Origin of the sequence: uncultured Arthrobacter sp. (genome assembly GCF_947493765.1) — a bacterium.
Classification (GTDB): Bacteria; Actinomycetota; Actinomycetes; order Actinomycetales; family Micrococcaceae; genus Arthrobacter_D.
The window spans coordinates 1-97,653 of the sequence record NZ_CANLSZ010000009.1 but is presented as its reverse complement, the minus strand read 5'-3'; the positions used below and the strand labels follow the sequence as shown (position 1 = coordinate 97,653).

The 97,653-nt window shown below is 69.4% G+C and carries 84 protein-coding genes, 5 tRNA genes and 1 pseudogene; 27 read left to right on the top strand and 63 right to left on the bottom strand.

Annotated elements, in window-relative coordinates; translation table 11 throughout:
• Positions 1 to 402 precede the first annotated feature (402 nt).
• The 3 genes from glgB to Q0747_RS12440 are packed head-to-tail and all read right to left on the bottom strand — an operon-like array spanning position 403 to position 8,032.
• The gene (glgB, locus tag Q0747_RS12450; protein WP_298255101.1) at positions 403 to 4,227 is read right to left on the bottom strand and encodes a 1,4-alpha-glucan branching protein GlgB; all 3,825 of its coding nucleotides are present in this window, start codon (positions 4,225 to 4,227) and stop codon (positions 403 to 405) included.
• Complete coding sequence (gene treS, locus Q0747_RS12445) at positions 4,224 to 5,993, bottom strand: maltose alpha-D-glucosyltransferase (RefSeq protein ID WP_298255099.1); 1,770 nt, start codon at positions 5,991 to 5,993, stop codon at positions 4,224 to 4,226. Before treS ends, glgB begins: the two co-directional genes overlap by 4 nt.
• A complete protein-coding gene (locus Q0747_RS12440; protein WP_298255097.1) occupies positions 5,993 to 8,032 on the bottom strand; it encodes an alpha-1,4-glucan--maltose-1-phosphate maltosyltransferase in 2,040 nt (679 codons plus the stop codon). Before Q0747_RS12440 ends, treS begins: the two co-directional genes overlap by 1 nt.
• A gap of 129 nt (positions 8,033 to 8,161) precedes the next feature.
• Here Q0747_RS12440 and glgP point away from each other — a divergent pair, with 129 nt between their 5' ends.
• Complete coding sequence (glgP, locus tag Q0747_RS12435) at positions 8,162 to 10,774, top strand: alpha-glucan family phosphorylase (RefSeq protein WP_298255095.1); 2,613 nt, start codon at positions 8,162 to 8,164, stop codon at positions 10,772 to 10,774.
• A 62-nt stretch (positions 10,775 to 10,836) separates the two neighbouring features.
• Here glgP and glgX read toward each other — a convergent pair whose 3' ends face one another.
• The 5 genes from glgX to Q0747_RS12410 form a co-directional block, all read right to left on the bottom strand.
• A complete protein-coding gene (glgX, locus tag Q0747_RS12430) occupies positions 10,837 to 12,936 on the bottom strand; it encodes a glycogen debranching protein GlgX (protein ID WP_298255093.1) in 2,100 nt (699 codons plus the stop codon).
• A 10-nt stretch (positions 12,937 to 12,946) separates the two neighbouring features.
• The gene (rlmB, locus tag Q0747_RS12425; protein ID WP_298255091.1) at positions 12,947 to 13,927 is read right to left on the bottom strand and encodes a 23S rRNA (guanosine(2251)-2'-O)-methyltransferase RlmB; all 981 of its coding nucleotides are present in this window, start codon (positions 13,925 to 13,927) and stop codon (positions 12,947 to 12,949) included.
• Positions 13,928 to 13,995: 68 nt separating this feature from the next.
• Complete coding sequence (gene cysS / locus Q0747_RS12420) at positions 13,996 to 15,456, bottom strand: cysteine--tRNA ligase (protein WP_298255089.1); 1,461 nt, start codon at positions 15,454 to 15,456, stop codon at positions 13,996 to 13,998.
• A gap of 23 nt (positions 15,457 to 15,479) precedes the next feature.
• Positions 15,480 to 16,793, bottom strand: coding sequence for a 2-C-methyl-D-erythritol 4-phosphate cytidylyltransferase (ispD, locus tag Q0747_RS12415; protein ID WP_298255087.1), 1,314 nt, complete (start codon positions 16,791 to 16,793; stop codon positions 15,480 to 15,482).
• A 79-nt stretch (positions 16,794 to 16,872) separates the two neighbouring features.
• A complete protein-coding gene (locus Q0747_RS12410) occupies positions 16,873 to 17,355 on the bottom strand; it encodes a CarD family transcriptional regulator (protein ID WP_148601235.1) in 483 nt (160 codons plus the stop codon).
• 254 nt (positions 17,356 to 17,609) lie between these two features.
• Here Q0747_RS12410 and Q0747_RS12405 point away from each other — a divergent pair, with 254 nt between their 5' ends.
• Positions 17,610 to 18,137, top strand: a complete 528-nt coding sequence (locus tag Q0747_RS12405) for a hypothetical protein (protein ID WP_298255084.1) — start codon at positions 17,610 to 17,612, stop codon at positions 18,135 to 18,137.
• 9 nt (positions 18,138 to 18,146) lie between these two features.
• Here the strand turns inward: Q0747_RS12405 and Q0747_RS12400 are convergent, their stop codons facing one another.
• Complete coding sequence (locus Q0747_RS12400; RefSeq protein WP_298255082.1) at positions 18,147 to 18,827, bottom strand: response regulator transcription factor; 681 nt, start codon at positions 18,825 to 18,827, stop codon at positions 18,147 to 18,149.
• Complete coding sequence (locus Q0747_RS12395; RefSeq protein ID WP_298255081.1) at positions 18,824 to 20,008, bottom strand: cell wall metabolism sensor histidine kinase WalK; 1,185 nt, start codon at positions 20,006 to 20,008, stop codon at positions 18,824 to 18,826. The genes Q0747_RS12400 and Q0747_RS12395 overlap by 4 nt, the downstream gene beginning before the upstream one ends.
• Before the next feature lie 170 nt (positions 20,009 to 20,178).
• On the opposite strand from Q0747_RS12395, the gene phoU reads away from it, so the two are divergent.
• Entirely contained in the window at positions 20,179 to 20,838 is a 660-nt protein-coding gene (gene phoU, locus Q0747_RS12390; RefSeq protein ID WP_298255080.1) for a phosphate signaling complex protein PhoU, read from the top strand.
• 27 nt (positions 20,839 to 20,865) lie between these two features.
• Here the strand turns inward: phoU and Q0747_RS12385 are convergent, their stop codons facing one another.
• Complete coding sequence (locus tag Q0747_RS12385; RefSeq protein WP_298255078.1) at positions 20,866 to 21,612, bottom strand: phosphoglyceromutase; 747 nt, start codon at positions 21,610 to 21,612, stop codon at positions 20,866 to 20,868.
• Between the two features lie 81 nt (positions 21,613 to 21,693).
• Here Q0747_RS12385 and Q0747_RS12380 point away from each other — a divergent pair, with 81 nt between their 5' ends.
• Positions 21,694 to 22,494 (top strand): class I SAM-dependent methyltransferase, encoded by an 801-nt coding sequence (locus Q0747_RS12380; protein ID WP_298255076.1) that lies wholly within the window; start codon positions 21,694 to 21,696, stop codon positions 22,492 to 22,494.
• 5 nt (positions 22,495 to 22,499) lie between these two features.
• Here the strand turns inward: Q0747_RS12380 and Q0747_RS12375 are convergent, their stop codons facing one another.
• Together Q0747_RS12375 and Q0747_RS12370 are read right to left on the bottom strand one after the other, a co-directional pair.
• On the bottom strand, positions 22,500 to 22,829 hold the full coding sequence (locus Q0747_RS12375) for a DUF2516 family protein (protein ID WP_298255074.1): 330 nt from the start codon (positions 22,827 to 22,829) through the stop codon (positions 22,500 to 22,502).
• Positions 22,830 to 22,838: 9 nt separating this feature from the next.
• The gene (locus Q0747_RS12370; protein ID WP_298255072.1) at positions 22,839 to 24,017 is read right to left on the bottom strand and encodes a PLP-dependent aspartate aminotransferase family protein; all 1,179 of its coding nucleotides are present in this window, start codon (positions 24,015 to 24,017) and stop codon (positions 22,839 to 22,841) included.
• A 55-nt stretch (positions 24,018 to 24,072) separates the two neighbouring features.
• Between Q0747_RS12370 and Q0747_RS12365 the strand changes: the two genes are divergently transcribed.
• Positions 24,073 to 24,438 (top strand): hypothetical protein, encoded by a 366-nt coding sequence (locus Q0747_RS12365; protein ID WP_298255071.1) that lies wholly within the window; start codon positions 24,073 to 24,075, stop codon positions 24,436 to 24,438.
• Positions 24,439 to 24,490: 52 nt separating this feature from the next.
• On the opposite strand, the gene Q0747_RS12360 is transcribed toward Q0747_RS12365, so the two are convergent.
• Positions 24,491 to 26,293 (bottom strand): DUF222 domain-containing protein, encoded by a 1,803-nt coding sequence (locus tag Q0747_RS12360; protein WP_367277716.1) that lies wholly within the window; start codon positions 26,291 to 26,293, stop codon positions 24,491 to 24,493.
• A 496-nt stretch (positions 26,294 to 26,789) separates the two neighbouring features.
• Here Q0747_RS12360 and tmk point away from each other — a divergent pair, with 496 nt between their 5' ends.
• The 4 genes from tmk to Q0747_RS12340 all read left to right on the top strand — a co-directional run bounded on the left by tmk (position 26,790) and on the right by Q0747_RS12340 (position 30,417).
• Positions 26,790 to 27,434, top strand: a complete 645-nt coding sequence (gene tmk, locus Q0747_RS12355; protein WP_298255069.1) for a dTMP kinase — start codon at positions 26,790 to 26,792, stop codon at positions 27,432 to 27,434.
• Positions 27,431 to 28,624, top strand: a complete 1,194-nt coding sequence (locus Q0747_RS12350) for a DNA polymerase III subunit delta' (protein WP_298255068.1) — start codon at positions 27,431 to 27,433, stop codon at positions 28,622 to 28,624. Before tmk ends, Q0747_RS12350 begins: the two co-directional genes overlap by 4 nt.
• On the top strand, positions 28,621 to 30,222 hold the full coding sequence (locus tag Q0747_RS12345) for an alpha/beta hydrolase (RefSeq protein WP_298255065.1): 1,602 nt from the start codon (positions 28,621 to 28,623) through the stop codon (positions 30,220 to 30,222). The genes Q0747_RS12350 and Q0747_RS12345 overlap by 4 nt, the downstream gene beginning before the upstream one ends.
• A gap of 122 nt (positions 30,223 to 30,344) precedes the next feature.
• Positions 30,345 to 30,417 (top strand) — tRNA-Thr (locus Q0747_RS12340).
• Positions 30,418 to 30,491: 74 nt separating this feature from the next.
• Here the strand turns inward: Q0747_RS12340 and csrA are convergent.
• The 29 genes from csrA to Q0747_RS12195 form a co-directional block, all read right to left on the bottom strand.
• The gene (gene csrA, locus Q0747_RS12335) at positions 30,492 to 30,770 is read right to left on the bottom strand and encodes a carbon storage regulator CsrA (protein WP_298255063.1); all 279 of its coding nucleotides are present in this window, start codon (positions 30,768 to 30,770) and stop codon (positions 30,492 to 30,494) included.
• Between the two features lie 4 nt (positions 30,771 to 30,774).
• Positions 30,775 to 32,406 (bottom strand): hypothetical protein, encoded by a 1,632-nt coding sequence (locus Q0747_RS12330; RefSeq protein WP_298255061.1) that lies wholly within the window; start codon positions 32,404 to 32,406, stop codon positions 30,775 to 30,777.
• On the bottom strand, positions 32,381 to 34,429 hold the full coding sequence (locus tag Q0747_RS12325; protein ID WP_298255059.1) for a flagellar biosynthesis protein FlhA: 2,049 nt from the start codon (positions 34,427 to 34,429) through the stop codon (positions 32,381 to 32,383). Before Q0747_RS12325 ends, Q0747_RS12330 begins: the two co-directional genes overlap by 26 nt.
• A 3-nt stretch (positions 34,430 to 34,432) precedes the next feature.
• Positions 34,433 to 35,533 (bottom strand): flagellar biosynthesis protein FlhB, encoded by a 1,101-nt coding sequence (locus Q0747_RS12320; protein WP_298255057.1) that lies wholly within the window; start codon positions 35,531 to 35,533, stop codon positions 34,433 to 34,435.
• 1 nt (position 35,534) lies between these two features.
• Entirely contained in the window at positions 35,535 to 36,293 is a 759-nt protein-coding gene (locus Q0747_RS12315) for a flagellar biosynthetic protein FliR (protein WP_298255055.1), read from the bottom strand.
• A 1-nt stretch (position 36,294) separates the two neighbouring features.
• The gene (fliQ, locus tag Q0747_RS12310) at positions 36,295 to 36,570 is read right to left on the bottom strand and encodes a flagellar biosynthesis protein FliQ (RefSeq protein ID WP_298255053.1); all 276 of its coding nucleotides are present in this window, start codon (positions 36,568 to 36,570) and stop codon (positions 36,295 to 36,297) included.
• 1 nt (position 36,571) lies between these two features.
• Entirely contained in the window at positions 36,572 to 37,453 is an 882-nt protein-coding gene (gene fliP / locus Q0747_RS12305) for a flagellar type III secretion system pore protein FliP (protein WP_298255051.1), read from the bottom strand.
• Positions 37,450 to 38,022: a flagellar biosynthetic protein FliO gene (locus tag Q0747_RS12300; protein WP_298255049.1), complete on the bottom strand. Its 573-nt coding sequence runs from the start codon at positions 38,020 to 38,022 to the stop codon at positions 37,450 to 37,452. Before Q0747_RS12300 ends, fliP begins: the two co-directional genes overlap by 4 nt.
• Positions 38,022 to 38,726: a flagellar motor switch protein FliN gene (fliN, locus tag Q0747_RS12295; protein ID WP_298255047.1), complete on the bottom strand. Its 705-nt coding sequence runs from the start codon at positions 38,724 to 38,726 to the stop codon at positions 38,022 to 38,024. The genes Q0747_RS12300 and fliN overlap by 1 nt, the downstream gene beginning before the upstream one ends.
• Positions 38,723 to 39,634 carry a flagellar motor switch protein FliM gene (locus Q0747_RS12290; protein ID WP_298255044.1) on the bottom strand — a complete coding sequence of 304 codons (912 nt, stop codon included), beginning with the start codon at positions 39,632 to 39,634 and terminating at the stop codon, positions 38,723 to 38,725. Before Q0747_RS12290 ends, fliN begins: the two co-directional genes overlap by 4 nt.
• Before the next feature lie 40 nt (positions 39,635 to 39,674).
• On the bottom strand, positions 39,675 to 40,598 hold the full coding sequence (locus tag Q0747_RS12285; protein WP_298255042.1) for a flagellar motor protein MotB: 924 nt from the start codon (positions 40,596 to 40,598) through the stop codon (positions 39,675 to 39,677).
• Positions 40,595 to 41,434, bottom strand: coding sequence for a motility protein A (locus Q0747_RS12280; protein ID WP_298255039.1), 840 nt, complete (start codon positions 41,432 to 41,434; stop codon positions 40,595 to 40,597). The genes Q0747_RS12285 and Q0747_RS12280 overlap by 4 nt, the downstream gene beginning before the upstream one ends.
• On the bottom strand, positions 41,434 to 41,781 hold the full coding sequence (locus Q0747_RS12275) for a flagellar FlbD family protein (RefSeq protein ID WP_298255036.1): 348 nt from the start codon (positions 41,779 to 41,781) through the stop codon (positions 41,434 to 41,436). Before Q0747_RS12275 ends, Q0747_RS12280 begins: the two co-directional genes overlap by 1 nt.
• Positions 41,782 to 41,973: 192 nt before the next feature.
• Entirely contained in the window at positions 41,974 to 43,140 is a 1,167-nt protein-coding gene (locus Q0747_RS12270) for a flagellar hook protein FlgE (protein WP_298255034.1), read from the bottom strand.
• A 100-nt stretch (positions 43,141 to 43,240) separates the two neighbouring features.
• A complete protein-coding gene (locus Q0747_RS12265; protein WP_298255032.1) occupies positions 43,241 to 43,717 on the bottom strand; it encodes a flagellar hook assembly protein FlgD in 477 nt (158 codons plus the stop codon).
• A 15-nt stretch (positions 43,718 to 43,732) separates the two neighbouring features.
• Positions 43,733 to 45,718, bottom strand: a complete 1,986-nt coding sequence (locus Q0747_RS12260; RefSeq protein WP_298255030.1) for a flagellar hook-length control protein FliK — start codon at positions 45,716 to 45,718, stop codon at positions 43,733 to 43,735.
• The gene (locus Q0747_RS12255; protein ID WP_298255028.1) at positions 45,715 to 46,524 is read right to left on the bottom strand and encodes a C40 family peptidase; all 810 of its coding nucleotides are present in this window, start codon (positions 46,522 to 46,524) and stop codon (positions 45,715 to 45,717) included. The genes Q0747_RS12260 and Q0747_RS12255 overlap by 4 nt, the downstream gene beginning before the upstream one ends.
• Complete coding sequence (locus Q0747_RS12250) at positions 46,521 to 46,955, bottom strand: flagellar export protein FliJ (RefSeq protein ID WP_298255026.1); 435 nt, start codon at positions 46,953 to 46,955, stop codon at positions 46,521 to 46,523. Before Q0747_RS12250 ends, Q0747_RS12255 begins: the two co-directional genes overlap by 4 nt.
• On the bottom strand, positions 46,955 to 48,283 hold the full coding sequence (locus Q0747_RS12245; RefSeq protein ID WP_298255024.1) for a FliI/YscN family ATPase: 1,329 nt from the start codon (positions 48,281 to 48,283) through the stop codon (positions 46,955 to 46,957). The genes Q0747_RS12250 and Q0747_RS12245 overlap by 1 nt, the downstream gene beginning before the upstream one ends.
• The gene (locus Q0747_RS12240) at positions 48,280 to 48,885 is read right to left on the bottom strand and encodes a FliH/SctL family protein (protein WP_298255022.1); all 606 of its coding nucleotides are present in this window, start codon (positions 48,883 to 48,885) and stop codon (positions 48,280 to 48,282) included. Before Q0747_RS12240 ends, Q0747_RS12245 begins: the two co-directional genes overlap by 4 nt.
• Positions 48,875 to 49,897, bottom strand: a complete 1,023-nt coding sequence (gene fliG, locus Q0747_RS12235) for a flagellar motor switch protein FliG (RefSeq protein WP_298255020.1) — start codon at positions 49,895 to 49,897, stop codon at positions 48,875 to 48,877. Before fliG ends, Q0747_RS12240 begins: the two co-directional genes overlap by 11 nt.
• A complete protein-coding gene (fliF, locus tag Q0747_RS12230) occupies positions 49,894 to 51,534 on the bottom strand; it encodes a flagellar basal-body MS-ring/collar protein FliF (RefSeq protein WP_298255018.1) in 1,641 nt (546 codons plus the stop codon). The genes fliG and fliF overlap by 4 nt, the downstream gene beginning before the upstream one ends.
• Positions 51,534 to 51,836, bottom strand: coding sequence for a flagellar hook-basal body complex protein FliE (fliE, locus tag Q0747_RS12225; RefSeq protein WP_298255016.1), 303 nt, complete (start codon positions 51,834 to 51,836; stop codon positions 51,534 to 51,536). Before fliE ends, fliF begins: the two co-directional genes overlap by 1 nt.
• A complete protein-coding gene (locus Q0747_RS12220; protein WP_148601267.1) occupies positions 51,836 to 52,228 on the bottom strand; it encodes a flagellar basal body rod protein FlgC in 393 nt (130 codons plus the stop codon). The genes fliE and Q0747_RS12220 overlap by 1 nt, the downstream gene beginning before the upstream one ends.
• Entirely contained in the window at positions 52,228 to 52,569 is a 342-nt protein-coding gene (locus Q0747_RS12215) for a flagellar basal body protein (RefSeq protein ID WP_298255012.1), read from the bottom strand. Before Q0747_RS12215 ends, Q0747_RS12220 begins: the two co-directional genes overlap by 1 nt.
• Positions 52,570 to 52,693: 124 nt before the next feature.
• The gene (locus Q0747_RS12210) at positions 52,694 to 53,026 is read right to left on the bottom strand and encodes a hypothetical protein (RefSeq protein ID WP_298255010.1); all 333 of its coding nucleotides are present in this window, start codon (positions 53,024 to 53,026) and stop codon (positions 52,694 to 52,696) included.
• Positions 53,016 to 53,459 (bottom strand): flagellar export chaperone FliS, encoded by a 444-nt coding sequence (gene fliS / locus Q0747_RS12205; RefSeq protein WP_298255008.1) that lies wholly within the window; start codon positions 53,457 to 53,459, stop codon positions 53,016 to 53,018. Before fliS ends, Q0747_RS12210 begins: the two co-directional genes overlap by 11 nt.
• On the bottom strand, positions 53,459 to 54,832 hold the full coding sequence (gene fliD, locus Q0747_RS12200) for a flagellar filament capping protein FliD (RefSeq protein ID WP_298255006.1): 1,374 nt from the start codon (positions 54,830 to 54,832) through the stop codon (positions 53,459 to 53,461). The genes fliS and fliD overlap by 1 nt, the downstream gene beginning before the upstream one ends.
• A 128-nt stretch (positions 54,833 to 54,960) precedes the next feature.
• Positions 54,961 to 55,788 carry a flagellin gene (locus Q0747_RS12195; RefSeq protein WP_298255004.1) on the bottom strand — a complete coding sequence of 276 codons (828 nt, stop codon included), beginning with the start codon at positions 55,786 to 55,788 and terminating at the stop codon, positions 54,961 to 54,963.
• 216 nt (positions 55,789 to 56,004) lie between these two features.
• Between Q0747_RS12195 and Q0747_RS12190 the strand changes: the two genes are divergently transcribed.
• Positions 56,005 to 58,332, top strand: a complete 2,328-nt coding sequence (locus Q0747_RS12190) for a bifunctional diguanylate cyclase/phosphodiesterase (protein WP_298255002.1) — start codon at positions 56,005 to 56,007, stop codon at positions 58,330 to 58,332.
• A gap of 80 nt (positions 58,333 to 58,412) precedes the next feature.
• On the opposite strand, the gene Q0747_RS12185 is transcribed toward Q0747_RS12190, so the two are convergent.
• Positions 58,413 to 59,189 (bottom strand): SDR family oxidoreductase, encoded by a 777-nt coding sequence (locus tag Q0747_RS12185; RefSeq protein WP_298255000.1) that lies wholly within the window; start codon positions 59,187 to 59,189, stop codon positions 58,413 to 58,415.
• Positions 59,190 to 59,199: 10 nt separating this feature from the next.
• A complete protein-coding gene (locus Q0747_RS12180) occupies positions 59,200 to 59,715 on the bottom strand; it encodes a MarR family transcriptional regulator (protein WP_298254998.1) in 516 nt (171 codons plus the stop codon).
• A 198-nt stretch (positions 59,716 to 59,913) separates the two neighbouring features.
• On the opposite strand from Q0747_RS12180, the gene Q0747_RS12175 reads away from it, so the two are divergent.
• From Q0747_RS12175 to Q0747_RS12160, 4 genes are read left to right on the top strand one after another with little or no spacing between them, the layout of a single operon-like run.
• A complete protein-coding gene (locus tag Q0747_RS12175; protein WP_298254996.1) occupies positions 59,914 to 60,399 on the top strand; it encodes a flagellar protein FlgN in 486 nt (161 codons plus the stop codon).
• Positions 60,400 to 60,406: 7 nt separating this feature from the next.
• On the top strand, positions 60,407 to 61,792 hold the full coding sequence (gene flgK, locus Q0747_RS12170; protein ID WP_298254994.1) for a flagellar hook-associated protein FlgK: 1,386 nt from the start codon (positions 60,407 to 60,409) through the stop codon (positions 61,790 to 61,792).
• A 12-nt stretch (positions 61,793 to 61,804) separates the two neighbouring features.
• Complete coding sequence (gene flgL, locus Q0747_RS12165; RefSeq protein ID WP_298254992.1) at positions 61,805 to 62,680, top strand: flagellar hook-associated protein FlgL; 876 nt, start codon at positions 61,805 to 61,807, stop codon at positions 62,678 to 62,680.
• The gene (locus Q0747_RS12160; RefSeq protein ID WP_298254990.1) at positions 62,677 to 63,048 is read left to right on the top strand and encodes a flagellar assembly protein FliW; all 372 of its coding nucleotides are present in this window, start codon (positions 62,677 to 62,679) and stop codon (positions 63,046 to 63,048) included. Before flgL ends, Q0747_RS12160 begins: the two co-directional genes overlap by 4 nt.
• Positions 63,049 to 63,129: 81 nt before the next feature.
• Here Q0747_RS12160 and Q0747_RS12155 read toward each other — a convergent pair whose 3' ends face one another.
• From Q0747_RS12155 to Q0747_RS12115, 9 genes are all read right to left on the bottom strand, one after another.
• Positions 63,130 to 63,969, bottom strand: coding sequence for an aldo/keto reductase (locus Q0747_RS12155; RefSeq protein WP_298254989.1), 840 nt, complete (start codon positions 63,967 to 63,969; stop codon positions 63,130 to 63,132).
• A 94-nt stretch (positions 63,970 to 64,063) separates the two neighbouring features.
• Positions 64,064 to 64,813 carry a PepSY domain-containing protein gene (locus Q0747_RS12150; RefSeq protein ID WP_298254987.1) on the bottom strand — a complete coding sequence of 250 codons (750 nt, stop codon included), beginning with the start codon at positions 64,811 to 64,813 and terminating at the stop codon, positions 64,064 to 64,066.
• Positions 64,814 to 64,906: 93 nt separating this feature from the next.
• Positions 64,907 to 65,365 (bottom strand): hypothetical protein, encoded by a 459-nt coding sequence (locus Q0747_RS12145; protein ID WP_298254985.1) that lies wholly within the window; start codon positions 65,363 to 65,365, stop codon positions 64,907 to 64,909.
• 109 nt (positions 65,366 to 65,474) lie between these two features.
• The gene (locus tag Q0747_RS12140) at positions 65,475 to 65,843 is read right to left on the bottom strand and encodes an MGMT family protein (protein WP_298254983.1); all 369 of its coding nucleotides are present in this window, start codon (positions 65,841 to 65,843) and stop codon (positions 65,475 to 65,477) included.
• Positions 65,840 to 66,055 (bottom strand): DUF2945 domain-containing protein, encoded by a 216-nt coding sequence (locus Q0747_RS12135; protein WP_298254981.1) that lies wholly within the window; start codon positions 66,053 to 66,055, stop codon positions 65,840 to 65,842. The genes Q0747_RS12140 and Q0747_RS12135 overlap by 4 nt, the downstream gene beginning before the upstream one ends.
• Positions 66,056 to 66,067: 12 nt before the next feature.
• Positions 66,068 to 66,280: a YbdD/YjiX family protein gene (locus Q0747_RS12130; RefSeq protein ID WP_298254979.1), complete on the bottom strand. Its 213-nt coding sequence runs from the start codon at positions 66,278 to 66,280 to the stop codon at positions 66,068 to 66,070.
• Positions 66,280 to 68,556 (bottom strand): carbon starvation CstA family protein, encoded by a 2,277-nt coding sequence (locus tag Q0747_RS12125; protein WP_298254978.1) that lies wholly within the window; start codon positions 68,554 to 68,556, stop codon positions 66,280 to 66,282. Before Q0747_RS12125 ends, Q0747_RS12130 begins: the two co-directional genes overlap by 1 nt.
• A 183-nt stretch (positions 68,557 to 68,739) precedes the next feature.
• Entirely contained in the window at positions 68,740 to 68,970 is a 231-nt protein-coding gene (locus Q0747_RS12120; RefSeq protein ID WP_298254976.1) for a hypothetical protein, read from the bottom strand.
• A gap of 76 nt (positions 68,971 to 69,046) precedes the next feature.
• Positions 69,047 to 70,018, bottom strand: a complete 972-nt coding sequence (locus Q0747_RS12115; RefSeq protein ID WP_298254973.1) for an NAD(P)H-quinone oxidoreductase — start codon at positions 70,016 to 70,018, stop codon at positions 69,047 to 69,049.
• 61 nt (positions 70,019 to 70,079) lie between these two features.
• On the opposite strand from Q0747_RS12115, the gene Q0747_RS12110 reads away from it, so the two are divergent.
• Both Q0747_RS12110 and Q0747_RS12105 read left to right on the top strand, forming a co-directional pair.
• Positions 70,080 to 70,167 (top strand) — tRNA-Ser (locus Q0747_RS12110).
• A 250-nt stretch (positions 70,168 to 70,417) separates the two neighbouring features.
• On the top strand, positions 70,418 to 74,917 hold the full coding sequence (locus tag Q0747_RS12105) for an ExeM/NucH family extracellular endonuclease (RefSeq protein ID WP_298254971.1): 4,500 nt from the start codon (positions 70,418 to 70,420) through the stop codon (positions 74,915 to 74,917).
• Positions 74,918 to 75,034: 117 nt separating this feature from the next.
• Here the strand turns inward: Q0747_RS12105 and Q0747_RS12100 are convergent, their stop codons facing one another.
• On the bottom strand, positions 75,035 to 76,996 hold the full coding sequence (locus tag Q0747_RS12100) for an FAD/NAD(P)-binding domain-containing protein (protein WP_298254969.1): 1,962 nt from the start codon (positions 76,994 to 76,996) through the stop codon (positions 75,035 to 75,037).
• Between the two features lie 92 nt (positions 76,997 to 77,088).
• Here Q0747_RS12100 and Q0747_RS12095 point away from each other — a divergent pair, with 92 nt between their 5' ends.
• A complete protein-coding gene (locus Q0747_RS12095) occupies positions 77,089 to 79,179 on the top strand; it encodes a prolyl oligopeptidase family protein (protein ID WP_298254967.1) in 2,091 nt (696 codons plus the stop codon).
• A gap of 70 nt (positions 79,180 to 79,249) precedes the next feature.
• Positions 79,250 to 79,340 (top strand) — tRNA-Ser (locus tag Q0747_RS12090).
• A gap of 47 nt (positions 79,341 to 79,387) precedes the next feature.
• On the opposite strand, the gene Q0747_RS12085 is transcribed toward Q0747_RS12090, so the two are convergent.
• Positions 79,388 to 81,502: an ATP-dependent DNA helicase RecQ gene (locus Q0747_RS12085; protein WP_298254965.1), complete on the bottom strand. Its 2,115-nt coding sequence runs from the start codon at positions 81,500 to 81,502 to the stop codon at positions 79,388 to 79,390.
• A gap of 91 nt (positions 81,503 to 81,593) precedes the next feature.
• On the opposite strand from Q0747_RS12085, the gene Q0747_RS12080 reads away from it, so the two are divergent.
• Positions 81,594 to 83,000 carry a phosphomannomutase/phosphoglucomutase gene (locus tag Q0747_RS12080; protein ID WP_298254963.1) on the top strand — a complete coding sequence of 469 codons (1,407 nt, stop codon included), beginning with the start codon at positions 81,594 to 81,596 and terminating at the stop codon, positions 82,998 to 83,000.
• Positions 83,001 to 83,084: 84 nt separating this feature from the next.
• Here Q0747_RS12080 and Q0747_RS12075 read toward each other — a convergent pair whose 3' ends face one another.
• On the bottom strand, positions 83,085 to 84,956 hold the full coding sequence (locus tag Q0747_RS12075) for a phosphoenolpyruvate carboxykinase (GTP) (RefSeq protein ID WP_298254961.1): 1,872 nt from the start codon (positions 84,954 to 84,956) through the stop codon (positions 83,085 to 83,087).
• Between the two features lie 291 nt (positions 84,957 to 85,247).
• Here Q0747_RS12075 and Q0747_RS12070 point away from each other — a divergent pair.
• Positions 85,248 to 85,323 (top strand) — tRNA-Arg (locus tag Q0747_RS12070).
• Positions 85,324 to 85,413: 90 nt separating this feature from the next.
• Positions 85,414 to 86,832, top strand: coding sequence for an NAD(P)/FAD-dependent oxidoreductase (locus tag Q0747_RS12065; protein ID WP_298254959.1), 1,419 nt, complete (start codon positions 85,414 to 85,416; stop codon positions 86,830 to 86,832).
• Between the two features lie 42 nt (positions 86,833 to 86,874).
• Here the strand turns inward: Q0747_RS12065 and Q0747_RS12060 are convergent, their stop codons facing one another.
• From Q0747_RS12060 to upp, 4 genes are all read right to left on the bottom strand, one after another.
• The gene (locus Q0747_RS12060) at positions 86,875 to 87,411 is read right to left on the bottom strand and encodes a histidine phosphatase family protein (protein ID WP_298254957.1); all 537 of its coding nucleotides are present in this window, start codon (positions 87,409 to 87,411) and stop codon (positions 86,875 to 86,877) included.
• Between the two features lie 31 nt (positions 87,412 to 87,442).
• Entirely contained in the window at positions 87,443 to 88,237 is a 795-nt protein-coding gene (locus Q0747_RS12055; RefSeq protein ID WP_298254955.1) for a winged helix-turn-helix domain-containing protein, read from the bottom strand.
• Between the two features lie 409 nt (positions 88,238 to 88,646).
• The gene (locus Q0747_RS12050) at positions 88,647 to 89,075 is read right to left on the bottom strand and encodes an Hsp20/alpha crystallin family protein (protein ID WP_298254953.1); all 429 of its coding nucleotides are present in this window, start codon (positions 89,073 to 89,075) and stop codon (positions 88,647 to 88,649) included.
• A gap of 121 nt (positions 89,076 to 89,196) precedes the next feature.
• Positions 89,197 to 89,832 (bottom strand): uracil phosphoribosyltransferase, encoded by a 636-nt coding sequence (upp, locus tag Q0747_RS12045; RefSeq protein WP_148601303.1) that lies wholly within the window; start codon positions 89,830 to 89,832, stop codon positions 89,197 to 89,199.
• Positions 89,833 to 89,855: 23 nt separating this feature from the next.
• Between upp and tadA the strand changes: the two genes are divergently transcribed.
• The 4 genes from tadA (at position 89,856) to Q0747_RS12025 (ending at position 92,109) form a co-directional block, all read left to right on the top strand.
• Complete coding sequence (gene tadA, locus Q0747_RS12040) at positions 89,856 to 90,368, top strand: tRNA adenosine(34) deaminase TadA (RefSeq protein WP_298254950.1); 513 nt, start codon at positions 89,856 to 89,858, stop codon at positions 90,366 to 90,368.
• A gap of 39 nt (positions 90,369 to 90,407) precedes the next feature.
• Positions 90,408 to 90,896 carry a pyridoxamine 5'-phosphate oxidase family protein gene (locus Q0747_RS12035; protein ID WP_148601305.1) on the top strand — a complete coding sequence of 163 codons (489 nt, stop codon included), beginning with the start codon at positions 90,408 to 90,410 and terminating at the stop codon, positions 90,894 to 90,896.
• A gap of 70 nt (positions 90,897 to 90,966) precedes the next feature.
• A tRNA-Ser gene (locus Q0747_RS12030) sits at positions 90,967 to 91,054 on the top strand.
• 695 nt (positions 91,055 to 91,749) lie between these two features.
• Positions 91,750 to 92,109, top strand: coding sequence for a DUF4365 domain-containing protein (locus Q0747_RS12025; RefSeq protein ID WP_298254947.1), 360 nt, complete (start codon positions 91,750 to 91,752; stop codon positions 92,107 to 92,109).
• Here Q0747_RS12025 and Q0747_RS12020 read toward each other — a convergent pair.
• Positions 92,087 to 93,362, bottom strand: a pseudogene (locus Q0747_RS12020) (IS3 family transposase). The gene Q0747_RS12025 and the pseudogene Q0747_RS12020 overlap by 23 nt on opposite strands.
• Before the next feature lie 177 nt (positions 93,363 to 93,539).
• Complete coding sequence (locus Q0747_RS12015; RefSeq protein ID WP_298255103.1) at positions 93,540 to 95,015, bottom strand: PucR family transcriptional regulator; 1,476 nt, start codon at positions 95,013 to 95,015, stop codon at positions 93,540 to 93,542.
• 218 nt (positions 95,016 to 95,233) lie between these two features.
• On the opposite strand from Q0747_RS12015, the gene Q0747_RS12010 reads away from it, so the two are divergent.
• Both Q0747_RS12010 and speB read left to right on the top strand, forming a co-directional pair.
• On the top strand, positions 95,234 to 96,595 hold the full coding sequence (locus tag Q0747_RS12010; RefSeq protein ID WP_298254945.1) for an MFS transporter: 1,362 nt from the start codon (positions 95,234 to 95,236) through the stop codon (positions 96,593 to 96,595).
• On the top strand, positions 96,592 to 97,572 hold the full coding sequence (speB, locus tag Q0747_RS12005) for an agmatinase (RefSeq protein ID WP_298254943.1): 981 nt from the start codon (positions 96,592 to 96,594) through the stop codon (positions 97,570 to 97,572). Before Q0747_RS12010 ends, speB begins: the two co-directional genes overlap by 4 nt.
• Positions 97,573 to 97,653: the final 81 nt, after the last annotated feature.

The following is a 97,653-nucleotide window of genomic DNA, read 5'->3' as shown; positions in this document are numbered from 1 at the left end:
AAATTCAACCAATCAACAAACAATCGGTATCAAAAAACTTGGCACACTATTGAGTTCTCAAACAACAGGAGCAAACGGCACCAAACACGATCAAACAACCATGTCATCGCTCCGAAGCAACTTCCTAAACCTACACCCACCAACCCCACCACACAAATCCACCAAACCCTGCTCGAGCATCTCCACTCCGGAAGGAGTTCGAATCGTTCGATCGTGCGGAGTTTGGCCGAGTGCTTTGGGGCGTCGGCGCGGATCTAAACGATAGCACCGGACGTGCTGCGATGCAAAGCAGATGCAGGACACCAGCGCCGGGACGGCACACACGGGACAGCGCACACAAGACAGCGGCGGCACTCCCCGTGGGAGCACCGCCGCTGCGTGGTGCCGAGTATCGCCGGTCGGTCAGGAGGCCGCCGGCTTGAAGTAGAGCGCCCCGAGCGGTGGGACGCGGATGTCCCCGTAGGCGGGCTGCCCGTTGTGGGCGCCCTCCACCGCGGTGATCCAACCGCCGTTGCCGACACCCGAGCCGCCGAACTCCTCGGAGTCGGTGTTGAGGACTTCCGTCCATTCACCGGCCCACGGCAGTCCTACCCGGAATCCCTCGTGCGGTCCGCCGGCGAAGTTCACCACACACACCAGGGGGTTCCCCTGATGATCCCATCGGATGAAAGAGAGCGTATTGTGCTCGCCGTCGTTCTCGTCGATCCACTGGAACCCGGCCGGCTCGTTGTCCCGCGCATACATCGCGGGGGTCTGCCGGTACACGTCGTTGAGGGACCGGACCAGCTCCTGGACACCCTTGTGCGAGGGGGTCTCGGTAAGCCACCAGTCGAGGCTGCGCTGCTCCGCCCACTCGGCCTCCTGGGCGAACTCCGTGCCCATGAAGATCAGTTGCTTGCCGGGATGGGCCCACTGGAAGGCCAGGTAGGCACGGACGTTCGCCAGCTGCTGCCAGCGGTCGCCGGGCATCTTCCGCAGCAGGGAGCCCTTGCCGTGGACCACCTCGTCGTGCGAGATGGGGAGCAGGAAGTTCTCGGTGAACGCGTACACCAGCGAGAACGTCGCCTTGCCGTGGTGGTGCTTGCGGTTGATCGGATCCTCTGCGACGTACTCGAGGGTGTCGTGCATCCAGCCCATGTTCCACTTGATGCCGAAGCCCAGGCCCCCGCTGCTGGTCGGCCTGGTCACACCGTCGAACGCCGTCGACTCCTCGGCGATCATGACGATCCCCGGAGCCCTCCGATAAGCGGTGGCGTTGACCTCCTGCAGGAAGGAGATGGCCTCCAGGTTCTCCCGGCCGCCGAACCTGTTCGGCCTCCACCGGCCTTCCTCGCGCGAGTAGTCCAGGTACAGCATCGAGGCGACGGCGTCGACCCGGAGGCCGTCGATGTGGAACTCCTCGAGCCAGTAGAGCGCATTGGCCACGAGGAAGTTGCGTACCTCGCGACGCCCGAAGTCGAAGATCAGCGTGCCCCAGTCCTGGTGCTCGCCGAGGAACGGGTCGCCGTGCTCGTAGAGCGTCCCGCCGTCGAACTTGGCCAGCGCCCATTCGTCCTTGGGGAAGTGGGCGGGGACCCAGTCCATGATGACCCCGATGCCCGCCTGGTGCAGCCTGTCGATCAGGTACTTGAAATCGTCGGGGGACCCGAAGCGCGACGTCGGCGCGAAGTAGGAGGTGACCTGGTATCCCCAGGAGCCCCCGAACGGGTGCTCGGCGACGGGCATCAGCTCCACGTGGGTGAAGCCCTGCCAGGTGACGTACTCGACCAGCTGCTCCGCGAGCTCCCGGTAGTCCAGCCCCTGACGCCACGACGCGAGGTGCACCTCGTAGACGCTCATGGGCCCGTTGTGCGGATCCGTCTCGGCCCGCGCCTGCATCCACGCATCGTCGCCGAAGACGTGCGTCGACTCGACCACCCTCGACCCCGTGAGGGGAGGGATCTCCGTGCCCCGCGCCATGGGGTCCGCCTTCTCCCGCCACTGGCCGTCGGCCCCCTGGATCTCGAACTTGTAGCGGGTCCCCGCTCCGGCGCCGGGGATGAAGATCTCCCAGACGCCCGTGGAGCCGAGCACGCGCATCGCATTGACGCTTCCGTCCCACCCGTTGAAATCACCCATGACCCGGACGGCGCGCGCGTTCGGCGCCCACACGGCGAAGGACACACCCTCGATGTCGCCGAGCACCGAGGAGTAGTGGCGCACGTGGGCGCCGAGGGCGGTCCACAGCGTCTCGTGGCGACCCTCGCCGATCAGGTGCAGGTCGATCTCACCGAGCGTCGGCAGGAACCGGTAGGGATCGTCGACGACCATCGGCTCGGCGTCGTAGGTCACCTCGAGGCGGTAGTCCGGGACGTGCCCGGCGGTCTCGGCCCGGAGTGCCCCGACCCAGATGCCGTTGTGCTCGTGCCGCAGTTCCGTGCGACCCGAGCCGGTGACGACGACGACCGAGCGGGCCAGCCGCCGCAGCGTCCTGATCGTGACGACGTCGTCGTCCGCGAGATGCGCGCCCAGCACCCCGTGCGGTTGGCTGTAGGCACCCTCGGAGACCTGCTGCAGGAGGGACTGCTCCACCTCCACGGGGGTGAGCTCGGGGGTCGGGGAGGACGCCGGACTGCCGGTCGACTCGGCCACCGTCTCCTTCACGGTCTCGGTGACGCTGTCGGCCGCGGCCGACGCCGCCTTCCTGGCCTTGGCCGCGGCGGCCTTCGTCTTCCCGGCCACTGCCTTCGCGGTCTTCGCCGTCTTCTTCGCGACGCTCTCGTCGTCCGGGCCCTTGCCCGGTCCTGTGTTGCTGGAGGAGGTCATGTCAGCTGCTTTCGTAGCGTCCGCCCCGGGCTTGACCCCCAGGGCGCGTCGGACGTCCCGGACGGGCATTTCGACCCAGTCCGGCCTGTTGCGGATCTCGTAGACGACTTCGTACAGGGCCTTGTCGAGCCACAGGGCCCTGAAGAGCGGGCCGGTCGTGTCGATGCGGGCACCGGCGTCCTGCGCGTAGCCCTCGAGGAAGGCCTCCCGCGCCGCCGTGGACCACTGCTCGGTCGCGGCCGCCTCGGAGGAGCCGACGGCGGACGCCCCGCGCGACGCCGCGGCGTACTCGAGCGAGCGGACCATGCCGACGACGTCGCGTACGGGCACGTCGGGGACGCTGCGCTCCGCGGTGGGCCTGAGCGGTTCGCCCTCGAAATCGATGACGAGCCAGTCGCCGTCGGGGGTCTGGAGGATCTGACCGAGGTGCAGGTCGGCATGGATCCGCTGCAGGGGAGGGATGTCCTGCAGGTCCTCCACGTCCTGGATGATCCTGTCCACCTCGGCGCCGAGGGGCCCGACGGCGTCGCCGGCCTCGTCCCACGCCCAGCGGATGCGCTGCGCGAGCGCCTCCCGGAACTCCGTCCTCTCCGTGTCGGTCGCCTGCCTGCTGCCGAACGCCCCTTCGAGCTGGCGGTGGATCCGCGCCACGGCCCCACCGAGCCCGCGCGCCTGGGCCGTGAAGTCGGTTGCCGTCGATGCGGCCAGCGATGCGGTGCGCCACGCGTCGGTGCTGCCCTCCACGAAGTCCCGCAGCACGCTCACGTGCCCGGTGACGAGTGCCCCGGTGCGGTCGTGCGCCTCCTGCCACGATCCGGTGACCCAGCCGAAGGTGTCGGGGGTGTCGGTGGACCCTTCGGCGGTGAGTCCTGCGCTGATCTGCACGTCGGGGCTCTCCCCCGAGGCGAGGACGCGGAAGAACTTGACGATCATGGACCCTGGGCCTGCGCCGTAGACCACGGAGGTGTTCGACTGCTCGCCCTGCAGGATCTTCACGGGCTGCTCGTCACCGGGTCCCTGGTGTTCCGGCTCCTTGATGACGACGCCAGCCAGGCTTCCGTCCGCGGAGTGCGCGCCGGTGAGGATGAACGACACCCAGAGCCGCACGAAGTCGGGGTCGTGGGTGGCGTCGTAGGCCCAGCGGGTCCCGAGGACAGGGTGCTCCACCTGCCCGATGAGGGCCGACCCGGCGCCCGGGATGGGCTCGGGCCGGTAGCTGATGGGCACGCTGACGACGTCGGTGCGCCGACCCGACTCGACGGCGAGGAAGTTGACCTCGAAACCGGCGACACCCGCCGGATCCTCGAGGACGGTGCCACCGGCGACGGTCAGGGCGACGGAGCGCCCCTTCGCGGGGAACCACCGCTGGGACGGCAGCCACTCGTTGAGGAGGTCGGGGACGAACGGGGTGTGGGTGCTCACTGGTCGACGGCCTCCGGGAGGGCGATGACCGGCATCGCCTGGGTGTGCGGGGATGACGTGTTGGAGTGCGCCGAGCGGACCCGCAGCCAGAAGAAGTCGTGGCTGCCGAGCGTCAGGGTCATCTCGCCGTCGGCGGCGAACGCGGGGAAGACGGCTCCCCCGAAGAGATCCCGCAGGCCCCGTCCGGCGTACTCCGGCAGGTGCATCCTCGCGGCGACGGGGTGCTGCGACAGATTGAAGATGCACAGCACCGACTCCGAGTACTCGTCCTCGGCATTGGTCTCGGGTATCTCGCGGACGAAGGCCAGCACGTTCTCCGAGTCGACCGGCACGTTCCGGTAGGCGCCGAGGCCGAAGGCGGGGTGCGCCTTGCGTACCGCGAGCATCTGACGCAGCCAGTGCAGGAGCGAACTCGACGTCGCCATCTGCGCCTCCACGTTGACGTGGTTGTAGTGGTACACGAGGGACTGGACCACCGGGAGGTACAGCTTGCCCGGATCCACCGGCGAGAAACCCGCGTTGCGGTCCGGGTTCCACTGCATGGGCGTGCGTGAGGCGTCCCTGTCCTCGAGCCAGATGTTGTCCCCCATCCCGATCTCGTCCCCGTAGTACAGGAACGGGCTGCCCGGCAGGGAGAGCAGCAGCGCGTGGATGAGTTCCACCTCGGCCCGCGAGTTGTCGAGCAGCGGGGAGAGGCGACGGCGGATACCCACGTTGGCGCGCATCCGCGGATCCGGCGCGTACCAGCCGAGCATCGCCTCGCGCTCCTCGTTGGTCACCATCTCCAGCGTGAGCTCGTCGTGGTTGCGGAGGAAGGTGCCCCACTGGGCGCCGGCGGGGATGTCCGGGGTGTCCCTCATCGTCTCGATGATGGGAGCCGCCTTCTGGTCGCGCAGCGCGTAGAAGAGCCGGGGCATGATGGGGAAGTGGAAGGACATGTGGCATTCGGGGCCGTCCTCGTCACCGAAGTACTCCACCACCTCGTCCGGCATCTGGTTCGCCTCGGCGATGATCACCCGGCCCGGGTAGTTCTCGTCCACCATGGCCCGCAGGCGCTTGAGGAACTCGTGGGTCTTGGGCAGGTTCTCGCAGTTGGTGCCCTCCTCCTCGAACAGGTAGGGGATGGCATCGGCGCGGAAACCGTCGATCCCCTGGTCGAGCCAGAACCGGACGACGTCGAAGATGGCCTCCTGCACGGCGGGGTTCTCGAAGTTCAGGTCCGGCTGGTGGCTGAAGAACCTGTGCCAGAAGAACTGCCGGCGCACCGGGTCGAAGGTCCAGTTGGACTCCTCGGTGTCCACGAAGATGATGCGGGCGTCCTCGTACTTCTCGTCCGTGTCGCTCCAGACGTAGAAGTCACCGAAGGGTCCCTCGGGGTTGCTGCGGGACTCCTGGAACCACTGGTGCTGGTCGGAGGTGTGGTTGACCGGCAGATCGATGATCACCCGGACCCCGCGCGCGTGGGCCTCGGCGACGAGCCGCTTGAAGTCGCTCATGGACCCGAACTCGTCGAGGACGTCGTAGTAGTCCGAGATGTCGTAGCCGCCGTCGCGCAGCGGGGACTCGAAGAACGGGGGGAGCCAGAGGCAGTCGATGCCGAGCCACTGCAGGTAGTCGAGCTTCTCGATCAATCCCGAGAGATCCCCCGAGCCGTCACCGTTCGCGTCGGCGAAACCGCGCACCAGGACCTCGTAGAAGACCGCCTTGCGGTACCAGTGGGGGTCGTGGGCCAGTCCGGGTGCGTTCAGCTGGAAGGGGTTGACCACTAGCGCTGTCTCCTGATCGAAAGAATGTGGGCGGGTTCCACGTGGGGGTCGAGCCGTACGTAGTTGTGCTCGCCCCAGGTGAACGTCTGGCCGGTGATGAGGTCGTCGACGAGGAACAGGCCGTTCTCGTCGAGGTCGGCCGCGTCCAGCGCGAATCGGGCCAGATCGAGCGAGACGGTGCTCTCCCGCGTGCCGTGCGGGTCCACGTTCACGACGACGATGACGGTGTCCTTGCCCTGGTCCGTCTGCTTGTGCTTGGCGAAGACCAGGGTGGCGGGGTCGGTGCTCGAGTGGATGCTCAGGTTCTCGAGATCGCCCAGGGCCGGATGCGAACGTCGGATGGCGTTGAGCCTCGTGATGAAGGGGGCGAGGGACCGTCCCTCGGCCTCCGCCGCGGCGTAGTCCCGGGGCCGGTACTGGAACTTCTCGTTGTCCAGGTACTCCTCGGCGCCGGGGCGGGCCACGTGCTCGAAGAGTTCGTAGCCCGAGTACACGCCCCACAGCGGACTGGCCATGGAGGCCAGGACGGCGCGGATACGGAAGGCCGCGGGCCCGCCGTACTGGAGGTACTCCGTGAGGATGTCCGGGGTGTTGACGAAGAAGTTCGGCCGGAAGTACGCCGGCGAGACCGTGCTGATCTCGGTGAGGTACTCCTCGAGCTCGGTCTTCGTGTTCCGCCAGGTGAAGTACGAGTAGGACTGCTGGAATCCGGCACGGCCCAGGGCGTGCATCATGGGCGGGCGGGTGAAGGCCTCGGCCAGGAAGACGACCTCCGGATGGTCGCTGTTGACCTTCGCGATCAGCCACTCCCAGAACTGCACCGGTTTGGTGTGCGGATTGTCCACGCGGAAGATCTTCACGCCGTGATCGATCCACATGAGGACGATCCGCAGGACCTCCTCGGAGATGCCCTGGGGGTCGTTGTCGAAGTTGATCGGGTAGATGTCCTGGTACTTCTTCGGGGGGTTCTCCGCGTAGGCGATGGAACCGTCCACCCGTGTGGTGAACCACTCGGGGTGGGTGGTGACCCAGGGGTGGTCGGGAGCTGCCTGCAGCGCCAGGTCGAGGGCCACCTCGAGATCCAGTTCACGGGCACGGGCCACGAAGGCGTCGAAGTCGTCGAAGGTCCCGAGATCGGGGTGGATGGCGTCGTGTCCACCCTCCTCGGAGCCGATGGCCCAGGGGGACCCGGGGTCGCCGGGGCCGGCGGTGAGGGTGTTGTTCGGTCCCTTGCGGTGCACCCGACCGATCGGGTGGATGGGCGGCAGGTAGACGACGTCGAAGTTCATGGCGGCGACGGCGTCGAGGCGCTTGGTGGCCTCGCGGAAGGTCCCGGAGGTCCACTCGGCGGTCTCGGGATCGTAGCGGGCACCCTCGGAGCGGGGGAAGAACTCGTACCAGGCGGCCCGGCCCGCCAGCTCGCGTTCCACGGTGATGGGGTAGGCGGAGGACTCGGTGACCATGGAGCGGACGGGTCGGCGCCCGATCGCCTCGTGGATCTCGGGCGAGAGACCTGCGGCCAGGCGGGCCTCGACACTCCGGTCGGTGTCGGCCAGGATGCGGGCGGTGGCGCGGAAGAGATCCGCGTCGGCCGCGGAGCGCTCGCCCGCCGCACGCTCGAAGAGGGCGGCTCCCTCGGCGAGCATGAGCTCGGTGTCCACGCCTGCGGCGATCTTGATCGTCGCGTCGTGCTCCCAGGTCCCGAAGAGGTCGGACCATCCCTCGATGCGGAAGGAGTGGAGCCCCTGGGCGCGCGGCGTCAGGGTCCCGGCCCAGCGGTCGAGACCGGATCCGACGGGCGTCATGCGCACGCGCTGTACCTCGTTACCCCGCGGGTCGTAGAGGACCGCGGACACCCCGAGCTGGTCGTGGCCCTCCCTGAAGACGGTGGCGCCGACGGCGATGTCCGAGCCGGGGATCGCCTTCGCGGGGAAACGGCCGTCCTCCACCACGGGACTCACGGCGGTGATGGGGATGCGGCCGAAGCGCAGTCCCTCCGGATACCGGGTGTTCGGGTTCTCTTCGCTGGTGGTTCTCACCCACACGACGTTAGCGATTAAAGGCCTGAATTCCTAAGGGGGCTTGGAATGACCTCCGGGTGAACGTCTTATTGCACCGTCCCGCGTCGCAGCCGTCGTCCGGCGAGGTAAGTGCGCTAGCGTGAAAGGGTGAAGGCAATCCGTAGATTTACCGTCCGTACCGTCCTCCCCGAGAGCATCGCCCCGCTCGGCAGACTCGCAGGCAATCTGCGCTGGTCCTGGCATCTGCCGACCTCGCGCCTGTTCGAGGACATCGATCCGGCGGCCTGGGCGGACAGTGGTCACGACCCGGTGGCCTTCCTCGGTTCGGTCACGCGGGAGAAGCTCCAGCAGCTCGCCGCCGACGAGGCGCTCGTGCGGCGCATCGGCGAACTCGACGCGGATCTCGACGAGTACCTGACGGGCCCACGCTGGTACCAGGGCGTCGGTGACGAGGCGCCGCGCAGCATCGCCTACTTCTCGCCGGAGTACGGCATCAGTGCGGTCCTCCCCCAGTACTCCGGTGGCCTCGGCATCCTCGCCGGCGACCACCTCAAGTCCGCCTCCGATCTCGGTGTCCCGCTGATCGGCGTCGGCCTGCTGTACCAGGCCGGCTACTTCAAGCAGTCGCTCTCCCGTGACGCCTGGCAGCAGGAGACCTACCCCGTCCTCGACCCCGACAATCTACCGCTGACGCTCCTGCGGGAGGCGGACGGCTCGGCCGCGAAGGTGGTGTTGCCGCTGCCCAACGGCCGCCAGCTCGCCGCGCACATCTGGCGCGCCGACGTCGGGCGCGTACCCCTGCTGCTCCTGGACTCCAATGTCGCCGAGAACGACGAGGCCGCACGCGACGTCACCGACCGGCTCTACGGCGGCGGCGGGGACCAGCGGCTCCAGCAGGAACTGCTGCTCGGCATGGGCGGTGTGAAGGCGCTGCGGATCTTCGAGAGGCTCACGGGGACCCCGGCGCCCGAGGTCTTCCACACCAACGAGGGTCACGCCGGTTTCCTGGGGATCGAGCGCATCCGCGAGCTCATGGATCCGGCCAACGAGTCCCCCATGAGCTGGGAGGAGGCGCTGACCGCCGGCCGGGCGTCCACTGTCTTCACCACCCACACGCCCGTCCCCGCGGGGATCGACCGTTTCGAGCGGACGCAGATCGAGCACTTCTTCCACGCGGGTCTGGCACCGTGCGTGCCCACCGACCGGGTGCTGGCCCTCGGCGCCGAGAACTACGCGGACGGCGATCCGACGAAGTTCAACATGGCCGTCATGGGCCTGCGCCTCGCCCAGCGCGCCAACGGGGTGGCCAAGCTGCACGGCGAAGTGTCCCGCGGCATGTTCTCGGGTCTCTGGCCGGGCTTCGACACGCAGGAGGTGCCCATCACCTCGGTCACCAACGGCGTGCACGTGCCGAGCTGGGTCGATCCGGAGATCGCCGACTTCGCGCGCTCGTCCTTCGGCGCGGAGTCCATCCTCGACCCGCAGTGGAACAAGGTGTACGACGTCCCCGACACCGACATCTGGGCCCTGCGTCGCAGTCTGCGCTCCAACCTGGTGGACGACGTCCGCGGTCGCCTGCGGTCCTCCTGGAAGAAGCGGGGGGCGTCCGGGAAGGAACTGGCCTGGACCGACTCCGTCCTCGACCCGGACGTGCTCACCATCGGCTTCGCCCGCCGCGTCCCCACGTACAAGCGGCTCACCCTGATGCTGCGTGAGCCGGCGCGCCTGAAGGCCCTGCTCCTGCACCCCGAGCACCCCATCCAGCTCGTGATCGCCGGGAAGTCGCACCCGGCCGACGAGCAGGGCAAGCGCATGATCCAGGATCTGGTGCGCTTCACGGACGACCCCGAGGTCCGCCACCGGATCGTCTTCCTGCCGAACTACGACATCGCCATGGCGCGCACCCTGTTCCCCGGCTGCGACGTCTGGCTGAACAACCCGCTCCGCCCGCTCGAGGCGTGCGGGACGTCCGGCATGAAGTCCGCCCTCAACGGTGGCCTGAATCTCTCCGTCCTGGACGGCTGGTGGGACGAGATGTACGACGGCGACAACGGGTGGGCCATCCCGACGGCGCACGACAGCGCCACGGCCGAGGAGCGCGACGACATCGAGGCGGCAGCGCTCTACGACCTCCTCGAGACCCAGGTGGGCCCGCGCTTCTACTCGCAGGTCCCCGCCCAGGGCGCCGGCGCCGCAGGACCCTCGGAGCCCTCGCACGACGGCGTCCCGCACCAGTGGATCGCCATGATCAAGCACACCATGGCGACGCTGGGCCCGGCGGTCTCGGCGGAGCGCATGCTGCAGGACTACGTGGAGAAGCTGTACCGGCCGGCGTGCCGCGCGGGCCGTGAGATCACGGCGAACCAGTTCGCCCTCGCACGCCGGACAGCGGCCTGGCGCTCCCGCGTCCACGGCAACTGGCCTGCGGTGCAGGTGGAGCACGTGGAATCCACGGGGGTCTCCGAGGACCCGCAGATCGGCGATGCACTCACCGTCAGCGCGTACGTCGCGCTCGGCGGACTCGACCCCGAGGACGTCACGGTCGAGGTGGCCTACGGCCGGGCGCTCGACAACGACGAGCTCAGCGACGTGTCGGTGGACGAACTCCGGGTCTCCGAGAACCTGGGGAGCGGACGCCACCATTTCACCGGGGCCATCACGATCGACCACACCGGGTCCTTCGGGTACACGGTGCGGGTACTGCCGCAGCACTCCACGCTCGTCTCGAAAGCCGAGATGGGCCTGGTCGTGAACGCCTGACCGGCGTCCACTCGAGCTCACGACGGAGCCCGGGACCACTGGTCCCGGGCTCCGTCGTCCCCTCAGCAGCGGTAGATGCGCAGCGAGTCCGGGGCCAGCACGTCGGCGTCGCCCGGGCGGAGCCTTGCAGCGGGCGGATCGTCCGGCGACCCGGGTGCGGCCGAGTCGAACACGGCGCCGAACCAGCCCCGCCGATCCACGTCCCGGCCGAGCACGGAGGGTGCGGGCGGGAGCCGGATGTGCGCCTCGTGGGGTGAGCCGTTGACGACGACGAGGCCGGCGATGCTGCCGCCCGCCGAGCCGAGGAGGAACTGCACGGTCCGCGTCTGCGGGTCCTCCCACTCCCGCGCCGTCATGGGTACTCCCGCACCGCTGAACCACAGCAGCGTCGACCGGTCCGCGCGGGACGGGAAGCTCGCGGGCTGCCGCGACAGGAAGTCCCGCCGGAGCCTGAGCAGGGTCCTGGTGGACGCCAGCATGCGCCGGGACGCGGCGTCGTCGGGCCAGTGGACCCAGGCGAGCTCGTTGTCCTGGCAGTAGGCGTTGTTGTTGCCGCCCTGCGAGCGGCCGAACTCGTCCCCCGCCGTCAGCATCGGCACGCCGAGCGAGACGAACAGGGAGGCCAGCAGATTCCGGGCGCTCCGCTCGCGGGCGGCGAGGACGGCGTCGTCCTCCGTGGGGCCCTCGACCCCGTGGTTGTAGCTGTGGTTGTGGCTGTGCCCGTCGCGGTTGTCCTCGCCGTTGGCCTCGTTGTGCTTGCGCTCGTACGCGGTGAGATCGGCGAGGGTGAAACCGTCGTGGGCCGTGACGAGATTGACCGAGGCCAGGGGACTCCGCCCGGAGGCCGCGAAGGCGTCGGAGGAACCGGAGAGGCAGCCCGCGAGCCGGCCCGTCGAGGACCCCGACCCGCCGCCGGCGATCGCGGCGACGTCGCTGAGCCAGAAGTCGCGCACCGTGTCCCGGAAGCCGTCGTTCCAGTCGGCCCAGCCCACGGGGAACCGCCCGGTCTGCCAGCCGTCGTGGCCGATGTCCCACGGCTCCGTGATGAGTTTCGTCCCGCGCAGGGCCTTCGACGCCTTCGCCGCGACGAGGAACGGGTGCCTGGCCGAGAACGCCCCCCGCTCGTCCCGCGCCAGCGTGACGGCCAGATCGAACCGGAACCCGTCGATCCGGCACTCCTCCACCCAGTAGCGGAGGGAGTCCAGGGCGAACTCCATGACGTGCGGCTGGGAGAAGTCCAGGCTGTTGCCGCACCCGGTCGTGTCCACGTAGCGGCCGGCGTCGTCGTGGCGGTAGTAGTCGAGGTCCCCCAGTCCACGCCAGCACAGGGCGGGCCGGTGCTGTTCGCCCTCGGCGGTGTGGTTGTAGACGACGTCGAGGATCACCTCGAGTCCGGCATCGTGGAGCACGCGGACCATGGTCTTGAACTCGTCGAGCACCGCCGCGGGTCCGGCCGCGCGTGCAGCCTCCGTGGCGTACGCGGAGTGGGCGGCGAAGAAGCCGAGCGTGTTGTAGCCCCAGTAGTTGCTCAGGCCCAGGGGTTCGAGATGCGGCTCGTCGATGTGGAACTGGACGGGCAGGAGCTCCACGGCGGTGACGCCCAGCTCGCGCAGGTACCCGGTCATGGCCGGATGACCCAGCCCCGCGTAGGTGCCGCGGAGCTCCTGGGGCACCCCCGGGTGCAGCTTCGTCAGGCCCTTGACATGGGCCTCGTAGATGACGGTGTCCCGCCACGCGGTCCCGGGACGCTCGCTCGTCCCCCAGTCGAAGGTGTGCTCCAAGAAGACCGAGTAGTAGACCGGCGCGGCCTGCTCGTCCGTCCCGCGGTCGACCAGGACCGTCTCCACCGCCCGCGCGTACGGATCGAGGAGCAGCTGTGCCTCCCCGTGCGCTCCGGGCAGCTCCTGGCCCGTGGGCCAGAACGCGTAGAGGGCGCCGGCCTCCACCGGGCCCACCACACCGTGATGGACGCCGCCGTCGAGCCCCACCAGGGTGTCCGAGGCCCAGGTGCCGTCCGAGCGGCGCCAGTGCACGTCCATCGAGGCGATACCGGGGGCGCGGACGGCCGCGTTCGCGTGCGCGTCCCCGCCCGAACCGATGCCGTGGAGTCCGAGCGGGAAGTCGCGGGAGGCTCGCGGGAGGAGCTGTGCCTGCTGGGTCATGACGGCCCGATCAGGAGGCGCGCTGGCGGGAGACCTCGTACAGGGTGATTCCCACCGCCATCGACGCGTTGAGGGACTCCATGGCCGAGTCGATGGGGATGGACACGATCTGGTCGCAGTTCTCGCGGACGAGCCGGGACAGGCCCTTCCCCTCGGAGCCGACGACGATGCAGATGGGATCGCGTCCCAGCGAGAGCGCGGGCAGTGAGACGTCGCCGTCGCCGTCCAGCCCGAGCACGAAGATGCCCTTGCTCTTGAAGGACTTCAGCGCCGAGTTCAGATTGCCCACGCGGGCCACGGGCACCCGGACGGCGGCACCGGCGCTGGTCTTCCACGCCGAGGCCGTGACGCCTACCGCACGGCGCTCGGGCACGATCACGCCGTGGCTGCTGAAGGCAGACGCGGAGCGGATGATGGCGCCCAGGTTGCGGGGGTCCGTGATGCCGTCGAGGGCCACGAAGAGCGGGGCGTTGCCCACATGTCCGCGACGGTACCGCTCGATGGTCTGGTCCACGAGGTCGAGCGCGTCGGCGTATTCGTAGGGCGGGATCTGCAGCATGAGGCCCTGGTGCACGGCGCCGTCCGTCATGCGATCGAGTTCCGGCTTGCCGGTCTCCATCACGGGGATGCCGCGCTCGTTCGCGAGCTTCAGCGAGTCGCGCACGCGGTCGTCCATCTCGACGCGGATGGCCACGTGGAGCGCCTTGGCCGGGATCCCCGCGCGGAGCGCCTCGAGGACGGAGTTGCGGCCCGTGACGACCTCCTCGGCCGCCTTGCCCTTGGTCCTGCCGGTTCCTGCGCTCTTGCCACCACGTTTCGCGGCGGAGCGTTCGGCCAGCTCCTTGCTCTTGTACGCCTTGTGGTACGGACGGTCCTCCGCCTTCGGGGTGGGGCCCTTGCCCTCGAGCGACTTCCGTCCGTGGCCGCCGGTACCGATCGTGGGGCCCTTCTTTGTTTTGCGAACCGCGCCTGGACGCCCGTGACTGGCCATGGAAGAACACCTTTAGTCGGAAGAAGAATCACGGCCAGTTTACGCGGCCCTGCCGGGGGCCGTGTGTCCTACCCGGCGGTCAGGGACCAGCTGGCGCCGTCCGCCGAGTCCTCGAGGGTGATCCCGGCTGCGGCCAGCCCGTCCCGTATGGCGTCGGCCCTGGCCCAGTCGCGCGCGGCGCGGGCCTCGCCGCGCTCCGCGATGCGGTCGGCGACGAGAGCCGCCAGGGCGCGGCTCCCGGCCGCGTCCACTGCCGTGCCGGAGGGAGCACCGGCGTCGTCGAGGCCGAGGACCCCGGTCATGGCGACGACGGCGGCGAGCCCGGAAGCGACGGCGTCGTCGTCCCCCGCCGCCAGCGCGGTGTTCGCGCTGCGCACGGTGGTGTGGAGCACGGCGAGCGCCTGGGGCACGTTGAGGTCGTCGTCCATGGCCGCGGTGAAGTCCGGGGGAAGGGCAGCGGCCCTCGCGGCGCCGCGGACCGGGGGTCCGACCCGCGCGGTCGCCTTCGCGACGAAGCCGTCGATGCGTGCCACGGCCGCGGCGGCCTCCTGCAGGGAGGTGCCCCGGTAGTCCAGCACCGAGCGGTAGTGCGCCTGGCCGAGGTAGTAGCGCACCACGCGGGCCCCGGCGGCATCGATCATCTCCTGGGGGCCGACGGTGTTGCCGAGGGACTTCGACATCTTCTCGCCGCCGTAGGTGACCATGCCGTTGTGCATCCAGAAGCGGGCGAAGGCGTGGCCGGCGGCCTGCGACTGGGCCATCTCGTTCTCGTGGTGGGGGAAGCGCAGATCCAGGCCCCCGCCGTGGATGTCGAACTCGGCACCGAGGTACCGGGTGACCATGCTCGAGCACTCGAGGTGCCAGCCGGGCCGTCCCGCACCCCACGGGCTGTCCCAGGACGCCGTTGCGGGGTCCGTGTCCTTCGAGCCCTTCCACAGCGCGAAGTCCCGTGGGTCGCGCTTGCCGCGCGGATCGGCGTCGGGAGCTGCCTGCATGTCGTCCAGACCCTGGTGGGTGAGGCTGCCGTAGGCGGGCCACGACCGGACGTCGAAGTAGACGTCGCCCGAGCCGTCGGGTGCGGGATACGCGTGCCCGCGGTCCACGAGGCGCTGGATGAGCGCGTGCATCTCCGGGATGTGGCCCGTGGCGCGCGGCTCGTACGTGGGGGGCCGGACGCCGAGCGCGGAGTAGGCGCGGGAGAACTCCTGCTCGAACCGGTAGGCCAGGGCCCACCATTCCTCCTCGGGAACCACGGCGGGATCGGCGGAGGCGCCGTCGCCGAAGGACGCGCGGGACTTGTCGAGGATCTTGTCGTCGATGTCCGTCACGTTCCTGACGACGGTGACCCGCAGCCCGCTCGCCTCGAGCCAGCGCGTGAGCTGGTCGAAGACGATGGCGGAGCGCACGTGGCCCACGTGCGGCATGCCCTGCACCGTGGCGCCGCAGTAGTAGAGACTCGCCCTGCCCGCCTCGAGCGGTTCGAAGGGACGCACCTCGGCGCGGGCGGTGTCATAGAATCGCAGGCTCACCGGTCCAGATTACCCGGCGGCCCTCAGCGATCCGCCCGGTCCGGCTCCCCCGGGTCCGACCCCGATGCGACGACGACGGCGGTCGCGATGGCCGCGACACCCTCTCCCCGACCCGTCAGGCCGAGGCCGTCGGTGGTGGTCGCGGAGATGCTGACCGGGGCCTGCGCCGCGTCGGAGAGGGCAGTCTCGGCCTCCGTGCGGCGGGGGCCGAAGACGGGTCGGTTGCCGATGAGCTGCACGGAGATGCTGCCGATCTCGAAGCCCGCTTCCCGCACGATCCCGGCAGCAGCCGCGAGCAGGGTGCGGCCGGAGGCTCCGGCGTACTCCGGCCGGCCTGTACCGAAGTGCACCCCGAGATCACCGGTCCCGGCCGCGGAGAAGAGCGCGTCGCAGGCCGCGTGGGCCACGACGTCGCCGTCCGAGTGCCCGGACAGCCCGCGCTCCCCCTCCCAGCGGAGACCGGCGAGCCACAGCGGCGCAGGGGCGTCGTCCGGGGCGTAGGCGTGGACGTCGGTGCCGATGCCGGTCCGGGGAAGGCCGAGGCGGTCGCCGGGGTACATGGTGCTCCTGGTGCGGGTGCTGGTGCTGGTGGGATCGGTCGGAGCCCGTGGGGCCGTGGTGGTCCGCGCGAGGACGGCCTCGGCGACGGTCAGGTCCAGAGCGGTGGTCACCTTGAAGGCCAGGGGGTCGCCGTCCACCACGTGGACGGCGGTACCGCGCGCCTCCATGAGCATGGCGTCGTCCGTGGCGGCGGCATGCTCGGCGGATGCGCTCGCATGCGCCTCGAGCAGGGCCCCGGCGTCGAAGCCCTGGGGTGTCTGCACCGCGCGCAGCGCGGCCCGGTCGGGGGTACGGGTGACGACGTCGCCCTCCACCATCTTGACCGTGTCCACCACGGGAAGGACGGGGATCACGGCTGCCGCGCCGGCGGCGACCCCGGCCGCCACCCGGTGGAAGACCCCGGGCGGGGTGAGCGCCCGTGCGGCGTCGTGCACCAGGATCGTCCGGAGGGTCGAGGGGAGGGCCTCGAGGCCGGAGCGGACCGATTCCGTGCGTGACGCCCCACCGGTGACGGCGAGGATGCGCGGCCCGCCCTGCGCAGCAGCGCGGGCGACGACGTCGGCCAGCACGGCGTCGTCGGGCGGCAGCACCACCACGACGACCTCGGCGATCCCCGCGGCGAGGACGGCCCGGAGTGCGTGCTCGAGGAGGGTGAGCCCGCCGCACAGGACGCGGGCCTTCGGGATCCCGTGGCCGAGGCGTCGCCCCGATCCGGCGGCGACCACGACCACGCCCACGCCGGCGCGGACGGACTGCGGGGCTGGGTTCACGGGCATCACGCCACCCTATGACAGCAGACAGCGGAAGAGGGGCCCGAAGGCCCCTCTTCCGCTGGATTCTGCGCCAGGACGGCTCCTAGGAGGCGAGGACCTCGTCGAGGACCGTTGCCGCCTTCTCCTCGTCGGTCTTCTCCGCCAGTGCCAGCTCGGAGATGAGGATCTGCCGCGCTTTCGCGAGCATCCTCTTCTCACCGGCCGACAGTCCGCGGTCGTGGTCGCGGCGCCACAGGTCGCGCACCACCTCGGCGACCTTGATGACGTCGCCGGATGCGAGCTTCTCCAGGTTTGCCTTGTACCGGCGCGACCAGTTGGTGGGTTCCTCGGTGAACTCGGCGCGCAGGACGTCGAACACGTGCTCGAGGCCTTCCTTGCCGACCACGTCGCGTACTCCTACAAGATCGACGTTCTCCGCCGGTACTTCTATCGTCAGGTCACCCTGGGCCACCTTGAGCTTGAGATACATCTTCTCTTCGCCCCTGACGGTACGCATCTTGATCTCCTCGATCTTCGCTGCGCCGTGGTGAGGATAAACAACTGTTTCGCCGACCTCAAAAACCATGTGGACATTCCCCTTTCCCGAAGACGAGTTTATCACGGGGGCGACACGCCGCTGGCGTGTCTGCGCAGGTCAGCGGCCCAATGAGCCTCCTGTGGCTATCATTCGCCTCTTGACGGTGCGGGGATCCGGTGGTTCACGCGTTGCGCACCGGCTGCGCCGACGCCACGATTCACCGGGCTTGCCGATAGTCTGGTTCACGGGTCCGCACCGGATCGCGCCCGAAGTCCCCCTGTTGAACCCCAGGAGTTTGTGTCGTGAATGTCGTACCGAAGAATCGCGCGCAGCTGAGCATCGCTGCCGCCGCGCTCGTGATGCTGTCCGTCTCCGGCTGCAACTTCACCGCCCCCCAGGGGACCACCATGGTGGTCGCCCCCTCGGACGGCATCGTGAAGGACCTCGGCCCGGTGCTGCTGCGCAACATCCTGATCGTCGGCACCCTGGACGAGTCCGAGGGACGCCTCGTCGGGACCGTCTCCAACACGAGCGACGACGACGTCGACCTCTCGATCCGCGCGGGCGGCGCCTCCACGAGGATCACGATCGAGGGCGGCAGCGAGCTCCGGTTCGAGGACGAGACGGGCGACGACGGCACGCTGGCCGGCGTGGAGGACGTTCCGGGCTCGCTGGTAGCCGTCGACTTCGAGGTGGACGGCGAGCGGGCCACCTACGAGGTGCCGGTACTCGACGGCGCTCTCGAGGAGTACCGCGAGTACGTTCCCGGCGGCTACACGCCCCCGCCGACCGAGCCCGCCACCATGGACGAGGAATCCGAGGGCGAATAGCCCCTCGCGTCAGGGCTCGTACTTGTAGCCCAGCCCCCGGATGGTCACGAGATGGCGCGGATTCGAGGGATCGGGTTCGATCTTCCCCCGAAGGCGCTTGACGTGGACGTCGAGCGTCTTGGTGTCCCCCACGTAGTCGGAACCCCAGACGCGGTCGATCAGTCGGCCACGCGTCAGGACGATCCCCGAGTTGCGCAGGAGCAGCTCGAGGAGCTCGAACTCCTTGAGTGGGAGGGCCACCGGCTCGCCGTCGATGCTCACCGTGTGGCGCTCCACGTCCATGCGGATGCGGCCGGCCCGGATGGTGCTCGGGGCGGGCTCCTCGGTCTCCCCGCGGCGTCGGAGGACCGCGCGGATCCGGGCGATGAGCTCGCGCGAGGAATACGGTTTCGTGACGTAGTCGTCCGCCCCGAGTTCCAGTCCCAGCACCTTGTCCATCTCCGTGTCCTGGGCCGTCAGCATGATCACCGGGACGCTCGAGCGCAGGCGCAGCTGCCGACACACCTCCGTGCCCGAGAGTCCGGGGAGCTGCAGGTCCAGGAGGACGAGGTCCGCGCCCGAGCGGTCGAACTCGGCGACGGCCTCGAGGCCGTCCGCGACGACGGAGACCTCGTACCCCTCCCTGCCGAGGAGATAGGCGAGGGGGTCGCTGAACGACTCCTCGTCCTCGACGACCAGGATGCGCATCATGCCGGGACGCCCCGCTCCTGGGCGGGAGCCGCGACCGCCGCCGCGTCGCCGTCCGGGCCCGCTTCCATCTCCGGCAGCCGGACGGTGAACGTGCTGCCCTGGCCTGCCTGGGACCAGACGGTGACCTCGCCACCGTGATTGGAGACCACATGCTTGACGATGCTGAGGCCGAGGCCGGTGCCCCCGGTCTGGCGTGAGCGGGCGGCGTCGATCCGGTAGAACCGCTCGAAGATGCGCTCCTGCTCCTCGGCCGAGATGCCGGGTCCCTGATCGGTCACCGAGACCTGCACGAGTCCGTCCTTCGAGCGCACGCCCACTCCCACCCGCGTGCCGTCGGACGCATAGCGGATGGCGTTGTCGATGAGATTGCGGAACGCGGTCATGAGCAGGTCGCTGTCGCCGTAGACCGGAGCGCGGACGGAGCCGCCCACCACGATCTCGATCTGCTTGCTCTCGGCGGGGAGGCGATTGCGGTCCACGGCCTCGCTGATGACCGCGTTGATGTCCACCGGCTTGCCGCGGCGGACGACGTCGGTGCCCTGCAGCCGGGAGAGTTCGATGATGTCCTGCACGAGGGCCGAGAGACGCCCGGACTCCTTGTGCATGCGCTGGGCGAAGCGGCGGACCGCGACCTCGTCCTCGGCGGCGTCGTCGATGGCCTCGGCGAGGAGCGAGATGGCGCCCACGGGTGTCTTCAGTTCGTGCGAGACGTTCGCGACGAAGTCGTTGCGGATCTCCTGGCTGCGGGTGATCTCCGTGCGGTCGTCCGCGAGGACCAGGATGTACTCGGAGCCCAGCGCGGCGACCCGCACCTGGACCACGATGGTGCCCTGCCCGAGGGGCCCGCGGGGCAGTTCGAGCTGGCGCTGCTCGATCACGCCGTCGCGGCGGACGCGCGCCGTGAGCTCCAGCAGTTCGGCGTGGACCACGGTGTGCCCGCGCACCAGGCCGAAGGCGTAGGCGGCGGGGCTGGCACGGACGACGCCGTCGATCGCGTCCACGATCACGTACGCGCGCCCGATGACCGAGAGGACCTCCGCGGCTCCCTCGGGGAGGGAGGGTTCGTCCTCGTAGAGGAGCCGGAGCCGCTGCGCCTCGCTCGCACGGAACGCCGCCATCCCGCCCACCCCGAGGGCGAGGCCGACCAGCCCGGCCAGGAGCGTCAGGAGAAGGGGGTCCACGCCCCCAGCTTATGCGGTGCCGTCGGGCGGCACGGCCTGTTCGGTGGCAATCAGTGGGTGGTTCAACTAACGTTCACCCAGAGCGGAGCAGCAGTTCACCGCTGACTGGAATGCTCGTCGGTGGGACTGTCGATCCGATCGCAGTCGAAACTTCCAGCTAAGGACTCCACGTGCGCAAGGTTTTCCAGGCCGAACTCCACCAGATCGGCGAGGGGCTGATCGAGATCTCGCAGCTGGTGTCCGACGCCGTGCAGAAGGCCAACACGGCGTTCAGGACCGCCGACACCGAACTCGCGCAGGACGTCATCGCCGCCGATGCGCGCATCGACTTCCTCCAGAACGATCTCGACGAGCGGGCCATCGACATCCTGGCGCTCCAGGGGCCCGTGGCCTCGGACCTGCGCATGATCGTCGGTGCCCTGCGCATGAGCGCGTCCCTCGAGCGCATGGGCGATCTCGCGCGTCACATCGCCCAGCTGGCCCGCCTGCGCTTCCCCGCCAATGTCATCCCCGACGGCGTCCGCGCCACGTTCGACGAACTCGCCGACCTGGACGAGCAGATCGCCGGGAAGGTGAAGGAGCTCCTCGAGACCCGCAATCTGGAGCTGACGAACGAGATCAACGCCGCCAAGGCACGCGTGAGCGCCCTGCACGCCGGGGTGTTCAAGGCCGTGGCGGCGGACGACTGGGCCGAGAGCGCCCCCACCACGGTGGACGTCACCCTCGCCAGCCGGTACTACGAGCGCTTCGCGGACCACGGCGTCTCGGTCGCCAGCAAGGTCACCTACCTCGTGACCGGCGAATGGCAGCCGAGCGCGCCGCTAGTCTGACGCCGCCCTGGTGACGCTCCGGTAGGACTAGTGCTTGCCCTGGTTGGCCACGGCACTGATGGACGCGGCCGCCGCCTCCGGGTCGAGATAGGTCCCTCCGGCCTTGACCGGTGTGAGCTCCTCGTCCAGCTCGTACACGAGCGGTATACCCGTGGGGATGTTCAGCGCCGCGATGTCCTTGTCGCTGATGCCGTCGAGGTGCTTCACGAGTGATCGCAGCGAGTTGCCGTGGGCCGCGAGGAGCACGGTTCTGCCGGCCCTGATGTCCACCGTGATGTCCGACTCCCAGTAGGGCAGGAACCGTTCCAGGACGTCCCTGAGGCACTCGGTGCGCGGGAGGTCGTCGCCGAGGTCGGCATACCGGGGGTCGTCGGCCTGCGAGTACTCGCTGGAGTCCTCGAGCGGCGGGGGCGGGGTGTCGTAGGACCGTCGCCATTCCATGAACTGCTCCTCGCCGAACTCCGCGAGGGTCTGGGCCTTGTCCTTGCCCTGCAGCGCACCGTAGTGCCGCTCGTTGAGGCGCCAGCTGCGCTTGACGTCGATCCAGCTGCGATCGGCCGCCTCGAGCGCGAGATTCGCGGTGATGATGGCGCGCTTCTGCCTGGAGGTGTAGACGATGTCGGGGAGGATTCCTGCCTCGGCCAGCAGCCGGCCGCTGCGGGTGGCCTCCTCGCGGCCCTTCGGTGTGAGTGCGACGTCCACCCAGCCCGTGAAGAGGTTCTTCTCGTTCCATTCGCTCTGCCCGTGGCGCAGCAGGATCAATGTGTAGGTCATGGGCCCAGTCTGCCGTATCCCGCTGCCGCGGGTCATGTCCGCGACGGCTCTGTTTCCCCGCGCGTGGCCTACCCTTGAGCAGTGCCGCCGCGACAACGCTCCCCGAAGGTCCTGGGGACCATCACCCGCGGCACCACCAGTCCCAATCGCCTCCGGCGCGTGGACCGCTGGCTCGCCGGACCGCAGGGACATCGCCTGCGCCGGGCGGCCGAACCCCTCGTGGTGGACCTCGGCTACGGCGCGGCGCCGGTCACCGCCGTCGAGCTGTTCTCACGCCTGCGGTCGGTGCACGACGGCGTCGAGGTGGTAGGCATCGAGATCGACCCGGCGCGCGTGGCCGCCGCCGAGCCGCTGGCCAGGCCCGGCCTGTCCTTCCGGCAGGGTGGCTTCGAGTTGCCGCTCGGAGGGCGGCGGCCAGCCCTGGTGCGTGCGTTCAACGTGCTGAGGCAGTACGGGGAGGACGAGTACGCCGCGTACTGGGACGAGGTGCGGGGTCGGCTGGCGCCCGAAGGCCTCTTCGTGGACGGCACGTGCGACGAGATCGGCCGCCGCGCGGCCTGGGTGGCGCTCGATGCCACCGGTCCGCTGTCCCTGAGCATCTCCCTGCGTTTCGGTGCCTTCGCACGCCCGTCCGATGTCGCGGAGCGCTTGCCCAAGGCCCTGATCCACCGCAATGTGGAGGGCGAACGGGTCCACGCCTACCTGCGGGCGCTGGACCGGGCCTGGCTCGACGCGGCGGCTCTCGCGGCCTTCGGGAACCAGCAGCGCTGGTCCGCCATGTGCGCGGCGCTCAAAGCCGACGGCTGGCCGTTGCTCGACGGTCCCTCACGCTGGCGACTCGGCGAGATCACCGTCGCCTGGTCCGCCGTGAGACCGGGGTAGGACTCCTACCAGGGACCGTAGGGTCCGCTGTTGCCGCCCCGGCCCGAGGTCTGGCTGACGGCCGGCTTCACGTCCGCGAGGTAGACGCAGGCCGCGATGATCGCGACGAGCTGGAAGAGATTGAACCCACCCCGGCTCGCGAGCACGGACAGCAGGCCCACGACGACGGACCCGGCGGTGAGTGCCAGCCAGAAGCCCTTGGTGCGCTTGAATGCGGCCTCGAACGCGGTCCCGGGACGCCGGACGCAGTCGGCCAGGGCCCAGACCTCGATGCCGAGGGCCACCAGGCCGAGCACGAGGTACAGGTAATACTGGATTTCGAAGACGAGGAGCACGCCTTCAGCTTAGCTGGCCCGTGCGTGGCGTAGTGCCCGGTCGAGATCCGCCCAGAGGTCGTCCGCGTTCTCGATGCCCACGGACAGGCGCACGAGTTCCTCGGGGACCGTCTCCGGCTCGGCGGGTTGGCGACGTCGTCGCTCGATCAGGGATTCGACGCCGCCGAGCGAGGTCGCCGGGAGCCAGAGCCGGACGGCCGCCACGAGGGCATCGGCCGCCGCGGCGTCGTCGAGCTCGATGCTGATGATCCCGCCGAACCCGTCGAACTGGGCGGCGGCGCGCTCGTGGCCGGGGTCCGTCGGCAGACCCGGGTAGCGGACGCGGCGGACCGCGGAATGCCCGGCGAGCCGGTGGGCGAGGGTGGCCGCGTTCTCCTGGCTCCGTTCCATGCGGAGTGCGAGTGTCCGCAGCCCGCGCAGGGCGAGCCACACCTCGAACGGCCCCGCAATGGCACCGTGCAGGGTCCGGTGGGAGAGCAGACGCTCTCGGAGCGTCGGGTCATCGGTGGCCAGCGCCCCGAGGACGACGTCGGAGTGTCCGGCCAGCCACTTGGTCACCGAATGGAGGACGACGTCGACCCCCGACTCGAGGGGGCGGTGCACGATCGGCGTGTTGAAGGTGTTGTCGGCGACGACCATTGCTCCGGCGGCATGAGCGGCTGCGGTCAGCACGGCGAGTTCGGCGACCTCGAGCATCGGATTCGTGGGGCTCTCGAGCCACAGCATGAGCGCGCCGTCGGTGGAGCGGCCCGCGAGCGCCTCCAGCAGCGACAGGACCGATTCCGTGTCGGCGATGTCGACCAGGTGCAGCTCGAAGCGACCCCGGGCCTGGAGATCGGCGGCCAGGCCGAGGGATCCGGCGTAGCCGTGGCGCGGCATGATCACCACGCCTCCCGTCGGGACGAGGGACAGGGCTGCTGCCGCTGCGCCGAGGCCCGAGCCGAAGACCAGGGCGGGCAGTGCGGCGGCCTCGAGCAGGCCGAGTGCCTCCTCGAACGGGTCCCAGGTGGGATTGGACCCGCGGGCGTAGATGCGGTCGCCTGCCTCCGGGGCCCGGGTCTCGTAAAAGGTCGACGAGAGCACGATGGGTGCGTTGACGGGGGCGTCGTGCTCGCGAGGGGGCCGTCCGGCCGCGACCACGAGCGTGTCGGGGGCCAGATCCCCGTGGGGCGGGTGCTGCTCGGTCATGGCTCCCACCCTAGTTGGGCGGAAGCGCTGCGCCTGTGGATGCGGTTCGAACACTGTGTCCTGCGTTAGTTGGGCCGGTTTCCCGACGCTTCAGGACAAGTACGATGCCGCTGACCTCGTGGTCGTCGCGTCGTCCGCGGCACGGGATGGGACAGCACCTGTCTTCGGGGCCGACGCCCACGCCTATGACGTGCGGGTGGACGACGTCCTGAAGGGCGATCTGGATGAACCTCGTGTGCGCATCTCGGCGATGCCCGACCCCTGCAGTGGACGTGCGGAATACCCGGAGGGCGACCCTCTGGACACCTCCGAACCCCTTCTCGTCTTCGCCACTGTGCAGGACGGCGAATGGTTCACGCTGACCCCGACCGACGGGACCGCACCCTTCACGAAGGATGCGCTGGACTCCGTCGTGAGGTGAGCACGGCGACCCTGAGGAGCCGGAGCAGTACTGCGGTTGGCCCTCGGCACAGTCACCCACCGGTCGCAGACGCCTTCGATGCGGACGTGGGCCCGTGTCCCGCGTCGATGCGTTCATCCCTGTGAGGAAGACGCCGCCTCAAGCTCTCCGCGGCCTGGCCCTCGGCCGGTCGTGCTTCGTGTCGTCCGGCACCGGGTTCGCTGCCGAGTGCAGGGGGTGCCGTCGAGGAGTAGATGTGGCCCGTGGGTGTTCGGAGATCCATGGTGTGGGTCGGACCGGCGCGGGTGCTGGCTCTCCACCCCCTGATCTCCTTGGTGTGGTTGCATGCTTCGCACAGACCTGCACCGTTCTGGAGGCTCGTGGGGCCATCATCCTGCCAGGGGACGATGTGGTCGTAATGACGGATCGGCGCGTCACAGTAGGGCGTTCGGCAGGAGCGGTCGCGGACCTGGATGAAGCGGCGCTGCCCGGCAGTGAAGAACCTGGACCTCGAGTCCGCGGCCAGGAGCTCCCCGGTACCGGGCGCCGTATAGAGCCGGCGGACCCACACCCTGTGTCCCTGCTCCGCGTCAGGAACAGCTCCGCGGCCAGGAAGCCGCCCCTGGTCGGGAACACGTCCGCTGTCCGGGATACGACTCGGGTCAGGAACAGCTCCGCGCTGCACTGAGCCTTCACGTGCAGGAGTACGCCCGCGCTGCGCTGCGGATCCATGTCCGGCAACACCTTTTCCAGCGCGGACATGTGCTGACCTGAGGAAGCGGCCGGGGTCGACGGCACGATCCGCAATGGGAGTCTGCTCAAGGTCGAGCGCAGCGCGGGCCCAGTCGGCGGGGACGATGCCGTAACCGGTCAGATGCGCGGGCTCGCTGTCTCCCTGCAGGAGCGTGCGGTCCGTCATGACGAGTTGGAGATCCACACCGCAGAAGCCGGCGCGGGAACCGGTGGTCCGCTCGACCAGTTCGTCGGCCATGATCTGGCCGCGACTGCGCTGATCACCCGTAGACCGAAGGGCGTCGGCCTGCTTCGTCAGTGCAGCGTAGACGCCGACTCCCTGCGCGACGGGGAGCAGTGCGGTCAGATAGGTCATGGTGTCCGGTGCCGGGCGCAGACTGACGCACCGTTCCGTGGCGGCATGGCGCGCACGGCGGGCCACGGATGACGGGTCCCTACGATACGCAGCGGCCCGGGCCGCCGCGGTGATGGCACGGTCCCCCGCCCCGACGAAGGTCCCCGCGTCGGCGGCGAGCTCGTCGTCCACACCACACCGGTCCGCGGCCGTCAAGCATGCGGTCTCCCGCACGAGGACGGTTGCCCTCCACTCGTTCAGCTGGCCCGACTCCAGCGCGGCCAGGGTGTGCGGCATCTCGGTGACCAGCGCCTTCGCCAGGCCGAGGAGCCGATCACCCCGCGACGGGGACTCACTTCGGGCAAGCGCGATCTGCGCGGCGACGCCCCGACCCTGTTCCTCCCGAGGGACCCCTGCTTCTGCCTGGGAGCGGCGCTCCGCGACATCGAAGGCCACGGCGATCCGCGCCTGGGCACCTGCGATGGCACCCTTGAGATCCTCGAGCTGACGCAACTGGTCGATCAGTCCCGCTCTGTCGTCACCGACGGCCAGGGAAGCCACATCCTGGATCAGGGAATGTATGACGGAACGCGTCGTGGCGCCGTCGCGGCGCCTGGCTGCGTGGCTCTGGCGAAGTCCGGAACGACCGCTCGGGGCACCGAGCGGACCCGCCCGCGTGTAGTCCAGCATGTAGTCCGGCATGTACTTCTGCGTGTCCTTCGAGTGCCTATACTGCGGGACGCCCGTCGGAGTGTCCTGCGGTAGGGCCTTCGCGGACGTTCCCTCCAAGGGTCTGGCCTCGAAGGGTCTGGCTTCGAAGGCGCTCAGGACGAGGTGTTCCGGCACGACTGCCGTGTCTCTCCGTCCGGGTCTCCGCCTGCTGTCCATACCCCAGTTTTTCAGCAACCAGCCCGCTGATCCGGACCGGAATTGCCTATGTGGACAACTCCTCGGCGTACCGACAGAATCGGGTTGCGCCGCAGCGCGAGCCTGCCCGAGCAGGGCGCGCCGCGACCCGACACCCCGACCGCCGCAGGGAAAGCGTGCCCGAGCCGGGACGCGCCGCTGCGCTGCGCTGACACCCTACGGATCCGGCGGGTGACCATGAGCGGGGGGATCTCCCTGTTCACCCGATGATCCTCGCTCACCTCAAAGGGCCGAGCCTGTCGATCGACCACGGAGCTGCCGCTGTCCGCGACACCTGCAGCCCCGCCCGGAGACCGCCCGGACACCGCCCGGACACTGCCCGGGCCAGCATGTCGATGCCACTCGGTAGGCTGGGCGCGTGACGTATCCCCTCCCCCACGGGCTTCCCGGCCTCTTCATCGCCCTCGAGGGCGGCGACGGTGCCGGCAAGTCGACGCAGGCCTCGCTCCTGTGCCGCGCGCTCGAGGAGGACGGCCGGACGGTGGTCCGTACCCGGGAGCCCGGCGGCACACCGATCGGCGAGAAGCTGCGGGCCCTCGTCCTCGAGCACGGCCACGGGGACATCGACGCCCGCACCGAGGCCCTGCTCTTCGCCGCCTCGCGCGCCGCCCACGTGCACCAGGTGATCGTGCCCGCCCTCACGCGCGGCGACGTCGTCGTCTGCGACCGCTACATCGATTCCTCGGTGGCGTACCAGGGCGCCGGGCGGAACCTCGGTGCGCAGGCCGTCCTCGATGTGAACCGGTGGGCCACCGACGGGCTCCGCCCCGATCTGACGGTGCTGCTCGACGTCGATCCCGCCGAGGGGCGCAGCCGCCGGTCGGGAAGGCTCGCCGAGGACCGGCTGGAAGCCGAGCCCGACGCGTTCCACACCAGCATCAGATCGGCCTTCCTCGATCTGGCCCGCCAGGATCCGGCACGGTATCTCGTGCTCAGCGCGGCCGGCTCCCCCGACGCGATCCACGAAGCCATCCTCGAGCAGCTCCCGCGGATCCCGGCGTGAACCCCGTGGCGCAGAGTCTTCCGGTCACAGGTGTCTGGGCCGAGCTCCGCGGTCAGGAACAGGTGGTGGAACAGCTCCGCCGGGCGGCGCGGTCCGGCGCTCCCACCCACGCCTGGCTCTTCACCGGCCCACCCGGCTCCGGGCGCTCCAACGCGGCACGTGCCTTCGCGGCGGCACTGCTGTGCGAGCGCGAAGCGCTGGACGAACGCGGCTGCGGCACGTGCAAGGCGTGCAGCACCGTCCTCGCCGGGACCCACGCGGATCTGACCAACGTCACCACGGAGAAGGTGACCATCAGCATCGACGAGGCCCGCGAGCTCGTCCGCAAGGCGCAGGACAAGCCGTCCACCGGCCGGTGGCGCATCATCATCGTCGAGGACGCCGACCGGATGCAGGAACGCAGTACCAACGTGCTGCTCAAGGCCATCGAGGAGCCTCCGCCGCGCACCATCTGGCTCCTGTGCGCACCGAGTCCCGGTGACGTCCTCGTGACCATCCGGTCGCGCTGCCGCTCAGTGGGGCTGCGCCTACCCCCCGTACAGGACGTCGCCGATCTGCTCGTGGCCCGCGACGGCATCGATCCCGTGACCGCGGAAGCCGCAGCCCGCGCGGCGCAGAGCCACATCGGCGTCGCGAAGCGCCTGGCGACCGACGACGGCGCACGTGAGCGGCGCAATCAGATCGTCCGCCTGCCGCTCACCCTGCACTCGGTCTCCGGCGCGATGCGCGCCGCCGCCGATCTGGTCAAACTGGCCGAGGCCGAGGCGCAGAGTTCGTTCGAGCAGCGTGACGCCCAGGAACGGACCGCACTGCTGGCCACTCTCGGCGCTCCGGAGACGGGGGCCATGCCGCCGTCCATGCGGGCCCAGATCAAGCGACTCGAGGAGGACCAGACGCGCCGTGCAAAACGGTCCAAGAACGACTACTTCGACCGCGCGCTGACGGATCTCATCTCCTTCTACCGTGACGTGCTGATGCTGCAGGTCTCGAGCGGCCAGTCCCTCGTCAACGAACCGATGAGGGCCGAGCTGGAGGAGTTCGCGCACCGGGAGACCGCGGAGGACACCCTCCTGCGGCTCGAATCCATCAACGAGGTGCGCACGAGACTCGTCGGCACCAACGTCTCACCCCTCCTCGCGATCGAAGCCATGGCCGTGAGCCTGCTGTCCCGGAAGGACCTCGACCGATGAGCACTGATCCACCCCTGCAGGGTCCGCCCGCGCGGCGCGGTGCCCGACGTCGTCGCACCCTGGCCGCGCTCGCGGCGGGCGCCGCCGTCGTGTTCGGCGCCTCCGGGTGCACGCTGCTGTCCCCCGACGGGTCCGGCGACGACGCCGGGCAGGGCGCCGCGGTCGAATCGGCGGACCCGGACGTCATCGGCACCATCGACGAGGACCTGCGCAGCTTCTACACCCAGGAGGTGCGCTGGGAGGACTGCGAGGAGAGCTTCTCCTGCGCCACCATCGAGGTACCCCTCGACTACGCCGATCCGGGACGCGCCAGCATCGACATCGCGGCCATCAGGTCGGAGGCGACCGGAGACGCCCAGGGTACGGTCCTGGTCAATCCGGGCGGGCCCGGCGGCTCCGGCGTCAATATCGTGCAGGACTCCCTCGAGTACGTGACGAGCAAGCGCCTGCGCGAGAACTACGACATCCTCGGCTTCGACCCCCGCGGCGTCAACCGCTCGAGTGCCGTGCAGTGCTACACCGACGCCGAGCAGGACGACGCCCGGCAGGAGGCGTACCCGGCAGATGCGTCCGAGGAGGAGCTGCTGTCGCTCATGAGGGCGGACGCCCAGGACTACGCGACGGCGTGTGCCGAGCGGACGGGTGAGCTGCTCGGCTTCGTGGACACGCGCTCCGCGGCCCGCGACATGGACATCCTCCGTGCACTGGTCAGCGACCGCGCGCTGAACTTCCTCGGCTTCTCCTACGGCACCCAGCTCGGTGCCACGTACGCGGAGCTGTTCCCGGAGCGCTCCGGACGCCTGGTGCTCGACGGCGCCATCGACCCGTCCCTGAGCAACGAGGAGATCACCCTCGGTCAGGCGTTCGGCTTCGAGCGGGCGGTCCGTGCCTACGTGGCGGACTGCCTGCAGGACCAGGACTGCCCCTACACGGGGACGCCCGACGACGGTGTCCGGCAGCTCCAGGAGCTCTTCGACTCCGTGGAGCAGGAGCCCATGACGGCGGCGGACGGCCGCACGGTACCCGTCTCGACGTTCGTCCAGGGGTTCATCCTGCCGCTCTACGACAACGCCAACTGGCCCGTGCTGACCCAGGCGGTGGAGGACGCCCTCGGCGGGGATCCCTCGGCCATGCTGTACCTGGCCGATCTGTCCGCCGAGCGCGACCCGGACGGCACCTACGCGACCAATGCGACGTCGGCCTTCGTCGCCGTGAACTGCCTCGACTACCCGATGACGAGCGACCCCGAGCAGTTGCGCGCCGACGAGGAGGAGCTCGTCGCGGCGTCACCCACGTTCGGCCGGTTCCTCGCGTACGGCGGTCTCACCTGCGCCCCGTGGGAGTACCCGTCGGTCCTCGAACCCGCTCCCCTGCGGGCGGAGGGTGCGGATCCGATCGTCGTCGTCGGCACCACCGGTGATCCCGCCACCCCCTATGCCTGGTCCACTGCGCTGGCGGACCAGCTCGAGTCGGGTGTCCACGTGACGTGGGAGGGCGAGGGCCATACCGCCTACGGCCGCTCCAACGCCTGCATCCAGGACCTCGTGGACGACTACTTCATCGACGGCACGGTCCCCGAGGACGGCGTGCGCTGCTGAGCGTGTGGTACTGCACGTCAGCGGGCGGGACCGCACCTCTCCGGTCATTTTGACGGTGGGCGGGGGCTCCGATAAAGTCGTCACTTGTGGATCGGCCCGGCACAGCCCGGCCGGGAAGCATTGCCTCCTTAGCTCAGTCGGTAGAGCGTCTCACTCGTAATGAGAAGGTCGCCAGTTCGACTCTGGCAGGAGGCTCACTTCGATCCCCGGACGGTTCTCCGCCGGGGATCTTCCCTTTCCCCGGCAGGACGAGGCGCGCGTGCGACGCCCTACTGGGACGCGTCCGGCGTCGTCGTGGGTTCCTCGGTGGAGACCACCGCACCCGACTGCAGCAGGGCCTTGAGCGCATCGGCGCCCTCGGCGTCGGCTGCCGCAGCGGCAAGATTCGCCTCCGTGACGGCACGCAGGACCTCCTCGCGCTGGATCTTCACCCCGCGCGGCGCATCGATACCGATCCGGATGCCGTCGCCACGGGAATCGAGCACCGTGATGACGATGTCGTCGCCGATCAGGATCTGCTCGCCGACCTTTCGCGTTAGTACAAGCACGCGCTCACTCTATCCCGGCAGGCTCGGCACGACGCCGACCACCGCCCGATCGACGACGGCCGCGCCCGCCGGGGGACGGATCAGCTGCGCCGCCGGCAGGAACAGCGCCCGGGGTCGACGCAGTGCCCGGCGTGGGCACGACCACCGACGCCACGACCGGGGCGGCATCCCCGGCGCCGGTCGGAGGGACGCCTGCTGACGCCACGATCGACGGACCGCCCGACGGACCGCCCGCACCCGGTATGGGGACGGGCGCCGAGGTTGTCTTGGGTGCGGTCCTGGACGGCGCTGTGCCGCCGGGAGTTCCGCCGACTCCCGCGGGCCCGGCGGCTCCTGTGGATCTGGTCGCCGTCGCGGCGCCGGCGGGACGACCGTCGAGCCACCCGACCGGGAGACCGAGCGCCAGGACGGTCTCCGGCGTGGAGGTCTCCCCCGAGCCGACGACGGCGAGTCCGGCGGGCTGCAACCCCGCACGCTCCATGCTCCTCGTCTGGGCACCTACCCAGGCCGCCGTGTCCGCCTCCTTGCGCCCCGCATCGACCGCGAGCCAGACCTGGTCCGGCCGCAGTGCCAGCAGGAAGCGCCCATCGCTGACCACCTCGGAGGAGGTCATGGCCACGAAGACCGCGTGGCCGCCGTCCACGCCGGCGGCGCGGGCGGCATTGGCCCCGAGGCGGTCGGAGATGGAGCGCACGTCCCGTGGGAACCGGCCGGCCGGGCCGCTGACGGCGATCGCCGCTGGGTGTCCCCCACCGAAGGCCGCGGCCATCGAGTGGACCACGTCCCAGCCCACGGCCGGGGCGCCGATCACGATCACGAGATCGCCCGCTGCCCGCAGCACCGCGGGGACGGGCGGCCCGGCGGCGGGCACGTCCGTGATCGGACCGGCGAGCTCGGGCAGCCCGGCCGGATCGGCCGACTCCGCGCCGAGGTGCTCGGTGGTGTCCGTCACCTGTCCGTCCTCGGCCGCGACGAACGTCGCCGGTCCGGCCGGCCGGGAGACGACACGTGGCGGTACGGCAACGGGTGGCATCACGGCGGGTGGTACGACGGCGGGTAATGCGTCGGCGGACGGCAGGGACCGGGCCGCGGGCCCCGGCCGGATCGGGGTCTCCGGCTGCACCGCGGCGGGCGCCGATGCAGCCCGGCGGGAGCCCGCCGGAGCCGCGGCCGCCGGACTCGTCCCTGAGGGATCAGTGGCGAACGTGAGATTGTCCATGAGCGCGGCGAAGAGATTCGAGTCGGTCGAGATCGTCGACGCCGCGTCGCCTGCAAGGGGGCGGGGTGCTGCGGGCACCTCGGTGCCGCCCGCGAAGCGCACCTCGTCCAGTTCCGCCTGCTGCAGCAGGGCGTCGATGGCAGCCTGCGGGGATGCGGCGCGTCGACGCCCGCGGGGCCTCCCCGCAGCAGCGCCGACGGGGGCGGCCGGTGCGGGGGCCGCGGGCGCGGCGCCGTCGTCGTCGTGCGGGACCTCCACCACGATCTCGTAGTGCTTGCGTCCGAGGACGCCGTGGATCCCCCCGACCGTGACGAGTTCGGCGGAGACGATGAGCGCCCGGGGTCCGTAGCGGACGGCCGCCTGCGCCTTGAGGTCCTTGAGGTTGGGACCCTCAAGATGAAACAGCTGCGGTGGCACGAACCACTCCTATGGTCTCGATGGCGACGTTGGCGCTCGTCACTTCCTGGTAGGACACTACGGGCAGACCGGCGGCCTGCGGACCGACGAGGCGCTTGAGCGCCGGCCGGAGTGCCGGGGCGCAGACCAGCGCGGCGCTGTGGCCGACGGCTTCGATCTCGGCGAGCGTGGTCCGGACCGACGCGATGAGGGCCTCGGAGCGGGAGGGATCGAGGAGGATCTGGGTGCCCTGGTCCGACGGGCGCAGCCCCTCGAGCATGGCCTGTTCCAGCAGCGGGTCGATCATGATGACGCGCAGCAGCGTCCCGTCGAGGTACTGCTGCGTCACGGCGGGGCCCAGGGCCAGGCGTGCGGCCTCGATGAGGCCCTCCGGTTCCGAGGAGGACTTCGCCTTCAGGGTCAGCGCCTCGTAGATCCGGGCCAGGTCGTTGATGGGCACCTGCTCGGCCAGGAGGCCCTGCAGGACGCGCTGCACCTCGGCGAGGGACAGCAGACCCGGGACCAGTTCCTCGACGGCGGAGGGATTGACCTGCCGCACCCCGTCCGTCAGCACGCGGACGTCCTCGCGGGAGAGCAGCCGGGCGGCGTTGGACGTGATGACCGAGGACAGGTGCGTGACGAGCACCGACACGCGGTCGATCACGGTGGCGCCGGAGAGTTCGGCGTTGTGGCGGAGCTCCGCCGGCACCCACTTCCCCGCGAGCCCGAACACCGGTTCGACGACGGCGGGGCCGGGCAGGTGCGCGAGGTGGTCGCCGAGGGCGAGGACCTTGCCGCGTGGCGCTTCGCCGCGCCCCGCCTCGACCCCGGCGATCTTGATGACGTAGGTGGCCGGCGGCAGGTCGATGCTGTCCCGGGTGCGCACGGGCGGCACCACCACGCCGAGCTCGAGGGCGATCTTCCGGCGCAGGGCCCGCACGCGTCCGAGGAGGTCGTCGGGGGCCCCGGTGACCACGTCCACGAGATCCGGTGCGAGCAGCACCTCGAGGGCGTGGACGCGCATCTGTTCGAGGAGGTCCTCCGTGGTGTCCGTGGTGGGTGGTGCCGACTCCGCCTCGAGGGCCGCGGCGGCCGTCCGGGCATCGTCGTCGGTCTTCTTGAGCCGCTGGGCGGTGATGATGAGGGCCGCGCCGACCGCGATGAACGGCAGCTTGGGCATCCCCGGGATCAGCGCCATGACGATCGCCGCGGCGCCGGCGATCCGCAGGGCGTTCTGCGACTGTCCGAGCTGCTGCGCCGCCGTGGAGCCCATGTCGGCCTCGGCGTTGGACCGCGTGACGATCATGCCCGTGGAGACCGCCATGAGCAGGGCCGGGATCTGCGTGACGAGACCGTCGCCGATGGTCAGCAGACCGTACGTGCTCAGCGCCTCGGCGACGGGCAGGCCGTCCTGCACCATGCCGATCGCGATGCCGCCCACGAGGTTGATGATGATGATGATGATCCCGGCGATCGCATCGCCCTTCACGAACTTCGACGCACCGTCCATGGCGCCGTAGAAGTCCGCCTCGGCCGAGACCTCGGCGCGACGCTCGCGGGCCTGCGTGTCGGTGATCAGCCCGGCGTTGAGATCGGCGTCGATGGCCATCTGCTTGCCCGGCATGGCGTCGAGAGTGAAGCGGGCACCCACCTCGGCCACGCGCTCGGCACCCTTGGTGACCACCACGAACTGGATGACCACGAGGATCAGGAACACGACGGCGCCGATGATGATGGAGCCGCCCACGGCCACGTGCCCGAAGGCCTCGATGACCTCCCCCGCGTAGCCCTCGCCGAGGACGAGGCGGGTGGAGGCCACGTTGAGGCCGAGGCGGAACAGGGTCGCGACGAGCAGGAGCGATGGGAACACGGAGAAGTCCAGCGGCTTGCGGATGAACATGGTGTTCAGCAGGATCACGAGCGCGAGCAGGATGTTGACGATGATCAGCATGTCGAGCAGGACCGAGGGGACCGGCACCACGAGGAGCAGGACGATGCCGACGACGCCGACGGGGACCAGGAACTTGGGCAGGGATGAGCGCATGCTCTAGAAGCCTCCAGCGGCTGCGGGACGGAAGGGCAGGGTGTGCAGGCCGCGGGCGGCCCCCCTGGTCCTGAGGGACATGACGAAGGCCAGGATGCGGGCCACCTGGTCGAAGTTCTCGAACGGGATCTCCTGGCCGAGTTCGCACGCGGCGTGCAGCGCGCGGGCGAGCGGGATGTCGGAGACCATCGGCACCTGCTTCTTCTCCGCCTCCTCGCGGATCCTCGCCGCGATCACGCCGGCGCCCTTCGCGACCACGCGGGGTGCCGAGCGCCCCGGCTCGTACTTCAGGGCCACGGCCACGTGGGTGGGGTTGACGAGGACGACGTCGGCCCCGCCCACGGCGGCGATCATGCGGTTGCGGCTCATGGCCAGTTGCCGCGAGCGCCGCTGGGACTTGATGAGGGGATCGCCCTCGGCACTCTTGTTCTCGTCCTTGACCTCCTTCTTGGTCATGCGGGTCTTCTTGCGGTTGCGGCGCATCACCACGAGGACGTCGAGGGCGGCCAGCGCGAGGCCGGCGAGGACGGCGGACCGCAGGAGGGCGGCAGCTCCCCCGCCGGCGGTGTTGAGCAGCGAGGCGACCGAGAGTCCGCCCGCGGCCATGAGCAGGGGCATGAGATTGCGGATCACGACGACGAGGACGAGGGCCACGACCGTGGTCTTGAGCAGGGCCTTGGCCCCCTGCCACAGCGCCTGTCCGCCGAGGATCCGCTTGAGGCCGTTGATCACGTTGAACTGCTCGAACTTGCCGGAGAACTTCTTCACCTGGATGCCGCCCTGCACGGCGGCCGTCCCGAGGACCGCCACGAGCAACACCACGAGGAAGGGCCCGAGGGTCGCCGCGAGCGAGGCCCCGCCGTCGGCCAGGGCGTCGAGCGCCGTCGCCGGGTCGGGATGCGCGATGGTGTCCGCCACCCGCACCAGCTGCTCGGTGGCGGCGTCGGCCGAGCGGGAGATCAGCGACGGCAGCAGGACCGCTGCCGTTCCCACGCCGATCCACGCCGTGAAGTCCTCGGACTTGGAGAGCTGGCCCTTGGAGCGGACCTCCTTCATCCGTTTGTCGGTGGCCTGCTCGGTCTTCTCGCCGGAATCCGCCGCCATGTCAGCCCACCTCCATCAGGAGCGAGACGGCGTTCCCGGTGAGGGTGGACACCACGCGCGGCAGGGCGACGAACACGATGCCGCCGAGGCTGAGGGTGATGAAGATCTTCAGCGGGAAGCCGAGGGCGAAGGCGTTGAGGGCCGGCGCCACGCGCGTGAGGAGCCCGAGTCCGACGTCGGCCAGGAACAGGACCACGATCAGCGGACCGGCGATCTGGACCGAGGCGAGGAAGAGTCCGGTGACGGCGGTGGTGAGGGCGTCGACGGGTTCGGACAGATCGAGTCCGCCCCCGAGGGGCAGGGCGGAGAAGGTGCGGACCAGCCCGCCGATGATCAGCTGGTAGCCGTCGGAGGTGAAGAGCAGCGTCAGCGCGGTGAGCTGGAACAGGCGGGCGAACTGGGCGCCGTTGACCATGGACTGCGGGTCGAAGCCCTGGGCCAGGGAGAAGCCGCCGAAGAGGTCGATCAGCCCGCCGGCGGACTGGATGGCGGAGAACACCACGAGCACCAGGAAGCCGAGTGCCGCGCCCACCACGATCTCGAGGACCAGCGCCCCGAAGTACTGCCCGGTCCCGCCGGACTCGTACCCGTCCGCCACCTGCGGGGAGACGGCGAGCGCGAGCCCGAGGCCGAGCATCGCCTTCACGCGAGCGGGGATGGCGCGGTAGGAGAACGGCGGGGCGATCACGAGGAACGCGACGATCCGGACGCCGGCGAGCATGATGGCCTCGATGCGGGACTGGTCGAGGGTGATGTCCATGTCAGCCGCCCCCGAGCAGACCGGGGATGCGCTCGAAGATCTCGTGGGTGAAGGCGATCATCTCGGAGATCATCCAGTGCCCGCAGACGAGCAGGGCGATGCACACGGCGGCGGCCTTCGGCACGAAGGAGAGCGTGACCTCCTGGATCTGGGTGATGGACTGCAGCAGCGAGATGGCGAAGCCCACCACGAGCGCGGTCAGCAGCACCGGCGCGGCCAGCTTGGCGGCGACCCAGATCCCCGCGACGCCGATGTCCAGGACGGCATTGGTGTCCACGTCAACCGCCCTGGTAGCTGTTGATGAGCGCGGTGATGATCATGCCCCAGCCGTCCACGAGGACGAACAGGAGGATCTTGAAGGGCAGCGAGATCATGACGGGCGGGAGCATCATCATGCCCATGGACATGAGGGCCGCCGAGACCACGAGGTCGATCACGAGGAACGGCACGAAGATCACGAAGCCGATGATGAACGCGGCCCGCAGCTCGGAGATCATGAAGGACGGGATGAGGGTGGTCAGCGGGACGCTCGCGGCGTCCTGCGGGTTCGGCTGCCCGGCGGCCCGCGTCATGAGCGCGAGATCCTCCTGGCGCGTGTGGGCCAGCATGAAGGTCTGCAGCGGGCCGGCGCCGTCGTCGAGTGCCTCGGTGAACGTGGTGGCGCCGTCGAGATAGGGCTGGACGGCGATGGTGTTGATCTCGGTCAGGACCGGCGCCATGATGAACAGCGACAGGAACAGGGCCAGCCCGGCGAGGACCTGGTTGGGCGGGATGGACGGCAGCGAGAGCGCGTTCCGGGTCATGGCGAGCACCACGAAGATCTTGGTGAAGGACGTCATCATGAGCAGCAGCGCCGGAGCGACGGACAGCAGCGTGATCCCGATGAGGGTCAGGACGGCGGAGCTCGGCTCGCCGTTGACGCCGTTGATCTCCACGGACAGGCCGTCGTCGCTGCCGGGGGCTGCGGGCGGGGACGGCTCGGCGGGCGCCGACGGCGCGACCGGGCCGGGGAGGGTGGGGTCCAGCTCACCGGCGTGACTGCCAGACGCGCCGAGGAGTACCACGACGACGGCGAGCAGCACCGCGGCGGCCAGGGAGAGCAGCGCCCGCGACGCGGTGCCGGGTGCGCGGACCACCGCCGGGGACGACGTCGTCCTCATCCCGCCCGTCCATGCCGCAGGAAGGCCGCGGTCTGCTTCCAGGTGGCCGGGGAGAGGATCGAGCCCTGCAGGGGCGCGGACCGGACCGGCCGGGATGCGGGTGCGGAGCGCGCGGCGCGGGCCGCACGGCGCGTGGCGAACGCCGGCTCCTCGTCGAGGGCGACGCGCAGTGAGGCGGCGAAGTCGGCGTCGGACGAGCGCGCGGCACGGGCCGGTACGGGCGCGACGGATGGGACGGATGGGACCGGAGCGGGGGGAACTGCGACGGCGGCGAGCGGTGCCGGGGGATCGCCCGCTCCCGGGACGGACTGCAGGGCGCGCGGAACGGCCGTGGAGTGGAGGACCGCGACGGACTGGTCGGTGACGCCCAGGTAGAAGCGGGTGCCCTCGGCGTCGAGCACCACCACCGAGGCCTTGGCGCCGATCCCCTGCCGTGCCACGACCGAGAGGAGCCCCGCTCCGGCACGGTTCCCGTTCAGCTTCGAGACCCGGCGGTGGAGGACGTAGAGCAGCGCGAGGACCACGCCGAGGGACAGGAGCACCCTCAGGCCGAGGACCACGGCGTCCACTACTGGGCGCCGTCTGCGACGTCGAGGATCTGGGTGATGCGCACGGCGTAGTCCTGGTCGACGACCACGACCTCCCCGTGTGCCACGAGGCGACCGTTGAGCAGTACGTCGGCGGGGGCCCCGGCGGAGCGGTCCAGCTCGATCACGGCGCCCGGTTCGAGATCGAGCACGTCGCGGACGGACATCCTGGTGCGGCCGATCTCCACGGTCATGGCCATCTCCACATTGCTGATGCGGCCGAGGTTCGCCGCTCCGGCCGAGCCCGAGGAGCGCCGCGGCGCGGCACCCGGGCGGGTTCCCCGCAGGCGCACGGCGAACCAGCCCACCGCGCCGGAGGGTCCGGCCAGGCGGAACACGGAGGTCTCCGCGTCGCGGAACAGCGCTGCGGCGTCCTCCACGACCGGGGTGCCGAGGACGCCGTCGCCCAGGGAGACCGAGGCGGCCTCGAGGGCGGGCACCAGCACGTCGGCCGGTGAGACCAGCGGCGAGGGCGTACCGGCCGCCGCGGCCAGGGGCTGGGTGTCGAGGAGGACGACGGCGAGATCGGCCGAGGAGGCTCCCACGAAGGAGGCGACGACGGCCGTGGCGGCGTTCGTGGTGGGGACGTCGGCCCCGCTGCAGGGCTCGGCCGTCAGGGGTCCGGGGAGCGGCAGGCGTGCTGTGAGTGCTGTTGCGGCCTCGTGCTCGGCGGTGGTGGTGGTCATGGTGTGGTGTTCTCCTCGGTGGTCACTACTACGCAGGCAAGGCGGGAGCCGTTCTGGCCAAGGGCCGCTTCTCCGAGCCGCTGCCCGCTGACGGAGAGCTCGAAGGGCCGGTGCTGGGGGTGCGGCAGCTTCAGGACGTCCCCGACGGCGAGGTCGAGGATGCGCGAGGGCCGGACCGTGAGCGCGGCGAGCTGGACGGCGACGTCGACGGGCACGTGCGTCACCTGCTGCTCGATCAGCTCGCGGGCGTCCTCGCCGGTGGCCATGGGATTCGTGTCACCGAGCTGTCCGAGCAGCAGCTGCGCCGGGATGGCGACGGTGGCCGGGCAGGACCGCTCGCCCACCCGGATCTCGAAGGTGCCCACGATCATGAGCTCGGTGGTCGCCGCCGCCTGGGCGAACTGCGAGTTGTACTGGATCGAGTCGATGCTCAGCTGCTGCGTCAGGAGCGGTCCGAGCGAGTAGTGCAGCCCCTCGAGGGCATCGTCCATGAGGCGCCGGATGAGCGCCTGCTCGATCTGCGTGAACTTGCGCTCGCCCGGCGGGACCGTGCCGTGGCCGCCGAGCATCGAGTCCACCCAGAACAGACCGGCGGAGGCCGGGAACTGGATCACGGCCTTGTTGGTCTGGTCGGGGATGGCGCACAGGACCATCGCCGTCGTCGGCGGCAGGGAGGCCGCGTACTCGTTGTAGGTGTGCATCGCGACCTGCTCGCTGGTCACCTGCGAGATCACGCGGACCTTCGCGGTAAGCTGCGTGCCCCACTGGCGGGCGAACGTCTCGAACGCGAGTTCGAGGACGCGCGAGTGCTCTCGCGCGAGCGTGGTGGGACGACGGAAGTCATAGACATCCACCGCCCTGGCGGTACCCGCGGGCACGCCAAAAGAAAGTTGTTCCTGGACCGTCACGCAGTCGACTATCGGCCGACGTCGTCCAGGTGTTAGCGGATCACTGACCGCCGGTGATCTCCGGGATGAGGGCGCGCACGCTCTCGGGTTCGTCGGAGTGGACCACGATGTCCACGCGCCGGTTGAGTTCGAGCTCGGCCTCGCTGGTCCCGGGGGCCAGGGGGCGCGACTCGCCGTAGCCGATGGCCGAGAGGCGCGGGGACGGGACCTTGCCCGAGTCGATCAGGTGGCGCACCACGTTGACCGCGCGGTCGGTGGACAGTTCCCAGTCGAGCGGTCTCGGGACGGAGGCGGGGAGGCGGGCCGTGTGCCCCTCGATCCCCACCTCGTTGGGGATGGTCGCCAGGATGGGACCCACCACCTTGAGGACGCGGAGGGTCTGGTCGGTCAGCTCGGCGCTGTCCGGGAGGAAGAAGGTCTCGGAGCTGACGAGCCGGATGGTCAGGCCCCGCTCGTCGATGACGAAGCGGACGGCCTCGTCGAGCTCGTCGCCGCGGAGCTCACCGGCGATCCGCTGCTGCAGGGCACGGAGGGACTCGACCTCGGCGATCGCCCGTTCGCGGTCGCCCGCCGACTCGGCGGCGTCTCCCCCGGCCGAGGGCAGGGGCGACGGCGTCGGTGCTGCGATCTCGGCGGCACCCGGCTCGTCCTTCTGCGTCTCCGGGTCCGCGTCCGCGAGCGCGGCTCCCCCGGCGAACGACTCGCCCTGGTCGTTGACGCGGTCGGCCGGGACCACGGTGCCCTCGGCCGTGTCCACGGTGGCCGTCTCCACGGTCCCGAAACCCGTGGCGAGCGAGGCGCGCAACTGCTCGAACTTCTGCTGGTCCACGGAGGACATCGCGTACAGCACGATGAACATGCACATGAGCACCGTGACCATGTCCATGTAGGAGGCCATCCAGCGTTCGTCCGGGTGCTCCTCCGCGTGCTCCTGGCCGCGTTTGCGGTGCGGGCGTTTGCTCACGCGGCGGCCTGGCCCTGCGCGGTGATCGCCTCGTCCGCGCCCTTCGCCTTCTTCCCGGCGTCCTTGCCGGCCTTGCCGCTCTTGCCCTGCTCGTGCTGCGGCACCATGGCCTTCAGGCGCTCTCCGAGCAGGCGGGGCTGGCTCCCGGCCTGTACCGCGAGGACGCCCTCCATGAGGAGAGTCATGCGCGCGATCTCCATCTCGCCCAGGCGCTTGATGCGTGTGCCGATGGGCAGCCAGAGGAAGTTCGCCGAGAGCAGCCCCCACAGGGTCGCCACGAACGCGGCGGCGATCATGGGGCCGAGCTTGTCGGGGCTGGAGAGGTTCTCCAGCACGTGGGTCAGCGAGACGACCGTCCCGATGATCCCCACGGTGGGGGCGTACCCGCCGAGGCTCGCGAAGAACTTCGAGGCCGTGCGGTTGGTCTGGGAGGCGGACTCGATCTCGTCCTCGAGGATCTCGCGCAGCTCGTCGCCGTCCGTGCCGTCGGCGATGTTCTGCAGGGCGCCGCGCAGGAAGGGGTCCGTGGCGGTGCTGGCCTCCTCCTCGAGGGCGAGGAGCCCCTCGCTGCGGGCCTTCTCGGCGAGCACCACCACGCTGTCGATCGTGTCCTGGGCCGGGACGGTCTTGCCCTTCATCGCCGGCGGTACGGCCTTGACGGCCACGATGAAGTCCTTGAGCGTGCCACCGGCGATACCGATGGCGAGGGTGGCACCGAAGACCAGGACCATGGGCGCCGGCAGCAGGAGCGCCGAGACACTGGCGTGCTCCAGGGTGATCATCGCGTACAGCGAGCCGAAGGCGATGAGAATACCGACGATTGTTGCGGGATCCATCAGCTGTTCCTTGGTCGAAGCGGTACGGGCGCAGCAGCGCCGGGGTGGTCGGTGGGTGGCTCGGGAGTGCCGCCCGGATGGACCGTGCGGACGATCCCGAGCGGCCGCGGGGAATGGTCCCCGGTGTGGCCGTGCGGGTCGTGGTCGTCGGAAACGAAGCGGGCGAGGGAGATGATGCGGGCCCGGTACGCGGCGATCAGGTCGATCACCTCGTCGAGGGACTCGGTGACGATGTACTTCGCGCCGTCGATCATCACCAGGGTGGTGTCCGGATTCTCATGGATGCGCTCGATGAGGTCGGGATTCACCGCGAACTGGCTCTCGTTGAGCCGGGTCACCACGATCATCGGACATCCTGGGGTCGGGACGCCCCGGCGGGGCCTCTTCCGGTCACTGTCGGCAGGTGGGCCCCGATGCGTAAGGCCCGGAGGCGCCCGGCACGCCGCGCGGGCGGGACGGGGCCCACGCGGGCCCCGGGGACGCGGGAGGGCCCCTGCCCCACGCCGGGTCGGCATGGGGCAGGGGCCCTCGGGTCCGGATCAGCGCTTCAGGTTGGCGAGCTCCTGCAGCACTTCGTCCGACGTCGTGATGATCCGGGCGTTCGCCTGGAAGCCGCGCTGGGCGACGATCAGGTTCGTGAACTCCTGCGAGAGGTCCACGTTGGACATCTCGAGCGTGCCGCCGTCGAGCGGCCCCAGACCGTTGGTCCCCGCGGCACCGATCTCGCCGGCACCCGAGTTGGCCGTGGCACGGTAGGCGGAGCCGCCGGCCTTCTCCAGGCCGGCGGGGTTGACGAAGCCGGCGAGGGCCACGCGGCCCAGCGGCTGGCGGCCACCGTTGCTGAAGGCACCGATCAGGGTGCCGTCCGCCCCGACCGAGAAGGATTCGAGGGTGCCGGCCGTGCGGCCGTTGCGCTCCGAGATGGAGACGGTCTTGAGCTCGGCGAAGCCGGTCACCGCCGAGAGGTCCACCGCGACGCCTCCCACCGTGATGGCGGATCCGGCAGCTGCCCGTCCATTGGTCATGGTGAGCGTCGCGGTCCCGACCGCTCCGTTGCTGTCGCGGCCGCTCACGTTCCAGCCCGCACCCGCCCGGGTGAAGGTCAGCTCCAGCTGCCGCGTGACCCCGTTGGCGTCGTAGGCCTCCTCCACCACCGTGATCGGCTGCGCGGCATCGGAGGGCAGGTTGCCCGAGACGCGGGCCGTCGTCGTGGCCTCAGCGGGCGACACCGCGCCCCGCGTGGTCCGCAGATCGCCGATCGCGCCGCCCTCCTGCACCACGCCGTTGACCGCGGGCCAGCCCTGCACGAACGAACCGTCCGGCGTGACCAGGCGCCCCTCGGCGTCGGGCGTGAAGGCGCCGGCCCGCGTGTAGAGGGTCTCGCCGCCCTGGCGGGTGATGAAGAAGCCGTCGCCCGAGATCATCATGTCGGTGGCGCGGCCCGTGGCCTGGGCGGAGCCCTGCGAGAAGTTGGTGATCACGCCCGCCACCTGGACACCGAGTCCCACCTGGGCGGGGTTGGTTCCGCCGAGTGCCTCCTGTGGCGCTCCCGCGCCCTTGGTCAGCTGCGAGAGCGTGTCCTGGAACTGCGTCGCCGAGGCCTTGAAGCCCGTGGTGTTGACGTTGGCGATGTTGTTGCCGGTGACGTCGAGCATGGTCTGGTGCGAGCGGAGACCCGAGATGCCGGAGTAGAGCGAGCGAAGCATGGTGGTGCCTTTCGGTGCGGGAGGGGTGGAGCAGGAGGGTGGGTCGGGGAAGCGTGGTGAGGAGGAGTTCGGTCAGGGAGGTCCGGTCAGCGAGGTCCGGTCAGGAGGAGCGGGGCGCTGCCGGTGAGGTCAGGGGGGTCGGTGAGGTCAGTGAGGTCGGTGAAACCGGAGTCCCGACGCCGGAGACGAGGTCGAGGGGGATGCTCCTGCCGCCGATCGTCACCGTGGGGACCGGACCGCTGTAGGAGACGGCTGTTGCGAGACCCTGCGCGACGACGCCGTCGGCGTCCTCGTAGGAGACCTCGTTGCCGATCAGGGCGGCGGCCGAGGACCGCATCTGGAGGTGGAAGTTCTCCTCGCTGAGCCCGGTCATCTGGGTGATCTTCTCCATCATGGCCAGCTGGGTGGTCTGGCCGATCATCTGGTTCGTGTCCATGGGTGCGCTGGGGTCCTGGTTGCGCAGCTGGCTCACGAGCAGCGACATGAAGACCTCGGAGTCCATGGCCTGTTTCTGGGTGCCGGCAGGGGGTGTCACGGTGGGGGCGAAGGTCGCTGACGCGACCGGGTCGATGGGCATGGGAGTCCTTTCGGATCAGGCGAAGAGATCGAGGGTCGAGGAGCCGACTGGTGGTCGGTCCGCGCCGCGGAGCGGAGCCGGTTCGGGCTCGCTCCGGAGGAAGCGCTGGTTCCCGGGACGTGCGGGGTCCCGCCGCTCCTCGGGTGTGCCCGAGCCGAGATCGAGGGAGGCGGACAGGCCCGACGACGAGGCTTCCCGCCGGAGCTCGGGCATGGACTGCCTCAGTGCCTCGCGGCCGCCGTCGGTGGAGGAGAAGAACTCGATCCTCGTCCCGTCCGCCGAGACGCTCGCCCGGATGGTGATGGGACCGAGATCGTCGGGTGCCACGGTGACGGTGATGGTGCTCGTGCCGTCCGGGGCCTCGGCCGCAGCCTGGGCGAGCGCGAACGCCGGGGTGCCGAGCTGGTGCGGCAGGGGGACGTGGGTGCGGGCCGTCCCGGGTGTCGGTGCGGGTGCTTCCGCTGCAGGCGCGGCAGCGGGAGCGGAAGCTGCTGCCTGCTGCGTCAGGGGAGCCTGGAGATCGGACCGGACGGACGGCACCGCCGGGGTGTCGGCCGATTCCGCTGCAGGCGACACGTCCCCTCCGGTCACGGCGGGTGGGACCGCTGCTCCCGGGTCCCCTGCCGGGACCGGGGCTGGAGCATGCGCCGCAGCTGCTCCCGCCGGACCGGCAGGAACTGCACGGGCGGGGCCCGACGCGCCCTCGACGAGCCCGGTGCCCGTAGACAGCCCGGTGCCGGTCGCCGTACCCGCGGCGAGACCGACACCGAACGGGTCGCGTGAGCCCTCGACCACAGCGGTGCCGGTGCTGGTATCGGCGGCGGGGGACGTGGATGACGGTGCGGATCGCGCCGCTCCGGGCGTTCCGGTGGATCGCGCCGGAGAAACGGTGGCTGCGGTTGCTGGAGCTGCTGCGCCTGCTCCCGCCACCTGGGTCCCGCCGGGCACCGGGGCTGCGGACCCGGCGGGCTCCGCCTCGGCCGAGGGATGTGCCGGAGCCGCTCCGGTCGCGGGCAGCGGGGCGTCCGGTGTCCGTGCATCGGCCGAGGTCGCGGGTGAGGTCGTGGCGTCCGGCAGCGCTGCGGGGGCCGACGGCGTCGCCGGCGTTGCTGTCCGTCCCGGCGTGACAGCGCCGGTGCCCGGGTCGACCGAGGGTGCTGCCTGCTGCCCGGACACGGGGCTTCCCGATGCGTTCGACGAGGAATCGCCCCGGTCCGACGACGGCGCCGGCAGCTCCTCCGGCACGCGTTCCGCGCTCCCGTCCGGGTCCGGGGATCCGGCCGCCCCGGCAGGGAGTGCAGGAGTGGAGGGCCCCGCCGGCGACGGCGTCGTCGTTGCGCCGACGGAGGCATCGCTCGCACCAGGAGCAGCCGCGTCTCCCGGTCCGGTCGCCTGCGCCAGCGCGGTGGCCCGCGCCTCGAGGATCGGCGCAGTGGTGACCGGAGCAGAGGTGACCGGAGCAGAGGTGATCGGCGCAGTGGTCGCCGGCCCGGCATCGCCACCCGCGCTCTCGTCCGTTGCCGAGGCTGATGCCGAGGCTGATGCCGAGCCTGATGCCGGTCCCGTCGCGGTCGGCCCTGCATGGTCGGTCACCGCGTGATCGGTCACTGCCTCATCGGTCACTGCCTGATCGGTCACTGCCTGACCAGGCACCGCCTGACTGGTCGCCTGACTGGTCGCCTGACTGGTCACCGCACCCGTCCGCGCCTGGGATGCCGGTGCACCCGCGACGTCCCCGCCGACGCGCGGGGTGGACCTGCCCTGCGCCGCGGGTCCGGCAGGGGGTCCGCCGCGGAACCCGGGGGCCGTACCGGCCCGGGCCCGGTCCGCCGTCGTGCCGGGACGTGGGTCGGAGGCATGCCCCGCCCCGGCCAGGGCATGCCTGCGGAACGCCTCGCCGAACGACGACGCCGCTCCCGTGTCCCGGGTGCCGCCGACAGGACGCTCCGTACGCAGGGCATCGCGGGACGGTGTGACGGGCAGACCCTGCAGTGGACTCATCGGGCCATGCTCGCGAGGAAGGCGGCCTGGGTGGCGAGTGCCTCGTCGACGGCGGGATCGGACACGGGTGCCGTGGCAGCGGACACCGGAGCAGGCGCCACGGAGGCCGATCCCCCGGGCAGGATACGGCGGATGGTGGTGATGTTGGCGTCGGTCTCCCACATGTCGCGCACGGCGACGTTCGAGCCGGGCTGCGGGGCATCGATCGCCTTGCCGCCGCCCAGGTACATGGAGACGTGACCGCCGTCGAAGCTGAACAGGAGGTCCCCGGGCTGCGCCTCGGCGAGGGAGGAGACCTGCGTGCCGGCGTTCATCTGGTCCCAGGTCACGCGCGGGATCTCGATGCCGATGTCGGCATAGGCACGCTGCAGGAACCCGGAGCAGTCGAGGCCCACGGCCGGATCGGTGCCGCCCCACACGTAGGGCACACCCTCGTAGGCCTTGGCCGCCGCGATGACCCGGTCGACGTCGGAGGACGACGGCGCGGGCACCACGTCAGGTGCCGGATCCGCCGCGGGCGCGGGTGCGACGTCCTCCACGACGGCGGGAGCCGTCGCCTCCGCGAGCGCATCGGCGAACAGGTCGCCCGAGGCCACGGCGTTCTTCGAGGTCCCGGCAGCAGACCCGCCCGGTGTCGCGGGGGCGGTCTGGGCCGTGCGCGTCGTCGCGCTCGTCGAGGACGTACCGGCGGTGGTCCCGGCACCCGCCGCGGTGGTCGACGAGGACGCGGCACGCACGGCGGGCGCCGCGAGCATCCCGAGGGTGGACTGGATCTGCTGGACCCGGCTGACGGCGTCGGTCATCATGGCCGTGCCTCCCCGCTCCGGCGACCCGCACCGGTGGTGGCGAGCTCGTCGAGGACCAGCTGCTCCGCACCGATCATGGCGGTGGCCTCGGTGTCGCGATGGCGCTCCTCGAGCTTCTCCAGACCCACGGTCTCGGCACGGGCCGCACGGTAGCGGTCCTGGGCGCGGTCCTGCTCGGAGCGCAGCTCGACCTCGAGGGCCTGCAGATCGGCGAGCATGCTGCGGGCGGAGGCCCGGGCGGCGGCCACCGCGTGCAGCGAGGCCGAGCCCGAAGGATCGAGGTCCGTGGTATCGAGGACCTCGCTGACACCCTCGGTGCGGGCGCGTGAGGTCCGGAGCTTCTCGTTGGCGAGAGCCAGGGACCCTGCGGCCTGGTCCTCGCGGAGGTGTCGCAGCCTGAGCAGGCCTGCGAGGGGGAACTGGCGTGTCATCAGATGATTCCCATCGATCGGGTGAGGAGGGTGATGCGGTTCCAGGCGTCGCCGAACGGGGTGCGTTCGTCCATGCGCTGCTGGAGGAAGGCGTTGATCGCCGGTTCGTGGTCCACGGCGGCGTCGACCAGCGGATTGGATCCGCGCTGGTAGGCGCCGACGTCGATCAGGTCCTGTGCCGCCCTGCGTGCGGCGAGGGCCTTGCGCAGCAGGCCCGCGGCCGCAGCCTGCTCGCGGGTCGTGACGCGGGAGGCAACGCGCGAGATGGAGGCGAGCGGGTCGATGGACGGGAAATGTCCGGCGACCGCCAGCTTGCGGTCGAGCACGATGTGGCCGTCGAGGATGGAGCGCGCGGCGTCGGCCACGGGTTCGTTGTGGTCGTCGCCGTCCACGAGCACCGTGTACATGCCGGTCACCGAGCCGCGGGCCGCCGTACCGGCCCGTTCGAGCAGCTGCGCGAGCAGGGAGAAGGTGGACGGCGGGTACCCGCGGGTGGCGGGAGGCTCGCCGACGCTCAGGCCGATCTCGCGCTGTGCCATGGCCACGCGCGTGAGCGAGTCCATCATGAGCATGACGTCGGCACCGTCGTCGCGGAAGGCCTCGGCGATGCGGGTGGCCACGAACGCCGCCCGCAGGCGCAGCAGTGCCGGTTCGTCCGACGTCGAGACCACCACGATGGAGCGCGCGAGGCCCTCGGCGCCGAGATCGTCCTCGAGGAAATCGCGGACCTCGCGGCCGCGCTCCCCCACGAGGGCGATCACGGACACCGCGGCGTCCGTGCCGCGCGCGATCATGGACAGCAGCGAGGACTTGCCCACACCGGACCCGGCGAACAGGCCCATGCGCTGGCCCCGTCCCACCGTGGTGAGGGTGTCCATGACCCGCACCCCGAGCTGCAGGGGTTCGGTGATGCGGGTGCGTTCCAGGGCGGCCGGCGGGGTGTTGCCCAGCGACACCCAGGCGACGTCGGTCAGCGGTCCGCGACCGTCGATGGGCCGGCCCACGCCGTCGAGCACCCTGCCCAGCAGCCCCGGGCCCACCGGGACCAGGAGCGGTGATCCCTGCGTGCGCACGGGGGCCCCGGCCTGGATGCCGGAGAGATGGGCGAAGGGCATGCAACGCAGCCCGGTGAGGGACGCCGCGACCACCTCGGCCTCCACGGGCGAGGTCTCCCCGATGGTGACGACGTCGCCGATCGCGCAGTCGAGGCCCACGACGTCGACGCCGAGGCCCACCACGGAGGCCACGCGGCCCACCCGCTGCGGTGCGGCGGCGGCCCGGGCGAGCCCGAGGATGTCGTCGAGCGTCCGGTCGGGTGCCAGGCTCATGCCGGATCACCCGATCCCAGGGCGTCGCGGACGCGGGCCAGCGCCGTGCCGAGCCGGGCGTCGAGGTGTCCGTCCGGGCACTCGGCCACGGCGTCGCCGCGCTGCAGCGAGCCGTCGGCGACGAGCGTGAGCCCGGCGGGGACGTCGGTGGACGGGATCTCGGCCAGATCGGCGGGATGGAGCCGCACGGCCCGCACCTCCTCGCCGTCGGCCGCGCCGAGGGCACGCGCCACGGCGGCCCGGGCGGAGGACGGCCCGTCCTGCAGGGCCTGTCCGAGCAGTGCCTCGGCGATCTCGAGGGCCGCATCGAGGATGCGGGTCCTGGCCTCGGCGAGCGAGGGGGCGCCCTGCCGCTCGAGCTCACGTGTGGCGGCGTCGAGCACCCTCACCCGACCGGCGAGGCGCTGTTCGGCGTGGAGCCGCTCGGCCGCGCGGTCGCGGTCCATCCGGGCCTGCTGCTCGGCCAGCTCGAGGCGGGCGAGCGCCAGGCCGTCGGCGTAGCCCGCGGCGTGCCCGCGGGCCGCTGCCGTGGCCTGCGCCGCCTCGCCGGAGCCCGGGCCGAGCAGCGGGAACGAGAAGGGGACGAGCGCTTCAGTCGACATACTCGTCCTCGTCCCCACGCTGGATGGTGATGGTGCCCTGTGCCTCGAGATCGCGGATGGCGCGCACCACCTCGGCGCGTGCCTCCTCCACCTGCGAGACACGCACCGGGCCCACGGCCCGCAGTTCGTCGTCGAGGATCTCCCTGTTGCGCTCGGAGACATTGGCGCGGATCACGCTGACCACGGCCTCGGCCGCGCCCTTCATGGCCAGTGCGAGCACGGCGGAGTCGATGCCGCGCAGCACCTGCTGGACGTCGCGGCGTTCCAGGTTCACGATGTCCGCGAAGGTCAGCATGCGGGCGCGGACCTGCTCGGCCAGGACGGGATCGCGGATCTCGAGGCCGTCGAGCAGCTCGCGTTCGGTGCTGACATCGGAGCGGTTGATGATGTCCACGAGCGGCTGGATGCCGCCGATCGCCGTCGCACCCTGATGCGGAGCGGCAACGGCCCCGGCCCTGACCCTGATGCTGTCGGCCACCACGGAGACGGCCTCGGGGGTCGCCGAGCCCATGGTCGCGATGCACTGCGCCACGTCGGTACGGCTCGTGGGCAGCAGCCCCGTGAGCACGGTCGACGCCTGGTCCGGTCGCAGGTGCGCCAGGACGAGGGCGATGGTCTGGGGCAGTTCGCCCTCGAGGACGCTCTGGATCTGGCCGGGCTCCACGGACTCGAGGAACTCGAAGGACTTGCCGGCCGCGGTGGAGGCGAGGCGCCCCACCAGGCCCGCGGCACGTTCGGCGCCGAAGGAGGACTCGAGGAGACCGATGGCGATCTCCATGCCGCCGCGGGTCCGGCGCCGGCCGCTCGTGGCCATCTCATGGAACTCGATGATCGCCTCCTCGGCCACCGCCGGCTCCACACGCTGCAGCCGCACGATCTCCGCGACGATCTCCTCGGCCTCCGACTCCGACATCTGCCGGAGCACTTCGGCCGCGCGTCCCTGGTCCAGCTGCATGAGGACCATCGCGGCCTTCTGCGTGCCCGAGACGGCGCTGCGCACTATCGTGCTCATACGCTCTGCCTGTCATCCATCATGCTGCGCAGGTACTCCGCCGTCTTGGCGGGGTCCTCCGAGGCGAGCTGGTCGATGTCCGAGCGCATGCGCTGCAGCTCGGTGTCCGCCGAGGCGGCCTGGAGGGCGCTCTGCACGGCCCCGACGTCGATCGAGGTGGTGTTCGGCGCAGGCTCGATGGGGCTGATGAGTGCCACCGCGGGGTCGAGGGCAGGAGCGCTCGGCGCAGGGATGGCCGGGTAGACACCCTGCAGCTCGCCGAGGTCCAGGGGCTCGCGCCGCTGGCGGCGCGAGCGGCGGGCGTAGACGATCAGCCCGATGATCGCCACGAGCAGGATGGCTGCCACGATGGCCAGTGTCCGGATCAGCTCGGCCCGCTGCGCCTCGGCCAGGGCCTTGTCCGCCTCGGCGAGGGCGTCCGCCGCCGCCTGGGCGTCGGCATCGTTGAACCGCAGCTCCTCGACCGTGACGATGTCGCCGCGCGCCGCGTCGATGCCGGCGGCGCTGGAGACCAGGTCGGTGAGGGTCGCGACGTTCAGGTTGGCGGTGGCGCCCTGGTTGACCGCGACGGAGATGGTCTGCCGGTTGATGCCGCCGGCCGGGACGACCGTGGACTCCGTGGTCTTGTTCACGGCGTTGTTGCGCGTGCTGGTCTCGGAGTTGAACGTGCCGTCGCCGTTCGCGCCGCCCTCCGGCACGGCGATGTTGTCGGGGCCGAGGACGCCGGCATTGCCACGACCCGCTCCCTCGTACGCCTCGGTGGTGCTCGATTCGTTGAGGGCGGGGGCGTCCTCCGGCGTCGAGAAGCTCTCCTCGACGCGTTCGCCGCTCTCGAGCTTCATGTCCGCGGCGACCACGACGGTCGCGTTGCCCACCCCGACCACGCGGTCGAGCATGGTCTGCACGGAGGCCGCGACGCGCTTCTCGTAGTCGGAGGCCTGCTGGTCGGAGCCTCCGGTGGCTCCGACGCCGACCGCGGAGAGCACCGTGCCCTGCGCGTCGATCACGGCGACGTCGGAGGCGTCCATGCGGTCGATCGAGGCGGAGGTCAGGTGCGTGATGGCCTGGACCTGGTTGCTCGAGAGCGTGGTGCCGGGCGTGGTCTCCACGAAGACGGAGGCCGTCGGCTTGCCCTGCTCGGCGACGAACACGGTGTCCTCGGGGATCGCGAGGCGCACGGTGGCGGTCTTGACGCCGTCGATCGCGGACACCGTGGCGGCCAGTTCGCCCTCGAGCGCGCGCTTGTACGTGGTGGACTGCTGGAACTCGGAGGAGGTGACCCCCATGTCGTCGAGCAGCGAGTACCCGGCGGTGGACGAGGACGGCAGGCCGGCGGAGGCCGCCTTGATCCGCTGGTCGTACACGGCGGTCTCGGGGACCATGATGGTCCCGCCGCCGTTGCTCAGCTCGTAGGGGACGCCGTCGGTCTGCAGCTGGTCCACGATGGTGCTGGCGTCCTCGCCGCTGAGTCCCGAGAACAGGGGCGTGTAGGAGGGCTTGGACAGCCAGGAGGTGAGGGCGATCCCGCCGAGGAGCAGCACGGCGACACCGATGATCGCGATGGTGCGCTGGGCTACGGTGAAGCTCTTGACGGCGTCCCCGAGACGGGTGGCGGCGTTCGACATCGGGCTGGGCATCAGGCCTGCATCCTCATGATCTCGTTGAAGGCGTCAACGCCCTTGTTCCGGACGGCGGCGACGAGCTCGAGCGTCACCTGGGCGCGCGTCGAGGCGATCGTCGCATTGTGGATGTCGCTCAGGTCGCCCGTGACCGCCTGGATGGCGAGCTCGTTGGAGGAGGACTGCACGGCCTGCAGGTTGTCCACGGCCGAGGTGAGGGAGGTCGCGAAACCCTCACCGCCGGCGCCGGGGGCGGCGCCGGCGGCCGGCAGGTAGGAGGTCGCGGCGGGCTGGATGGCACCGAGTGCGGGAATGGGCATCAGGAACGTCCGATCTGGAGGGCGGCCTCGTAGGTTGCCTTGGCGCGGTCGACGACGGCGGCGTTGGCCTGGTAGCCGCGCTGGGCCATGATGAGCTGGCCCATCTGGGCGCTCATGTCGATGTCCGGGTAGCGGACGTAGCCGGCCTCGTCCGCGAGGGGGTGGGAGGGTTCGTGGACCATCCGGCCCTCGGCGCTGCCGAACTCGGCGCCGGCCACGTAGGCACCCTGGCCGTTGCCGTCGGCCCGGGCCGTGATGTAGCGCTGCTGGAAGGCAGCGCCGTCGGTGGCGGTCACGGTGTTCGCGTTGGCCATGTTGTCGGCCACCGCGTCGAGCCACTTGCGGTGGAGGGTCAGACCCGTGCCGGAGATCCCGATGGCGTCGAAGGTCATCAGGAGGTCCTGAGGGCGGCGCGGACGCCGGTGAAGGGACTCTCGACGGCCCGGGCCGCGAACTGGAAGCGGAGCACGGTGTCGATGTTCGAGAGCGTCTCGGTGTCCAGGTTCACGTTGCTGCCGTTGAGCCGCGTCGGTTCGAGCGAGCTCTCGGTGGTGGCCTGCACTCTGCCTCCCCCCATGGAGACAGAGCGCGCCAGGGCGTCCTCGAAGCTGACCCGCTGGGCATGGAAGCCGGGCGTGTTCACATTGGCGATGTTGTTCGCCGTGACGCGCTGGCGCAGGGCCAGCCCATCGAGGGCGCTTCGCAGGGCGAGCGAATGTACGGAATCGAGCACGGCGGCAGAACCTTTGCAGACAAGGCTGAGCGGCCGATCCATGGCCTGGGGATGAGCGATCCATGCTCACCGGGGACTATCGGATGCCCACCGGTACGCGGTTAGGAGCTTCCGGGAAGGACTTTCAGCCCGTGATGTCCACGTAGACGGACGCCTGCTGCGGCTGGGTGGCCGCGCGCACCGACCCGACGGCGGACCGGTGACGGCGCAGTGTCGCGAGCTCCCCGCTCAGGTGCACCAGGGCGACACGCTGACGGTCGTGGATGCGCTGGGCACGTTCCAGCAGCTCCGTCGGCACAGGGCCGGTGAGTTCCGCGGGGACCCAGTCGCCGAGGGCAGGGGCCTGCCCCACGGGTGCGGAGGGCGAGAGGCTCGCCACGATGGCGTCGTCGACGGCGGCCTCCAGCTCGTCGAGCGCCGACGACCAGGCCGCGTGGTGCTCGTCGTCAGCCGACACCGAGCACTCCCACCGGCTGGTGCGCGGTGGTGTCCGCAAGCGGCGGTGCCTGACCGGCGGCGGCTGCCTCGTGCCAGGCCTGGCGCAGGGGCTCGAGGATCTGCGCGCACTCCGTGGTCTTGTGCCGGTCCCGGGTGGTGTTGGCCTCGACGAGGGTCTGGCGCACGTACGTGTAGAGGGACATGAGTCCGTCGGCTCCGTCCCACACATCGGTCCGCAGCGAGGACATCAGCTCCGCGAGGATGTCCTGGGCGTGGAGGAGATTCGCGGAGGCCGCCGGCCAGTCCTGCGTCTCCTGTGCGACACCCGCCCGCGCGAGGTCGAGCAGCAGCCGGTCGTAGAGCATGGTGAGCAGACCGGCGGGCGTGGCCGAGAGCACGGCGTCCTGCACGTACTGTGATCGCTTGGCCTGGTAGCCGTTCAGCTGCAGCATCAATTACTCCTGGAGGGGATGTTCGCGAGTTGGGAGGACAGCCAGTCGCCCTGGGACTGCAGCTTGGACAGCTGCACCTCGAGCGCGGCGTAGGTGCGCTCGAGCGTGGCGCGGCGCTTGTCGAGGGACAGGCCCATCGCGGCGACGCGGTCGTTCATGGACCGGACGCTCGACTCCTGGCTCTGGATGCGCCGCGTGAGCTCGCCGTCGAACTTGTCCGAGGCTGCCTTGCCCGCATCGGCGACGCGCGCCGAGAGACGGGTCAGCGCATCCTTGACCTGGTCGGGGTCGGCTGCCAAGGCGGCCGCGAATTTCTTCTCGTCGAACTCCACCGTGCCGGATCTCGTGAGATTGATCCCCAGCTCGGCGGTGGAGCGGCCGTCGACCGGGCCGGTGGCGGCGGTCAGGACCGACTGGGCGATGCCCCGGACGGCGCTGTCACCCGTGAATCTGCCCGAGGTGGGCGCAGCACTCGCGGTGGCGCCGGGCGTGACCCTCGTATTGGCGGCCACGAAGGAGAGGACGCTCTGCAGGGAGTCCACGAGCTCCTTGGCCAACTTCGTGGTGCCCTCGGTGTCTGCTCCGACGGTGATGGAGACAGGATCGGTGCTCACCTTCGCGGCGGTGACCGTCACGCCCGGGAGGAGGTCGGCGAAGGAGTTGGACGACGACGTGACGACCTGCTCGGCCGTCGAGCCGCCCCAGAGCACGAGCTCGGCGTCCTGGGCGGTGCGCACCGTCGCTGCGCCCGGCTCGGCGAAGAGATCCGGGGCGCTGCCGGCTGCCACTTCGTCGGCTGTGCCACGGAAAACGCTGAAGCCGTTCTCCGCTCCCGGTTCCGTGGCCGTGAACTGCAGGCGGTACTGCTGCACGCCGTCGATGTCCCTGCCGGCGGTGACCTTCGCGGCCGTGATGCCGGCGCCGGCCCTGTTGACGGCGGCGACGACGTCGTCGAGGGACCCGGTGGTCTGCACCTCGGTGGTGGTATCGTCCGCGGCCCGGATCGTCAGGGTGGAGGCCTCGGCGGAGAAGGCGGTCATGGCAGCGGTGACGGAGCTCTGCGACTGCGCGAGCTGCCGCACGGTGAAGTCGAGGGAACCGGCCCGGGCGGTGGAGGAGGCGGTGACGCCTGCCGCGTCACTGCTGCTCCTGGCGGTGAAGAGATCGAGCGCCTGGGGTTTCGCGGTCTTCGTGGCGAGCTCGGTGAGGGCGCCCAGACGCGTGTTGAGTTGCTGGAGCGAGGTGATGAAGCCCTGGGTGGTGGCGGCCTTGGCCTTGAGCATGGTCTGCGGCCGGGCCTCGACCTGCATGAGCTGGCCGATGAGCTCCTTGGTCTTCAGCCCACTGGCGATGCCGTCGATGGAGAACGCCATGGAACTGCCTCTCGGATGGGGCGGGAACTGGTCATCAGGGGTACGGCGGATAGGCAAATGCACGATGGCGGGACCGTCGGTCCAGGATCAATCCCGCCACCGTGCACTTTCGCCTACATACCCACCGTCTAGCGGAGGAGCTGAAGGACACCCTGGTTCATCTGGTTGGCCTGCGCGAGCATCGCGGTACCGGCCTGCGAGAGGATGTTCGAGCGGGTGAAGTCCGCCATCTCCTTCGCCATGTCGGTGTCCGAGATGCGGGACTTGGCCGCCGAGAGGTTCTCCTGCGAGACGTTGATGCTGTTGATCGCGGACTCGAAGCGGTTCTGCACGGCGCCGAGCTTGGAGCGTGCCTCGGAGACGTCCTGGATCTGCGTATCGATTGCGGCGATCGAGGTGAGTGCATCGGCCGCACTGGTGAACGTGAGAGCCGCCACCGCAGCCGCCACTGCCTCGATGTCGGTAGCCGCGACCGTGATCTGGTCGTTCGCGGCGGTGGAGCCTGCACCGATCTGGAAGGTCAGGTCGGCCGCTCCCGCGCTCAGCAGATCCGTCCCGTTGAAGTTGGTCGACGTAGCGATCCTCGAGAGCTCCTCGCCGAGAGCCGTGACCTCGGTCTGGATAGCCGTGCGCGCCTCCGCGTTGTTCGAGTCGTTACCCGACTGGACTGCCAGGTCACGGACTCGCTGCAGGATGCTGTGGACCTCGGTCAGCGAACCTTCAGCGGTCTGCACCACGCTGATGCCGTCCTGGGCGTTGCGGGCTGCAACTCCCAGTCCGCCGATCTGCGAGCGCAGGCCCTCGGAGATGGCCAGGCCGGCGGCGTCGTCGGCTGCCCGGTTGATGCGCAGGCCGCTGGAGAGCTTCTCCAGCGACTTCGAGACGTCGTTCTGGGTGTTGGAGAGGTTGCGGTACGCGGTGTTCGCTGCGGTGTTGGTGTTGATCTGGAAACCCATGATGTATTCCTCCGTGAAAGGGTTGCTTGCGCCGGCCCGTCCATGGGCCAGCACCAGGAGCTATCGGTCCGCACCCCGAGGCGTGTTAGGAATCGGTGGAAGTATTTTTCTCCAGGACCGCCACACGCAGGCTCGGCCAAGTTTTCGCCGTGGGTTGGGGCGCAGTGGGGCGTCCGGGGCCCCGGTAGCCGGGCATGGCCCTATGCTCATCCTGTCGTGATCAGATTCCTGATCCTGTGGACGAGGGAGTGCATGGTGGGTGCTGGTGCCCGTGGAGCCGGTCGGGACGACGCCGGCCGCGCCGGGGTCTCCCCCGGTCTGGTGATCGCGCTGGGCGTCGTGGCGCTGGTCTCCGGGGTGGTCCTCCTGATCGGCGATCCGGACAGCCCGGACCTGCGCGGCGCCTGGCTGGGAGTCCTCACCGAGCTGGTCGCCGTCGCCGTGTGCCTCCGGGCCGTTGCCCGGACGCGGCTGACCCAGTGGCAGGTGGTCCTCGGGACCGTCGCCATCGTGGTCTACACCGCCGGCGACATCGCCTACCTGGTGCTGCTGGACGGACAGCGTTCCCTCGGCGTCCTGTCCGTGGCCGACGGGGCACATGCCACCTTCTACCCGCTGATGCTCGGCGCCCTCGCCTTGACCATCCGCAAGCTCAAGGGTGTCGCCTGGCCGGTGCTGGTGGACAGCATGGTGGGAGCACTCGCTGCGGCAGCGGTCATGGCGTTGATCCTCGCGCCCGTCCTGCAGGCGGGGGAAGCCGGCGGCACCACCTTCGGCCTGGTCACCACGGTGGTCTATCCGCTCCTCGATCTGCTGCTGATCACGGCCATCGGCGGACTGCTCGCCTCCCGGGGGCTCGATCTGGGGCCACGCTGGCCCCTGCTGGTCGCCGGACTGATCCTGTTCTGCGCCGGGGACATCGCCTTCGCGCTGGACAGGGAGGCCTATGTGGTCGGCTCGATCGTCGACGCCGGATGGGTCCTGGGGATCACCGGGATCGCCGCGTGGATCGACGGCGTCGCGGCGGCCGATCCGGCGTCGGCGCAGCAGGACCGCCGCCGGCCGGCCCTGACCACCCTCATGGTCTCCACGACGTCGGCACTCGCCGTGCTGGTCATCGGCTGCCAGCTGACCATCCCGCTCCTCGCCCAGATCCTCGCAGCCCTGAGCCTCCTGCTCGCAGCGGTACCCCTGGTTTTCCGGAACCGGATGCTCATGGTCCTCGCATCCACGGACGAACTGACGGATCTGCCGAACCGCCGGGGCCTCGTCACGGAACTGACCGGGCGCCTGCGGGCCGGCCGCCCCGGCGCCCTCCTCTTCCTCGACCTCGACCGCTTCAAGGACGTCAACGACGCCCTGGGGCACACCGTCGGGGATGCCCTGCTGGTGCGGGTCAGTGAGCGGTTCGCCGCCCAGCTGAGAAGCGGGGACCTGCTCGCGCGCCTGGGCGGTGACGAGTTCGCCGTGTTCCTCGACGGTGCAACCCGGAAGGAGGCCATCTCACTGGCGCTCCGGCTGGAAGCCTCCCTCGAGGACCCGATCGAGATCGGCACGGCTTCCCTGAAGCTCAGCGTGAGCATCGGCATAGCCCGCACGCCGGAGAACGGGACCGACATCACGCTGCTGATGCGCAAGGCCGACATCTCCATGTTCCGCGCCAAATCCACCCGCAGCGGCCACCACCTCTACAGCGCGGAGGACGACGACGGCGGCGCGCAGAAGCTCGAGCTGCTGCGCGATCTCCGCACCGCCCTCGTGGAGGAGCAGTTCGAACTGCACTACCAGCCCAAGGTGCACCTCGCCGACGGCCGCGTCACGAGTGTGGAGGCCCTGCTCCGGTGGAACCACCCGGTGCTCGGACAACTGCCGCCCGTGTCGTTCCTGCCCCTGGCCGAGGAGTCCGGGCTGATGCCCGACCTCTCCACGCTCGTACTCAAGCGGGCGGTGGCGCGCGTCTCGCAGTGGCGGGCCGAGGGCCACGAGATCAGCGTCGCGGTGAATCTGTCCGGATCCGGCATCCAGGAGAGCCTCCCCCGCCAGATCCGGGCACTCCTCGAGCGGCACACCCTGCCGCCCGAGTGCCTGATGCTCGAGATCACCGAGGGCATGCTGATGAGCAGCCCGGCCTACACCTCCGGCATCCTCCAGCAGCTCCGCACCGCGGGCATCCAGATCTCCGTGGACGACTTCGGCACCGGGTACAGCTCGCTGGCCCACCTGCGGGATCTCCCGGCCGACGAACTCAAGCTCGATCGCTCCTTCATCACCGACATGCGCACCGACCGTCGTGCCCTCGGCCTGGTGTCCTCGATCGTGGAACTGGCCCACAGCCTGGATCTGCGCGTGGTCGCCGAGGGCGTGGACAACGAGGAGACCCGACTGGAGCTGCGGGCGATGGGCTGCGATCTCGCGCAGGGCTTCCACTTCACCCGGCCGCTGCCCGCCGTCGCCGTCGTTCCCTGGCTCACCGCCGCCCGCACCCCCGACGCACTCGTGGCCGTCGCGCCTCTGCACCCGGACCTGCAACCGGACTTGCCCTGAACCGTACGCGGACCGCGGCCTCCGCGATCAGCACCGGTGTGCCGGGGCAGCCCGCCTGAGCAGGCCGTCCCGGGTCAGGATCACCAGGTGCTGTCCCGGCGCGTCACGGCGTCGTAGCCACCGTCGAGGAAGATGACCTGCCCGCAGAGGTGCGTGTTCTCCTCGCCGGTGAGCCAGGTGAGCAACGCCGCCGCCGTCTCGGGAGGGAAGGGCCCGTTGAGGGGCATGGGCACCTGCTTGTCGAGCTGTGCGCGGCCGGCCTCGGTGCTGACGAGCTCCGCCGTCATGGGGGTGAGGACCACCGCCGGCGCGATCGCGTTCAGGGGGATGTCCGCCCCGGCCCACGACTCGGTCGGGGCGTTCAGCCGGATCCAGCGGGCGAGTGCCTGCTTGCTGGTGGAGTAGATCTGGTACCCGTTGCCGTCGTCGGCCAGTTCCTGCGCCCGCGCCAGTGCTGCGGCCTCGTCCCCGCCGAGGCAGGCCTCGAGCAGGGCGGTGTCGTGGGGCTGCAGGGAGGCCATCGAGGCGACCGCCGCTGCCCGTGGTGCATCCGAGCCCTTCATCAGGGGCTGGAGGGACTCCAGGGTGGCGACTGCCCCGAAGTAGTTCACCAGGACCGTCGCCGGGATGGGTGCGTTCATCCCGGCCACGGCGAGGACGGCGTCGATGGACCCGTCGCTGAGCCGTGCGACTTCCCTGGCCATCCCGGCGCGGCCCTCCTCGGTACTCAGATCGGCGGTGATGTCCGCTCCGCGGAGATCGACGCCGATCACGCGGTGCCCGTCCTCGCGCAGGCGGATGGTGGTGGCTTCGCCGATGCCGGAGCCGGCTCCGGTGACTACGTAGGTGCGGGTCATGATGTGTCTCCTAGGTGTTCTGCGCCGCGCCGAAGCGCAGGGCATCGGTGTGGAATCTGGTGAGCAGCTGGGCGAAGGTGTCGCGTTCGGCCTGGGTCCACTCGGCCTGGATGGCGTGCATCATCCGATCGCCGGCGTCGACGAGTCCCGCCACGACCCCCTGGCCCCGATCTGTCAGGCGGAGAAGCCCGGCGCGGCCGTCAGCGGCGTCGGCACTCCGCTCGATCAGGTTGTCCTGACCCAGACGGCGCATGATCTTGCTGACGTTGGAGGCTCCCATGCGGAGCTTCCGGGCGAGCGCCGAGGGACGCAGTGCGCCATGTCTGCCGAGCAGCGTCAGCGCCGTGACGGAGCCGGCATCCATCCCGGGAGCGGCATCGTCGGTGAGGGTGGTGATGAAGTCGCTGGATCCCCACAGGGCGAAGACCTCGAGCATCGCCGCGAGGCCCGCCGAGCGGTACCCGAGCGGCGCTCCGACGTCGGGCGCCACAACGTCCGGCGGTGCCGTCGTCGCATCGGAACTCATGTCCACTCCCTGTCGTCGAACCATCAGTCTACCGCGTTTACTGTCCTGAAGACAGTAAACGGCTGCAGGCCATTGCCTGCTGAGCGGGATGTCGACGTCGAGCGGGGGCTGCTCGCAGGCACCACTTACAGCGCGACGGGCGGTGCCGATAGTTCCGACGAATCCACCCGTTCACAACCCCGGAGAGGAGGTGGCACCGTGAGCGCCCAGGACCTGTCCACCCTGCTCTGGCAGGAGCGCCAACTTCTGGAACTCCTCGTCTTCAAGCTCGAGGAAGAACAGCTCCTGCTGACCTCCGGCAACAGCCGCTGGCTGCACCATGCCACCAGCGAGGTGGAGCAGGTCCTCCAGCGCCTCCGCGACACCGGCCTCGCCCGCGCCGTGCACGGCTCGGCCGTCGCCACGGACTGGGGGATCGACGACGGCGCCACCCTGCGCGAGCTGGCGCTCTCGGCACCCGCAGGGCCCTGGGGGGAACTGCTCACCGCCCACCTCCAGGCCATGACGGCGCTCGTGGCGCAGATCGTCGCACTGCGCGACAGCAACCAGCACTTCCTCAAGGCGGCCAGCCGCTCCACCCAGGAGACCCTGGCGGGGATCGGCACCGGTCCCGGCACCTACGCGGCCGACGGCGCCTCCGCCCTGGGCAGCGGCCATCCGACCCTCCTCAACAAGGATCTGTAGCCGGACCATGAGCACTTTCAGCGGAATCTCCACAGCCTATTCCGGTCTCGCCGCGGCACGCGCGGGCCTCGACGTGACCGGGCAGAACATCGCCAACGCCACCACCCAGGGATACACCCGGCAACGCCTCGAGACCTCCTCGGCAGCCCCTGCCCGACCCTCCATGTTCGCGACGGGCGCCCGCGTGGGCGAAGGTGTGCTGACGCAGGGCATCGCGCGGCTCGGCGACGCCCATCTCGAAGCACGCGTGCGCACCACGGCCGGGGCCGCCGGCTACACCGCGGTGCGCGCCCAGGCCTTCTCCGCACTCGAGGACACCCTCCGGGAGCCGGGTAGGAACGGCATCTCGGCGTCGCTCCAGGACTTCTGGGCGGGGTGGCAGGACCTGTCCATCAACCCGGACAAGTCCGCCCCGGCGTCGTCCCTGCTCTCCGTCGCAGGACAGCTCACCTCACGCATCGCCTCCGGCCACCGCGAGATCGAAGCGCAGTGGGCCGCGGCAAGGTCATCGGCCGAGGGTCTCGTGACCGAGGTCAACGAGGCCGCGTCCCAGGTGGCCGAGCTGAACCGGCAGATCCGCTCCGCCGTCACCTCCGGGACGTCCCCCAACGAGCTCGTCGACCGCAGGACCCAGCTCACGGCGAATCTCGCCGGCCTGACCGGTGCCACGGTCCGCGACAACGCCGATGGTACGGCCGACGTCCTCCTGGCGGGCAATCCCCTGGTCTCCGGCACCACGTCCAAGGCCCTCCAGGTCACCGGACCCCGGCAGCTCGCAGCCAACGGCGGCGTCGGCGTCGAGTGGACCCACCGTCCGGGCGTCCCGGCCGGGATCGAGAGCGGAGAGATCGCGGCGACGCTCTCCCTGCTGGCTCCCGCCGACGACGGCGGCGTCCTCGCCGAGGCCGCCAGGGGCTACGACGACTTCGCCCGCTCCCTCGCCGACAAGGTCAACGCCGGGTACGCCGAAGCCGGCCAGGGCCCGTTCTTCGCCCTCGACGGGACTCGGCCCGCCGCGTCGCTGACGGTCGTACCGACGAGACCCACGGAGCTCGCGGCGAGAGCGGCCGGGGCCAGCGCCTACGACGGATCCATGGCGGATGCGATCAGCAGGATCGGCTCGGGCTCCGACTCACCCGACGCCGAGTGGAACGGCTTCGTCACGGGTCTCGGTGCCGCTGCACGCTCGGAGCTGCAGGGCAATGCCCTCGCCGAGGTCTCCGCGACCTCCGCCCTCCGCCAGCAGCTCGGCGCCACCTCTGTCAGCATGGACGAGGAGCAGGTCAAGCTGCTCGAATATCAGCACGCCTATCAGGGCGCCGCGCGCGTGATGACCGCCATCGACGAGATGCTCGATGTCCTCATCAATCGCATGGGAATCGTCGGACGGTAGCGGAAGGCCATCATGATCACTCGCGTCACCCAGCAGACCATGCAGTACGGAGCGCAGCGCTCCCTGCAGACGAATCTCGCCCGCCTCGCCGAACTCCAGGACAAGGCCTCCAGCCAGCGTGCCATCAACCGCCCGTCGGACGACCCTGCGGCAGCCGCCGAATCACTGCGGGTCCGGGGAGAGCTGCGGGCGAACGAACAGTACGCCCGGAACATCTCCAACGGGGAAGGGTGGCTCTCCCAGCTCGACAGCGTCATGACGACCACGAAGCGGGCACTCGACCGGGCGAACGAACTGACGCTGCAGGGGTCGAACTCGGCCCTCAACCCCGCAGCCCGCGATGCGCTCGCGCACAATATCGATTCCCTGCGCAGCGAACTCGTGACGCAGGCCAATGCCACCTACTCCGGCCGCTTCCTCTTCGCCGGTAACGCCGATACGGCCCAGGCGCTGAAGGCCGATCTGACCTTCGCGGGCGGAGGGACAGTGGAACGCCGGCTGGGCGCGGACGAGACCGTCCGGGTGGACGCCGACGGCGCCTCGGTGTTCGGCAGCGGCGGCGCGTCCGTGTTCACGCTGCTGGACGGCATCGCGGCAGACCTGCGTGACGGCAAGGACGTCTCCGTGCACCTCGCCGCCCTCCAGGAGCGCATCAAGGCGGTGACCACCGAGCACAGCGAGATCGGCGCGCGGCACGCGCGCCTGCTGACGGCGAAGGAGAGCGTGGCCGACGCCTCCCTGGCTCTCGAGGGGCGGCGCGCAGCGGTGGAGGAGGTGGATCTCGCCTCCGTGATCCTCGACCTCAAGATGCAGGAGACGGCCTACCAGAGCGCACTCGCCGTCTCGGCCCGCGTGCTGCAGCCCTCCCTGCTGGATTTCCTGCGATGAGGGCCACCTTCCTCACGCCGCCTCCCGGGCTGGCGCCCTTCAAGGACTTCCGCCTGGAACAGGTCAGCGGCGCCGAGGGCCTGTTCACCCTCGCCTCGGCCGAGCGGCCGGAGGTACGCCTGTTCCTCCTCGACGCAGCGACCTACGTGCCCCACTACAGTCCGCGCTTCTCCGACGCCCAGCGCGAGGCGCTCGGTCCGGACGTGCCGGACGCACACCTGTTCGTGGTCGCCAATCCCGGCGCCGGAGGCACCACGGTGAACCTGGCCGCCCCGATCGTGCTCGATCCGGCCACCGGTCACTGCGCCCAACTGATCCTCGAGAGTGGCGACTACCCGCTGCGGGCGGCTCTGGCGCAGGCGGCCTGAGGGTCAGACGGAAGAACCGCCCGGTGGCCACCGGGCGGTTCTGTCAGTTCCTGTGCGAGACCGGCGGCCCCAGGGGTCTGCTCAGGCGAAGTCGGACGTTGCCGGATCCGCGCCGATGCGCCCCTCGGCGCCCTTGTCGAGGTTGTTGATGGCCTCGATGTCCTCGTCCTCGAGCTTCACGTCGAGGGCTTCCCAGTTCTCGACGATCCGCGATTCCGTGACGGACTTCGGGATGACCACGTTGCCGAGCGCGAGGTGCCAGGCGAGCACCACCTGCGCGGGCGAGGCGTTCCGCTTCGAGGCGATGTCCTGCAGCACGGCGTCGTCGAGCAGTCCCTTGCCGGACCCGATGGGCGAGTACGCCTCGTGCAGGATGCCCTTCTCGGCCTCGAACGCACGGAGTTCGGACTGGTTGAAGTAGGGGTGGGTCTCCACCTGGTGGATCGCCGGGACCACACCGGTCTCCCGGATGATCTCGCTGAGGGTCTCCAGGGTGAAGTTCGAGACGCCGATGCTCCGGACGCGACCCTGCTTCTGCAGCTCGATGAGCGCCTTCCAGGTGTCCAGGTACTTGTGCTGCTTGGGCTGCAGCCAGTGGATCAGGTACAGATCGAGGGTCTCGAGTCCGAGGAGGTCCATGGATTCCTCGAACGCCTTGAGGGTGCTCTCATAGCCCTGGTCCGAGTTCCACAGCTTGGTGGTGATGAACATGTCGTCATGGCTGAGACCCGAGGAGGCGATGGCGCGGCCCACGCCACCCTCGTTCCCGTAGATCTTCGCGGTGTCGATGTGGCGGTAGCCGGTCTTGAAGGCCTTGCCCACGACATCCTCGGCGACGTTGTCCTCGACCTGCCACACGCCGTACCCGAGCTGGGGGATGGTGTGGCCGTCGTTGAACGTGAGAATCGGTGATGTAGTCATACAGGCGGGAACCAGCGGTGCTCCCCGTTTATTTCTCCCCCGTCCTCACCAGCGTTCGCCATCCGGCAACGGGACCGACGCGGACCGGCCAGGGTCAGTCGTCGGAATCCGCCTGGTTCTCGACGACGGTGCCGGTCGCGGCATCCAGCTGGACCGAGTACTTCACGTCGGCGGGATCGAGGACGTCCGCCTCCCACACCGTCGTACCCTGCTTGCTGTCCAGCTCGAGCTCCGTGATGCGGCCCTCGGGGATGACCGTGAGGATCTTGTCCACGGCATCCTCGTAATCGAGCTCGGCGGACTGCAATCGTGCACGATTCTTGTCCCTGTCCTCCACATCCTGATCCGTCAGGGTCGGTCCCGTCGTGATCTCCGTACCGTCGGCCGAGAGCTCCATCTCCTGCTCCGAACCGTCCTGCGTGATGATGTCCACCTCCCAGGCCGCGCCACCGGCCTCGCTCTCGATCGAGGTGAGCGTGCCGCCGGAGACGGCGGCCAGCGCCGTCCTCCCTGCCTGGATCAGGTCCTCCGCGCCGGAGCCGGGCGCCGCGATCCCTCCACCCGACGTCGAGGACCCGGCCGTGCCCGAGGACGTCGCGGTGGCCGAGGGCGCCGGGCTCGTCGTCGGTGTCCGGCTTGCCGTGGGGAGCGCGATCGGCGACCCGGTCCCGGCGGATCCGGTCGGTTCCGCCATGGGCGAGGTGGAGGAACCCGACGAGGCGGACGCCGCGGCATCACCGTCGGTACCCGGGGCGGTGCAACCCACCAGGCCGAGGAGCGCCGCGGCGGTGAGCGGCAGCACGGACCTCCAGCGCCCCGGTCGTGCTGATGACGATGTGGTCATGGGTCCTCCTGGGGTCGGGCGGCGCGATGGGCTGCCCCCATCCTCACCCAGCGTTCGCCATCCGGCAACGGGACCGACGCGGACCGGCCAGGATCAGGACGCGGTGGACAGCGCGCGCTCGGCCTCCTCGATGTCGTCCAGCACCAGCCGGGCCCGACGTCGCACATTCTCGAGTCCGGCGGAGGCGACACCCCATCGTTCGCCGTCGAGCCGTGTCATGGCCGCGGCCTCGGCCGTGGTCGCAACCGCGTTCCCCGCGCGGGAGAGAGCCCGGTGGACCTGCAGCAGGGCGCCGGGGATGTCGAGCCCCGTGCTGGGTGAGGAGGACTGCGCGCTCACGCACACCACCCGGACCCGGGGCAGCAGTCCGCCCAGCTGATCGGCGATCACCACCAGTTCGTTGTACAGGGCGTCGTCCTCGACGCCCTCGAGGATCTGGTGATAGCGGTCCAGCCCGCGGCGGAAGCGATCATGGGCACGTCGCCACACCCCGGTGCCCAGCTCGGCGTCGTCCTTCCGCCCCTGCCTCGCTGCCGCGAAGAATGCCGCCACCGCTACGGGTTCCGGCCGCGTGCGAGGATGCCGGCAAGCGGTTCGATCATGACGCCATGATCCCACAATCGTCCGTGGACGACCGGGCTGACGACTGCACCTCGACCCTTCAGTCCAGCCCCTGCCCGTCCGCTCGGACGACCTGCGGCGTATCGGACAGCGGACCAGCCCACGTGTGACGCACCCGCGCGAGCTCGACGCGGCCGTTGCGCAGCGGTACACCTTCGGCTCTCAGGAGCTCTGCGGCACGACCGCCCCGGCAGGCCGCGGGCAGACCGTCCGCGCGCACCACCCGCCACCACGGCACCTCGTCGGGTACCCCGCCTACCTCACGGCCGGCTCGCCGCGGCGAGATCCCGATCCGACGGGCGATGTCGCCGTAGGTCACCACGGACCCGGGACCCACCTCACCGAGCACCGCGCAGACCGTCCCGGCGAGCTCACCGGTCCCATCCCTCCGTGCGACGACGGAACTCACTCGTCGACCCGCCGGAGAGCCCCGCCCTTGTGAGCGGCGATGTGGTCTGTCGTGTCGCTCTTGATCTCGTACTGCGGATCGTCCTTCGATGCACGGCGCGTGTGCCCCTTGTAATCGAAGTCCTCCGTATGGATCCTCGTCACCGTCCCCGAGACGTGGCCGGCCTCGGAATTCCACGTCACGTGGTCACCGATGCTGAACTTCTCCGACATGTCGCTCCCCTCCTAACAGCAGCAGCGGCCCTCCGGATTCGCCTCCTGGCGATCGGTCTTGTCACGCCAGAACTCGCGCTCCGTCATGGGCCGGCCCTCGGCGTGCGTCCGCTCATGATGATCGAGATAGGTCTGGTAGGCATTCTCGCCCATCACACCCCTGAAGATCCACGCCAGCTCACGCGCCGTGGCACGGGCGCGGTGCAGAACCTCCGGCACGGTCATCAGTGGCCCGTCCTCGCCGGTCGCTTGCCCGGCTCGACGGCGGCCCACTGCTTCTGAAGCTCCTTCTCGGCGGGGGTTGCCATGAGGCCCGCCGGGGCGAAGAGGCGGGAGGCCACGGGCGCATCCTCCGTCCGGGCCCCTCCCCCGTTCCGGTAGGCCTTGACGGTCGCGAGGACGGCCGCAGCGATCACGATGATGGACAGCACCACGAAGACGATGGACAGCGTCCCCTGGATGAAGGTGTTGCGGACCACCGCCTCCATGGCCTCCACGGTCTGCGCCGTGCCGAAACTCTCCTCACCCGCATCGAGGGCGTCGCGGAACGCCGTGTGCTGGGCCCAGTACCCGATGGCGGGGACGGAGGAGAAGATCTTCAGGAACGACGCCGTGATGGTCACCACCGCGGCGAAGGCCAGCGGCAGGGCCGGGATCCACAGGACCCTGAACAGACCCCGCTTGGCGCAGATGGCCATGCAGACCGCGAGCGCGATGGCGGCGAGCAGCTGGTTGGCGATACCGAACAGCGGGAACAGGGTGTTGATGCCGCCGAGGGGATCGGTCACACCCATGATGAGGATGGCCCCCCACCCGGCCACCATGACTGCCGTGCAGATCCAGGCGCCCGTGCGCCACGACGTGTCGCGGAAGCGGGGGACGAAGTTGCCGATGCTGTCCTGGAGCATGAACCGCGCAACCCGGGTCCCGGCGTCGACCGCCGTGAGGATGAACAGCGCCTCGAACATGATGGCGAAGTGGTACCAGAAGGCCATCATGCCGGCGCCGCCGAAGACGCCCTGCATGATCTGGGCGATGCCGACGGCCAGGGTGGGTGCGCCGCCGGTCCGGGAGACGATCGACTCCTCACCCACATTGGTCGCCAGGGTGCTCAGGGTGTCCGGCGCGAGATTGACGCCGGTGAGGCCGAGACCGTTGACGAAGGCGACGGCGCCCTCGATGGTGCCGCCGGTGGCCGCTCCGGAGGAGTTCATGGCGAAGTAGATGCCGCGGTCGATGGACAGCGCCGCGACGAGCGCCATGATGGCCACGAAGGATTCCATGAGCATGCCGCCGTACCCGATGAAGCGGCTCTGGCGTTCCTTCTCGAGCATCTTCGGTGTGGTCCCCGAGGCGATCAGGGCGTGGAAGCCGGACAGGGCACCGCACGCGATGGTCACGAAGAGGAAGGGGAAGAGCGTTCCGGCGACCACGGGGCCCTTGCCGCTGCTCGCGAACTCGGTGACGGCGGGGACGTCGATCTCGGGGCGCGTGATGATGATCGCGACGGCGAGCATCAGGATGGTGCCGATCTTCATGAAGGTCGACAGGTAGTCGCGTGGTGCGAGCAGGAGCCAGACGGGCAGGACGGCGGCGATGAAGCCGTAGACGATGATGCCCCACGCGATCGTGATGCGATCCAGCGTGAACAGCTCGGTACCCCAGGCCGTCTCGGCGATCCACCCGCCACCGATGATCGCGAGCAGCAGGAGGGCGAAGCCGATCAGGGAGACCTCGGTGACGCGGCCCGGGCGCAGGTAGCGCAGGTACACGCCCATGAACAGGGCGATGGGGATGGTCATGGAGACGGAGAAGACACCCCACGGGCTCTCGCCGAGGGCGTTGACGACCACGAGCGCGAGGATCGCGACGATGATGATCATGATGGTGAGGGTCGCGATCAGTGCTGCCGTGCCGCCGATCACGCCGAGTTCCTCGCGGGCCATCTGCCCCAGCGAGCGCCCGCCGCGGCGCATGGAGAAGAAGAGCACCAGGTAGTCCTGGACGGCTCCGGCGAAGATGACGCCGACGATGATCCACACGGTGCCGGGCAGGTATCCCATCTGGGCGGCGAGGACCGGGCCCACCAGGGGGCCGGCACCGGCGATGGCTGCGAAGTGGTGGCCGAAGAGCACGCGCCGGTCCGTGGCCGCGTAGTCCTTGCCGTCCGCCCTGTACTCCGCGGGTGTGGCCCGGCGGTCGTCGGGCATCAGCAGGTTGCGCTCGATGAACTTGGAGTAGAAGCGGTAGGCGATCAGATAGGTGCAGACGGCCGCGAAGACGAACCAGATGGCGTTCACCGTCTCGCCGCGGACGACGGCGAGGATGGTCCAGGCCACGCCGCCGAGCAGGGCGATGCCGATCCAGAGGGCGATCTTCAGGGGCGTCCAGTGGCGCTCCTCCGCGTCGGCCCGCTGCGGGTCGACGGCGACCGGTGGCAGATCCGGGTCCGTCACGAGGACGCTCTCCGACGGGTGGGAGCCGCTCCGCTTCTTGCTCATCATGCTCCTCGGGTACGAACGAGTGGTGCATCAGAAGATAGCAAGGTGGTGAGGCACGCGTCACACGGAAGATCGGGCGAGCGACGACTTGCGCCGAACGCGGTCCTCCGTGCGCCCAACGGCGGCGGCCAGGAGGGGCGGCGGCGGTGCGGGACCGCCGCCGCGGTGTCGGATGTGCGGGGCCTAGGTCCGGTCCTCGTCGAGCACGGCGGGGGGCTCGTCGTCGTTCGCGTTCATCCCCTCGCTGATGCTGGAGTGCACCCTGGTGCGGGAGTCGGCCGGCTCGTCGGCGTCGTCCGTCGGTCCGTTGTCGACGCCGTCGGGGACCTGGTCCGCGAGATTCTCGGTGAGGTTGTCCGCCGCCCGCTCGAGGCCGCTCTCCTCGTGGTCGTGATGGTGCTCTGTGGTTGCCACGGTGTCTTCCTTCCCATCGGTCGTGCGTCCACCCTTCCACAGCCGGCGGTCCACCGCAGCTCGGCAGAGACGGGTCTCAGAGCTCGAGGAGGATCTTGCCGGTGTGCTCGCCCGCGTCGAAGTAGGTGTGGGCGCCGGCCACCTCGTCGAGCGGGAAGACGCGGTCCACGAAGGGTCGCACCACTCCCGAGGCGACCGACGGCCACACGCTCCCGTGGACGGCAGCCATGATCGCGGTCTTCTCGGCGACGGGCCGGGATCTCAGCGTGGTCCCGGCGACGCTCGCCCGCTTGCCCATGAGAGCGGACAGATCGAGTTCGGCCCGCGCGCCGCCCTGCAGCCCGATGACCACGAGTCGTCCACCCGGGGCGAGGGCCTCGATGTTGCGGGCGAGGTACTCGGCGCCGACGACGTCGAGTATCACATCGGCGCCCCGGCCACCGGTCGCCTGCGAGAGACGCTCCACGAAGTCCTGCTCGCGGTAGTTGATGAGGGTTTCCACCCCGAGCGAGCGGGCGACGTCGAGCTTCGCGCCGGAGCCCGCGGTGACGTGCGGTACCGCGCCCAGGGCCAGGCTCACCTGGATGGCCATCACCCCGATCCCGCCGGACGCCCCGTGGATCAGGACGTCCTCACCCTCGGAGAGGCCCGCCTGCAGCACGAGATTGGACCATACGGTGGCGGCCGTCTCGGGCAGTCCGGCGGCCTCGACGAGCTCCACGCCGTCGGGCGCCGGCACCACCTGACCCGCCGGGACGGCGACCTTCTGCGCGTACCCGCCACCGGCCAGGAGGGCGACGACGGCGTCCCCCTCCCGGAAGGAGGAGCCGTTGGCGTCGGAGATACGCCCGGAGACCTCCAGCCCCGGAATCGTCGACGCCCCGGGAGGGGGCGGGTACAGACCCTTGCGCTGCTGCACGTCCGCCCGGTTCAGCCCGGCCGCGACGACGTCGATGACCACCTCGCCGGTCTCCGGGACGGGATCGGCGACGTCCTGGACGGAGAGCACCTCCGGTCCGCCGGCCCCCTCGATCACCACTGCTCGCATGTCCGATCCTCCAGTCATAGGTATTTGGGCGTCCCCCATCCCCCGTGAAACACTGACCGCGGGAAGGTTGTCCGAGCGGCCGAAGGAGCTGGTCTTGAAAACCAGTGGGCGGTGACCCCGTCTCAAGGGTTCGAATCCCTTACCTTCCGCCCCTGAGGAGGTTCCGCGCTGCGGGACCTCCTCCTGTGTATCACCCCGACCCCGCCTCGCGCCCGTGCGCTCCCTGCGCCGACACCGGCCCCGAGGTGTCGCTTTACCGGCCATGATCTGGTTTGCTTCTCCCGGGGATGGAATGTCACCTGCGTCACATACGGTGCTCATGCCAGGACGCCCACCCATCGGGGTCGGCGGGATCTACTCGCGGCTGTCAGCGGCCATGGTCAAGGAGAAGTCGAACGAATGATCAATTCGTCATGGAGGGGAGCGCTGGGTGCGGCGCTGTCGGTAGGGCTGATCGCCTCGCCGATGATCGCACTGCCGGCCAACGCGGTCGAGACACCATCGGTCACGGCAGCCGTCGCGTCGGACGGCGTCGTCATCAACGAGGTGTTCGTCACGGGCGGCTCCGCGGGGACACCGTTCACCAACAAGTTCGTGGAGCTCTACAACCCGACCGATACCCCGGTCAGCCTCGACGGCTGGTCGCTGCAGTACCGGGCGCCGGGATCGACCACCACGGCTCCGACGCCGTTCGTCCTCAAGGGCACCATCGCGGCCAAGGGATACTTCCTCGTCCAGGGCTCGTCGAATGCCGCGAACGGCACGGCCCTGCCCACACCCGATCTCGTCACGGGCTTCAATCCCGGAGCCGGCGGCGGCGTCGTCGTGCTCTCCAACCAGGCCGGAACCGTCGGTGTCCTGCCCGCCGGCGACACCACCGGCGTCCCCGGGGCGGTCGACGTCCTGGGCTACGGTGCCGCGACGTCCTTCGAGCGGGCCGCGGCGGCAGCGCCGGGCTCGGGCAACCCGAGGTCCTCCGCCCGCACCGGCTTCTCGGACACCAACGACAACAGCGTGGACTTCACCCTCCAGGACGCCACACCGACGAACGCCCAGGGAACCGGGACACCCCCGGGACCGACACCCACGCCCACACCCACGCCCACGGCACCTCCCGCTCCCGGCGCCGTCGTCCCCATCCGCGACATCCAGGGCACGGGGGCAGCGACCCCGCTGGCCGGCCAGAACGTCACCACGCGCGGCAGGGTGACGGCCGCCTACCCCACCGGAGGGTTCGACGGCTTCTACCTGCAGACCGCCGGCTCGGCCGCGACCGCCGACCAGGGCGCGTCCGACGCGATCTTCGTCTACTCACCGGCCACCGTGGGCGAGGTCGCCGTCGGTGACTTCGTCGAGGTGACCGGGGTGGCCGGAGAGTTCTTCGGTCTGACCCAGCTCACCGTCGCCGCCGGCGGCACCGTGAAGCTCACCGAAGCGGCCGAGGAGGTGAAGGCCTCCGGGATCGCACTGCCTGCCACCGAGCAGGCCCGCGAGGCGGTCGAGGGCATGCTCTTCGAGCCGTCCGGGGACTTCACCGTCAGCGACAACTACTCGCTGAACCAGTACGGCGAGCTGACCCTCGCCTCCGGGAGCTCGGTGCTGGTGCAGCCCACCGACGTCGCAGCACCGGGCACGCCCGAGAATGCCGCCGTCGCCGCCGACAACGCCGCCAGGAGCATCAGGCTCGACGACGGCGCCAGCACGAACTTCCTCAGCAACGCCAACCGCGGCAGGGTGCTGCCCTACCTCACCACGGACCAGCCGGTCCGCGTGGGCTACAGTGCCGACTTCGTCTCGCCGGTGGTCATGGACTACCGCAACAACTCGTGGAAGTTCCAGCCGCTGGCCGAGCTCGACGGCGCAGCACCCGGCGAGGTCCAGCCGGTCGGCTTCTCCGGAGAGCGGCCCGCCGCTCCCGCCGAGGTGGGCGGCTCGCTGTCGATCGCCTCGTTCAACGTGTTGAACTACTTCGCCACCACCGGTGCGGAGCTCACCGGCTGCACCTACAACACCGATCGTGCCGGCAACCCGATCACCGTCAACCGGGGCTGCGCTGCCCGCGGTGCGGCGGACCAGGAGAATCTCGAGCGGCAGGAGGCGAAGATCGTCTCCGCGATCAACACCCTCGACGCCGACGTGGTCACCCTCATGGAGATCGAGAACTCGGCCACGTTCGGCAAGGACCGCGACTTCGCCCTGAAGACCCTCGTGGAGGCGCTCAACGAGGCGGCTCCGGGCACCTGGGACTACGTCCGCTCCCCCGCGGCGCTCCCTGCGGACGAGGACGTCATCCGTACGGCCATGATCTACCGCACCGCCGTCGCGGAACCGGTCGGGGAGTCGGTCATCCTCGACGACGACGTCGCGTTCTCCAACGCCCGCAAGCCCCTCGCGCAGGCCTTCAAGCCGGTGGGCGGCTCCGAGGACGAGGTCTTCCTCGCGATCGTGAACCACTTCAAGTCCAAGGGCTCGGGGCCCAGTTCCGGCCCGAACGCCGACTCCGGCGACGGGCAGGGCGCCTGGAACGCCGCCAGGGTGGCCCAGGCAGAGGCTCTCGTGGCCTTCGCGGACGAGGCCCGGACGACGGCGAAGACGGACCGGGTGTTCCTCACCGGCGACTTCAACTCCTACACGCAGGAGGATCCCATGCGGGTCCTCTACGAGGCGGGGTACGTCAACCAGGGTCCGGACGACTCGTTCTCCTACGTGTTCTCGGGCCTGAGCGGCTCGCTCGACCACATCCTCGCCTCGCCCGCGGCGAACGCCACCGTCACCGGCGTGGACACGTGGAACATCAACTCCGCCGAATCGGTGGCCCTCGAGTACAGCCGGTACAACAGCAACGTCACCGACTACTACGCCGCCGATCCCTACCGTGCCAGTGATCACGACCCCGTGATCGTGGGGACGGATCCAGCCTTCGGCGCCGGTTCCGGTGCGGGTACCACCGAGGTCAATCTGCTGAACATCAACGATTTCCACGGCCGGATCGACAAGAACACGGTGCGGTTCGCGGGGACCGTGGAGCAGTTGCGTGCGGAGTACGGAGAGGGTGACACCGCCTTCCTGTCGGCCGGCGACAACATCGGGGCCTCCCTGTTCGCCTCCTCCCTGCAGGACGACGAGCCGACGATCGACGTGCTCAACGCCCTCGACCTGCGCGCCTCGGCCACGGGCAATCACGAGTTCGACAAGGGCATCGACGATCTCACCGGTCGCGTCACCGACTCGGCGGACTACGACTACCTCGGCGCGAACGTCTACGCCAAGGGCACGGAGGATCCGCTGCTCGAGGAGTACAGCATCATCACGGTCGGCGGGATCGACGTCGCCGTGATCGGTGTGGTCACCGAGGAGACGGCGACGCTCGTCACCCCCGGCGGCATCGAGAACGTCGACTTCGGCAATCCCGTGGAGGCCGTCAACCGGGTCGCCGCGGAGATCGAGGAGCAGGATCTCGCCGATGTCATCGTCGCCGAGTTCCACGAGGGCGCCGGCGACGGCGTGGTCGAGGGCGCGACCATCGAGGAGGAGATCGCCGCCGGCGGTGCCTTCGCGGAGATCGTCACCGAGACCTCGCCGCTGGTGGACGCGATCTTCACCGGGCACACGCACAAGCAGTACGCGTGGGACGGTCCCGTCCCGGGTGCCGCAGGTGAGACCAGGCCCATCCTGCAGACCGGGTCCTACGGCGAGTTCGTCGGTCAGGTCACGCTGACCGTCGACACCGCGACGGGCGACGTCGATTCGTACACCGCGCGCAACGTCGCCCGGACGGCAGCCGAGGATGCGGCACTCGTCGCCTCCTACCCGCGGGTGGCCGAGGTGAAGGGAATCGTCGACGCGGCCCTGGCCGAGGCAGCGATCATCGGGGAGCAGCCCGTCGGGTCCGTCACGGCGGACATCACCACCGCCTTCACCGGGACCGCCCGCGACGACCGCAGCTCTGAATCCACGCTGGGCAACCTCGTGGCCGATTCACTGCGGGCCAGTCTCTCCTCCGCCGAGCGGGGAGGGGCGCAGATCGGCGTCGTCAATCCGGGCGGGCTCCGCAACGAGCTCTACTACGCACCCGACGGTGTGGTGACCTTCGCCGAGGCCAATGCCGTGCTGCCGTTCGTCAACAACCTCTGGACCACCACGCTCACCGGTGCACAGTTCAAGGCGGTGTTGGAACAGCAGTGGCAGCCGGAGGGCAGCTCGCGGTCGTTCCTCGCGCTGGGCCTGTCGGACAACGTGAGCGTCACCTACGACCCCGCCCTGGAACGGGGTGCGCGGATCACCTCCGTCCTGATCGACGGCGAGTTCCTCGACCCGGCCAAGGAGTACCGGATCGGCACCTTCAGCTTCCTGGCACAGGGTGGCGACAACTTCACGGTCTTCCGCGAGGGTACCGACACCCGTGACTCCGGACTGGTGGACCGCGACGCGTGGATCGACTACATCGGCGCCAACAGCCCGCTGTCGCCGTCCTTCGATCGCCGCAGCGTCCAGGTGCAGGGCGCACCGGCCACCGTCAAGGCCGGCACGGACGTGTCCTTCACGGTGTCGACACTGGATCTCACTTCCCTCGGGAGCCCCGCCAACACCACACTGGCGGCCAGTTTCGTGGCTGCCGGCGGGACGACCACCCCGCTCGGTTCGGTCCCCGTCTCGAACGGCAGCGCCGCGGTGAATCTCAGGATCCCGACGACGCTGAGCGGCCAGGGCCGGCTGGTGCTGACCGCGGCGCCGAGCGGCACGACGGTGACCCTGCCGGTCACCATCGAGAGCTCGACGACGCAGCCGCCGAAGCCCTCCTGCGTGAAGCCCAAGCCGCCCACCCAGGCCTGGAACATCGGGGGCTGGATCCGCTACGCGGTGCAGCTCGTCAACTACTACCGCTGCCTCATCCGGTAGTAGCCGGCCCGGGGACACCCGGCAGCACCTGACCACGGAGGACCCCCACCGCACCGGTGGGGGTCCTCCGTGGTGTCAGCGGCCGTCGGTGTCAGCGGCAGTCGGTGTCAGCGGCAGTCAGCGGCCGTCCGGGTCCTCGTCACGCCGGAGGATCGCTCCCGCGATCCGGTCGGCGTCGAGCAGGGTCCGGGCGCCGGCGGCCGGCGCAGCCCCGGCCTCGGCGGCGATCGCCGTGCCCCACTGGACGGAGGCCAGCTGGAGCCCGATCACGAACAGGGAGTCCTGCATGGCCCCGCTCCGGTCACGGACCCTGTAGGGCGGTGCCGTCACGTCGAGCCCGCCGGACGCCACCGGGACGCCGTCGTCGGCCATGAAGACCCTGGGCCTGGCCAGCCCCTGGTCGAGAAGCGAGAGCATGAGCGGCGACGCGCTCGACGCGGCCCGGTTGGCGGGCATCATCGCCTCCACGAACCACCGCGCCGAGAACGATGCACCGTCGACCCACGGCGAGGAGGCGCGGAACAGACCCTCGTCCGGGTCCACGCCGAACCCCGGATCGGGGCCGACGAAGCGGACGATCCCCGCCCGCACCAGCGCCGCCAGCTGCGCGATCCGCACCGGCGGCGGACCGCTGGCGAGTCCCTCGACCAGCGGTTCGAACCACCCCTGCAGCTCCCCGTCCCAGGACGCGGCCGAGAGTCCGCCGTCCGCGACAGCCTGCTTGATGACGGCGCGGCCGGCGTTCAGGGCGCCGATCATCATCTTCAGCGGATCGTCCTCGCCCCGCGCCGATCCCTCGGCGTCGGCGTCGAGGTGCTCGAGGACCGCCGCGGTGAACTCCCCGCCCACGAAGTGCCGACCCGCGAACGGGCGCGCCAGGGACTGGATCGAGATCCGGTGCTCCTCCGGCACGCACCGTTCCACGGCGTCCCGGACGGCGGCGGACCAGACCGGACCGTCGATCGCGAGGCCGTCGTCGAGCTCCCGCAGGAAGGCGTCGGCCGAGCCGTCGATGAGGTGGGGCGCGGTCCGGGCGAGCGTGGAGTAGTAGGCCCGGAGCGCGTCACGGTGGAGCAGGGGCCAGATGTCATGGTCGAAACCCGCCTGGATGCCCGTTCGCGCGAACGCCAGGACGCGGTCGGTGGTGCAGAACCGCAGGACGACACTGCGGGGCAGGTACGTCTCGAGGGCGGCCTTCGCCCGGTAGGGGATGCCCCGGCGCGAGGCAGCGACGAGGCGGGGTTCCCGGCCGGAGGGCGTGTACTCGAGGCGGGAGCCGGCCCCGTCCTCGAAGCGGCCGCCCCTCCCCTGCGTGAGGGCGATCATCGCGTCGAAGAAGTTCAGCCCGAGACCGCGGAACAGCACGGGCTCGCCCTCCGGCAGCTCGTCCCAGCAGACGTCGCCCGGGACGGCGGGCGGGCGGTACTGCAGGCGATGGTGGATGGCTGCGTCGTGCAGCCTCTCCTGCTCCGGGGTCAGGACAGCGGGGAGATGGCCGAGCGCCAGCACGACGTCGTCGGCGTCCAGGCGCGAGCCGTCGTCGAGCGTGACCCGCCACCGCCGGGCCGCTGTCCCGCCATCGCTGCCGCCCGTGCGGTCCAGGCCGACGGCCTCCCGCCGGTGGTGCACCACCGTGAGCCCGGAGGGTGCCATGCGGACCACCTCGGCGAACATCCAGGAGAGATAGCGCCCGTAGAGGGCCCTGCTCGGGAAGTCGCTCGAGGCGAGTGCGGCGCACTCGCGGCGATCGGCGTCGTCGACCGGCACGCGGCCGTCGGCGGCGCGGCACCGCCACTCGTCGAAGGACAGCGGGAGGGGTGGGGCCGCGAGCGCGGCGGAGGGTGCGCCGACGGGCACCACCGTCGGGTAGAGGCACGGCGTGTTCATGAGGAAGAGCCTCGACTGGTCCGTCCGCCAGATGTGGCCCGCGCCGGGTTCGTACGGGTCCACCACGTGGATCGCCAGTGCCGGGGCGTCGCCCCCGAGCTCCCGGCTCCCGGCGATCAGGCGTTCCACGACGGAGGTGCCGCGGGGTCCGCCGCCGATGACGACCACCTGCCGCTGACCCTGGTTCTCCACCTGTCAAGAGTAACGAACCCCGCCCCTCCGGCTGTCCGGACGGGCCCCGTCGTGGTCCGCTGCGCTCCCGGGGCCCTGCATAGGATGGATCCATGACGCACCCCACGGACGCCACCGGCACGGATGACCCCTTCCTCTGGCTCGAGGACATCTACGGCGAGGAGCAACTCGAGTGGGTACGCGCCGAGAACGCGCTGACCGAACGCGCCCTCATCACCGACGCGTTCCTCGAGCGGGAACGCAGCCTCCTCGAGGTCCTCGATTCCACCGACCGCATCCCGATGGTCGGCAAGCACGGCTCCTTCTACTACAACTTCTGGCGCGACGGCGAGCACCGCCAGGGCATCTGGCGCCGCACCACCTGGGACAGCTACCTCACGGAGGCACCGGAGTGGGAGCTCCTCCTGGATGTCGACGCGCTCAGCGCCGCCGAGGGCACGGAATGGGTCTGGTCGGGCGCCCTCTTCCTCCGCCCGCAGGACGGACGGCCGCACGAGCGCGTGCTGGTCGCGCTGTCCCCGGACGGCGGCGACGCGGTGCGCTACCGCGAGTTCGACCTGGGTCTCGCCACCTTCGTGGCCGGCGGCTTCGACATCCCGACGGCGAAGAGCCGCATCAGCTGGTCCGATCGCGACACGCTCCTGGTCGGCACCGACTTCGGACCCGGGTCCATGACCACGAGTTCCTACCCCCGTACGGTCCGGACGCTGCGCCGCGGTGACGGCCTAGACGCCGCCGAGCACTACTTCGAGGTGGCGGAGGACCACATGACGGCGATGGTGGTGCACGATCCCACCCCCGGGTTCGAGCGCGACCTCGCCGTCGACACCCTCGACTTCTACACCCGCCGCTCCTACCTGCGGCAGGACGGCGCCTGGCGGCTGATCGAGGTGCCCGAGGACGCGAGCATCTCACTGCACCGGCAGTGGCTCGTCGTCAGGCCCCGGACCGACTGGACGATGGACGGCGGCACGTACGGTGCAGGCTCGCTCCTCGTGATCGACGTCGGCTCCTTCCTCGCGGGCGACCGCTCCTTCACCACCGTCTTCACCCCGGAGGACACCACGTCGCTGCAGTCCTGGAGCTGGACGCGCGATCACCTGCTCCTGAACCTGCTGCGTGACGTCTCCTCCGAGATCCGCGTGCTCGACCCCGCGAAGGGCTGGGAGGCCGAGCTGCTCGATGCCTGCCCGCCGCTGCACTCCGTCGACGCCTACGCCGTGGACGACGAGGACGACGGGACCGGCAACGACTACTGGCTCATCGCCACCGGCTTCCTGACACCCTCCACGCTCCTCCGCGGCACGATCGGCGGCCCGGACGCAGCCGCCGTGAAACGCTCCCCCTCCTACTTCGACGAGGAGCGCTACGCCGTGGAGCAGCACTTCGCGCCCTCGGCGGACGGGACGCGGGTCCCCTACTTCCAGATCGCGGCGAAGGATCTGGTCCTCGACGGGCGCAACCCCACCCTCCTGTCCGGGTACGGGGGGTTCGAGCACGCGATGACGCCGGCCTACAGCGGGGTGATCGGCCGGGGCTGGCTGGAGCGCACCGGGCAGGACGGCCGGAACGGCGTGTACGTCCTGGCCAACATCCGCGGTGGTGGCGAGTACGGGCCGCAGTGGCACCGTGCGGCACTGCACGCGGACCGGCATCGCGCGTACGAGGACTTCGCCGCGATCGCCGGGCACCTGGTGGAGCGCGGCGTCACCTCCCCGTCCCTGCTGGGCTGCACCGGGCGGAGCAACGGTGGCCTGCTCGTGGGCAACATGCTCACCACCTATCCCCACCTGTTCGGCGCCGTCTCCTGCGGTGTCCCGCTGCTCGATATGCGCCGCTACACGAGACTCTCCGCCGGGTTCTCCTGGATCGCGGAGTACGGCGACCCCGACAAGCCCGAGGAGTGGGAGTACGTGCGGACGTTCTCGCCCTACCACCTCCTGCGGGAGGACGTGGAGTACCCGAAGACCCTGATCTGGACGGCCACGAGCGACGACCGCGTCGGTCCGGTGCAGGCCCGCAAGATGGCGGCGAGGATGAAGGCGATGGACCTCGAGGACGTCTGGTTCCACGAGGCCCTCGAGGGCGGGCACGCCGGCGCCTCGGACAACCGGCAGGCCGCCAGGATGCACGCCATGAGCCACGAGTTCCTGTGGAAGGCGTTGACCGGAGAGCTCCGATGACCCGGCCGCGGGACGGTTTTGCTCTTGCCCTCCCCTTCTGGGTAACCTTGGCAGGCTAGAGATAGCTGCTGGAGACGTGCCAGAGCGGCCGAATGGGCTTCACTGCTAATGAAGTGTGGGCCTAAAGCCTACCGGGGGTTCAAATCCCCCCGTCTCCGCCATCGGACCCCCTGGGAACAGGGGGTCCTTGTCGTGGGGGGACCCCCTGCTAGGCCTTCAGCGCCAGCGCGAACGGCAGGACATCCGCCGCTCCGGCGGCCCGCAGGGCCCGGCCGGCCTCGGTGATGGTCCACCGGCTGTCCGCCAGATCGTCCACGAGCAGCACCGGTCCGGGATGCTCAGCGAACCAGGCGGCGCCCTCGGCGGGTACGGCGAAGTGGTCCCAGACCGCGGCCAGTCTGAACGCGCTGTTGCCCCCGGGCGCCCCCTGCGGTGGGCCATCAGGTGTGTGCAGTGCTCCGAGGTAGGGGATCCGCCCCACCCCGGCGAGTGCCTGGGCGAGGGAGCCGATGAGCTGGGGACGGCGTCGGGACGGCACACTCACCACCGCGACGGGCCGCTCCTGCCAGCCCCACTGGGCCAGCACACGGACCACGGCGTCGATCACGGACCGGTCGAGGGGAGCATCCGGGGTGGTGTCGGCCAGGAGCTCACGGAGCCTGGTGCCCCAGCCCAGATCCGTGAGCCGGGCAAGGGCGCGTCCGGGCAGGATGAGTTCCGCGGGCTTGAGCTTGCCCTTCAGGGGCACGCCCAGCTTGTCCATACCGCTGGGCCACTGTCCCCGTGGCTCGAGTTCCACGCCGACCCGGCTGAGGGCCTGGTCCGCCGAATCCGACGCGTCGTGCGCCACCTCGTCGGAGTACCAGGGACCCGCGCAGTTGTCGCACCGGCCGCAGGGCGCCGCCAGGGGATCGTCCAGGGACAGGGCGAGGAACTCCATGCGGCACTGCGTGGTGTTCTCGTAGTCGAGCATGGACCGCTGCTCCACCTTGCGCGCCGCACTGATGCGACCGTAACGCTCGGCGTCGTAGGTCCAGGGCGCCCCGGTGCTCTCCCACCCCCCAGTGACCTTCCGCACCGCGCCGTCGACGTCGAGCACCTTCAGGAGCAGTTCGAGCGGTGTGCGCTTCAGGTTGACGCGCGCCTCCAGCGCCGGCGTCGACAGGACCACACCAGGCTCCAGGGCAGCCAGGACCCGGAGCGCCGCGTCCTCCGAGGGCATGGACGCCGTGGCGAAGTACTCCCAGATGTCGCGGTCCTCAGCGCCGGGGAGGAGCAGGACGTCGGCGTTGGGCGTTCCTCGGCCGGCACGTCCCACCTGCTGGTAGTAGGCCACCGGCGAGGAGGGCGCACCGAGATGCACCACGAAGCCCAGATCCGGTTTGTCGAAGCCCATCCCGAGCGCGCTGGTGGCCACGAGCGCCTTGACCTCGTTGTTCTTCAGCGCGGCCTCCGCGGCCTCGCGATCCGCGGGATCGGTGCGCCCCGTGTAGGCGCGGACGGCGTGCCCGTTCTCCCGCAGCAGGCGCGCGGTGTCCTCGGCCGCGGAGACGGTGAGGGCGTAGATGATGCCGCTGCCCGGGAGATCGGACAGGTGGGTGAGGAGCCAGGCGAGACGCGAGCGCGGGCTGGGCAGGCGCAGGACGCCGAGCCGGAGCGACTTGCGGGCCAGCTCCCCGCGCAGCGTGAAGACCTCCGTGCCACCGGCACCGAGCTGCTCCTCCACGTCCGCCACCACACGGGAGTTGGCCGTCGCCGTGGTGGCCAGGACCGGCACACCCTGGGGCAGACCCGTGATGAGCTCGCGCAGGCGCCGGTAGTCGGGGCGGAAGTCGTGTCCCCAGTCGGAGATACAGTGCGCCTCGTCGATCACCAGCAGCCCCGTGTGCCGGATCAGCTCCGGCAGGTGCTGCTCCCGGAAGGACGGGTTGTTCAGCCGTTCGGGTGAGACGAGGAGCACGTCAACCTCGTCGGCGCGGAGCTTGTCCGTGATGTCCTGCCAGTCCGTCTGGTTCGCGGAGTTGATCGCCTGGGCGCGGACCCCGGCCCGGGCCGCGGCGGCCACCTGGTCACGCATGAGGGCGAGCAGCGGAGAGACGATCAGGGTGGGGCCCTTGCCCCGCGCGCGCAGGAGCAGGCTCGCCACGAAGTAGACGGCGGACTTCCCCCATCCCGTGCGCTGGACGACGAGCGCGCGCCGGCCGTCCTCGACGAGCGCCTCGATGGCCTCGAACTGCCCCTCGTGGAAGCGGGCTTCGGCGGAGCCCACGAGGGTGTGCAGAATGCTGGTGGCTTGCTCGGACAGGGTGGTGGTCGGCGACATCGCTCCAGTATCCCAGCCCGCTCCCCCAGTCACGGCGGGCGGACGCTCATGTGGACATCGGCCGCAGCGCCGCCCCGATACACTTCCAGACGTGAGTACCCTCTTCGATCTTTCTGCATCCTTCAAGGCCTACGACGTGCGCGGCATCGTGGGCGAGACCATCACGGAGGACTCGGTCCGGGCAGTGGGTGCGGCCTTCGTGGACTCCCTGCAGCTGGCGGGCGAGACCGTCCTCGTGGGCGGTGACATGCGCCCGTCGTCGCCCGCGTTCGCCCGCGCCTTCGCCGACGGCGCCACGCGGCGTGGAGCCGATGTGCTCTTCCTCGACCTGATCTCCACCGACGAGCTGTACTACGCGAGCGGGATGCTCGACGCCGCGGGTGTCACCTTCACCGCGAGCCACAACCCCGCGCAGTACAACGGCATGAAGATGACCCGCCCGGGCGCCGTCCCGGTGTCCTCGGAGACGGGACTCGACGACGTGCAGGCGCGCGCGGAGGCGTATCTCACGGCGGGGACCATCCCGGCGGCCGACGTCCGGGGGCAGACCGGCGTGCGGGACATCCTCGAGGAGTACGCGCGGTTCCTGCGCGCCCAGGTGGATCTGTCCTCGTCCCGGCCGCTGAAGATCGTGGTGGACGCTGGCAACGGCATGGCGGGCCTGACCACGCCTGCCGTCCTCGGCGACCGCATGCTCGAGGCGTTGCCGCTGAGCATCGTCCCGCTCTACTTCGAGCTCGACGGCACGTTCCCGAACCATCCCGCGAATCCGCTCGAGCCCGAGAATCTGCGTGACCTGCAGGCGGCCGTCGTCGAGCACGGCGCGGACATCGGCATCGCGTTCGACGGCGACGCGGATCGCTGCTTCATCATCGACGAACGCGGCGAGCCGGTCTCCCCGAGCGCCATCACCGCCATGATCGCGCGCCGGGAGATCGCCCGCGCCCAGGTCGCCGGGGAGTCCGAACCGGTGATCATCCACAATCTCATCACCTCCCGCGCCGTCCCCGAACTGATCAGGAACGACGGCGGACGTCCGGTCCGCACGCGGGTGGGCCACTCCTTCATCAAGGCCGTCATGGCCGAGGAGGGCGCCGTCTTCGGTGGTGAGCACTCCGCCCACTACTACTTCCGCACATTCTGGAATGCCGATACCGGGATGCTGGCGGCCATGCACGTGCTGGCCGCACTCGGCGAGCAGGACGGCCCGCTGTCGGACCTCGGCCGCGAGTACGAGCCCTATGTCTCCTCCGGCGAGGTCAACTCGAAGGTGGCGGACCTCCAGGCCTCCATCGAGCGGGCCAGGGCCGAGTTCGACCGGGAGGGCGTGGTGGTGGACGATCTCGACGGCCTCACCTTCACCCCGGAGCACGGCCACTGGTGGTTCAATCTACGCCCGTCCAACACCGAGCCGTATCTCCGGCTCAATGCGGAGGCGGAGGACAGGGACACCCTCGAGGAGCTCGTGCAGCGCGTCCTCGCCGTGGTCCGCGACTGAGCCCGATCCCGCGGCAGGCATCGCCGAACGGGAACAGGCCCCCTCCGTCGACGGAGGGGGCCTGTTCTTCTCGTGGGTGCTGTCTCAGACGGCGCTGAAGCGTTCCTTCAGCCCCTCGAGCTGACCCCTCATCTCCTCGGGCAGCGACTCGCCGAAGCGCTCGTACCACTGCTCGATGCCCTCCAGCTCCTCCGCCCACTCGGCGGCGTCGACGTGGACGGCCGCCTCGACCTCGGCGGGGCTCATGTCGAGGCCCGTGAGATCGAGGGAGTCGCCCGTGGGGACGAAGCCGATCGGCGTCTCGACCGCATCGGCCGTTCCCTCGAGGCGCTCGATGACCCACTTGATCACGCGCGAGTTCTCGCCGAACCCGGGCCAGGCGAATCCGCCGTCGGCCGTGCGGCGGAACCAGTTGACCAGGAAGATCTTCGGCAGGCGGGCCTGGTTCGCGTCCGCGCTGAGGGTGAGCCAGTGCTTGAGGTAGTCACCGGCGTCGTACCCGATGAACGGGAGCATGGCCATGGGATCGCGGCGTACACGCCCCACCTGGCCCGCAGCGGCGGCCGTGGTCTCCGAGGACAGCGTGGAGCCCATGAAGATGCCGTTGGCCCAGTCCCGGGACTGGGTGACCAGGGGTACCGTCGTCTTGCGGCGGCCACCGAAGAGGATCGCCGAGAGCTCCACGCCGTCGGGGTGGTTGTACTCCTCGGCGAGGATGTCCACCTGGTTGATCGGCGTGCAGAACCGTGCGTTGGGGTGGGCGGCCGTGTGCTCCATGTCCGGCGTCCAGTCCCTGCCCTGCCAGTCGGTCAAGTGCTCGGGGACCTCCTCGGTCATGCCCTCCCACCACACACCGCCGTCGTCGGTGAGTGCCACGTTGGTGAAGACCGAGTTGCCCTTGGCGATGGCCCGCATCGCGTTCGGGTTGGTCTGCCATCCCGTTCCGGGGGCGACGCCGAACAGACCCGCCTCGGGGTTGACGGCCCTCAGCTCGCCCTCCTCGCCGAAGCGCATCCAGGTGATGTCGTCGCCGAGGGTCTCGACCTTCCAGCCCTCGATGGTCGGGTCGAGCAGGGCGAGATTGGTCTTGCCGCAGGCCGACGGGAAGGCCGCGGAGAGGTAGTAGGTCTTGTCCTGGGGGGAGGTGAGCTTGAGGATCAGCATGTGCTCCGCCAGCCAGCCCTCGTCGCGCGCCATGACGGAGGCGATCCGCAGGGCGTAGCACTTCTTGCCGAGCAACGCGTTGCCGCCGTACCCGGAGCCGTAGGACCAGATGGAGCGCTCCTCCGGGAAGTGGACGATCCACTTCTCCTCGTTGCACGGCCAGGGGACGTCCGCCTCGCCGTCGGCGAGCGGTGCGCCGAGCGAGTGGAGTGCCGGCACGAAGTCGGCGTCCAGCTCGGTCATCCGGTCCAGGACCGGGGTGCCGATGGTCGCCATGATGCGCATGGAGGTGACCACGTACGCACTGTCCGTGATCTCGACGCCGAACTTGGGATCCTTCGCGTCGAGGTGGCCCATGACGAAGGGGATGACGTACATGGTGCGGCCACGCATCGATCCGGAGAACAGGCCCTCGAGCTTGGTCTTCATCTCGGTCGGGTCCATCCAGTTGTTGGTGAAGCCCGCCTCCCGCTCGTCCTTCGAGCAGATGAAGGTCTGCTCCTCCACGCGGGCGACGTCCCTGGGGTCGGAGAACGCGGCGAAGGAGTTGGGGAACGTGTCGGGGTTGAGCCGCACGAAGGTTCCGGCCTCCACCAGCTCGTCGGTGAGGCGTGTGTTCTCGGCCTCCGAACCGTCCACCCAGACCACCTCGGTGGGCTGGGTCATCTCCTGGACGTCCCTGACCCAGGCGAGCAACCCCTGATGGCCGGTCGGAGCGGAGCCGCCTGTCAGGCCACGGCCTGCGGACTCGGTGGGGGTGGCCTCGTCAAGCTGGCGCACGGGATCGCCCATTTGTCTTCCCTTCGTTGGGTGCTCGGTATCTTCCGATGCTAGGGGTGGGCCTTTTCATGGAGGGTGGATCCTGACGGATCCGGGCAGTACGTTCCCCGCCGATCCGCGGGACAGCGGGGTTCTGGGCAGCGTACTCCCGCTCTTCTGTGATAAAGGTCACGTAGACCGGTATAGCACTCCTGCGGTGCCACTCCTGATTAGGCAGAGCACCGATTACGCGCTAACGTTGTCTACGGCCGAAAGGCCAGCACGTAGGATGCCTCTCCATGTCTGGAATGGCGGACTGCGGATGCGTGCGTAGCTCAACGGATAGAGCATCTGACTACGGATCAGAAGGTTGGGGGTTCGAATCCCTTCGCGCGCACCACGGTATCCGTGATCATGAAGGGCCCCGACTCCCGTCGGGGCCCTTCGTCGTCGGGTTGCCCGTGTCACCGCCGGATGCCAAGCTCGGCCTATGAGCGAATACCAGACTGTAGATGTCATCGTCATCGGCGCCGGCGCCGTCGGCGAGAATGCCGCCGGGCGCGCCGTCCAGAAGGGACTGTCGGTGGTCCTGGTGGAGGCCGATCTCGTGGGCGGGGAGTGCTCCTACTGGGCGTGCATGCCGTCGAAGGCACTCCTGAGCCCGGGATCCACGCTCGAGGCTGCACGCAGCGTCCCCGGCGCACGCGAGGCCGTCACCGGCACCCTCGACGTCCAGCAGGTCCTGGAACGCCGCACATCCTTCACGAGCAACTGGGACGACGCCTCGCAGGCGGAGTGGGTGGAGTCCGCTGGCATCACCCTCGAACGGGCCCAGGCCACCGTGTCCGGCGAACGTGAGGTGACCATCACCCGCACGGACGGCTCGCAGGCGCGCTACCGGGCCGAGCACGCCGTCGTGCTGGCGACGGGCTCGACGCCGACCATCCCGCCCATCGACGGTCTCGCCGACCTCGACTACTGGACCACGCGGGACGCCACGTCCGCGTCGGAGGTCCCGGCCAGCCTCGCCGTCGTCGGCGGCGGTGTGGCCGGCGTTGAGCTGGCCCAGGCGTGGGCGCGGCTCGGAGCCGAGGTCACGGTGGTGGCCCGCAGCGGCATCCTCGCGAACTATCCCCGGGAGGCCTCCGACCTCGTCCTCGCAGCACTGCGCGCGGAGGGCGTCACCGTCCTCACCGACACCAGCACCAACTCCGTCCGCAAGGACGGCGGCGCGTTCGTCCTCGACGTCGGCGACGGCGACACGGTCACGGCCGAGAAGCTGCTCATCTCCACGGGCCGCCACCCGAACACCGCGGGGATCGGACTCGAGGAGCTCGGCATTGACCCGAAGGAGATGGAGAGCGACGACACCGGGCGTGTGGTCGGAGCCGGCGGCTGGCTCTACACCGTCGGTGACGCGCGCGGCCGGGTGCTGCTCACGCACCAGGGCAAGTACGAGGCGCGCCTGACCGCCGATGCCATCGCGGCGAGGTCCACCGGCTCGCTCGGCGACACGGCCGAGGCATGGAGTCCGTTCGCGGCGACCGCCGACACCGTCGCCGTCCCCCAGGTGACCTTCACCGATCCGCAGATCGCCATGGTGGGGCGCACCCTCGAGCAGGCGCGGGAGGCCGGCATCGACGCGTCGGAGACGTCGCTGTCCATCGCCGTCGCCGGGTCCGCGCTCCAGGCGGACGACTACGAGGGCTGGGCGCAGCTCGTGGTGGACGAGGAGCGCAAGGTGATCGTCGGGGCCACGTTCGCGGGGCCCGAGGTGGCCGAACTGCTGCACGCCGCGACCATCGCCGTCGTCGGTGAGGTACCCCTCGATCGACTGTGGCACGCCGTCCCGTCCTACCCCACCGTCAGCGAGGTGTGGCTCCGGCTGCTCGAGCAGTACGGGCTGTAGCGCCAGGGCCGTATCGGCACAGCCCGATCAGCGCAGGGCGGATCAGCGCAGGGTCGGGGCGCGCCGCACCACGAAGTCGGTCACCTCGGCGTTGCGGTGGTCCAGCTCCGCCCACTCGCCGTCGAACGTCATCACGGTGAGCCCCGCCGTCGGGTAATCCGTCGCGAGGTCCATCACCGCGCGTTCGCTCGAGCGGGCCGACGCCAGGCGCATGGCGAGCTCCTGAACCCCCGGATTGTGCGCGATGACGAGCAGGCTCGTCACGGTGGCCGGGACGTGGTTGATCAGGGTGAGCATCTCGGTGGGGTGCGCGGCGTAGAGGTCGTCCTCCAGCTTCGGTGTGGGCGCCTTGTCCCCCAGTTCCTTGCAGACCCAGGTGCAGGTCTGGCGTGTGCGCAGCGCCGTCGAGACGAGGATGGAGTCGGGGACGGCGTCGTGCTCCACCATCCAGCGGCCGATCAACGGTGCGTCGGCGTGCCCGCGCGAGCTGAGCGAGCGCTCGTGGTCCGGCACGCCCTGCTGCAACTCGGCCTTCGCGTGGCGAAGGAGCATGAGTTTCTTCTGCTGATGGGAGGCCATACCCCAAAGTCTAGGGTGTGGCGCCGGAGGCCTAGATGGAGTACTCCGGAGCGGCCCAGACGACCACCTCGGGGTGGTCGTAGAAGCGGTACCCCTGGCCCCGCACGGTGCGCACGGTGTTGGCCAGGCGTCCCAGCTTCGCCCGCAACCGCCGGATGTGGACGTCGATGGTGCGCTCGTTGGGGACTTCCTCGGCGTTCCGCCAGAGCCCGCAGAGGAGCTCCTCGCGGCCGACGGTGCGCGCCGCGTTCTCGACCAGGTAGTTGAGGAGCTCGAACTCCTTGAACGTCAGATTCAGCGTCTGGCCATCCAGCTGCACCTCGCGGCGCGAGAGGTCGATGAGCACGCCCGTGGCGCGCTGCGTCGGGGCGGGCGCCGGATCGGGTCGCGTGCGCCGCGCCACGGTCGGATCGCCGAGTGCCGCCCGGACGACGTCGATGTCGGACCCCTCGGCGTCGGCCGGGGCGAGGGCCACCGCCGCGTGGCTCGCCGCCATGGGCACGAGGGAGCGCACATAGGCCCGGACGTCCTGGGCGAGATCGGAGAAGGTGGTTCCCGCAGCGGCAGCCGTCGCCTCGTCGAGCGCGACATAGAGGACGAATCCGCGGGGGGACGTGTCCTTCGAGACGGCCTGCGGACCGGGGACGCCGTTGGGAGTGACGACGGGGACGGGAGCGGTCAGGGGTTCGACGCCGGCCCCGGGGATCTCGTGGAAGCGGGAGGCCCGCTGCGCCTGGGGATCGACCGACGGCGCGAACTGCCGGCGGGCCGGGCGGTTCTGCGCGGAGCGGAGGGAGATATGGACGTAGCCCTGGTTCACTGACATGGATGCAACCTCGTGGAGTGTGCCGTCATCACGGCTCGAATGCGGGATGTGCCCGGTCGGGATGGGAAGTGGTGCCCGCCGTTGGGCAAGAAGTGCGTGGAGCGGTTGGGGTGTAACCGTTACGCGTGCATTCGACAGCAGCGATGGACGGCTCCGGACACGGGGTCGGGAAGCGTGGCTGCAGATGCGAGTGATGTGGTGATCACATGTCGAATTATTGCATGTCACATTCGCGCCAGTACAAGTAACAATGAGGAAGGGTCCACCATGTGGACAGGTCGGTGCTCGAGATCCTCCGGCTCTGCCTCTCGAGCACCCCGGCACGCGGAAGTGCCCCGGACGGGAGCGGCACGCCGCCCCCGTCCGGGGCACTCTACTCAGGGGGCGGCCCGTGGCCGCTCCTGACCCGTCAGGACGTGCTGCCCTCGAGGACCTCCTGCTTGCCCGTGTGGTTGACGCTGATCTTCCGCGGCTTGGCCTCCTCGGCCACCGGGATGGTCAGGGTGAGCACACCGTCCCGGTACTCCGCCTCGATCTTGTCGAGCGCTACGCCGTAGCCCAGGGTCACCTGCCGGGCGAAGGTCCCGGAGGGGCGTTCGTGGGTCAGCCACTGCACCTGCTCGTCCAGGTCCTGGGTCCGCTCAGCCCGGATGGTCAGGGTGCGGTCCTCGACGTCGACGTCGATGGTTCCGGGGTCGACGCCCGGCATGTCGACGTGGGCGACGAACTGTTCGCCCTTGCGGTACAGATCCATGGGCATCGCCGCCGACGCGGGATTGCGCAGCGCGCCTCCAAGGAGCCGGTCGATGTCACGGAATGGGTCGAACGTGGTTGCCATTGCTTCCTCCTCAGTCGTGTCGTGTCCCACTCGGGTCCAACCACGGACTTGAGTGGGTGTGACTCAACTTTAGAACAGCGCTTCAGCCTTCACAAGTCGGCCGATGGAGATTTTCGAGGGCCTAACCCACGACGCCGTAGAGGCGATCGCCGGCGTCCCCGAGGCCCGGCACGATGTACGACTTCTCGTCGAGCTTCTCGTCGATCGACGCGAGCACGATGGTGACATCGCGGTCCTCGAGCTCGGCCTGGAGGGTGGCGAGACCCTCGGGCGCTGCGAGCAGGCAGATGCAGGTGATGTCCGCGGCCCCGCGGGCGAAGAGGAACTTAATGGCTTCGCGGAGGGTGCCGCCGGTGGCCAGCATCGGATCGAGCACGAACACCTGGCGTCCGGTGAGGTCGTCCGGCAACCGCTCCGCATAGGTGATGGCCTCGAGGGTCTCCTCGTTGCGGGCCATGCCGAGGAAGCCCACCTCGGCCGTCGGCACGAGGCGCGTCATGCCCTCGAGCATGCCGAGTCCTGCCCGGAGGATGGGGACCACCAACGGGGTGGGCTTGACCAGCCCCACTCCCTCGGTGCTCGTGACCGGCGTCTGGATCGACACCGTCTCCACGCGCACCTCGCGGGTGGCCTCGTAGGCCAGCAGGGTCACGAGCTCCTCGGTGAGGAGGCGGAACACCGGCGACGACGTGTCCTTGTCCCTCAGAACCGTCAGTTTGTGGGCTACCAGGGGATGGTCGACTACCAGTACACGCATTTCTCAAAAGTACCATTGGGCCCATGACCCACTCCCCGCCGCCCGTGAGCGCCGCGCACCACGCGTGGATGGGTCTGGCGCTGGAGGCTGCGCGGCTCGCAGCGGCTACGGCGGACGTGCCGATCGGCGCCGTCGTCGTCGGACCCGATGGTGCCGTGCTCGGCACGGGGTGGAACCAGCGCGAGGAGCTCGGTGACCCGACGGCGCACGCCGAGGTGCAGGCCATCCGCGCCGCCGCCGTGCGGAGGGGCTCCTGGCGGCTCGAGGGCTCCACCCTCGTGGTGACGCTGGAGCCATGTGCCATGTGCGCGGGGGCCAGTGTTCTGGCCCGGATCCCCCGCGTGGTGTTCGGCGCGTGGGACGAGAAGGCGGGCGCCTCGGGGTCCGTGTTCGACGTGCTGCGCGAACCCCGGTTGAACCACTGGACCGAGGTGTTCGCGGGTGTACGGCAGGACGAGTGCGCGGCGTTGCTGACGGACTTCTTCGCCGTCCGGCGGGCGGAGACCGGCGTGCTGCACCGGGGCGATCCTGCGTAGGCTTGGGACCATCCGCAGTATCCCCATGAAGGAGTAGACGTGGCAGACCAGCAGGACGGCATGAAGGAAGTACAGGAGATCCTCGGCAAGGCCGACATCGCGATCCTCACCACAGTGAACCTCGACGGTCAGCTCGTGAGCCGACCGCTCGCGCTGCAGGCGAAGGACTTCGACGGCGATCTCTGGTTCTTCACCGAGGACCCCTCCCCCAAGGCCGACGAGATCCGCGCCAACCCGCAGGTGAACGTCTCGGCGAGCACGGGCAAGGGCTACGTGTCGGTTGCCGGGACGGCCACGCTGTCCAAGGACCAGGCGAAGATCGACGAGCTCTGGGATCCTTCGGTCTCGGCATGGTTCGAGAACGGCCGCGACGATCCCGCCGTGACCCTCATCCACGTCGACGCCGACACGGCCGAGTACTGGTCCATGGACGCTCCCCGCGTCGTGTCCGCGGTGAAGATGGTCAAGGGGCTCGTGACCGGGAGCAAGCCGGACGTGGGCAACAACGACGTCGTCGACCTGCCCTAGCCTCCCTTCCCGGCGGCGGCCGGCCACCGTTTTGGGCATGTCACCCCCGACCCGGTACAGTGACGGCGTTGGTGACGTGTCCGAGCGGCCGAAGGTGCAACACTCGAAATGTTGTTTGGTGAAAGCCAACGTGGGTTCAAATCCCACCGTCACCGCCACTGAAAACCCCCGGGAAACCGGGGGTTTTCTGCATTATCGGGGTGCTCGTGGTGCATTTGTGGTGCATAAATCGAAGAGTTGCAGCCGCATTAAGGTGCTACCGCACGCATGTTGGGGCACCTGATGTTCGGGGACGTAGGAGCATGCTGAGTGCCGCAAGCGGTAGCTACACCAGTCTTACGACCGCGATAGGGATCGAACGTTCCAGACGCTTCATCCAGGGCGGCCCGCAATTAGGAAGATGCTGCATGCCCCGGTCGCGTGGTACGGCATAGATGAACGTCGTGCCTCCCAGCAGCCGGCAGATGAATCTGCTCGGCCTCCCGGTTCGGCGAGGCAATCGAGCCAGCCGACTGAGCGGACCTACCCTTATTGGATGTACCCTCCACCTACTGGGCCGGATCTAACCGCCGAGCAACGCCAGGGGCTTGACGACATGTTCCTGTCGTCCGATCCCTACGCGTACTTCAGTGTTCGGATTGGGATGACTCTTCGGTGGACAGCCCGTGTCCTGATCGTATTTTCGGCCAAGGCGCCGGTCGGGATGAGGTTCCCTCTTACCACCCCCGTGGTGGCGGGCCAATGCAGCGCCGAGCGGGCATCGCGTTTCGAGACGCGTTCATTCCGCTCACTTTCCACTGGCTCCGCAATGCACGATGTCCGGGTTGTTGCCGACGACGAGACGAGAATATAGATGCGGGCTCCCGAGAACGAAGCCACAGGAACATCGGGGGAGTCCGAGGTCCTCGGGCAGTTCGAACGCCTGGGCTGGGGCGGTGTAATTGACAGCCGCCACGACACAGGGACCGATCTGTATCTGCGACCCCGGGACGCCCGCCGGTACGAACTCGGCGCCGTTATGGGCGCCCAGGTCAAGACGGGGCCGTCCTTCTTCAGGTCCCCGATGAAGGATGACGAGGGCACCACCACCGGGTGGTGGTTCACCGCAAACCGTGAGCACTTTGATTACTGGCTCCGCCATGCCCTGCCCCACGTGGTGATCCTGAATTCCCCTAGGTTCTCTGCCGCTCTCATACTGGGCGACCCTCGGTGATGAGGGAGTCGTAGTGAGTGTTTTCGAACTCTATCGGGGTGAGGTACCCCAGGCTCGAGTGGAGCCGGTGGGTGTTGTACCACTGGACCCAGCCGGCGGTGGCGTACTCGACCTCGGAGAGGGTCTTGTACGGCCCGTCGTGGAAGACCCTCGTGCGGATGCACTCGGTCTTGTAGAGACCGTTGATCGTCTCCATCAGTGCGTTATCGTAAGCATCGCCAACGGTTCCGATCGACGGCGCGATACCCTCGATCGCCAGGTGCTCGGTGAGCCTCAATGATGTGTATTGGCTACCGGCAGCGCTGTGATGCACCAGCTGCCCGGGGGTGAACGGGTGTCCCTCGTACTCGCGCTGCCAGATCGCCATCCGCAGTGGAGTCATTACCAGCGAGGTGTGCTTGGTGTTCTGGGCGTGCCAGGCCACGATCCGTTGGGCGAACACGTCGACGATGAAGGCCACGTAGACGAACCCGGACCAGGTCCGTACGTAGGTGAAGTCGGTGACCATACCGTGTTCGGCACGACCGCGGTGAAATCACGGTTGAGCAGGTCTCCAGCCCGCACCCCGTCCTTGCCAGCCACCGTGGTGCGCACCGGTCTGCCACGGCGCACCCCGCTCAAGTCCAGGGCGCGCATCGCCCGGTCAACGGATCCGGGGCTTGCCTGCGGGTGGCCGGTGCGGCGCAGCAGCGCCAGCATCTTCGCCCGCCCGTAAAGTCCTTCCGGGGCCAGCCGCACCCGACCCATCTGATCAGTGGTCCAGGCTGCGTCGCGGACCGCGTTCATGACAGCTGCGTCGGTGAGCGTTCGGACCGCAACCTTCTGCGCACGCCAGGATCGGTAGGTGCGCGCGGCGATCCGGCAGCCCTGCTCGCGCAGAATCCGGCAGATCGACTCGACCACGTGCCCCTTGGACCTCATCTGATCGATGAAGCCCATGATCAACGCTTGCGGGGGTCGAGTTCCCCCGCGAAGAAAGTCGTCGCGGCTTTCAAGATCGCCACGTCCTCACGCAACCGGCGGTTCTCTGCTTTCAGCCGTCTGATTTCCTCGTCCTCGGCCGTCGTGAGACCCTCGCGTTCCCCGGCGTCGATCTGGGCTCTTCGTACCCAGTTCCGCAGTGTCTCCTTCCCCACGCCTAGGTTCGTTCCAACCGCTGCGCAGGCCTGGCTGATGGAGGCGTACTCCGGGAGCTGCTCGAGCACCATCCGCACGGCACGCTCCCTGATCGCGGGATCAATACTCTTTGGCATGACAACATCCTTCCTGACCAGAAAAGACGCGGCATCAAACCTATGGGGATTCACTGTTGCGACGACCGGTTGAATACGGCGTTACTCCAACAATCCGGTGTTGCAACGACCAGCTGAACCTGCCCGATTCAGATCACCCAACTTATGGGCGCTGCACAGTCACACATGTCACTTCTGTCACCGTCCTCCAGCCAGCCGAGTTCGGGCTTGAAGGGCGAGCCAAATCTGTGCCAGATCGTCGGTCTCCGCCAGCTTGCGTCCTGTGAGTTGTTCAACCTGGCGAATCCGGTAGAGCACAGTTTGCCGGTGCAAATGCAGAGCGGTCGCAGTCGTCTGCCAGGATCGGCGGTGGCTCAAGAACGATTGGAGGGTATCCAGAAGCTCCGTATGGCGCTCACGGTCGTGATCGAGCACCGGCCCCAGTACCTGATCGACGAGAAGTTGAGCATCCTCGATGGAACCTACTCCCGCGACGGAAGGGACCTCTCCGTAGTACACAATGGTGGCCTGGGAATCGGTCGCGGCGCCAAGGGCCCAGTTAGCTTCTCGTACGGCCTCCTGTGCGCGGCCTGCTGTCTTTAGAGGTGCACTAACACCGACGCGTCCATTCGGTCCCAATGCCTCGAGAACAGCATCAACGGACTCCTCGCTTGCGTGCAGAATCGAACGAATGGTGTTCCCGCGCACGGACAGGATGTGCGGTACCGCCTGGCGCCACAAGCGTATATGAATCTCTCGTATATGGTCCTCCGCGGTGGCCGTCATGGCTGTAAGAACAGCGCGTGACGGGTCAACGCCGAGTGCGACTAACTGGCGCCCGGCGGCAAGAGGGCCAATTGTTCCTTCGAGCAACTGCGCCATCAGCTCGGCTCCACTGCGTCGCTGGTGTTCCAGCGTAAGACGTGTCTGTCCCAACTCAAGCGCGGCCACGGTCGCTGCGTGTTGCAATAAGATGCCGTCCAGGGGCAAACCTGACGTACGGACGACCAATGCGGCGTTCTCATGTGTCGGAATGGCAACTAACACCACCTCGCCGCCACCATCAAGCGCACGGGAACGGGTGCCGACCACGAGGCTCCCTTCACCTGCGACTATCGACCGTACTGCTTGGGTAACGTTTGCGGGCGGGTGCGGCCCTCCAGGATGAAAAGCTTCGCCTACCCTCCGGTCACAGATATATACGGCGCACCCAAGCTCCCGTGTTAGTGCGAGCGCGATCTCGGATGTGTCGGCACCAATGGCTGACACTCGGCGGAGGGTGTCATAGATGCGAGCCGTCTGAATGAGACGCTGCGATTGCTCGAGGAGATTTGCTTCTGCCACGGCGCGCGAAATTGATGTGAACGGCAGCGGGAAACCGATGAGAAGGACAGGAAAGCCGAGTCTGTCGCTTTCTTGAGTGAATTCCTCGGTTAGGGGAGGGCAGTACATTTCCTCACCAATGGCTAAACCACTGGCACCTGCGTTCTCCAGTCGGCGCAGGAAGCTGACCTGTTCGGAGCCGGAGGTCGGGAATGACATGCCGTTTGTCAGCAAGAGTTGACAGGTGCTTACCCACTGCCAGGGATCGGGTAAGTCCGAGGTGTGAGTCCATGTCACCCCACGGCTCACTCCTTCTACCCCCGAGTGAAGCCGGAGACGCAGATGCGGCATCCTGAGCAGTTCATCGACTGTAAGACCCATGACTGAACTCTACGATGCTACGCGACCGGCCCAGAGTGCCTGAGCGATCGCACAACAAGTTCTTTATTGTTCGTGCGGCCGATTACTAGTGACCGTCACACCTGTGCTCCAAACTTCTGGTAGCCGCCTTGCGGTCGAGCGCTCTGCTTGCAGAGCAAAGCCAAGAGACAAGCGCAAAGGAGTGCAGCGTGTCACAATCGCACCAACTTATCGACAACGCTCCATTGACCAGGTTTCATAAAAAACTTACCGTATACTCGTCGGGTGGGCCGTTCATCGATGGTTTCGCAATTGCGATCATCGGGCTGACCTGGGCGAGCATGTCAACGTTCATAGAAGTGTCAAACAGCGAAAAGGGCTTGATTGCGGCCGCAGTGCTGGTGGGAATCTTCTTCGGCGGAGCCGTTTTCGGGTGGGTGACGGACAAGGTGGGCCGTCACATCATGTACATTCTTGACCTTGCGGCACTCGCACTGTTCTCGATCCTTTCCTTCTTCGTCACAGAAGTGTGGCAGCTAGTGGTCCTGCGCTTTCTGATCGGTGTCGCAATCGGCGCCGACTACCCCATCGCAACCTCATTGTTGGCCGAGTATCTGCCGGCCAAATATCGCGGACGAATGCTCGGCGCGACCTTCGTAGTATGGGCACTCGGTGCTACGGCTGCTCCCGTTGTTGCTATTCTGGCGACCCAGTTGGTGGGCGATGATGCCTGGCGGTGGATGCTCGCCAGCCCCGCTGTCTTCGCGCTCGTGACACTTTTCCTACGTCTTGGAACGCCAGAGTCTCCCCGGTGGCTAGTATCGCAGGGACGTGCTGGCGAAGCGGATGCCTCTATCAAGAAGGTATTCGGCCCCGAGTATGGCGTTGAGAGCCTGGGCGAAATTGAGCCCGAGTCGAAGGTCAATTTGGCTGCACTCTTCCGCGATCCGTACTTGAAGCGCACGCTTTTTGTCAGCCTGTTCTGGATGTGCCAGGTTATTCCGTTGCTGTCGATCTACTCGTTCTCATTCGACATAATTGCCAAAATGGGATTGACGGGCAACGGAGCTGAAGTGTTCCTCGCAGCGTTGTTCGTCGTCGGCGGCGTCCCGGGGTTGCTCCTCGTGGACAAGATCGGTCGTAAAGCGCTACTAATCTACTCCTTCGGAGGTATCGCCCTAATCTGGGGCTTGGCTGGCCTCGTGCCAGGCCTACCACTCATGATTGGGTTCCTGGCCATCTGTGCATTTGCGCTCCTTTCGGGCGCCTCGAACTTCCTTGAGATCGTCTACCCGAACGAGCTGTTCCCCACAGAGGTGCGCGCCACCGCAGTCGGCATCGGTACAGCAGTCAGCCGCATCGGCGCAGCAATCGCTGTCTACTTGATGCCCTTCCTGCTGGAGCGTGGCGTCAACCTGGTGCTCCTTGCAGGTGCCGTCATCTCCGCGATCGGCTTGGCAGTGACCCTGGTATGGGGCGAGGAAACAGCTGGACGCTCCCTCACGGACACTTCACAAAAATCCACTACTACTCAAACCCGTAAGCGCACCGCGAAGGAGAACATGTCATGAGCCGCAATACCCCAATTATCGGCCCCGTCAGTGGAACCCAGGTTCCTCGTTATGCCGGAGCATCCACATTCGCCAGACTTCCCGAGATTGATCGCGTCAGTGACTACGACGTGGCCATCCTCGGCGTCCCTTTCGATGGAGGTACGTCTTTCCGTCCTGGCGCCCGGTTCGGTCCGATGGAAGTGCGCAAGTCGTCGCGTCATCTGCGGCCTGCTTTTCACGTAGAACTCGACATTGCCCCATTCCAAGAGGTCCAAGTTGTTGATGCCGGCGACGTGACAGTCACGCCCTTCAGCATCGACGACGCCATGGGGCAAATTCAACGACAGGCTGAAGAGATTCAGGGCAACAATGCTGATCGTCGACTCATCGCCATCGGAGGAGACCACACGGTCGCTTTGCCAATGCTCCGCAATGTAGTGGCTCAGCATGGTCCAGTCGCTCTGATACATTTCGACGCGCACCTAGACACCTGGGATACGTACTTCAACGCCCCTGTGACACATGGCACCGTCCTCAGACGTGCTTTCGAAGAAGGGCTGCTAGTCGAGGACCACTCTATGCACCTAGGTCTCCGCGGGCCGATCTACGACAAGATCGACCTCAAAGAAGATGCGGACTTTGGATTCAAGGCCATCCGCGCGAGTGACTTCGACCGTATCGGATTTGAAGCGGCCGTCGCGCAGGTCAAAGAACGGGTGGGTGACACGCCGGTCTACCTGTCGATCGATATAGACGTCTTGGACCCCGCTTTCGCGCCAGGCACAGGCACGCCGGAGATGGGCGGGCTTTCCAGCCGTGAGCTACTCCGTCTGCTGCGCAGCCTCGATGGCATCAACATAGTAGGAGCAGACGTCGTCGAGGTTGCCCCCGCGTACGACCATGCCGAAGTGACCACGTTGGCAGCGGCAACTGTGGTCTATGACATCGTCGGTCTGATGGCGCAGCAGACCTCGCGTGGGTCATCTGTGGGCTAAGACAACTAGGGCGTGTCTCCTAACCGTTTGAGCCAGAGGGTGATCGCCCGCAGGACGGCCCCACCTCGGTAGGTGAGGGCG

What these genes read in the sequence shown, in the direction of transcription:
- Q0747_RS12410 (WP_148601235.1), bottom strand. Translation starts at nt 17,355, where the DNA reads ATGGTTTTTGAGGTCGGCGAAACAGTTGTTTATCCTCACCACGGCGCA.
- fliE (WP_298255016.1), bottom strand. Translation starts at nt 51,836, where the DNA reads ATGCCCATTCCCGCACTCGGTGCCATCCAGCCCGCCGCGACCTCCTAC.
- speB (WP_298254943.1), top strand. Translation starts at nt 96,592, where the DNA reads ATGAGCCGCAATACCCCAATTATCGGCCCCGTCAGTGGAACCCAGGTT.
- Q0747_RS12345 (WP_298255065.1), top strand. Translation starts at nt 28,621, where the DNA reads ATGAGCACTGATCCACCCCTGCAGGGTCCGCCCGCGCGGCGCGGTGCC.
- Q0747_RS12280 (WP_298255039.1), bottom strand. Translation starts at nt 41,434, where the DNA reads ATGGATCCCGCAACAATCGTCGGTATTCTCATCGCCTTCGGCTCGCTG.
- Q0747_RS12095 (WP_298254967.1), top strand. Translation starts at nt 77,089, where the DNA reads ATGACGCACCCCACGGACGCCACCGGCACGGATGACCCCTTCCTCTGG.
- Q0747_RS12085 (WP_298254965.1), bottom strand. Translation starts at nt 81,502, where the DNA reads ATGTCGCCGACCACCACCCTGTCCGAGCAAGCCACCAGCATTCTGCAC.
- Q0747_RS12050 (WP_298254953.1), bottom strand. Translation starts at nt 89,075, where the DNA reads ATGGCAACCACGTTCGACCCATTCCGTGACATCGACCGGCTCCTTGGA.
- Q0747_RS12155 (WP_298254989.1), bottom strand. Translation starts at nt 63,969, where the DNA reads ATGACTACATCACCGATTCTCACGTTCAACGACGGCCACACCATCCCC.
- Q0747_RS12025 (WP_298254947.1), top strand. Translation starts at nt 91,750, where the DNA reads ATGCGGGCTCCCGAGAACGAAGCCACAGGAACATCGGGGGAGTCCGAG.
- fliN (WP_298255047.1), bottom strand. Translation starts at nt 38,726, where the DNA reads ATGACCACCACCACCGCCGAGCACGAGGCCGCAACAGCACTCACAGCA.
- Q0747_RS12255 (WP_298255028.1), bottom strand. Translation starts at nt 46,524, where the DNA reads ATGATGACCGACGCCGTCAGCCGGGTCCAGCAGATCCAGTCCACCCTC.
- Q0747_RS12075 (WP_298254961.1), bottom strand. Translation starts at nt 84,956, where the DNA reads ATGGGCGATCCCGTGCGCCAGCTTGACGAGGCCACCCCCACCGAGTCC.
- Q0747_RS12315 (WP_298255055.1), bottom strand. Translation starts at nt 36,293, where the DNA reads ATGGACATCACCCTCGACCAGTCCCGCATCGAGGCCATCATGCTCGCC.
- Q0747_RS12265 (WP_298255032.1), bottom strand. Translation starts at nt 43,717, where the DNA reads ATGCCCATCGACCCGGTCGCGTCAGCGACCTTCGCCCCCACCGTGACA.
- glgX (WP_298255093.1), bottom strand. Translation starts at nt 12,936, where the DNA reads ATGACCCAGCAGGCACAGCTCCTCCCGCGAGCCTCCCGCGACTTCCCG.
- Q0747_RS12250 (WP_298255026.1), bottom strand. Translation starts at nt 46,955, where the DNA reads ATGACACGCCAGTTCCCCCTCGCAGGCCTGCTCAGGCTGCGACACCTC.
- Q0747_RS12240 (WP_298255022.1), bottom strand. Translation starts at nt 48,885, where the DNA reads ATGTCGACTGAAGCGCTCGTCCCCTTCTCGTTCCCGCTGCTCGGCCCG.
- Q0747_RS12105 (WP_298254971.1), top strand. Translation starts at nt 70,418, where the DNA reads ATGATCAATTCGTCATGGAGGGGAGCGCTGGGTGCGGCGCTGTCGGTA.
- Q0747_RS12385 (WP_298255078.1), bottom strand. Translation starts at nt 21,612, where the DNA reads ATGACCTACACATTGATCCTGCTGCGCCACGGGCAGAGCGAATGGAAC.
- Q0747_RS12160 (WP_298254990.1), top strand. Translation starts at nt 62,677, where the DNA reads ATGAGGGCCACCTTCCTCACGCCGCCTCCCGGGCTGGCGCCCTTCAAG.
- Q0747_RS12270 (WP_298255034.1), bottom strand. Translation starts at nt 43,140, where the DNA reads ATGCTTCGCTCGCTCTACTCCGGCATCTCGGGTCTCCGCTCGCACCAG.
- Q0747_RS12180 (WP_298254998.1), bottom strand. Translation starts at nt 59,715, where the DNA reads ATGAGTTCCGATGCGACGACGGCACCGCCGGACGTTGTGGCGCCCGAC.
- fliS (WP_298255008.1), bottom strand. Translation starts at nt 53,459, where the DNA reads ATGCTGCAGCTGAACGGCTACCAGGCCAAGCGATCACAGTACGTGCAG.
- Q0747_RS12400 (WP_298255082.1), bottom strand. Translation starts at nt 18,827, where the DNA reads ATGATGCGCATCCTGGTCGTCGAGGACGAGGAGTCGTTCAGCGACCCC.
- upp (WP_148601303.1), bottom strand. Translation starts at nt 89,832, where the DNA reads ATGCGTGTACTGGTAGTCGACCATCCCCTGGTAGCCCACAAACTGACG.
- Q0747_RS12260 (WP_298255030.1), bottom strand. Translation starts at nt 45,718, where the DNA reads ATGAGTCCACTGCAGGGTCTGCCCGTCACACCGTCCCGCGATGCCCTG.
- flgL (WP_298254992.1), top strand. Translation starts at nt 61,805, where the DNA reads ATGATCACTCGCGTCACCCAGCAGACCATGCAGTACGGAGCGCAGCGC.
- Q0747_RS12060 (WP_298254957.1), bottom strand. Translation starts at nt 87,411, where the DNA reads ATGGCCTCCCATCAGCAGAAGAAACTCATGCTCCTTCGCCACGCGAAG.
- Q0747_RS12065 (WP_298254959.1), top strand. Translation starts at nt 85,414, where the DNA reads ATGAGCGAATACCAGACTGTAGATGTCATCGTCATCGGCGCCGGCGCC.
- ispD (WP_298255087.1), bottom strand. Translation starts at nt 16,793, where the DNA reads ATGCCCGTGAACCCAGCCCCGCAGTCCGTCCGCGCCGGCGTGGGCGTG.
- Q0747_RS12055 (WP_298254955.1), bottom strand. Translation starts at nt 88,237, where the DNA reads ATGTCAGTGAACCAGGGCTACGTCCATATCTCCCTCCGCTCCGCGCAG.
- Q0747_RS12220 (WP_148601267.1), bottom strand. Translation starts at nt 52,228, where the DNA reads ATGACCTTCGACGCCATCGGGATCTCCGGCACGGGTCTGACCCTCCAC.
- Q0747_RS12015 (WP_298255103.1), bottom strand. Translation starts at nt 95,015, where the DNA reads ATGCCGCATCTGCGTCTCCGGCTTCACTCGGGGGTAGAAGGAGTGAGC.
- fliF (WP_298255018.1), bottom strand. Translation starts at nt 51,534, where the DNA reads ATGCCCAGCCCGATGTCGAACGCCGCCACCCGTCTCGGGGACGCCGTC.
- fliP (WP_298255051.1), bottom strand. Translation starts at nt 37,453, where the DNA reads ATGAGGACGACGTCGTCCCCGGCGGTGGTCCGCGCACCCGGCACCGCG.
- fliG (WP_298255020.1), bottom strand. Translation starts at nt 49,897, where the DNA reads ATGAGCACGATAGTGCGCAGCGCCGTCTCGGGCACGCAGAAGGCCGCG.
- Q0747_RS12325 (WP_298255059.1), bottom strand. Translation starts at nt 34,429, where the DNA reads ATGCGCTCATCCCTGCCCAAGTTCCTGGTCCCCGTCGGCGTCGTCGGC.
- Q0747_RS12245 (WP_298255024.1), bottom strand. Translation starts at nt 48,283, where the DNA reads ATGAGCCTGGCACCCGACCGGACGCTCGACGACATCCTCGGGCTCGCC.
- Q0747_RS12115 (WP_298254973.1), bottom strand. Translation starts at nt 70,018, where the DNA reads ATGCGAGCAGTGGTGATCGAGGGGGCCGGCGGACCGGAGGTGCTCTCC.
- Q0747_RS12275 (WP_298255036.1), bottom strand. Translation starts at nt 41,781, where the DNA reads ATGATCGTGGTGACCCGGCTCAACGAGAGCCAGTTCGCGGTGAATCCC.
- Q0747_RS12320 (WP_298255057.1), bottom strand. Translation starts at nt 35,533, where the DNA reads ATGGCGGCGGATTCCGGCGAGAAGACCGAGCAGGCCACCGACAAACGG.
- Q0747_RS12125 (WP_298254978.1), bottom strand. Translation starts at nt 68,556, where the DNA reads ATGAGCAAGAAGCGGAGCGGCTCCCACCCGTCGGAGAGCGTCCTCGTG.
- Q0747_RS12185 (WP_298255000.1), bottom strand. Translation starts at nt 59,189, where the DNA reads ATGACCCGCACCTACGTAGTCACCGGAGCCGGCTCCGGCATCGGCGAA.
- Q0747_RS12370 (WP_298255072.1), bottom strand. Translation starts at nt 24,017, where the DNA reads ATGACCGAGCAGCACCCGCCCCACGGGGATCTGGCCCCCGACACGCTC.
- Q0747_RS12150 (WP_298254987.1), bottom strand. Translation starts at nt 64,813, where the DNA reads ATGACCACATCGTCATCAGCACGACCGGGGCGCTGGAGGTCCGTGCTG.
- rlmB (WP_298255091.1), bottom strand. Translation starts at nt 13,927, where the DNA reads ATGGCCAGTCACGGGCGTCCAGGCGCGGTTCGCAAAACAAAGAAGGGC.
- Q0747_RS12130 (WP_298254979.1), bottom strand. Translation starts at nt 66,280, where the DNA reads ATGACCGTGCCGGAGGTTCTGCACCGCGCCCGTGCCACGGCGCGTGAG.
- tadA (WP_298254950.1), top strand. Translation starts at nt 89,856, where the DNA reads ATGACCCACTCCCCGCCGCCCGTGAGCGCCGCGCACCACGCGTGGATG.
- flgK (WP_298254994.1), top strand. Translation starts at nt 60,407, where the DNA reads ATGAGCACTTTCAGCGGAATCTCCACAGCCTATTCCGGTCTCGCCGCG.
- fliD (WP_298255006.1), bottom strand. Translation starts at nt 54,832, where the DNA reads ATGGCGTTCTCCATCGACGGCATCGCCAGTGGGCTGAAGACCAAGGAG.
- Q0747_RS12195 (WP_298255004.1), bottom strand. Translation starts at nt 55,788, where the DNA reads ATGGGTTTCCAGATCAACACCAACACCGCAGCGAACACCGCGTACCGC.
- Q0747_RS12135 (WP_298254981.1), bottom strand. Translation starts at nt 66,055, where the DNA reads ATGTCGGAGAAGTTCAGCATCGGTGACCACGTGACGTGGAATTCCGAG.